The sequence below is a fragment of the Paenibacillus stellifer genome (genome assembly GCF_000758685.1).
Taxonomy (GTDB): Bacteria; Bacillota; Bacilli; order Paenibacillales; family Paenibacillaceae; genus Paenibacillus_AQ; species Paenibacillus_AQ stellifer.
In genome coordinates this window covers 319,406-434,748 of record NZ_CP009286.1, presented here as the reverse complement: position 1 = coordinate 434,748, position 115,343 = coordinate 319,406, and the positions used below count along the sequence as shown (strand labels likewise).

98 protein-coding genes and 1 pseudogene (2 of these 99 running past the window's edge) are annotated in these 115,343 nt (G+C 56.2%); 18 read left to right on the top strand and 81 right to left on the bottom strand.

All coding sequences use genetic code 11. The annotated features are described in order from the left end of the window. A protein-coding gene (locus PSTEL_RS25960) for an EAL domain-containing protein (RefSeq protein WP_052098131.1) crosses the window boundary here: on the bottom strand, positions 1–2,706 show its 5' portion. The gene continues 420 nt to the left of window position 1, outside the view; only the first 2,706 of its 3,126 coding nucleotides appear in the window; its start codon is at positions 2,704–2,706; the stop codon falls past the left edge of the window. Between the two features lie 291 nt (positions 2,707–2,997). On the opposite strand from PSTEL_RS25960, the gene PSTEL_RS27835 reads away from it, so the two are divergent. From PSTEL_RS27835 to PSTEL_RS27325, 3 genes are all read left to right on the top strand, one after another. Beyond that, entirely contained in the window at positions 2,998–3,144 is a 147-nt protein-coding gene (locus tag PSTEL_RS27835; RefSeq protein ID WP_169744524.1) for a hypothetical protein, read from the top strand. 185 nt (positions 3,145–3,329) lie between these two features. Beyond that, on the top strand, positions 3,330–5,579 hold the full coding sequence (locus PSTEL_RS28055; protein ID WP_245625161.1) for a TPM domain-containing protein: 2,250 nt from the start codon (positions 3,330–3,332) through the stop codon (positions 5,577–5,579). 60 nt (positions 5,580–5,639) lie between these two features. Next, positions 5,640–6,083, top strand: a complete 444-nt coding sequence (locus tag PSTEL_RS27325) for a hypothetical protein (protein ID WP_156995750.1) — start codon at positions 5,640–5,642, stop codon at positions 6,081–6,083. Here the strand turns inward: PSTEL_RS27325 and PSTEL_RS02115 are convergent. Beyond that, the gene (locus PSTEL_RS02115) at positions 6,008–6,892 is read right to left on the bottom strand and encodes a LysR family transcriptional regulator (protein WP_038693161.1); all 885 of its coding nucleotides are present in this window, start codon (positions 6,890–6,892) and stop codon (positions 6,008–6,010) included. The two genes, PSTEL_RS27325 and PSTEL_RS02115, sit on opposite strands and share 76 nt — an antisense overlap. Positions 6,893–7,029: 137 nt before the next feature. On the opposite strand from PSTEL_RS02115, the gene PSTEL_RS02110 reads away from it, so the two are divergent. After that, the gene (locus PSTEL_RS02110; protein WP_038693160.1) at positions 7,030–7,488 is read left to right on the top strand and encodes a rhodanese-like domain-containing protein; all 459 of its coding nucleotides are present in this window, start codon (positions 7,030–7,032) and stop codon (positions 7,486–7,488) included. A gap of 156 nt (positions 7,489–7,644) precedes the next feature. Here the strand turns inward: PSTEL_RS02110 and PSTEL_RS02105 are convergent, their stop codons facing one another. From PSTEL_RS02105 to PSTEL_RS01980, 27 genes are all read right to left on the bottom strand, one after another. Continuing rightward, positions 7,645–8,436 (bottom strand): formate/nitrite transporter family protein, encoded by a 792-nt coding sequence (locus tag PSTEL_RS02105; RefSeq protein WP_038693159.1) that lies wholly within the window; start codon positions 8,434–8,436, stop codon positions 7,645–7,647. A 102-nt stretch (positions 8,437–8,538) separates the two neighbouring features. Beyond that, complete coding sequence (locus PSTEL_RS27320) at positions 8,539–8,718, bottom strand: hypothetical protein (RefSeq protein WP_156995749.1); 180 nt, start codon at positions 8,716–8,718, stop codon at positions 8,539–8,541. Positions 8,719–8,732: 14 nt separating this feature from the next. Then, positions 8,733–9,830 (bottom strand): toxic anion resistance protein, encoded by a 1,098-nt coding sequence (locus tag PSTEL_RS02100; protein WP_038693158.1) that lies wholly within the window; start codon positions 9,828–9,830, stop codon positions 8,733–8,735. Positions 9,831–9,841: 11 nt separating this feature from the next. Beyond that, the gene (locus PSTEL_RS02095) at positions 9,842–10,642 is read right to left on the bottom strand and encodes a hypothetical protein (RefSeq protein ID WP_038693157.1); all 801 of its coding nucleotides are present in this window, start codon (positions 10,640–10,642) and stop codon (positions 9,842–9,844) included. Between the two features lie 84 nt (positions 10,643–10,726). Next, complete coding sequence (locus PSTEL_RS02090; RefSeq protein ID WP_038693156.1) at positions 10,727–11,779, bottom strand: ATP-grasp domain-containing protein; 1,053 nt, start codon at positions 11,777–11,779, stop codon at positions 10,727–10,729. Beyond that, the gene (locus PSTEL_RS25955) at positions 11,776–12,876 is read right to left on the bottom strand and encodes an HAD family hydrolase (RefSeq protein WP_052098130.1); all 1,101 of its coding nucleotides are present in this window, start codon (positions 12,874–12,876) and stop codon (positions 11,776–11,778) included. The genes PSTEL_RS02090 and PSTEL_RS25955 overlap by 4 nt, the downstream gene beginning before the upstream one ends. Continuing rightward, positions 12,873–14,024 (bottom strand): cysteine protease StiP family protein, encoded by a 1,152-nt coding sequence (locus tag PSTEL_RS02080; protein WP_038693155.1) that lies wholly within the window; start codon positions 14,022–14,024, stop codon positions 12,873–12,875. Before PSTEL_RS02080 ends, PSTEL_RS25955 begins: the two co-directional genes overlap by 4 nt. 2 nt (positions 14,025–14,026) lie before the next feature. Further along, the gene (locus PSTEL_RS28120; RefSeq protein ID WP_084065356.1) at positions 14,027–15,547 is read right to left on the bottom strand and encodes a phosphoribosyltransferase family protein; all 1,521 of its coding nucleotides are present in this window, start codon (positions 15,545–15,547) and stop codon (positions 14,027–14,029) included. A gap of 76 nt (positions 15,548–15,623) precedes the next feature. Beyond that, positions 15,624–16,835 carry an HpcH/HpaI aldolase/citrate lyase family protein gene (locus PSTEL_RS02070; RefSeq protein WP_245625053.1) on the bottom strand — a complete coding sequence of 404 codons (1,212 nt, stop codon included), beginning with the start codon at positions 16,833–16,835 and terminating at the stop codon, positions 15,624–15,626. Between the two features lie 119 nt (positions 16,836–16,954). Further along, on the bottom strand, positions 16,955–17,701 hold the full coding sequence (locus PSTEL_RS02065; RefSeq protein WP_038693154.1) for a TerC family protein: 747 nt from the start codon (positions 17,699–17,701) through the stop codon (positions 16,955–16,957). Between the two features lie 27 nt (positions 17,702–17,728). Then, a complete protein-coding gene (locus PSTEL_RS26640; protein WP_084064589.1) occupies positions 17,729–19,150 on the bottom strand; it encodes a TerD family protein in 1,422 nt (473 codons plus the stop codon). Positions 19,151–19,267: 117 nt separating this feature from the next. Then, complete coding sequence (locus tag PSTEL_RS02055) at positions 19,268–19,849, bottom strand: TerD family protein (RefSeq protein ID WP_038693153.1); 582 nt, start codon at positions 19,847–19,849, stop codon at positions 19,268–19,270. Positions 19,850–20,020: 171 nt separating this feature from the next. Next, positions 20,021–20,596, bottom strand: coding sequence for a TerD family protein (locus PSTEL_RS02050; protein WP_038693152.1), 576 nt, complete (start codon positions 20,594–20,596; stop codon positions 20,021–20,023). A gap of 38 nt (positions 20,597–20,634) precedes the next feature. Then, positions 20,635–21,228 carry a TerD family protein gene (locus PSTEL_RS02045; RefSeq protein WP_038693151.1) on the bottom strand — a complete coding sequence of 198 codons (594 nt, stop codon included), beginning with the start codon at positions 21,226–21,228 and terminating at the stop codon, positions 20,635–20,637. Positions 21,229–21,483: 255 nt separating this feature from the next. Then, positions 21,484–22,206 carry an amino acid ABC transporter ATP-binding protein gene (locus tag PSTEL_RS02040; RefSeq protein WP_038699962.1) on the bottom strand — a complete coding sequence of 241 codons (723 nt, stop codon included), beginning with the start codon at positions 22,204–22,206 and terminating at the stop codon, positions 21,484–21,486. 15 nt (positions 22,207–22,221) lie between these two features. Further along, positions 22,222–22,869: an amino acid ABC transporter permease gene (locus PSTEL_RS02035; protein ID WP_038693150.1), complete on the bottom strand. Its 648-nt coding sequence runs from the start codon at positions 22,867–22,869 to the stop codon at positions 22,222–22,224. A 123-nt stretch (positions 22,870–22,992) separates the two neighbouring features. Then, complete coding sequence (locus PSTEL_RS02030) at positions 22,993–23,808, bottom strand: basic amino acid ABC transporter substrate-binding protein (RefSeq protein ID WP_038693149.1); 816 nt, start codon at positions 23,806–23,808, stop codon at positions 22,993–22,995. A gap of 323 nt (positions 23,809–24,131) precedes the next feature. After that, positions 24,132–25,007, bottom strand: coding sequence for an N-carbamoylputrescine amidase (gene aguB, locus PSTEL_RS02025; RefSeq protein WP_038693148.1), 876 nt, complete (start codon positions 25,005–25,007; stop codon positions 24,132–24,134). Between the two features lie 69 nt (positions 25,008–25,076). Then, entirely contained in the window at positions 25,077–26,111 is a 1,035-nt protein-coding gene (locus PSTEL_RS02020; RefSeq protein WP_038693147.1) for an agmatine deiminase family protein, read from the bottom strand. 258 nt (positions 26,112–26,369) lie between these two features. Further along, the gene (yfcE, locus tag PSTEL_RS02015) at positions 26,370–26,918 is read right to left on the bottom strand and encodes a phosphodiesterase (protein ID WP_038693146.1); all 549 of its coding nucleotides are present in this window, start codon (positions 26,916–26,918) and stop codon (positions 26,370–26,372) included. Positions 26,919–27,299: 381 nt separating this feature from the next. Further along, complete coding sequence (locus PSTEL_RS02010) at positions 27,300–28,784, bottom strand: glutamate synthase subunit beta (protein WP_038693145.1); 1,485 nt, start codon at positions 28,782–28,784, stop codon at positions 27,300–27,302. Between the two features lie 769 nt (positions 28,785–29,553). Continuing rightward, positions 29,554–31,509: a type I pullulanase gene (pulA, locus tag PSTEL_RS02005; protein ID WP_038693144.1), complete on the bottom strand. Its 1,956-nt coding sequence runs from the start codon at positions 31,507–31,509 to the stop codon at positions 29,554–29,556. Between the two features lie 177 nt (positions 31,510–31,686). Beyond that, complete coding sequence (locus PSTEL_RS02000; RefSeq protein WP_038693143.1) at positions 31,687–32,277, bottom strand: C39 family peptidase; 591 nt, start codon at positions 32,275–32,277, stop codon at positions 31,687–31,689. Beyond that, a complete protein-coding gene (locus PSTEL_RS01995; protein ID WP_052098128.1) occupies positions 32,277–35,717 on the bottom strand; it encodes a PAS domain-containing hybrid sensor histidine kinase/response regulator in 3,441 nt (1,146 codons plus the stop codon). Before PSTEL_RS01995 ends, PSTEL_RS02000 begins: the two co-directional genes overlap by 1 nt. A gap of 41 nt (positions 35,718–35,758) precedes the next feature. After that, positions 35,759–35,944 carry a hypothetical protein gene (locus PSTEL_RS01990; RefSeq protein ID WP_038693142.1) on the bottom strand — a complete coding sequence of 62 codons (186 nt, stop codon included), beginning with the start codon at positions 35,942–35,944 and terminating at the stop codon, positions 35,759–35,761. Continuing rightward, positions 35,934–36,857 (bottom strand): glycosyltransferase family A protein, encoded by a 924-nt coding sequence (locus PSTEL_RS01985; RefSeq protein ID WP_084064584.1) that lies wholly within the window; start codon positions 36,855–36,857, stop codon positions 35,934–35,936. The genes PSTEL_RS01990 and PSTEL_RS01985 overlap by 11 nt, the downstream gene beginning before the upstream one ends. 241 nt (positions 36,858–37,098) lie before the next feature. Then, positions 37,099–37,896 (bottom strand): YheC/YheD family protein, encoded by a 798-nt coding sequence (locus PSTEL_RS01980; RefSeq protein ID WP_052098126.1) that lies wholly within the window; start codon positions 37,894–37,896, stop codon positions 37,099–37,101. A 137-nt stretch (positions 37,897–38,033) separates the two neighbouring features. Here PSTEL_RS01980 and PSTEL_RS01975 point away from each other — a divergent pair, with 137 nt between their 5' ends. After that, complete coding sequence (locus PSTEL_RS01975) at positions 38,034–39,281, top strand: glycosyltransferase family 4 protein (protein WP_245625052.1); 1,248 nt, start codon at positions 38,034–38,036, stop codon at positions 39,279–39,281. A gap of 130 nt (positions 39,282–39,411) precedes the next feature. Further along, entirely contained in the window at positions 39,412–39,738 is a 327-nt protein-coding gene (locus PSTEL_RS01970) for a P-II family nitrogen regulator (protein WP_038693141.1), read from the top strand. A gap of 225 nt (positions 39,739–39,963) precedes the next feature. On the opposite strand, the gene PSTEL_RS01965 is transcribed toward PSTEL_RS01970, so the two are convergent. The 9 genes from PSTEL_RS01965 to PSTEL_RS01925 all read right to left on the bottom strand — a co-directional run bounded on the left by PSTEL_RS01965 (position 39,964) and on the right by PSTEL_RS01925 (position 49,903). Then, positions 39,964–41,208, bottom strand: a complete 1,245-nt coding sequence (locus PSTEL_RS01965) for a DUF445 domain-containing protein (RefSeq protein ID WP_038693140.1) — start codon at positions 41,206–41,208, stop codon at positions 39,964–39,966. A gap of 244 nt (positions 41,209–41,452) precedes the next feature. Then, entirely contained in the window at positions 41,453–42,001 is a 549-nt protein-coding gene (hxlB, locus tag PSTEL_RS01960) for a 6-phospho-3-hexuloisomerase (protein ID WP_038693139.1), read from the bottom strand. 151 nt (positions 42,002–42,152) lie between these two features. Next, on the bottom strand, positions 42,153–42,914 hold the full coding sequence (locus PSTEL_RS01955) for an orotidine 5'-phosphate decarboxylase / HUMPS family protein (protein ID WP_038693138.1): 762 nt from the start codon (positions 42,912–42,914) through the stop codon (positions 42,153–42,155). Beyond that, complete coding sequence (locus tag PSTEL_RS01950) at positions 42,911–44,212, bottom strand: MFS transporter (protein WP_038693137.1); 1,302 nt, start codon at positions 44,210–44,212, stop codon at positions 42,911–42,913. The genes PSTEL_RS01955 and PSTEL_RS01950 overlap by 4 nt, the downstream gene beginning before the upstream one ends. Next, complete coding sequence (locus PSTEL_RS01945; RefSeq protein ID WP_156995748.1) at positions 44,209–45,171, bottom strand: sugar kinase; 963 nt, start codon at positions 45,169–45,171, stop codon at positions 44,209–44,211. Before PSTEL_RS01945 ends, PSTEL_RS01950 begins: the two co-directional genes overlap by 4 nt. Next, positions 45,165–46,067, bottom strand: a complete 903-nt coding sequence (locus tag PSTEL_RS01940) for a sugar phosphate isomerase/epimerase family protein (protein ID WP_038693135.1) — start codon at positions 46,065–46,067, stop codon at positions 45,165–45,167. The genes PSTEL_RS01945 and PSTEL_RS01940 overlap by 7 nt, the downstream gene beginning before the upstream one ends. Before the next feature lie 489 nt (positions 46,068–46,556). Further along, complete coding sequence (locus tag PSTEL_RS01935; RefSeq protein WP_038693134.1) at positions 46,557–47,564, bottom strand: LacI family DNA-binding transcriptional regulator; 1,008 nt, start codon at positions 47,562–47,564, stop codon at positions 46,557–46,559. A gap of 59 nt (positions 47,565–47,623) precedes the next feature. Next, on the bottom strand, positions 47,624–49,012 hold the full coding sequence (locus PSTEL_RS01930) for a sugar phosphate nucleotidyltransferase (protein ID WP_038699952.1): 1,389 nt from the start codon (positions 49,010–49,012) through the stop codon (positions 47,624–47,626). Between the two features lie 87 nt (positions 49,013–49,099). Continuing rightward, complete coding sequence (locus PSTEL_RS01925; RefSeq protein WP_038693133.1) at positions 49,100–49,903, bottom strand: DUF6492 family protein; 804 nt, start codon at positions 49,901–49,903, stop codon at positions 49,100–49,102. A gap of 34 nt (positions 49,904–49,937) precedes the next feature. On the opposite strand from PSTEL_RS01925, the gene PSTEL_RS27310 reads away from it, so the two are divergent. Next, complete coding sequence (locus PSTEL_RS27310; RefSeq protein ID WP_156995747.1) at positions 49,938–50,231, top strand: hypothetical protein; 294 nt, start codon at positions 49,938–49,940, stop codon at positions 50,229–50,231. 147 nt (positions 50,232–50,378) lie between these two features. Here the strand turns inward: PSTEL_RS27310 and PSTEL_RS01920 are convergent, their stop codons facing one another. The 11 genes from PSTEL_RS01920 to PSTEL_RS01870 form a co-directional block, all read right to left on the bottom strand. Continuing rightward, positions 50,379–51,620, bottom strand: a complete 1,242-nt coding sequence (locus PSTEL_RS01920; protein WP_052098124.1) for an MFS transporter — start codon at positions 51,618–51,620, stop codon at positions 50,379–50,381. A 26-nt stretch (positions 51,621–51,646) separates the two neighbouring features. Further along, entirely contained in the window at positions 51,647–52,681 is a 1,035-nt protein-coding gene (locus PSTEL_RS01915) for an ROK family transcriptional regulator (protein WP_038693132.1), read from the bottom strand. A 161-nt stretch (positions 52,682–52,842) separates the two neighbouring features. Next, entirely contained in the window at positions 52,843–53,919 is a 1,077-nt protein-coding gene (locus tag PSTEL_RS01910) for a hypothetical protein (RefSeq protein ID WP_038693131.1), read from the bottom strand. Between the two features lie 72 nt (positions 53,920–53,991). Beyond that, positions 53,992–55,404 (bottom strand): MATE family efflux transporter, encoded by a 1,413-nt coding sequence (locus tag PSTEL_RS01905; RefSeq protein ID WP_038693130.1) that lies wholly within the window; start codon positions 55,402–55,404, stop codon positions 53,992–53,994. Further along, positions 55,379–56,332, bottom strand: coding sequence for a DMT family transporter (locus PSTEL_RS01900; RefSeq protein ID WP_038693129.1), 954 nt, complete (start codon positions 56,330–56,332; stop codon positions 55,379–55,381). The genes PSTEL_RS01905 and PSTEL_RS01900 overlap by 26 nt, the downstream gene beginning before the upstream one ends. Positions 56,333–56,373: 41 nt before the next feature. After that, entirely contained in the window at positions 56,374–57,138 is a 765-nt protein-coding gene (locus tag PSTEL_RS01895; protein ID WP_038693128.1) for an SDR family NAD(P)-dependent oxidoreductase, read from the bottom strand. 26 nt (positions 57,139–57,164) lie between these two features. After that, positions 57,165–58,049 carry a dihydrodipicolinate synthase family protein gene (locus PSTEL_RS01890; RefSeq protein WP_038693127.1) on the bottom strand — a complete coding sequence of 295 codons (885 nt, stop codon included), beginning with the start codon at positions 58,047–58,049 and terminating at the stop codon, positions 57,165–57,167. 16 nt (positions 58,050–58,065) lie between these two features. Continuing rightward, positions 58,066–59,220 (bottom strand): aminotransferase class I/II-fold pyridoxal phosphate-dependent enzyme, encoded by a 1,155-nt coding sequence (locus PSTEL_RS01885; protein WP_052098123.1) that lies wholly within the window; start codon positions 59,218–59,220, stop codon positions 58,066–58,068. Between the two features lie 43 nt (positions 59,221–59,263). Beyond that, positions 59,264–59,923: an HAD family hydrolase gene (locus PSTEL_RS01880; RefSeq protein ID WP_052098122.1), complete on the bottom strand. Its 660-nt coding sequence runs from the start codon at positions 59,921–59,923 to the stop codon at positions 59,264–59,266. Positions 59,924–59,940: 17 nt separating this feature from the next. After that, complete coding sequence (locus PSTEL_RS01875) at positions 59,941–60,174, bottom strand: acyl carrier protein (protein WP_038693126.1); 234 nt, start codon at positions 60,172–60,174, stop codon at positions 59,941–59,943. A 3-nt stretch (positions 60,175–60,177) separates the two neighbouring features. Further along, complete coding sequence (locus tag PSTEL_RS01870; RefSeq protein WP_038693125.1) at positions 60,178–61,635, bottom strand: class I adenylate-forming enzyme family protein; 1,458 nt, start codon at positions 61,633–61,635, stop codon at positions 60,178–60,180. 281 nt (positions 61,636–61,916) lie between these two features. On the opposite strand from PSTEL_RS01870, the gene PSTEL_RS01865 reads away from it, so the two are divergent. Beyond that, entirely contained in the window at positions 61,917–64,523 is a 2,607-nt protein-coding gene (locus PSTEL_RS01865) for a UvrD-helicase domain-containing protein (RefSeq protein WP_038699944.1), read from the top strand. Between the two features lie 143 nt (positions 64,524–64,666). On the opposite strand, the gene PSTEL_RS01860 is transcribed toward PSTEL_RS01865, so the two are convergent. From PSTEL_RS01860 to PSTEL_RS01830, 7 genes are all read right to left on the bottom strand, one after another. Beyond that, entirely contained in the window at positions 64,667–64,915 is a 249-nt protein-coding gene (locus tag PSTEL_RS01860; RefSeq protein ID WP_038693124.1) for a DUF6953 family protein, read from the bottom strand. A gap of 36 nt (positions 64,916–64,951) precedes the next feature. Further along, the gene (locus PSTEL_RS01855) at positions 64,952–65,167 is read right to left on the bottom strand and encodes a hypothetical protein (RefSeq protein ID WP_038693123.1); all 216 of its coding nucleotides are present in this window, start codon (positions 65,165–65,167) and stop codon (positions 64,952–64,954) included. Between the two features lie 106 nt (positions 65,168–65,273). Beyond that, positions 65,274–66,050, bottom strand: a complete 777-nt coding sequence (locus PSTEL_RS01850) for an ABC transporter permease (RefSeq protein ID WP_038693122.1) — start codon at positions 66,048–66,050, stop codon at positions 65,274–65,276. A gap of 18 nt (positions 66,051–66,068) precedes the next feature. After that, positions 66,069–66,866, bottom strand: a complete 798-nt coding sequence (locus PSTEL_RS01845) for an ABC transporter ATP-binding protein (RefSeq protein ID WP_052098121.1) — start codon at positions 66,864–66,866, stop codon at positions 66,069–66,071. 13 nt (positions 66,867–66,879) lie between these two features. Further along, on the bottom strand, positions 66,880–67,905 hold the full coding sequence (locus PSTEL_RS01840) for an ABC transporter substrate-binding protein (RefSeq protein ID WP_052098120.1): 1,026 nt from the start codon (positions 67,903–67,905) through the stop codon (positions 66,880–66,882). Positions 67,906–68,042: 137 nt separating this feature from the next. Further along, positions 68,043–69,491, bottom strand: a complete 1,449-nt coding sequence (locus PSTEL_RS01835; protein WP_038693121.1) for an aryl-sulfate sulfotransferase — start codon at positions 69,489–69,491, stop codon at positions 68,043–68,045. A 38-nt stretch (positions 69,492–69,529) separates the two neighbouring features. After that, positions 69,530–70,078, bottom strand: a complete 549-nt coding sequence (locus PSTEL_RS01830) for a MarR family winged helix-turn-helix transcriptional regulator (protein WP_038693120.1) — start codon at positions 70,076–70,078, stop codon at positions 69,530–69,532. 413 nt (positions 70,079–70,491) lie between these two features. On the opposite strand from PSTEL_RS01830, the gene PSTEL_RS01825 reads away from it, so the two are divergent. Next, complete coding sequence (locus PSTEL_RS01825) at positions 70,492–70,914, top strand: hypothetical protein (RefSeq protein ID WP_038693119.1); 423 nt, start codon at positions 70,492–70,494, stop codon at positions 70,912–70,914. 152 nt (positions 70,915–71,066) lie between these two features. On the opposite strand, the gene PSTEL_RS01820 is transcribed toward PSTEL_RS01825, so the two are convergent. The 5 genes from PSTEL_RS01820 to PSTEL_RS01800 form a co-directional block, all read right to left on the bottom strand. Then, the gene (locus PSTEL_RS01820) at positions 71,067–72,251 is read right to left on the bottom strand and encodes a response regulator transcription factor (RefSeq protein WP_038693118.1); all 1,185 of its coding nucleotides are present in this window, start codon (positions 72,249–72,251) and stop codon (positions 71,067–71,069) included. After that, positions 72,248–73,957: a sensor histidine kinase gene (locus PSTEL_RS01815; protein WP_052099103.1), complete on the bottom strand. Its 1,710-nt coding sequence runs from the start codon at positions 73,955–73,957 to the stop codon at positions 72,248–72,250. The genes PSTEL_RS01820 and PSTEL_RS01815 overlap by 4 nt, the downstream gene beginning before the upstream one ends. Positions 73,958–74,308: 351 nt before the next feature. Next, positions 74,309–75,235: a carbohydrate ABC transporter permease gene (locus PSTEL_RS01810; protein WP_084064576.1), complete on the bottom strand. Its 927-nt coding sequence runs from the start codon at positions 75,233–75,235 to the stop codon at positions 74,309–74,311. Between the two features lie 19 nt (positions 75,236–75,254). Then, positions 75,255–76,145, bottom strand: coding sequence for a carbohydrate ABC transporter permease (locus tag PSTEL_RS01805; RefSeq protein WP_038693116.1), 891 nt, complete (start codon positions 76,143–76,145; stop codon positions 75,255–75,257). Positions 76,146–76,238: 93 nt separating this feature from the next. Beyond that, positions 76,239–77,597 (bottom strand): sugar ABC transporter substrate-binding protein, encoded by a 1,359-nt coding sequence (locus PSTEL_RS01800; protein ID WP_038693115.1) that lies wholly within the window; start codon positions 77,595–77,597, stop codon positions 76,239–76,241. Positions 77,598–77,833: 236 nt separating this feature from the next. Between PSTEL_RS01800 and PSTEL_RS01795 the strand changes: the two genes are divergently transcribed. After that, positions 77,834–78,622, top strand: coding sequence for a hypothetical protein (locus PSTEL_RS01795; RefSeq protein ID WP_038693113.1), 789 nt, complete (start codon positions 77,834–77,836; stop codon positions 78,620–78,622). Between the two features lie 44 nt (positions 78,623–78,666). Here the strand turns inward: PSTEL_RS01795 and PSTEL_RS01790 are convergent, their stop codons facing one another. Beyond that, positions 78,667–79,680 (bottom strand): AI-2E family transporter, encoded by a 1,014-nt coding sequence (locus PSTEL_RS01790; protein ID WP_038693111.1) that lies wholly within the window; start codon positions 79,678–79,680, stop codon positions 78,667–78,669. Between the two features lie 294 nt (positions 79,681–79,974). Here PSTEL_RS01790 and PSTEL_RS01785 point away from each other — a divergent pair, with 294 nt between their 5' ends. Then, the gene (locus PSTEL_RS01785; protein ID WP_052099100.1) at positions 79,975–81,192 is read left to right on the top strand and encodes an MFS transporter; all 1,218 of its coding nucleotides are present in this window, start codon (positions 79,975–79,977) and stop codon (positions 81,190–81,192) included. Here PSTEL_RS01785 and PSTEL_RS01780 read toward each other — a convergent pair. From PSTEL_RS01780 to PSTEL_RS01765, 4 genes are all read right to left on the bottom strand, one after another. Further along, on the bottom strand, positions 81,162–81,689 hold the full coding sequence (locus PSTEL_RS01780) for a hypothetical protein (RefSeq protein WP_038693107.1): 528 nt from the start codon (positions 81,687–81,689) through the stop codon (positions 81,162–81,164). The two genes, PSTEL_RS01785 and PSTEL_RS01780, sit on opposite strands and share 31 nt — an antisense overlap. Before the next feature lies 1 nt (position 81,690). Next, positions 81,691–82,086, bottom strand: a complete 396-nt coding sequence (locus PSTEL_RS01775; RefSeq protein ID WP_038693105.1) for a hypothetical protein — start codon at positions 82,084–82,086, stop codon at positions 81,691–81,693. A gap of 18 nt (positions 82,087–82,104) precedes the next feature. Next, entirely contained in the window at positions 82,105–83,301 is a 1,197-nt protein-coding gene (locus PSTEL_RS01770) for a stalk domain-containing protein (protein WP_038693103.1), read from the bottom strand. A gap of 214 nt (positions 83,302–83,515) precedes the next feature. Next, positions 83,516–84,697, bottom strand: a complete 1,182-nt coding sequence (locus tag PSTEL_RS01765) for an IS110 family RNA-guided transposase (RefSeq protein WP_038693101.1) — start codon at positions 84,695–84,697, stop codon at positions 83,516–83,518. Between the two features lie 895 nt (positions 84,698–85,592). Here PSTEL_RS01765 and PSTEL_RS01760 point away from each other — a divergent pair. Beyond that, a complete protein-coding gene (locus PSTEL_RS01760) occupies positions 85,593–87,071 on the top strand; it encodes a glycoside hydrolase family 5 protein (RefSeq protein WP_245625051.1) in 1,479 nt (492 codons plus the stop codon). Between the two features lie 88 nt (positions 87,072–87,159). Here the strand turns inward: PSTEL_RS01760 and PSTEL_RS26635 are convergent. The 13 genes and pseudogenes from PSTEL_RS26635 to PSTEL_RS01700 all read right to left on the bottom strand — a co-directional run. Then, a pseudogene (locus PSTEL_RS26635) lies at positions 87,160–87,279 on the bottom strand (lysophospholipase); the annotation flags it as partial. A 66-nt stretch (positions 87,280–87,345) separates the two neighbouring features. Then, complete coding sequence (locus PSTEL_RS01755) at positions 87,346–87,936, bottom strand: hydrolase (protein ID WP_245625050.1); 591 nt, start codon at positions 87,934–87,936, stop codon at positions 87,346–87,348. 42 nt (positions 87,937–87,978) lie between these two features. Then, a complete protein-coding gene (locus PSTEL_RS01750; RefSeq protein ID WP_052098119.1) occupies positions 87,979–89,214 on the bottom strand; it encodes a multidrug efflux MFS transporter in 1,236 nt (411 codons plus the stop codon). A 287-nt stretch (positions 89,215–89,501) separates the two neighbouring features. Then, positions 89,502–92,141: an ATP-dependent chaperone ClpB gene (gene clpB / locus PSTEL_RS01745; RefSeq protein WP_038693096.1), complete on the bottom strand. Its 2,640-nt coding sequence runs from the start codon at positions 92,139–92,141 to the stop codon at positions 89,502–89,504. 255 nt (positions 92,142–92,396) lie between these two features. Then, a complete protein-coding gene (locus tag PSTEL_RS01740) occupies positions 92,397–93,356 on the bottom strand; it encodes a DnaJ domain-containing protein (RefSeq protein WP_245625160.1) in 960 nt (319 codons plus the stop codon). Positions 93,357–93,580: 224 nt separating this feature from the next. Continuing rightward, positions 93,581–94,030, bottom strand: coding sequence for an Hsp20/alpha crystallin family protein (locus PSTEL_RS01735; protein ID WP_038693093.1), 450 nt, complete (start codon positions 94,028–94,030; stop codon positions 93,581–93,583). A 297-nt stretch (positions 94,031–94,327) separates the two neighbouring features. Further along, positions 94,328–95,161 (bottom strand): type II CAAX endopeptidase family protein, encoded by an 834-nt coding sequence (locus PSTEL_RS01730; RefSeq protein ID WP_038693092.1) that lies wholly within the window; start codon positions 95,159–95,161, stop codon positions 94,328–94,330. 306 nt (positions 95,162–95,467) lie between these two features. Then, entirely contained in the window at positions 95,468–96,130 is a 663-nt protein-coding gene (locus PSTEL_RS01725; protein WP_038693090.1) for a response regulator transcription factor, read from the bottom strand. Positions 96,131–96,132: 2 nt separating this feature from the next. Continuing rightward, positions 96,133–97,380, bottom strand: coding sequence for a sensor histidine kinase (locus PSTEL_RS01720; protein WP_038693089.1), 1,248 nt, complete (start codon positions 97,378–97,380; stop codon positions 96,133–96,135). 156 nt (positions 97,381–97,536) lie between these two features. Beyond that, positions 97,537–98,436 (bottom strand): DNA-3-methyladenine glycosylase family protein, encoded by a 900-nt coding sequence (locus PSTEL_RS01715; protein WP_038693088.1) that lies wholly within the window; start codon positions 98,434–98,436, stop codon positions 97,537–97,539. After that, entirely contained in the window at positions 98,417–98,971 is a 555-nt protein-coding gene (locus PSTEL_RS01710) for a methylated-DNA--[protein]-cysteine S-methyltransferase (RefSeq protein WP_038693086.1), read from the bottom strand. Before PSTEL_RS01710 ends, PSTEL_RS01715 begins: the two co-directional genes overlap by 20 nt. Next, positions 98,937–99,539 carry a bifunctional transcriptional activator/DNA repair enzyme AdaA gene (locus tag PSTEL_RS01705; RefSeq protein ID WP_038693085.1) on the bottom strand — a complete coding sequence of 201 codons (603 nt, stop codon included), beginning with the start codon at positions 99,537–99,539 and terminating at the stop codon, positions 98,937–98,939. Before PSTEL_RS01705 ends, PSTEL_RS01710 begins: the two co-directional genes overlap by 35 nt. A 118-nt stretch (positions 99,540–99,657) precedes the next feature. Beyond that, positions 99,658–99,849 carry a hypothetical protein gene (locus PSTEL_RS01700; protein ID WP_038693083.1) on the bottom strand — a complete coding sequence of 64 codons (192 nt, stop codon included), beginning with the start codon at positions 99,847–99,849 and terminating at the stop codon, positions 99,658–99,660. 224 nt (positions 99,850–100,073) lie between these two features. On the opposite strand from PSTEL_RS01700, the gene PSTEL_RS01695 reads away from it, so the two are divergent. The 5 genes from PSTEL_RS01695 to PSTEL_RS01675 all read left to right on the top strand — a co-directional run bounded on the left by PSTEL_RS01695 (position 100,074) and on the right by PSTEL_RS01675 (position 110,001). Continuing rightward, positions 100,074–101,585, top strand: coding sequence for an MDR family MFS transporter (locus tag PSTEL_RS01695; protein WP_038693081.1), 1,512 nt, complete (start codon positions 100,074–100,076; stop codon positions 101,583–101,585). Between the two features lie 424 nt (positions 101,586–102,009). After that, on the top strand, positions 102,010–102,651 hold the full coding sequence (locus PSTEL_RS01690) for a C40 family peptidase (protein ID WP_038693079.1): 642 nt from the start codon (positions 102,010–102,012) through the stop codon (positions 102,649–102,651). After that, complete coding sequence (locus tag PSTEL_RS01685; protein ID WP_084064570.1) at positions 102,608–104,902, top strand: sensor domain-containing diguanylate cyclase; 2,295 nt, start codon at positions 102,608–102,610, stop codon at positions 104,900–104,902. Before PSTEL_RS01690 ends, PSTEL_RS01685 begins: the two co-directional genes overlap by 44 nt. Positions 104,903–104,998: 96 nt before the next feature. Further along, positions 104,999–106,939, top strand: a complete 1,941-nt coding sequence (locus PSTEL_RS25950; RefSeq protein ID WP_052098118.1) for an SWIM zinc finger family protein — start codon at positions 104,999–105,001, stop codon at positions 106,937–106,939. After that, a complete protein-coding gene (locus PSTEL_RS01675; protein ID WP_038693075.1) occupies positions 106,936–110,001 on the top strand; it encodes a DEAD/DEAH box helicase in 3,066 nt (1,021 codons plus the stop codon). The genes PSTEL_RS25950 and PSTEL_RS01675 overlap by 4 nt, the downstream gene beginning before the upstream one ends. Positions 110,002–110,091: 90 nt before the next feature. Here PSTEL_RS01675 and PSTEL_RS01670 read toward each other — a convergent pair whose 3' ends face one another. Next, positions 110,092–110,391, bottom strand: coding sequence for a GNAT family N-acetyltransferase (locus tag PSTEL_RS01670; RefSeq protein ID WP_052098117.1), 300 nt, complete (start codon positions 110,389–110,391; stop codon positions 110,092–110,094). A gap of 598 nt (positions 110,392–110,989) precedes the next feature. Between PSTEL_RS01670 and PSTEL_RS01665 the strand changes: the two genes are divergently transcribed. Continuing rightward, a complete protein-coding gene (locus PSTEL_RS01665; RefSeq protein ID WP_038693074.1) occupies positions 110,990–115,105 on the top strand; it encodes a S8 family serine peptidase in 4,116 nt (1,371 codons plus the stop codon). A 233-nt stretch (positions 115,106–115,338) separates the two neighbouring features. On the opposite strand, the gene PSTEL_RS01660 is transcribed toward PSTEL_RS01665, so the two are convergent. Continuing rightward, a protein-coding gene (locus tag PSTEL_RS01660; protein WP_038693072.1) for a Zn-dependent hydrolase crosses the window boundary here: on the bottom strand, positions 115,339–115,343 show its end. The gene runs 1,225 nt beyond the window's last position; only the last 5 of its 1,230 coding nucleotides appear in the window; its start codon lies beyond the right edge, outside the window — the gene reads right to left on this strand; its stop codon occupies positions 115,339–115,341.

Here is a 115,343-nt window from a genome sequence, read left to right as displayed (position 1 = left end):
CGCCATGCCGCTTTCTTCAAGAATTTCGGTTAGCATATCGATAAAGTCGTCCTGAAGCAACTGGATCACCGAAATGTTAACCGAGATCTTGTAGGAATGGCGCCGGTCCCGGCACACTGATTTCATGAAGAAGCAGGCCTCTCGCAGCACCCACCTTCCGATCGGAATAATCAGCCGCGAATCCTCGGCAATCTGGATGAACGTCAGAGGCGACACGAAGCCAAGCTCGGGGCTGTTCCAGCGGATCAGTGCTTCGAAGCCGGTAATGGAGCCTGTCGCAATCTCCACCTGGGGTTGATAGTACAGCTCAAACTCCGCATTGTCGAGCGCGCTGCGCAGATGCTTCTCGATCATCATCCGTTCGCTGAATTCGGTGTGCATCGATTTGTCATACACGGCATAAATGCCCTTGCCCGCTTCTTTGGCCCGGTACATGGCAATATCGGCGTTCTTGAGAATCTCCTCCGTGGAGCTTCCGTCTTCCGGATAAAAGGAAATGCCGACGCTCACCGAGACATAGATGCTGCTCTCGCCGATCGAGAACGGCTTCTTGAACTCGCAGATAATGTTCTCGGCCATGCGCGTCACATCATCCCTGCCTGCGACATCCTTGACGAAGATTACGAATTCATCTCCTCCCAGGCGGGAGAGCATGCTGCCTTCTCCGGATAAAATCTCCTGCAATCTCTCGCTCATCTGCCGGATCAGAATATCGCCGAACTTATGGCCCATCGTGTCATTGATATATTTGAAGTTGTCCGTATCCACGAACAGCAGCGCGGCATTTCCTCCGGGAAAGAGGAAATATTTCTCCATCGCATCCAGCAGATACGGACGGTTCGGCAGATGGCTTAAGGAATCGAAATAAGCGAGATGATGCATTTCCTTCTGATTCTCGAGCAAAATATCATAATGCTCCATGAGCTCATGCTGAGTGGCTGTAAGCTGCTCATAGGTTGCCTCAAGCTCCTGGTAGCTGTTGCTCAGCTTGAACTCTATCTGCTTCCGGTGGGTGATGTCGATCAGCGATCCGATAAACAGCGGGCGGCCACCGCCGATATCTCCGATGGACTTGCCTCTGACCTCGAACCAGAGATATCTTCCGTCTTCGGTCCGCATCCGGTACTCTGTCTCATAGACTGGTGTACGGCCTGCAAGATGATCGTACAGCGCGCGGTCCGAATACTCCCTGTCGTCCGGATGAATGAGCATCAGGAGCGATTCGACAGAGCGGTCGATGCCCTTCTCGGTGAACCCCATCGTCTCATACCATCGCTCGGAGACCCAATACGTCCAGCTATCGATCTCCAGCTCCCAGATGTAAGCCCCCGAGGCTTCAACCGCCAAACGGAACCGCCGTTCGCTGAATCCCAGCTTCTCGTTATGCTCCTGGAGTTCCTCCTGGGCATGCGCCAGCTCCCGGTTCGCCGCCTCCAGCTTGCAGTAGCTGGAATGCAGCTTCAGCTCATTGCGCTTTTGTTCATCGATATCGATCCCGATCAGCACAAAAGTGTCCGAGTCGCGGCCTCCGAGCTCCCTGATCAGCGTCGTCCGGCACAGATAGAATCTGCCATCCGGACTGTTCTCCGGAATCTGCAGCTCCTTTCGGTCGACAAAATGATAGGCGACCGCGCGATGCAGCAGCTCCTTGATCTGGCTCGCACCCGGAATTATAATTGCCGCCTCGTCCAGTTTTCTTCCGATCAGCTCCGCTTCGCTGACCCCGAGAACCTGTTCACCGAGCTTGTTAAGCCGCATGATCGTCCGGTCCTCCCGGACCGCCAGCACGAACACGCCTGTATGCTCGATGATGCTCTCCGTGAAACGCTGTTCGGCGCGGAGTCCCTTGCGCAGACGCCCGATGTATATGCGGAGAAGGAGAATGCCTGCGGTCATCAGAAGAACGGCGGCGGCAAGCCACAGAATAGCCCGGTAGCGCTTCTGATCCATATATCCATCGGAATGGCTGAAGAAATACTGCTGGTACAGCTGCTCGAAGGTTCCGTCCCGCTGAAGGAGATCCAGGCGCTTATTGATATAGGGAATCAGTTCTGCCGAGTCCTTGCTCACGCCGTAGGCCACATCTGCCGGATATAAATTTCTCAATTTATGTATGATCTTCCCCGTTAATCCCTCTTCGACAATGAGATAGTCAACGACCGATTGATTCTCGAAGAGCAGATCGATATGGCCCTTCGTCAGGGCATCAAGAGCTTCGGCAACCGTCGGATACGCAGTGTATCCGCTGACTCCCGCCTTCTTGAGAAGCACGCTCTCCGTATACTGCCCCTTGCCCACGCCAATCCTGTAACTTCCCAAATTCTTAAGCGTGACCTGCCCTGTAAATCCCGGTCTGGCATACACCGATATGAAGGTCTGCATCACCGGCTTGGAGTAGAGTATGTCCCGCGCCCGATCGGCGTTAACCGCCATCAGGCCGCCCGTATCGATTTCCCCGTTCACCAGCTGCCGATACACCTTGTTCCAAGGTTCACTGCTGTAATCCACGTGGTACGTCTGCTTCTCAAAGATCCGGTTCGTCAGATCGATATCAAAACCGGTCAAGTAATTGTTCTGAACATATTTATAAGGGGGATAGTCCAGCTCCGCCCTGTAAGCCACTTCCTTCTTGGCGGCAAGAGCAGCCTCGGGCAGTATGGCAAGCAGCAGTACAAGAAACGGCAGGATGAACGCATGACGCTTCATCGCTATTTCTCCTTAGATTTATTTGTCGGTTATCAACAGAAATAGGAAAGTATATGAGTTGGTTCGACAAATATTGGGAGAATTCCTGCTTCTTAAGGGGGAAAATGTAATTTTTAATGAGCCAAACGCCCTACCCCGCCTTATCACTAAAATTGTAACAATTTAAAGTGAGAATATTCACTTTTCATATTGCTTTTTATTTATAAAATGTGGATAATAGCATTATCGGTTTAGATGATAACGATTCTCATTATCGATTACAATTTCAAGTTTGAAGGAGACTGAATGCCCATGAACGCTACCGCCCGGACGTCGCTGGAAGTTGATGATTACCTGGATCTGCTGAATCTTGCCGTCAAAGTCGGAGATGTGAAATGGCAGCAGCAGATCAAGTCCCGCCTGCAATTTTTGCTCTGCACCGACAACTCCAGAAAATAAACATAGACATCCTGCTCTAAAGTCTTGAACAGCCGCTCTCCGATCAGCCGGAGGGCGGCTGTTGACGTTTACGGGAATCATCCGGGCAGGCGCATCGGCAAGCGGAGGAAGGTAAATATATAGTATATTTAATACAGGCTATACAGTCCCACCGATTGGAGCGTGTCCTATTGAAAAGATATGTGATGTTACTGTTGATCGGTCTATTATGGCTGCCCGGCCTTTGCTCCGCAGCGGCAATCCCGGAGCGCACGGGCATTGTAACTGACCGGGCGGGAATGCTGACCTCCGGCGAAGCTAGTGAGCTCGCCCGGGAAGCGGAGAGCGGAAATTACCGGCTGTACGTGCTGACGATCGACTCCTTGAACGGCGAATCCTCGGCCACATACGCGGCAGACGTCTACGACGCCTGGCGGTTGTCGGGCCGTGATATCCTGCTGCTCCTCTCATCCAGCGATCAGCAGGCGGAGCTCAGCTTCATCAATCCGCAGCTCCAGAGCGCCCTGGATTCCTGGTCTTCCAGCAGCGGAGCCGGAACCGGGTCTGCTGCGGTCAAGCAGGTGATTGATACCTATTTCATCCCCCATGCGAAGAGCGGAGATTTCGCGGGTGGTATCAAGGCGCTGGCTGGCGCCCTTGATGACATCGGCAGCGGCAGACAAGACATCGGCGGCGGCGGACAAGGGGCCGCCAATTCCACAGCGGGTTCCTTTCCGCTGGGCACGATCGCCGCTCTGCTGATCGGTGTGCTGATACTCGGAGTCATCGCCTATGTGGCGATCTCCGGCTCCCGGCTGCGCAGACAGCTGTCGGGCCGGCGCGAGCAGATCGGCGACCTGCTCGTGCGGGCCAACCGGGCGCTGGATTCTCTGAAGCCGTTTCAGGGCATTGTGCAGGGCAAGACCGGCGAAATGGCGGAGGGAATCTCCTCCCGCCTCTCGAATGCGCTTATCGAGCTCTCCGCCCTGAACTCGGAGAACCAGGGTGAGCTTCCCGCCTTCTGGAAGCTGGGCGCCCTGCGGACAGTCATCGGCGTCCTTCAGGAGAAGGAAGACTCCTACCGGAGCTTGCTGGAGGGAGAGGAGAAGCAGATCGCGGTCATCAGCGAAGCGGACCGTGGCGTCAAGGCGAAGATCAACGAATTGAAGCAGGATATGCCCGAACTGAACGAGGATCTTCAGGAGACGCTGAAGGAGACGGGATTCGGGCTTCAGGAGATCGCGGAAGATCTGAAGGAGCTGTCCGAGGAGACGGATAAAGCGGACCAGTTAGAGCTGTTCGACCCGGTAGCTGTCCAGGAGCTTGCCGGCGAGGCGCAAGCGAAGCAGGAGCAGATCGAACGGGATATTCAGGACGTGGAGGTCTACCGCAACAAGCTGCGCCAATTCCCGGAACGCCTGGCGGCAGCCAGAGCCAGGATCGCGGAATTGATTCAGGCGAACTCGCTTCAGAACATGAAGGTGAAGCCTTACGATAATCTGGAGTCGGCTTCCTCGCGGATGGCGACTCTGGAGGCTCCGCTGAGCAGCGGAATGATGGACGAGGTGCGGAGCATTTCCGCAGCGGTCGATGTGCTGGTCGAAGAGGCGGTCGCCATGACCGAGCGGCAGGCACGGCTGCGGGAGAGCAACCGCAGCGATCTGGAGACGGCCCGCAGCGGCTTCGGCACTCTCCGCCAGCGCCGGAGCGAGCTGCAGAGCCGGATTTCGGAAGCCGGCCGCCGCTTCGACTCGCGGCATATCGCTTCGCCGCAGACGGCACTGGACGAATGGAGCCGCCGCATAGCGGAAGCGGAAGGCGAGCTTCCCCGGATCGAAGCTCTGACGAGCGATGAGCGCGGGGAATTCGAGCAGGCCCGTACCGCGCTGGATCGCCTGCTGGCGCTCCAGGAGGAAGGCGGCCACGCGCTTGGCGGCGCAGCCGATGCCGTCGCCGGGCTTGGCGACCGGCTGAACCGGGTAAGCGCGGCGCTCCAGGAAGGCGAGAGCCGGCTGGAGGCGGCCCGGATGCAGCTGCGCAGCAAGGGCCTGTCCCTGGGGGGCGGACTCTCGCTCTCGTCCGTCCCGGGATACCGGGAGCTGCAGAGCGGCCTGTCTGCAGCGCCCTTCAACCTCGATGAGCTGGAGGCAGCGGCCGGGAGCTATACCGCTCAGGTTGCCCAGATCGCGGATGAGGCGGCCCGTCTGATCCGGCGGCGTGAAGAAGAGGAGCGCCGGGCCCAGATGGCGATGCTTGAGGAGCAGGCGCGCAGACAGCAGCGTCCGCCGGGAACGCCTCCCTTTGGGGGTGGCGGCTTTGGCGGTGGCGGTGATGGCTTCGGCGGAGGCGGGGGCCGCAGTGGCGGTGGTGGACACAGCGGAGGCGGAGGCGGCCGGTCCTCCGGCGGCTCCTCCTGGGGAGGCGGAGGCAAGTCGGGCGGCGGCTCTAAATGGTAGGAGCACCGGGTCCGCAGCCGGAGACTGTTCCGGCTTGCGCCAATCCGCTGGCGCCGGGCGATGAAAGTCAAGCTTACCCGGCTAAGGCAGCGGCCGGACTGGAATGTGTATCGGCCTGAACATGTCGGCTTGAATGTGTCCGGCTTGAACGTGCTCGGCCTGTACGTGTTCGGCTTGAACGTGTCCAGCCTGAATGTGTCCGGCCTTGAACCTGTTCAGCTTGAACCTGTTCGGCTTGAACGTGTTCGGCTTGAACGTGTCCAGCCTGAATGTGTCCGGCTTGAACGTGTTCGGCTTGAACGTGTCCAGCCTGAATGTGTCCGGCTTGAACTTAACAGCGCCGCTGGTCTTCAACGACCGGCGGCGCTTGTTTTTGTTGATGTGCCCGCCCCGGATGGTTGGGAACCTGCTGTATACGGCCGTGATGCCTATTCCGGCGACCGTCCCTCCATCGTCTCGATGAACCGCCGCTGCGAAGGAGACAGCCAGCGGTCCTTGCGGTAGACGAGCTGAATCTGAAAGCCCAGGCCGCCGCCAGCAGCAAGCGGAACCGCCTTCAGTTCACCCTTTTCCACCTCATCCTTAATCGTATAACCCGGCAGATAAGCAACTCCCCATTCATGCCTAACCGCCTGTTTGATTCCCTCCAGATTCCCAAGCTCCAGCTCGATTCGTGGCGAAATCCCCCGCTCCCTCAGAGCATGCAGCAGATGATTCCGGTATGTGCAGCTCTCCTCGGTAAGCACCAGCTTCTCCCCGGCCAGCATGGCAAAGTCCGCCGATTTCCGCTCCGCGAGATGATGTCCGGGAGGGACAACGACGAACAGCTCCTCCTGGCTCAGAGCCAGCGTGTTCAGTTCATCCAGCGTACAGGGCTTGTCGAAAATCAAGCCGAAATCCGCTGTATTATTCCGCACCGAAGCGATAATGTCCGGCTCGGAGCCGGGGACTACGCGCAGCCGGATGCCGGGGTAGGCGCTGCGGTAGCGGTGAAGCCGATGAGGCAGGAAATAGGCGGCCAGCGTCTCGATCGAGCCTATGGCCAGCTCGCCGCTATGCCCTTCGGAGACGGCCTCCTTCGCTTCCCCTACGAGCGCGAGAATATGATGGGCATACCCGAGAAGCGTCCGCCCGGCGAAGGTCGGCGCCATCCCCCGGCCGGAGCGCTCCAGCAGCTTCGCGCCGTACAGCTCCTCCAGCTTGGCGATCTGGGCGGTAATGCTGGACTGGGCATAGCCGAGATTCTCCGCAGCCCGTGTGTAGCTGCCGCTTGCCGCTACCTCGCAGAATGTGCGCAAATACGTAAGTTCCATACCGTTACCCTCTCTATTATCAATCATTTCGATAATTGCTATCTATAACTATAGATAACGGCAATATCTCTTTCAAGCTACAATAACGGAGAAGACACAACTTCCGTCCAAAAAACAAATCATGAGGAGGAATTATCATGAACGTACGACCCAAAAGCCAGGTATTGGCGGTTCCTGCCGCCGGCCCCGCAGAAGCGGCGGCCCACTTCGCCGCCAAGGAAGCCTTCGAGACCGATGTCGCCGATGTTGCATACGATCTCCGCGAAGGCCTCGCGGACTTCATCCTGGTCGATGTCCGCGACGCCCGCTCATTCGAGGAGGCGCATCTGCCCGGCGCGGTATCCATTCCTTCCGGCCGGCTGCATCCCGGCGATGAAGAGAGGCTTCCCCGCGGTCGGACGCTGGTGCTGTACTGCTGGGGCCCCGCCTGCAACGGAGCGAGCAAAGCGGCGGCAAGGCTGGCCCGCCAGGGGTACGCCGTCAAGGAGATGCTTGGCGGCATCGAATATTGGCGGAAGGAGGGCGGCCCGCTGGAAGGAACGCTTCGCGGGGAGGCGCCGCTCTATTACCGGATGCCGGCCTGGCCGGAACGTTAACCGGCATTCGCTTCGGTTATGCTTCCCCGTCCATCCCTGTGCAGCCGCAGCGCCAAAAGACCCTCGGCCGCCGCTTCTCCGAGCGGCGGGAGGGTCTTTTTTTCACAAGAATCCAATCAGTGGAGCATATGCCCCCAGAGCCAGACAGTCGAATACTTAAGCATGATCTTCCGTATCCAGAAACGGCTTGTTCACATAATAATACATGACGCCCATCAGCACGCCGCCGCCGATGAGATTGCCGAAGGTAACCGGGATCAGATTATGAAACACGCCTCCCCAGGAGATCGTGCCCGGATGGTTCAGCACAAGCGCGATGGCAAAGGTACACATGTTGGCGATGCTGTGCTCGTAGCCGGAAATGAAGAAGCAGAAGACGAACAGCACCATGGCGAACATTTTGGCCCCGTCGGTCTTCATGGACATGGGGACGAAGAAGGCCAGGCAGACGAGCCAGTTACAGAGGATAGCCCGCCAGAAGAGTTCGAAAGCGGGAGCTTCCATTTTGTGCTCCACGACGCTCAGCAGGAAGCCGTTCACATTCGAGGCATCGAACAACCCGGTCAAATAAATGAGCAGTGCGAAAGCCCCCGCGCCCAAAATATTGCCGATATAGCTCAGCACCCACATTCGCCCGACATCGGTCCACCGCATTTTCCGGCGCAGGGCCGTATAGGTGTAGTAGAACGTGTCGCCGGTGAATAGATCCCCTCCGCCGTAGGAGATCAGAATGATGGCAGCGCCGAAGGTGACGGCAGCCATCGGATACGTGAGCGGAGACTGCTCCATGAAGAAGAAGTTGCCCGTCTTGAATGCGACGATAACGCCGAATCCGATGAACATACTGGCCAGCATGGCGCGGGCGATATAGCGAAAAATGCTGTTTCGGTAGATCTTTTGCTTCTTTAGAGCAAGTTGCTCGACTTTAAGCAGCGCTTCGTTTTCCATAGTTCCTCCGCAGGATGGGATTTTTAGCTTATTATTCCCAATAACCCGTAAGAAATCGCTTGAATCAGCATCCTTCGGAGGTTCGTTATCCGGCCGGTTCGCTCACTCGTCGTCGTTCAGTGCGGCAATCCCTTCCGCCTTCTCGCTGCTGGCCACCACAATCAGCACCAGGATCAGACCGCCCAGGATCATAATAAAAATCCTCCTCTCCGCATCGCCGCGCGCCATGTCGCAGTGTATGAACGGGAAAGGAGGATTATGATGGATGCCGTATTCTGGCATAAAAGTCTGGCCGGTCAGTTCAAAAAGCTGCCGAGCCCGCTGTCCGCATCCTGATTCAGCGCCTGGGGACGGTTCTGCTCGCCCTGCCCGAGACGGTTGCCGAGCTGCGTATTGATCGCGGTCATCTTGGTCGTGTAATCCTGGCAGCTCTCGATGATGCGGCGGTTGGACTGCTCCGACGTATCGAGGGCGGACATCAGATCGCCGATCGCCTGATTGACGGCCTCCATGGACATGGACGGCTTGGCCAGAAGCTCGGTCGTCTTCTCCGTCGTCGTACGCAGCAGCCGCGCGTTCTCCTTGAACTGGTCCTCGATCGTCTTGTTGGTCGCCTCGACGGCGGAGATGACATTCTCCTGGTCCGCCAGCGACATGGCGATCATGGCCGAGACCGTGATGAGATTCGAGGTCTTGTCGATCGCATTGTTCACGGAGTCGATCAGCTTGTCGTTGTTGTCGTTGATGATGTCCGTGGCAGCGATCGCCTGGTTGTACAGCATGATCATTTCGGTCATCGATTGGATGCGCGTCACGACCTTGCGCAGGCCTCTCTCCAGATAAGTCTTACGGTACTCGTTCTCCGGCTTGGCGATTTCGGCATCGAACATCTCCTTCAGCCGATTGCCGAACGCGATTTTGGTCTGGAGATTATAGATCTCATCCATGGAGGTGCGCTTGAGCTGGCGCATGTTGACGATGCTCTCCTCCAGCGTGTCCCTGCCGTCCCGGAGGCCGGTGATGATGGCGTCGATATTCGTGCGGACGGACTGGTACTTGTAGACGTAGTTCTTGAGCGGGCTTTTGCGGAGCATTTTGCCGAAAAAGCTCACATTCTTGCTCTGCTGCAGATCCTCGCATTCATTCCGCAGCTTCAGAATCATGTTCGACACTTCAGTCCGCTTCCCGCTCATCAGCTCGTTGACCGGACGGTCCAGCAGCTTCAGCGTCTGCCCCGCCTTCTCCTGCGTCTTGACGCCCAGCTTGCCAATATCGTCCATCAGCGTGTCCAATTGAACGGTGTCGGTCTTCGCAACTCTCTCGATCAACTGCGAGGCTTCCTGGACAACCTTGTCTTCATCTTCCTTCTTCAGTGGAATCAGCGGTGTGGACATGCTCTTCCCTCCTATAATTCGGCGCTGTTATAGCGCTGGTGAATCAGCTCCGCCTTGCTCTGCAGTTCCATCAAATCCTTGTGTTCGATCGTCGAAGCGATCTCGGTAATTTTGGAATCAATATCCTTGATACCGTTCAGCAGCATCCGGCGATTCCGCGTTTTGGCTTCGCCGCTGAGCCTGAGGAACGGGTTGATCACGGCGTTCAGGTCCTTCAGCACGAGGCGGCGGATCGTATGGTTGATCTCGCCGCTGTTCAGCTCCTGAAGCTGCGGAATGACGCGCTGCAGACGGGCGAACAGCGCAAGCGACTTCTCGACGATTTCATTGTCGAGCGTGTACTTTTGGCCCTCGGAGATGATCATATCCTCCAGAATACCGAGGTACTCGACCACGGGAAGGAATTCGGGGTTGATTCCTCCGCCGCTGCGGCCAGGTGCTCCGCTTCCGGGCTCCTCTGCGGGATGCGCCGCCTGGAAGCCGGAGGCGCTTGCCTGGGGTGCCGCCGCCTGCCCGCGGCTGCCTGCTGCGCCGCCCGGAGCTCCGGGACGCCCGCTGGCGCCCGGAAGGCCGCCGCTGCCTCCGGCGCCGCCCGCTCCTTGCCGGGAAGGCAGTGAGGCTGCGGTCTCCTGGCCGGCCGGCAGCACTTCCGCCGGCAGATTGCTCCGCCGGCTTCCGCCGCCCATCAGTCCTAGCGCCGCTCCTCCTACGGGAAGCAGCAGGGACAGCATTTCCGGCAGAATGGAGCTCGTCAGCACGGCCGCGGCGTAGCCAATGCCTGCATATACCAATACTTTCGCTTGAGATTTCATCGTAGTCACCTCTTAGGCCATCTTTCCCCGGGGATTATAGCCTGTCTTCTTTGGAAGAAAAGTAACATTTTCCGCGCGCTCCTGTCAATTGAATCGCTCCGGCAGCTGGTACTCCCGCCGCTGGACAATCACCGGCTGCTCGATATGGGTTGCCAAAATATCGGCTTCCAGCTCCATCGCCGGAACTTTGCCGCCGAGCGCGCTTTTTACCGCCAAATAGGGGAAATTAATGCCGGACAGACAGGACAGATGCAACCCGCCTGACATTCTGGGATTGATCTCCAGCAATTTCGCCGTCTCTTGGTTATACTTCATTTGGATATTAAAGTTGTAGGGAAAACGGAAGGTTTCCGCCACCCGGGCCGCAAGCTCCAGGAAATCAGGATGCCGTTCCAACAAGCGCAGGCGTCCGCCCGCCTTCCGGCGCGGAACCGCTGCAAGCAGACGGCCCTCTCCGTCAGACAGGCAGTCAATGCTGTATTCATCCCCCTCCAGCAACTCCATCACCATCAGATCGGGGAAGGAGGACGCCTTCGCCAGAATCGTCTGCGCCTCCTCCAGGGAAATGTAGGGCGTCACGTAGCCAAACAGGTCCGCAAGGTGATCCCGCTTGTTGTCGATGATCCGGAACCCGAGGCCGCCCTCGGAATCATTGGGCTTGAAGCAGACGCGGTAGCCCATGTCCCCGAGCTCTCGGCAGGCTTCGCCGAAAGCTTCTGCGCTGCGGACAATCCGGTATTCGGGAACCGGCATAATGCCGGTTGCCCGTACGCGCTCGTAAAAGCTGGCCTTGAGCATGACGCTCTCCAGCAGCTCCGTATCCCGGCACACCAGCACCTTGGTTCCGATCTCGTCAAACCGCGCGATATGCCGCGAAATCTCAAGCATGTGCAGCCGGGGAATGAACACGTCGATAGCGTGCCTGCGGCAGAAATCCAGGCAGAACTCCACATAGGCCAGCCCTGTGAGTTCAGGCTCCGTCTCGGCAATATCGGCCCCCTGAAGCGACATATGATTAATATCGGGATGGGTTGCATAAATCGTGAACGGCACGCCATCCGGATTCTCGCGAATGAGATTCATATAGTGATAGGCGACCGAGAACCAGCGGTTAAAATAGACGCGGACGGGCTTCATGAGGCACCTGCTTCCGCTTCGGCGGCCGCTCGGTTCCGTTCATGGAACTCCCGGACCATCGACAGAATTTCGTCGGCGGCGAACACGCCGGACTGGTTTGTAAACCGGTAGCCGCCGGGGTGGACATCGCCTGTGCCACCTGCGACCGTGGTGCTGGCAGCGTCTTTTGCGCGACCTGTACCTCTTGCGCCGCCTGTTCCGCCCGTGCCCGTGGTGCTGGCAGCGTCTTTTGCGCTGCCTGTACCTCTTGCGCCGCCTGTTCCGCCCGTGCCCGTGGTGCTGGCAGCGTCTTTTGCGCTGCCTGTACCTCTTGCGCCGCCTGCATCTCTTGTGCTGCCCGCGTCTACCGTCTCTCCTGCGCCACTCGCGCCATCCGCATTAGCCCGCTGCGCGGCTTGGGCGTAGATTTCGCCATGCGGCGGAACGATGGCGCAGTCGGCGATATCCAGCATACTCCGGTCCAGCAGCGAATCGCCGGAGGCCGCCATCACGCGCCTGCCCAGCCTGCTGCTGATATGCAGCACCGCCTCGCTCTTGCTGACGGCTGCCGGAACGGCATACAGCTTGCGGCCCTGCAGCGACACCCGCCAGCCAAGACCGTACAGCCTGTCCGACAGCGCGAGCGCCGTCTCTGCCGGAATGAGGTCACGGTGCACTACAAAAGTGAAGAAGAATTCATCGCACCAGCGTTCGCTGGCGATCCATTCCTGCCGCAGCGCTTCAAGCACAATCGTTCTGACTTCCGCAGCGGAGGCGGACCCGGCCTTCACCTTCGCTTCCATGCCGGCCCGCCATTCCTGATCAACGGCGCCGTTCACCAGAATGGTGCCGCCGTTGCTTGTCACGGCGTATTCCGGGATCACAAGGTCCTGGAACAACTCGATGCGCCGGTACTGGGCCACGGTGCGTGTTGTCACCGGAATGAAGACCACCTCCGGCGGCAGCCCGCTCAGCGCCTCCAGGGCGGCTGCGGATATATAGGACAAGGTCCGGCCGCCGTCCGATTCCGCCGGGAGAAGTCCCGGCGTGTTCTCCGGCACGCCGAGCGCCGCCGGGGAGTAGATCAGCGTGCGGTCAAGATCGCTGACATAGATCATGGCGCATCTCCTTTCAGCGGCTTGATCAAGCCGCAGCAGGAATAGGTCAGTCCCGGGAAGACTTCGATCGGGACGCCCCGGTCTTCCGCCAGCAGTCTGATATGGCGGAGATGCGGATTATCCGGCCGGTCGACGAGGATCTTCCAGGGCACGCGGCGCAGCAGCACGCGCGTCGTCTCGCCCACACCGGGCTTGACGAGGTTGATGTCGGCAATGCCGTACCGTTCCCGGATGGCCTCGATATCCGCCAGCCCCTGCCAGGTCACCTGCGGCGGTGATGCCAGTATAGCGGCGGCCCTGCGGCGCCCTTCTTCGGCGACGGAGTCGAAATGGGAGGCGATCTTGTCGACGAACAGATTCGACACATCCTCCTCCATCCACTCCGCGTAGAACTTGGCTCCATGGAACTCTCCGGGTCCGATCAAGTCGTCCCGCAGTACAGTCCGGCTCATCAGGCCCGAGACGGTCGAATTCAGACAAGCGCTCGGAATCAAATAATCCTCGCGCGTTCCAAACGTAGCCGAGCAGTGCCCAGGATCGGCCAGCACCGCGAGATCGTCATCAAGCGCGATGCCGTACCGGGCTGCAAAGCTCCGGCATGCTTCAATCAGCACCTGCCGGATCGCCCCCTTGCCCGTCCAGCCGTCTATGAACTGGAGCCGGGCTTCCCGGCCGTGCCGCTGCAGCATATAGAGCAGCGCATTCTCGTCGATTCCCTTGCCCCGGATGATCGAAATGCTGTAATGGGGGAGATCGGCCCCATAGGCCTGAAGAAGATAACGCTTGACCAGCACGCCGATCGGTGTGCCGGCTCTCGCTAGCGATACCAGAACCGCCTCCGGCCCCTTCCGCGCCCAGATCAGCTCGGCAACGGCGGCGGCAGCCTCCGCCACGCGGGCCGCTGATTCGTCCAGCGTCTCATGGAACAGGCGGATGTACGGCTCTGTCGGCCGGTATTCCACCGGCAGCATTTCCGAGTAATGCACGCCTGACTGGATGGCGGTCTCACGCTCCGACGTGCCGCGCTCCAGATCGGCTCCGCTGAGATCCTTCAGCAGAAAGGTAACATCCCCCGGGTGATAGCTGCCCAGCGGAACCGGCGGCGCGATCATTCTCTCCATCCATTCCGCTCTCTCCGTCTCCTTCATCACTACTCCTCCTTCCCCGGGCCGCCGCCCAGCATAATGACATGAACTCTGCGTCCGGCCAGCTTGTCCAGCACATCCAGCATAGGCTGGATGCGGGGAATCGGCACTTCCCGCTCCAACAGCACGAAGATATCGTCGTATTGATCCGGCGCAATATTATACAAATAATTGATGATTCCGGGATCGCCCGCCGACGGATACGCTTCCGCGCTGGCCACCCCGTATCCCGGTTTGTCCACCGGATAAATCGGACTGCGGGTCGTCGACTGATAGGACACTCCTTCGCCCATAGCAGCCGCAATCCGCATCGGCAAATACATGAATTCCCCCGTGCCCAGAACCAGGGCAGGGCCGCCTTCTCTTAGCGCCTGAAGCCGCATGGCAACGGCGGAAGCGGCCAGATCCAGCTCCTCATTGTCGCCGGAACGGATGCCGAACCGCCCTGAGCCGCGGATATAGGGCGCGGCATTGATTTCGCCGAGTGAATCACGCGAAGAGACAGGAAGGCGGTCCATGCCGTCCTGCAGCAGGGACAGGTTGACCGGAGCCGACGCTCTTCTTGCACTTCCGGTAGCTTCGCCCGCTGCGCCGTGTGCGGCGGACGGTGCTGCTGACGCCTCCAGCAGAGGCGTTCCGCTCACTTCGATGCTTCCCTCCAGCAGACAGAGGGAAGCTATGCGAATTCCCAGCTCCTGCTCAAGAGCGGCGTAGGCTTCCCGGTTCGCCCCTGTGCGCCAGTCCAAAATCGAAGCCACCACATAGTCGCTTCGCGGAAATTTGGACTGCATATCCCGGATCGTGTTGACGACCGTGTTACCAGTCGTAATTTCGTCATCGACCAGAACTACAGGCTCGCCGCCGGACAACAGCTCCGGGTCCAGCGTGTAGCACAGATGGTCGACCGCGTGGGAATGCTCTTCCTCGAAGGAGATCGCCGAAGACAGCTCCGGAATATCCTCGCGCGTCGTATGAATGTAAGCAGCGCCGTCATGAAACAGCCGGAACATGCTGTGGCCAAGCGCAGTCGCGGTCTCCGCGTAGCCGATGAACAGAACGGGCTCCGGCAGAACGAGCTTCGCACCGGCTAACTCGGTGTAAGCCTCCCGCGCAAACTCCGGCTGCGACAAGCCCCGGACCGCCGTCTCCAGCAGCCGGGCCGCTTCTGCCAGCCGCTCTTCCGCCTCGCCGAGCGTGACGCCGGGATGGATATGGTCGGTTGCCGGTCCCGGAGCTTCAGCGCTCGCCTCCCCGGCATTCCGGGCATTCCCGGCATCCCCTGCTTGCCCGGCTAGCTCGGCTTGCCCGCCCGCCTGCTCTTGCCCGGAGGCCGCTTCCGCCGCATACAAGCTTCCCTGCATTTGGGCCGCCTCCACCTCCTTCAGGCGCTCCCACTGCCGGCGGTACAGCAGCAGGCCGAGCGCGGCTCCCGTCAGCAGCGGTGTATAGGGGTCAACTGGAATATGCTTGCCGAGCACCTTGCTGACGAACAGAAAGCTGCGCTTTTTGTTAATGCGGGCGGCCATGGAGAAGAGAGCGGATACAGGAAGCGAGAAAGGATTAGCGGTTTCGGTGACCTGCACCGACAGATGATCGACAATCTTAAACGTGTGCGTAGGCGTATTCGGGCAGTAATCCGGAAAAATGCTGTTCTTCATGCAACACCCCGTAGATTTGAGATCGTATTAAAATGCGTCTGGCCCAGTTCAGATGCGGCTTGATTTCATTCATTTTATTGTGATACATGCTCTTGAACACGCCGAGCGATCCGTCCGTGCTCTCCATAATTCCCTTCGCGTCGATGTATTCTTCATGTGTGACCGCATACAGCGCTTGCACCGGCTTCAGATGGGAGGGATGGATGACCGTCTTGCCGACGATCCCGTTCTCCTTGTCGAGCAGTGTCTCCCGGATCAGCCCGTTCAGCGTATTCAGGCGGTTCGGCCGAAGCGCTCCCGCCAGCCCTTGAGGCGGCAGTCCTCCAAGAGGTTGTTCATCCGGCCGAAATCGGAGACCGGGGCCGCCTCTTGAAGCGAAATACTCCCAGACGGGCCCGGAAATGACATAGCCATCCTCCGCCCGGCCGAACAAGTTAATGATGTCGGAGATGCAGTCCCGGATCGGCGCCAGCTCGTAGATGCTGGTCCCGGCGCTGCGCCTGAGGCCGAAGGCGCTGGAGAAATCGGTTGCGCCGATTCGCACGTTCAGCACCTCCTCCCGGTAAGCCGACAGCAGCTCCCGAACCGACAGCAGACTGCCCAGCCGGCTTTCCCGGTACAGAATCTCCTTGCTCTCGAGAATCGGCATGCCGTACAGCGGAGGGGTCCCCGCCAGCCGGGAACGGTTATAATCGGCGACGGCTTCCAGGTACTCGCCGCCATCCTCGACAGTAAATTTCGGGAAGACAAAACCGGTCAGCAGCAGGATCAGCGAATCCAGCCGCCGAATCAGCCTGCGCAGCTGCCGGGGATTGCGCACCCGAATGAACAGCAGCGGGAGATCGGCCCCGGGGTCTTCCTCTCTCTCCGCAAGCTCGGCGAGGCGGGCCAAATGAAGAATCGCCCGCTCTTCCGCCTCCGCTGCCTCCAGGTCGCCCACCGCGTCCTCCAGGTCGAGAATGGCGGCGATCAGGCCTTCGTTCTTCTTCAGCTCCCAGATACTCTCGGCCGCCTGCGGCCGGGTAGCGGGCATATAGAGGGCGGCGCCGACAGCGTGGGCCAGCAGATCCTTGCCGGTGCTGCGGTTGAAATGCATAGGCCGGGAATAGAACAGCGACTCTTCCAAATCCGGCGTCAAGTACTCAAAATACCTCATCTCACAGCCCTCCCGGTTTGGAATAATGCCTTGAAACCGGCTTCGCCGTCCTTACGGGGACGGCTGCCGTTGTACAGAAATGATTCTTCGTATCGGAATCCGGAAGCGGCGGGCGCCGCTTAGCGGTGAACTTCTTTCTTCTCTTCTTTCTTCCGGCGTCCCACGCTGTACAAGATGGTGCCAACAAATACCGAGATAATAATAGCGAAGAAGACGACATGCGACATTTCGTAGCCGAAGGCGCCGGCCATCATTTTGCCCGCGATAATGGCGATCAGCAGGAAGGCTGTCTGCTCCAGCTCGGGGAATTTGTCGATCAGCTTCAGGAAGATTTGGGCGACGCCCCGCATCATGAGTACGCCGAGTATGCCGCCCATGAACAGCACCCAGACCTCGCTGCTCACGCCGAAGGCCGCGATTACGCTGTCGATACTGAAGGCGATGTCCATCAGCTCGACGAGCAGGACCGTTTTCCAGAAGGAAGCCCCTTTGTTCTCTACAGCCTCATCGCCGCCGCCCTTAAAGATCCCTTTATAGGCGATGTAAAAGAGATAAAGCGCGCCAAGCACTTTGACCAAAGTGAAGTTAATGAGATAGGTGCCAAGTCCGATTGCCAGAAACCGGAACAGGTAAGCGCCCAAAATACCGTAGAACAGCGCTTTGCGCTGCTGCTCCTTGGGCAGATGCTTGACCATGACGGCCAGCACGAGCGCGTTGTCCGCCGACAGCAGCCCTTCGAGCAGGACGAGGCTGGCAATGATCCCCCAGCTGACCGGGTCCGAAAGCGTCGCCACCACATCATGCCAGGAGAAGAAGTGTCCGTAATTCTCGCTTATGCTCCTAAAAAAATCAGTAAACCAATCCATCTTTGCCTGCCTCCGGTTTCATTATCTTTATTTTTTCCCCGAAACCCAACGCAGCCCCCAGCGGTTCGCTTCGTCCATTTCGCGGTGTCCGCGGTAATACTGCACAAGTCTTTCAATGCTGAAGGTTTCATTGTTAACATTGGAAATGAGCGCGATGGCACACATTCCCTTGCGGTTGTCATGCTCGTCCAGATTGACTACGATGTCGGGGCCGCCATTCTGGTGAATGGTGACGACACCGTCCGCCTCTGACCAATTGGTCGCGCCCTCGTAGATGAAGGCAAACACCAAAATCCGTCTGATTTCGGCAATTCTCGCGCCGTTGATGCGCAGATTCTCGCCTTCCGCAATCGCACCGGTCCGGTCATCGCCGTCGAGCGCCACATAGGGCGCCGCCTGCAGGGAGCCGAAGGAGCGGCCGAGCGCCTGAACAACACCCTTCCGTCCATCGTTCAGCTCATACAGACAGGCCAGATCGAGGTCCACGCCTCGCGACCGGCCCAGCAAACCGCCGCTCCGGCGCATATTCCAGTTCAAGTTCACCAGAATTTCTCCCATTCCGGCAGACTTGGTCAGGTTAATCGTATCGCCCTTCTTCTTGAGCTCGATCTTTCGCAGATTGAGACCGGAACCGGGCGGGCCGCCGGCTGATGTATTGGCCTGCTCCCGCTGCCGGAGGCTGTCGTCAGGCGATCGCCTCGGCGCTTCCTCTCTGGCGGACTCTCCGGGAGGCCGCTGCGTTCCCGGAGGAGGCGGGAACCTCATCGGCTCCCGCCGGTCTCCCTGCCCGCTTGCAGGCGCCGGGCGCGGCTCCGCAACCGGCGGTGCAGGCCGCAAATCCCGAGCCGGCGGCGCAGGCCGCGCTTCCGGGGAAGGCCGCACTTCCGGAGCCGGCGGCGCCGGGCTGTCCTCGGCATCGACGCCGAAATGACGACACAGCTCCCTCAGCCCGCCGTTGAAACCCGAAGCGATGGCGCCGAACTTCCATTCCGCGCCCCATCTATATAACTCTCCCGCCACAATGGCCGTTTCCGAGGAGAAGGTATGTTCAAGATCACAGCGAACCGCCTCGGCGCCTGTCCCAAGCTCCAGGATGCGAAGATAAATGCCCCGCACATCCCCGAACTGCTGCCGCCGGCCGTCTCCATCATACAGGGTGAGCGTGAATGCGATCCGGGACACATCGTCCGGAACCCGGTCCAGCTTCACCTCAAAGCTACGAACTGTCCCCGCCTCATCGGCATACCTGATGAAGGGCGCGGTCCGATTGTTATAGAAGATCAAGTCCTCATCGCCCGACACCTTTCCGCTGCTTCCCAGCAGGAAGGCAGAGGCGTCGATTTCCTGTCCGGCGGCATGCTGCCAGCCAAGCTCCACGCGCAGATTCCGGAGTGCCGGATTTCCCTTGGTGATATCGACTTTTTGTCCTTTAACCACCTGAATGCCCATGCGATAATCCCCACCTTTGCACAGCCCGCATTTCATTTGGAGATGCCAAGCCTGGTTGTAACAAACGGCAGTATCCGTTTGAAAAGGGCGGGATCGCTTCCGATCCCGCCCGGATGCTTAGCTCGCGTCCAGTCCGTAGTTTTTGCACAGCGCGGCAAGTCCGCCGCTGAACCCGCTTCCGACAGCCTGGAACTTCCAATCGGCGCCATTGCGGTAGAATTCGCAGAATACAACCGCCGTCTCCGTAGAGAAGTCCTCGCCCAGATCGTACCGGAGAATCTCCCGGTTCGTCACGGCGTCGACGACGCGCACGAAGGCGTTGGATACCTGTCCGAAATTTTGCGCCCGGGACTCGTAATCATAGATTGTGACCGTAATGCCGATCCGGTGGATATGGGCCGGAACCTTGCTGAAATCGACCCGGATCTGCTCGTCATCCCCGTCGCCTTCGCCTGTACGGTTGTCGCCCGTGTGCACCACGGAACCGCCGCCGCCAGTCTGGTTGTTGTAGAAGACGAAATCATCCGCACTCTTGGCCTTGCCGTCTTCATAGAGCAGAAAAGCCGAGGCGTCGAGGTCAAAATCATGTCCGCCGCTGTACTTGTTCGTATCCCAGCCAAGACCGACCACAACCTCGGTCAGACCGGGGTTGGTCTTCGTCAAGTCGATGCGCTGTCCCTTGGAGAGACTGATCGTCATAACTAACACCCTTTCTTTGAGCTAAATATCAAGCTGAACTTGAGCAATATACCGTTTCTCACCCCGGTAACGGCTGCCGCTTTGACATTCCAGGACAGCCGCATGACAATTCTCAAATTCACTTCACGCCAATAAGGCCGGTATTCCTCTTGCAGCTAACCGGCTGTCGATTTACTGCAGACCGTAGTCCCGGGTCAGTCCGGCAAGTCCGTCCTTGTAGCCGCTGCCGATCGCGCTGAACTTCCATTCGCCGGCATGCCGGTACAGCTCGCCCACCACAACGCCCGTTTCGATGGAGAAATCCTCGCCCAGGTCGAAGCGGATCAGCTCTTCGTTGTTAACCTCGTTTACAATCCGCACATAGGAGCGGGAGACCTGTCCGAAGTTCTGGTTGCGGTGCTCCGCTTCATAGATGGTGATGGTAAAAGCAATCTTCTCGACATCGGCAGGCACGCTGGCCAGGTCGATCTGAATCTGTTCGTCGTCGCCTTCGCCCTCGCCGGTGCGGTTGTCGCCCGTATGCACCACGGAGCCGTTCTCATTCTGTCTGTTGTTGAAGAAGATGAAGTTGCTCTCCCTCGTTACTTTGCCGTTGGCATCGGCCAAAAACACGGATACATCCAGGTCAAAGTCCTTGCCTCCATCATACTTGTTCGTGTCCCAGCCGAGGCCAACCGTAATTTTGGAGAGACCCGGGTTCGTTTTGGTTAAATCGATTTTCTGGCCTTTGGATAAGTTGATTGCCATTTGCACATAACCTCTCTTCTCTAAAATATGGATTGGACTTACAAGTAGCGTTCGGCAAGCTGATTGATATGGGCAGCCTGGCTGCCTTCGCCTATGGCGGCGAATTTCCACTCGGACCCGTGGCGGTACAGCTCGCCGCAGATCAGGGCCGTGAAGCCCGAATAATTGTCCGTCAGGTTGTATTTGACCAGCTCCGCGCCGCCTGAAGCGTTCGCCACCCGGATATAGGCTGATCGGATCATGCCGAAATCCTGCTTGCGGTTGACCGCATCATAAATATTCACAACGACCAGAATGCGGCTGACGTCCGCCGGAACTGCACTAAGATTAACCCGGATTTGTTCGTCGTCTCCGTCCCCTTCACCGGTCAGATTGTCTCCCGAATGAACAACGGAATTGCATGCGCTCTGCTTGTTATGAAAGCAGACCAGGTTGGATTTCTTGGTTAACTTCCCGTCTGCGTTCAGCAGCAGGGCCGAAGCGTCGCAGTCGATGTTCGCCTGCTTTTTGAACCCGAACAGCCCTTTGGACTCAGCAGGGTCCCAGCCCAATCCTACAATGACATTCGACAGACCGGCGTTGCCCTTGGTCAGATCGATTTTTTGACCCTTAACAAGATTGATTCCAGCCAAGCGTTAGCCCTCCATTCAAGCAACTTTAGGTATTGCCGGATATCCGGCGTGAAAAGCGTACACAAGGTCATACGCGGACAATCCGCATATGTTTCAATTATTGACAGAAAAAGATATATCTCGCCGCTGTGACAAGAAAAACGCTAATCGGAGTCTTGCCGAAGGATCTGCCGAATCCCTCTGCCGATATTATAACAAAAAGCGGCGGTTCCCCGGCCGCCGCCTTCCGTCTGCATATCTTCGGATTCGTGCCTGTTACAGCACCTTTGACAAGAATTCCTGCGTCCGCATATGCTGCGGATTGCCGAACAGCTCCGCCGGCGTTCCCTGCTCGACGACTACGCCCTGCTCCATGAACAGAACGCGGTCGCCGACCTCGCGGGCGAAGCCCATTTCATGCGTCACGACCACCATCGTCATTCCTTCGCCTGCCAGATCCTTCATGACTGCAAGCACCTCGCCGACCATTTCGGGATCGAGTGCAGAAGTCGGCTCGTCGAAGAGCATAATCTTCGGCTCCATCGCCAGCGCCCGGGCAATCGCCACCCGCTGGGACTGTCCGCCAGAGAGCGAGGATGGATAAGCCTCCGCCTTCTCGGCTAGACCAACCTTGTGCAGCAGCTCCATGCCCTTCTGCCGGGCGCGTTCCTCGGTCCATTTCCGCACCTGAACGGGAGCCAGCATAATATTCTCGATAACCTTCTTGTGCGGGAACAGGTTGAACTGCTGAAAAACCATCCCCACCTCGGTCCGGACCTCGTTGATTTTGGTCTTCTTGTCCATCAGATTGACACCCTCAATGAGGATATCGCCGCCCTGCGGCTGCTCCAGCAGATTCAGACAGCGCAGGAAGGTGGACTTGCCCGAGCCCGAAGGCCCGATCACGACAACAACCTCGCTTGTCTTGATATCGACGCTGATATCGCTTAGCACCACATGGCTTCCGTACGCCTTATGAAGATTTTTGACGGAAATAATCGGTTCCATAACTCTCTACATCCTCCGTTCGATATACGCCAGCAGCTTGTTAAGCAGGTAGGTCAGCACGAAGTAGATGACGGCTGCCGTCAGATACGGCTCCCAGATCCGCATATACTGGCCCTTCATCGTGTTGCCCCAGTACATAATCTCGGGCGCTGCGATCAGTGCGAGCAATGAGGAATCCTTGACCAGGACGATGAATTCGTTGCCAAAAGCCGGAACCATCCGTTTGATCGCCTGAGGCAAAATGACGAACCGCATCGTCTGCCGCCCCGTCATACCGAGCGACAGCGCGGCCTCGCGCTGGCCGGGATCGATGGACTGAATGCCCGCGCGGAAGATCTCCGCCGAGTAGGCGGCCGAATTCAGAGACAGCGCGACGACGCCCGAAATCAGCGCATTGGTGCTGCCGTAGAAGAACGGAACGACCCCGAAGTGCACCATCAGAATTTGCACGTACAGCGGTGTGCCGCGCAGGAAGTTGATGTAGGCGACAAAAGGCCACCGGGCTACGGGATTCTTCGCCATTCGGCCAAAGCCGATCGCGAGACCCAGGAGGGAACCGATGATGATAGATGCGATCGAGAAGCCGATCGTATACAGGGTACCGCGTAAAAATAAGGGCAGGTAATCGCCTACGATGTTAAATCTGAAATCCATCTTGTTCTTCCCCTTCTCTTGTATCTCTTCATCTATAAATCTTGTACTCTATAAAAATCTTCTCTTCTAAAAAAACAAGCACGCGCAATAGTACTCATTACGCATGCTTGTCATTGCTCCTGATTACTGTGCGTTCTTCAGGTTGGTCAGGTCCGGAGCTTCGCCGAACCATTTCTTGTAAATCTCCTCGTACTTGCCGTTCTCGATGATCTTCTTGATCGCCGGGTCCAGCTTCGCCTTCAGGTCACTGCCCTTCGGGTACAGGATGCCGTAATACTCGGAGCCGAAATTCTCCTTGTCCGTGATGCCCACCAGCTTCATCTTCGGATTGTTCTTGATGTATTCCCGTACAATCGCGATGTCGGCTACAACCGCGTCGGCTCCGCCGTTATCCAGCTCCATCATGGCTACCGCGTTGCTGTCGAACCGCTTCAGGTCCGTGTTGCCAACGCCCATAATGCCGCTCATGAGCTCATCGGCGGTAGTGGCCGTCTGCACAGCAACCTTCTTGTCCTTCAAGTCCAGCGCGCTCTTGATGTCGCTGCCTTCCTTCACCATGATCATGTTCGTCGACTCAAAATAGGGAACCGAGAAATCATAGGTCTGCTTGCGGTCGTCAGTGATCGATACGGAGGACAGGCCGGCCTTGTATTCCGTTCCCTGCTTCACGCTCTCCAGCATCGTATCCCAGCCCGTGTTGACGACTTCGTATTTAATACCGGCTTCTTCCGCAACAGCGGCAATAAAGTCGATGTCAAAGCCCTTAATTGTATCCTTGTCCATATACTCCATCGGCGCATATGTAGCATCGCTCGCGAATTTAATCACTTCACCGTCTCCGCCGGAGCCGGAACTCGAGTTATCCGATCCGCAGCCTGCCAAAGCCAGCACCAGAATCGCGATCAAAGCTGACATGATCCATTTATTTGTACCCTTCATCTCTCAATCCCCCCAATGATTTATCTATTAACATACAGAGATTTTAACAGAATAAAGCATGGATGACAATTATCATTTCTCCATTGTGTCATGTTACATAACATTTATCGGAAGTTTGTAACATTCTGAGCCGTGCTGAAACGCTCCGTGCAGCTACTGACAGCCGTCCTTTAGGCCGCACGGGCATTTCCCGGAAAATGGAGAAAAGAATACGCAAGATACTGATACATTCTGATATTTGCCGCAAAAAAAGACACTCCCGGTTGAAGTAACCGAAAGTGCCTTTGCATTTATCTAAGCTTATGCGCCTGCCTATGCGCCGATCAGAAGGTGAGATCTCCGTCATAGGAGGCGATCAGGCGGTACAGCTCCGGCCGCCGGTCGCGGAAAATCCCCCATTCGATCCGGCCGGTCTCCAGCGCATCCAGATCGAAGTCGGCCACGAGCACGGCTTCCTCGTCGCGTCCGGCTTCAGCTACCTTGTTGCCCTGCGGTCCGGCAATGAACGAAGAGCCGTAGAAGTTGATGCTCGAGTCTTCATCCTCTTCGCGGCCGATCCGGTTGGACGCCACGACGGGAATGAGATTGGATGCGGCATGGCCGAGCATGCACATCTGCCAGTGATCCTTGGAATCGATGGCGCTGTCCTGCGGCTCCGAGCCGATAGCCGTCGGGTAGAACAGCAGCTCGGCGCCCATCAGTGCCATGACGCGCGCCGCTTCGGGATACCACTGATCCCAGCATACGCCGACGCCGATTTTGGCGTAGCGCGTGTTCCATACCTTGAACCCGGTGTCGCCAGGGTTGAAGTAGAATTTCTCCTCATAACCCGGACCGTCCGGGATATGACTCTTGCGGTACTTGCCCAGCACGGTTCCGTCTGCGTCGATGACGGCGAGCGAATTGTAGCGGGCATAGTTCTTCTTCTCGTAGAAGCTGATCGGCAGAACCACCTTCAGCTCTTCCGCCACTTCCTTGAAGTGGTTCACAGCCTTGTTCTGCTCCAGCTCCGTTGCATACACATAGTAATCCGACTTCTCCTTCTGGCAGAAGTACGGGGTCTCGAACAGCTCCTGCAGCAGGATAATCTGGGCACCCTGCGCAGCTGCTTCCCGGACGAGCCGGTCCGCCTTCGCGATGTTCTCTTCTATATTGGTGGAGCAGCTCATTTGCGTCGCCGCTACTGTTACTTTTCTCAAAGTGTTCAGCCTCCCTGCTGTCTAAGTTGGATAAATGTGATCAATCGTCCGTCTTACGTACGGCCTTCTTTACACCCTATTGCCGCTTGCTGCCGGCATTTGCTGGGTGAGGCAGTGCACATTGCCGCCTTCACGGATAACCGCGAGTCCGTTCACCGTCTTGACCTTGCGGTCCGGGAACAGGCGCGTAAGCGTCTGCTCCGCCGCCGCATCGGTCTCCGGCGCGCCGAAGACGGGCAGGATAATGCCGCCGTTGACGAAATAGAAATTGAGGTAGCTCAGCGTCAGGCGGCTGTCCTCATAGTCGGCGCGCGGCGGCTGCTGGATGGTGATGACCTCCAGCTTCCGTCCCTGCGCATCCGTCGCCTCTTCCAGAATCCGCAGATTCTCCTGCGTGATGGCATAATTCTCGTCCTGCGGATCGTCGCATACTTGCAGGATGACCTTGCCGGGAGCCGCGAAGCAGGCGATATTGTCGACATGCCCGTCCGTCTCGTCGCCGCTCAGGCCCCGCTTCAGCCAGATGATCTTCTCTACGCCGGTATACTGGCGCAAATATTCCTCGATATCGCCGCGTCCGAGTCCCGGGTTGCGATTCGGGTTCAGCAGGCACTCCTCGGTTGTAATCAGCGTGCCTTCGCCGTCCGTATGGAGCGAGCCGCCTTCCATGACCAGCGGCGCGTCGAACCGCGTGGCCTTGACCGATTCCAAAATTTGAGGCGCAACCTTATCGTCCAGATCCCACGGCGAATATTTCCCGCCCCAGGCGTTGAACTTCCAGTTCACACCAGCCAGCTGTCCGGCCGGATCGACGAGGAAGGTCGGCCCGTTGTCGCGAATCCACGCGTCGCTGTGCGCGATCGGCTCATAGGCGACGCCCGGTCTGCCCACGATTCGCATCACCTGCTCCTGCTCACCCGGATTGACAATTACAGTCACCGGCTCGAACTCAGCGATCGCCCGGATGATTTCGGCATAGCCCTGGCATACGGATTCATGCTGGTCCGGATAGCACATGGAATCTTGCACCGGCCACGAAATGAACGTGCGCTCATGCGGCGCCCATTCGGGCGGCATTTTATAGTAGAAAATAGTTGGATTCATGTAGTTAGCCCGCCTTGCAATTAGGATAGGACACGCGCTCACCTGCGCATTCCTCACCCATCATACAATAATATCAATCCGCACTCAAACTCAATTCAGGGGGCAATATTACTCGGACGCAAGGCCGAAGCGGGCAGCTTGTACTTCCCGCATAACTCAAAAACAGGCGACCCGCCGAATGCCGTCTGCCGGCTCTTCCTGCGTATCGCCCGTTTGGATGCCTGACTTCTTCACTTCGACTTGCGCGCTAACGGAATGTCAGACGATCTCGATTTCCTTGATCGTATCACCTGTGAAGCTCTTGACGGTATATTTCCCGCCCTCCAGCACCGCATACGAATTCGGATAATTCTCTTTCGGCAGAGAGATGGAGCCCGGATTCAGCACATAAATGCCGTCCTTCTTGTCCGCTACCGGCACATGGGTATGGCCCTGGATAAAAATATCACCAGGCTGCAGCTCCGGCAGATTATCGATGCTGAACCCGTGTCCGTGGGTGACGTAGATGCGTCTTCCATCTGCCCACAACTGCGCGTAGTCGCCCATCATCGGGAACGCCAGCAGCATCTGGTCTACCTCGGCGTCGCAGTTACCCCGGACAGCCGCCGTAATCCTTCCCTTGATGGCATTCAGCTCCTTCGCCACGCCTTGGGGATCATACCCTTCGGGAAGCGGATTGCGGGGGCCGTGATACAGGAAATCTCCGAGGAATACGAGCCCGTCCGGCGTCTCCTCGTTAACCTTCTCAAGCGCAAGCTTCAGCCAGTGGAGCGATCCGTGAATGTCGGAGATGAACATCAGTTTCATCGAATTCATTCCTTTCGTCAAGGATAAACGCCTGGGGTGTTCTTTAGACGCCTCAGCGTTTATCGGGTAATAAAAAGCCAATAATTAGCGCTGTATACCATCATACACCAATCCACCAGACGAAGGGTAAATGTCCCGGCAGCGGCGCCTCTCCGGCCGGATTGCGGCTTCCGCCCGTGCAGGCGGGCAGCTCCCGTCAAGGATGCGGCTGACAGCACAGAGCCGGCAGCGCGGGACTGGCGCGGCTTGCGGCCGATAGCGCGACCGGCATAGAGTCCCCCTCGGCCGGGGGGACAGCGATGTACTTACGGGATTGCCGGGGCACTTCCGGAAAAAAGGCGCCCGCTTGGGCGCCTCATGTTCGGCTTCTATGATGAAAACTTACGGCAGATTGGACGAGCCCATCAGGTAGCGGTCGACTTCGCGGGCAGCCTGACGGCCTTCGCTGATCGCCCACACGATAAGGCTCTGACCGCGGCGCATATCGCCGGCGGCGAAGACGCCTTCCACATTGGTCGTATGCACGCCGTATTCGGCTTTGACGTTCGTGCGCTCATCGCGTTCCACACCGAACTGCGACGCCGCTGTGTCTTCCGGGCCGGTGAAGCCGAGCGCCAGCAGCACGAGCTGCGCCGGAATCACTTCTTCGCTGCCCGGAACCTCTCTCGGTACCACGCGGCCTTCCTCATTGCGGGCCCACTCGATCTTGACCGTACGCAGCTCCTTCACGTGGCCGTTTCCGTCGCCGACGAAGCCCTTCGTCGATACAAGATACCGGCGCGGGTCCTCGTGGTATACGGCCTTCGCCTCAACCTGGCCGTAATCCACCTTCAGCACCTTCGGGAATTCCGGCCACGGATTGTTCGGCTGGCGGGTAGCAGGAGCCTGGGGCATAATCTCCAGCTGGATCACGCTCTTGCAGCCGTGACGCAGCGAGGTGCCTACGCAGTCGGTACCGGTGTCGCCGCCGCCGATTACGACGACATCCTTGCCGGCAGCGGACAGATACTCACCGTCCTTCAGGTCGGAGTCAAGCAGGCTCTTCGTGTTCAGCGTCAGGAACTCCATCGCCTGATAGATGCCGGACAGCTCACGGCCTTCAATCTGCAGATCGCGTCCCTTGGTCGATCCGCCGCAGAGAACGACTGCGTCATAACCGGCCTTCAGCTCATCCGCCGAAATGTCTCTGCCGACTTCGGTTCCGGTAACGAACTCAACGCCTTCCGCCGCGAGCAGGTCAACGCGCCGCTGCACTTTCTTCTTGTCGAGCTTCATGTTCGGGATGCCGTATGTCAGCAGCCCGCCAATGCGGTCGGCCCGCTCATAGACGGTCACGGTATGACCCGCCTTGTTGAGCTGCGCCGCGCAGGCCATACCCGCCGGTCCGGAGCCGACCACAGCCACCTTCTTGCCCGTGCGGGCGAGCGGCGGCTCGGGCTTGATCCAGCCCATTTCAAATCCCTTGTCTACAATCGCCTTCTCGATCGAGCGAATGGCAACCGGCTGGCCGTTCATGCCAACGGTGCAGGAGCCTTCGCAGGGCGCAGGGCAGACGCGGCTTGTGAATTCAGGGAAGTTGTTCGTCTTGTGCAACCGTTTCAGGGCCACTTCCCAATTGTCTTTGAAGACCATATCATTCCATTCCGGAATCAAATTGTGAAGCGGACAGCCCGCAGCCATGCCGGACAGCACACGCCCTACATGGCAGAACGGCGTTCCGCAGTCCATACAGCGCGCACTCTGCTCGCGCAGCTTCTCTTCGCTCAGCGGCACCGAAAATTCATCCCAATTCTTGATACGCTCAAGCGCGTCGCATTCGCCGGGGGTTACCCGCGCATATTCCAGAAATCCCGTAGCTTTACCCATCCCTGTCATCCTCCGTGTTAGGTAGATTGGCCGCCTTCGTCGGCCGCGATTCCTTCTAGATGCCGCTTACACCAAGGACTTCAGTCCCTCCGGGCGTCTGTTGTATGACGCAGTAAAGCAGCGAAGCGGCAGGCTGCAGCCGGTCTACTGCCCCGGCTCATGGTTGTCCGCCACATTTAAAATTAGAAGTAATAAGAAGTGAATCCATATTAACATCCGCTTTCACGTTCCGAACGTGAGCAATGTCACCTTTTCCCCGAACTGAGAACATCATTTTAGCATTCTCACACAAATTTCAAATTTGAATCTTTAAAAACATGTCCATTCAGACCGGTCACGGCGAGATAACAGGGTCTTGTTAGGCTGGATGGTCCTGAAGCTCGCCGCCGAGGAACTAATTGCCTGTACTTTCATAACGCTTCAAACCGGTCTTCAGCAGAAGCAGCGCCACAGAGACGACATAGACCGCCACAAACGGACTCATCCATCCGTAAATAACCCACTCCTCCTTGCCGAACAGAGAACGGCGGCCGGGAAGAAACTGCCTAAATTAAATCTGGAAGTTATTATATTTTATTGCTGCAAGTCTGCATACTGTACCTTTTAGTGGAAAATTCCGAACGCGCCACCATCCCTCTTCATGTCAAAAAATCTTCATGTCAAAAAAGCACTCCCGCCTGCGGCGGAAGTGCTTGCCTCTGGTAAGCGGCGGGAGCGCTCCGGTTGCCCGGCTCCGCCGCTTCACTATAACGTCAATTCGTTACGGGAATCAGAGAACGGCCAGCACCGTCATTCCGATGCCGCTGATCGTTATCTTGCCGTCTTCCAGCGCGGAAATGGACTCTGCGCCAAGCAGCGGCTGCCACGAGCCGAGCTTCGGAATCGGAAGCGCCACTTCGCCCGGCACAGCGCTATAGATGACCAGCAGATGCTCCGCCTGGTCGCCTCCGGCATGACCGCGAAGCGTATACGCGATGACGTCTGCCGGCGATGCCTCGAAGACCAGCTTCGCGCGGATCTCTTCCGCGCTCCGCATGCGGAACGCCGGATGCGCGCGGCGCAGCCCGATCAGCTTCTTGACATAGGCGACCTCATCCTGAAGCGCGGCACAGCGCTCCCAGTCGATCCGGTTGATCTCGACAGGACTCTTATAGCTGTTCTCCACGCCGTTCTTCGTCCGCATGAACTCCTGGCCGGCATGCAGGAACGGAATGCCCTGGCTCATCACGACCATTGCCGTCGCAAGCCGGTGCATAGCGCGAAGCTCTGCCTCCGTAACTTCCCCCGCCGACAGCACCAGCTTATCCCAGAGGGTGTGATTGTCGTGGCACTCCACGTAATTGACGCTTTGCTGTGGCTCCTGCACGAACTGATGGATGCCCGGCGCATAGGGAATCCCCCCGGCGATGCCCGCCATCACCTCTTGCTTGGGCACGGGTCCGCCGCTGACAAACCCTTTGACGTCATGCAGGAAAATGTCGCCCTTCACTACATCGCGGAATCTGTCGTTGAACTGGCCGATGAGCGGAATCGCCTCGCTATTATGCTGGCTTGCCTTGCGCTCTGGCGCAAGCTCCGTGTCAAGGTCCCAGCCTTCGCCGATCATCATGATGGACGGATCGATCTCCGAGAGCCGCCGCCGGATTTCGTTGATCGTATCCACGTCCATCAGTCCCATCAGGTCGAACCGGAATCCGTCGAACTTGTACTCCTTCGCCCAGTACAGGACGGAGTCCGCAATGAAGCGGGACATCATCTTCCGCTCGGTGGCGCAGTCGTTGCCGCAGCCCGAGCCGTTAGCGAGGCTGCCGTCCGGCTTATACCGCAAATAGTAGCCGGGTACAAGCTTCGTGAAATTGACGCGGTATCCGTCGTAGACATGATTGTAGACGACATCCATAATAACGCGCACTCCACGGTCATGAAGGCTCTGGATCAGCTCCTTGAGCTCCCGGATTCGGGACGCCGGTTCATAAGGATCGGTAGCATAGGAGCCCTCCGGAACGTTATAGTTCTTCGGGTCATATCCCCAATTGTAGTGGGGGAGGTCGAGCTTCGTCTCATCCACGCTTTCCGTGGCGTAATCATACACCGGCAGCAGTTGCACATGAGTAACGCCCAGGTCCGCGATATGATCGAGTCCGGTTAAAATCCCCCCCGGGCCCCGCGTCCCGTTCTCCGCAAGCCCGGCGAACAGACCTTTGTGCCGGATACCACTTTCAGGATGAATCGAATAATCCATCACATGCAGCTCATAAATGACGGCATCAACCGGGTTCCCGAATGCCGGCATCCTGCCAGACCATCCCTCCGGGTCCGTCTTCCGCAGATCCAGAATGGCGCCGCGGTCGCCGTTGACGCCGACAGCTCTGGCATAGGGGTCCGCCGCTTCGTTCCACTGGCCTTCAATCATCACACGGTAAGTATAGTACTTGCCTTCCAGATCACCTGTTACGCTTGCGGTCCACGTACCGCCGGTCCCCCGGTCCATGGAGATCACTCTTTCGGGTTCTCCCTGCCAGGAAGCATACAGAACAAGCTCAGCCTGCTCCGAGGTCGGGGCCCACAATCGGAAAGACGATTGCTCCGGGGCATAGCTCAGCCCCAAATCATCTCCGTCATAACCGAACAGCTCATCAAAACGTTCATCGAAGACCGAAACTCCGCCAGTTACCGCGGAATCGCCGTAGCGAATCGGTTCATCCATCTCCCTTTGTACCGACAATCCAGACACCTCTCCTTTATCCCATAGCACTTAAGGAGGCGTGCCCCTCCCAGTGCAAACGTTTCTACAACTTTCACCCGGGATTATACAATGGGGGAAGTTGGCTGTCAAACCAACTTCCCCCTACGTTTTCTGCAAAATAAGTCATTCTATTTTCAAGCCATCATCCGTTGACTGCTATTCGATCCGCAGAGCTACCATGGACAGCACGTCCGCGTTCCCGGCATAGCTGATCCTTCGCTCCCGGCTCGGGATAAAGACGCCTTCTCCGCGCCTTAAGCCGTTATCCTGAACTAGAAGCAGCGGCCCCTGTTCCGTCAACTCGTACCCGATCCCGACGGTCCAGTGGTAGTCGAAGTCATAGCGCCCTCTCCAGCGAAAGGACAACCATTTATCGAACTTGACGGCGACCGGTCGTTCCGCGTCGATCTCAGCCTTATATTGGTCGAAATTGTTAAAACGCCTCGTCCCGATAACCCGGGATTGCCCGAGCGAGTCTCGAAGAAACGCTCTCATTCCCCTGGTATAAGCAGCAGCGCTCATTCCCCAGGGCCGTCCTCCATATCTTCGGTATAAATGATTCATTTGATTCTCTTTGGAACCAAAACGTTCCAGCCCGATTCTTCCGGACACCCCGAGACGGCGCCCCCAGTACTCCGCGATCGCAGCCATCGTCGCCGGTCCGCATGCCGATGAAGATGAATGAACGCCGGGAGCCCACTGGGTATACGGTTCTACATTCAGTCTGCGGCCATGGAAGTCCGTCATCAGGGCATCGCTTCCATTCGGGCGCGGAGCACCCTTTCAATCTCGGAGGAGAGAAAAGGCTTGCTGATGAAATCCCGCATGCCGACAGCCATGCAGCGCTCCCGGTCCTCCTTGCCGGCATAGGCCGTGACCGCCACAATGTAGGGCAGCCGGTCCGCAGGCAGCATGCCCCGAAGGCGGGCAGCCGCCGTCAATCCGCTCATGACCGGCATCTGGACATCCATGAAGATCACGTCATAGTGGCCTTCCATGGCGGCGCGGATGGCCTCCTCGCCGTTCTCCGTGAGGTCGGCCTCGTACCCTCGCTTCTGCAGAATGGTGCTTAGCAGCTTCCGGTTGACGGGCTGATCCTCCGCGATCAGGATGCGGAGCGGGCCGAACTTCGGTCCGGCGGGCGGCTGCCCGGAGGACTCGTCCCGGTCTGCGGAGGCTGCTTTATCCCCGTTCACCGCCTGCTCTCCGTCTTCCTCCCGCTCCAGCGTATCGGCCGGCAGGGTGAAGTAGAAGTCCGAGCCCTGTTCCGGAGCGCTCTCCACGCCGATCATGCCTCCCATGAGCTCGACCAGTTTCTTGCAGATGGCAAGCCCGAGGCCGGTTCCGCCATATTTGCGGTTGATGGACGGATGCAGCTGGGAAAATGACTGGAACAGGAGCGGCAGCTTCTCCGGCGCGATCCCGATCCCGGTGTCCCGGACATACACAGTCAGCGCATATTGGCCCGGCGAGCCTCCATATTCCGCGCCGACTTCAATCTTGATTGACCCGGATTCTGTGAACTTCACCGCATTGCTGATCAGGTTCACCAGAATTTGCCGCACCCGGGCGGCATCTCCCACGATTACCTCGGGAACTTCCGGCCCCATGCTTCCGGAGAGGTCCAGATTCTTCTCCCGGGCTTTGGCCCGGAAGAGCTCGATCACGCTCTCCAGCACCTCTCCCGGAGCATAGGGCTCACGGGTGATCGCCATTTTGCCCGCTTCAATCTTGCTGAAGTCCAGCACTTCATTCAGGATATTCAGCAGCGAGTCGCTGCTGTCGCCAATAATCTCCACATAGGCGCGCTGCTCCTCGTTCAGTCCCGTCTGCGACAGCAGCTCGGTCATGCCCATGATGCCGTTCATCGGCGTGCGCAGCTCATGGCTCATGATTGCCAGGAACTCCGACTTGGCCTGGTCCGCCTTCTCCGCTGATTCCTTCGCCTGGAGAATTTCCCGCTCGTCCGTAATGTCGCGGAAGACAATGACCGCGCCTACATAGTCGCCTTTGTCAAGCAGCGGCGTCAGCTGGTAAGATGCCAGAAAGCTTGTGCCGTCTCTTCGCCACAGCACGGCCTCCTTGCCCTGATGGGAGACACCGCTTCCGATCGCCTTAAGCAGCGGAGCCTCCTCCGGCAAATAAGGGGTGCCGTCCAGCGCAGTCTGGTGAATGATATCCCGGTAAGAGCGCCCGAGAATATCGTCATACTCGAAATCGAGCATATACGCCCCGGCCGGATTGATGAACGTCACCCTGCCTTCGCGGTCGAGGCCGAAAATGCCTTCGGAGACCGCATTCAGAATAAGCGTGTATTCATTGCCCAGCTTCTCGATCTGCTCCACATAGCGGGTGCGTTCCGTAATATCACGCGAAATGCCGTAGACGCCTACGACCAGGCCGCCCACGATCATCGGAATATTCGTGGTGTTGATTTCGATTTCATGACCGTCTTTATGAATGATGGTCAGGTCGTAGTTTTGAGGATAGCCCTGCGCCGCAAGATTGAAGTGGTAAAGCGTCTTTTCGATATCTTTTTCCGCGACAATGGGACCGAAGTACATGCCGATCAGCTCATCAAGCGCATAGCCGGTCAGAGCCTCCAGATTGACGTTGGCCGTCAAATAGTCGCCTTCCAGATTCATCGAGTACACGGCGGAAGGATTATATTCGAACAGGGATTTGTAACGCTGCTCGCTCTCCTGGAGCATCGATTCGAATTGCTTACGCTCGGTGATGTCCCGGCAGATGGCGAGAAGCTCCTTGGTTCCGTCCTCTCCGAGGATGTAGCGGCTGTTCGTCTCAAACCAGACATACTCCCCGTCCTTGCGGCGGTACCGGTACGTGATGGGAGGGTTGACGCCGGAATGCGGGGTCTGCTCCTCGGCCTGCTTCACCCGCAGCAGATCGTCGGGATGAAGATAGGCATAGGCGTTCATCCCCACTATTTCCTCAGGCTCGTAGCCAAGCAGCGTCCGGCTGGCCGGTGAACAGTACAGGATGGTGTTTCCCGACGGGTCGATGCGGGTAATCAAATCCAGGGAATTCTCCAGAGTCAGCCGGTTGTTCCGCTCACTCTGCCTAAGCTGGCGCTCGATCTCCATCCGCTCGGAAATATCCTGCATCATGCCTACGAGCCGGCCGGGCTGCCCGCCGGGGCCGGGAACGGGTTCCCACTGGGAGTGCACATCGATCATCCGGCCATCCGACAGCAGCAGGCGGAATGAGACCTCCCCCGCAATACCTTGTCCGAAAGCTTCACCGGCCTTTTGATCCAGCTCGGGAAGATCCTGTGCATCGACATGCAGTCTGAACTGGTCATAAGCAATCTCGCCCTCGGGCAGAGAGTAATCGCTTAGGCGGCGAGCCGCCTCTGAGAACTGCAGCTTCCGCTTGTTCATATCCCACATCCAGGAGCCGACCTTGGCCACCTTCTGTGCGACCGCAAGCGCGAATTCGCTCTCCATGCGTTCATTCACGCTGCTCGCAATGCACAGTATCCGGGACAGACTGCCATCCGGGCCGGCGATATTCTGGAAGGAGATCTCGAACCAGACAAATTGGCCGTCCTTATGGCGCACCCGCCGGATGCGTGTGCTTCGGCCCAACTCTTCCAAGGGCAGCGCATTCAGCTCTTCCCCTTCTTCGGGAAAATAGTAACCGAGCCGATTCGTGCCGATCAGCTCCTCAGGCTCAAAGCCCAGCAGCGGCTTGCACGAGGGCGACACGAAGGTCAGCGTACCGTCGGGCATGCTGATAGAGAAAATGTTCATCGGACTCTTGGTAATGAGATGGTACAGGTCCTGGCTGTCGACCATCGCCTGCTTGTCCGCCAGCCGGCCGCCGATATCCTCGGCATACAGCAAAATCCCGGCCCGGGAATTGCCCGGCTCGGCCCACATATACCGGAGGGACAGCCGACGGGTGCGCCCTCCGCCCAGAAGCAGCTGAAGATCTCTTTCGTGTACACTGTCCGGAGAAGGGAGACACGCCCGGATCTCCGCATACCGGGGAAGCCCGGGGAAGCGGCTCTCAACCAGAGCTTCCGGGCATTCCAGAAGGGTGCAGAACGCTTCGTTCGCCTTCAGCCGCGGCTCTCCCTCTTCTCTGAAGAGTGCTATCCCGATTGGGGCTTTCATCAAGATCCGGTCATATATCGAATCATTATCCGCCAAGTGGTGGTCCATTCCATCAGGACTCCTTTCTCTTGCAACCCGTGATTCGGTCATTATCCAGAGTAAGACTGTTCAGGCTGAAGCAGATCGGGAGGCGATTCAGCCCGCGCGCAGGCGCCGGAGAAAGGAGCGGAGAGCCCGGCAGCCGTTGACAGCGGAAGCACCCGAAGTCCGGGCTGCTGCCAGGACTTCGGGTGCTTCACGAGCTTCGGTATGATGATTTCATATTCAGACGCCAAGCGAGCCTCTCCGGGCCTGAACACCCTTAAGGTCCCGTATGCCTCTCCGGTAACCGCTGCTTGCTTCTTTTCGGCGCTGCAGGACAGTCTCCATATACAGAAATCCGATCGTCCACAGCAGCATGGCGTAACGGAAAGGAGTGACGCGAGTACGCAGCTTCAACAGCTCATAATGATTGATAACCTTGGTATAGGCTACGATCTCTTCCTTGTCGCGGGAAGCCGGCGAGCCGTGATGCAGCAGCTTCAGCTCCGGATTCACGATCATCGGACCGTGGAGCCCCGCCAAATACGACAGGTACAAATCCTCGCCCAGGCTGTAACCGTTCAGCCAATCCACCAGCTGCACGTCGCGAAGCGACGCCTTCTTGAAGCACATGTTGCAGCCGTGAAGAAATTCCGTCCGGAACACCTTCTTCTGCCGATTCCACAGATTCATCGCGGAGGCAAATCCGCTGTACGACAGTTTGCCGGGCGCCAGACGGCTTCGGCCGCTGGCCAGCATCAGCAGTCTCCCTTTCAGGGAACAAGAGAACTTCTGGTCGACTCCGCCAACGGCGACGACATCCGGATACTGCTGAAAGGTCCTCAAAAGACCGGCCAGGTAACCTTCATCCAGCTCGACATCATCATCCAGGAACAGAAGTGTTTCATAACGGGCGTTCTTCACTGCAAAAATCCGGGATCTCAGCAACCCCGCCTCATCCCGCTTTTTCCGATAGTAGACCAGCTCCATACCGGAGGGAAGTTCCCGCCTGATCTCGTCCAGCCAGGACTCTTCGGTATCGCCGTCGTCGACAATCATAATTTCGACCGGCGAACCTTCCATATCCCGCTGCCTAAAAATTGAACTCAGACATATGCGCAGGTCCTCATGCCGGTTTCGGGTACAAATAGCTACCGACAGCGTCATAGAATCGCTCAAACTCCCCACCCTTTCTTCAGGAAATCAACTGCAGAGGCAATCTGCGCACCGGCCTTGGATGAATACTGCGAGCTATCACACACAGCTTCATGAGTCACAAGCCAAACGGCGTATGGATTTGGCACAGCCAATCCTCCGCCGCAGTATTTCCGGTATTCGCGCAATTTTTTTGTATTTACCCTTTATTGTGCAGGTCTAAACATAAAAATCAAGTTATTCATGATTTTTATCACTTTCTGCGTTTCACTCCAAGGGTTCGGGAACGAGATGAAGTTCCTTTCTGCGCCCGCCGGTAAGCCATTACTTTCCTGTACATTGATTTGTTGGAAAGCTGGTTAAAGATATACGGGTCCGGATTGGTGTTGACCTCGATGATCCAGGGAGTCAGCATATGATCAAGCCCGATATCGACGCCAAGCTGCTTAAAGCCCGGATAATGCCGCTGAAGGAAGCGGCCGATGTCCCCTCCGAGCCGTTTCAGCCGCTTCATTACGATCTCCTGCTGGGCGGCGCTCATATGCGGGGAGAGAAGCTTCTCGACCGCTGTCGGCTTGCCTCCGGCATGATAGTTGGTCACGATCTTCCCTTTGGCCGCCACCCTTCCGATCAGCCCTGTCGTCTCCCATTTGCCCTTGGGGCTGAGCTGGACCATAACGCGAATGTCGAACCGGCGGCCGCCTACCTTGAGCAGATTGATCCCTCTCTGGATCAAATAACGCCGGCCCCGGGTCGCCGTGTTGAGCGACTGGTAAAAAGCTTCGAAGGTGCTGAAGGTCCGGGCTTTGGTTCCTTGCTGATAGCGGTACGTGACTCCCGAGGAATCAGCCCGCCGCTCCACCCGCATGACGCCGTTGCCATAGGTTCCGACCTCGGGCTTCACATATACCATGCCGTATTTGTCCAGCATCCGCTTGGCGCTGTCCCGGTTAAGCTTGACCGTCTCTGGAATCAGCACCGCAATCTCCGGGCTGCGAAGCAGGACCTTCGTCTTAATCCATTTGCTCGTTAATGTAGATTTCACTTTCATTCCCCTCTGCCACACTCCTTGTGCTCCTGCCAAAATTATTCTCCAAGGTAAGCTATGCGGCAGAGTCCGCTTTGGCATTGGGTAGACGCCTCAGGCGCCCGAAAGTTGGGTATCCTTTGCCGAACCGGCGGCATATCATGCAGAAGAACTGGCATCCGAAGCGGAATGGAGGGGGAGCTGTGAAGATTTGCATGATCGCGCCGGGCCGCTTTCCGCTTCCGGGCAGCGGGTCTGTGGAAATTTGCATTTGGGAGACGGCCAGACGGCTTGCGGTCCGTCATGACGTCACCGTTATCAGCCGCCGCTTCCCGGGGCTCTCCCACCAGGAGAAGCGGGAGGGCGTAAGGCTGCTCCGCTTGCCCGCCGATATGCCCGGCCTCTATCTCGCCGAGGCGCTGAACATCATTCGGAGCGGGAATTTCGGAATTGTTCAGGTCGACAACCGGCCGCATGTCGCGGCCGCCGTCAAAGAGGCCCTGCCCCGCACACCGGTCGTCCTCTTTCTGCACTCGCTGACGTTCGTTCCGCAAGAAGCGAAGGTACGAAGAAGCCTCAGCTTCGCCGATCTGATCGCCGTCAACAGCCGATCACTGGCGGACCGCCTGCTGCGCCGCTTCCCTAGCTTGCTCCCGCCGCTTCGTGTCGTGCCCCTGGGGGCCGATCTCTCCCGCTTCTCGCCGCTCTCCGCGCAGCAGCGCCAGCAGACGCGCCGGGAACTGCAGCTGCCCCGCCGCTTCACGGTTCTCTTCACGGGCAGGCTGATTCCCCGCAAGGGGGCGGATGTCCTGATCCGGGCGGCGGCGCTCCTGAACAGACGCCGGCCTGTCCAGCTGATCATTGCCGGATCGGGGAACCCATCCTACGAGCGCAGACTGAAACGGCTGGCGAAGCGGCTGCGCCTCCCCGTGATTTTTGCCGGCGGCATTCCCCACAGCGACATTCACCGGCTCTATCAGGCCGCCGACTGCTTCGTCTGCCCCTCGCAGCGGCATGAGTCGTTCGGCCTTGTCAATGTAGAGGCGATGGCGGCCGCCCTTCCGGTCATCGCTTCCCGGATCGGGGGCATCGGGGAAGTCATCGAGCACGGCCGGACCGGCCTGCTCGTTGACCGCTACCGCGAAGCCTCCGCCTTCGCCCGGGCGATCGAGAGCCTTGCGCGCGCTCCGAAGACCGCCGCCGCAATGGGACTTGAAGGCCGGCGCACCGCCCTTAAGGCGTTCGACTGGGAGCGCACGGCATCCAGGCTGGAGCTGCTCTTTGCCGGGCTCTGCCGCGCCCGGGAGCATTCCCCTGCGCGCAGGGAGTACGACGCCCCATCCGGAAGCCGGGACAGCCTGCCCACCCGTTCTCTTCAGGGCAGCCATACGCTTCCAGAAATGCTGTGACTTTATTCGCTTATATCTAGTCTTATACGTTGTATAATCGATTTGTAAGCGTTGCCATTCCGAATAACCATACAGCGCCTAAGTCGGCAACACCCTGCATATTCTTCAGATCCAGAAAGGGTGGATTGTTATGTTAATGCTCGAAATTATCGTAAGACCGGAGAAAGCGGATGAAGTGATGGAGGAACTGCTGCTCGCAGGATTCCCATCCATCAGTAAAATGGATATATTGGGGCGCGGCAAGCAGAAAGGCATCCAGGTGGGCACGAACCATTACAACCAGATCTCCAAGAAGATGCTGATGATGGTCATTCATGAGGATGACAAGGAAGAGGTTGTCGATATCGTGAAGCGGACGGCAAGAACAGGCGATAACGGCTCCTTCGGCGACGGCAAAATATTTGTTCTGCCGGTTCTGGAAGCGTATACAATCAGCACGGGCAAAAAAGAACTGTAATCATCAGGTGGCGAAGTGCCCGGGCGGAACCTTACCAGACCCCAATTCTGCATGGGCGTTGGCGATGTCGGCAGCAGGGCAAGCGCCTGTTCTCTCCCAAGGATGAGCACCTTACCGGACCTCCTTCGGACAACAGACGTTTGCCGATAAAAACATATAGATAATAAATAGGGAGGCTCCCCCGAAAGCTATTGCAAGCTTCGGAGGAGCCTCCCTATTCTATGCCTAGAACAGCAGCCCGATAACGGTGAGCACCAGTCCCACGATAAAGCCGCATACCGCGCCGTTGACGCGAATCCACTGCAAGTCCTTTCCGATTTTCTCCTCCAGCATGGCGACAAGGCTCGCATCGTCCATCTTGTCGAGATTCTCCTTAACCAGCACTCCCAGGCGGTAATGGTTTGCGCCCACGAAGCCGATCAGCGAGGAGCGGATTCTTCCTTCGTATTCCTCGATCCACTCCCGCTCCTCGGCTGCCCGCCGGAGCAGCGTGGCATAGGCGGCGAACAGCTTCCGCCCGCCGGCTGCCCGGTCTTCCTCCAGCAGCCGGATGCCCACGGCGCGGATTTCCTCCATCCGGGCGAGCAGGAACGCGCCCGTCTCCTCCGCCTGAAGAGCACGGACAGCCCAATCGCTCAGCGACTTCATCTTCTCTTCGTCGTTCACGAACTGGAACAGCGCTACCCGGATCTCGCGGACAATTCCTTCCCGATAGACGCTGTCCTCGGCCTGCATGTCGCGGATGGCGGAACGCAGCATGTTCTGCAGCAGATCGCCGAGCATATCCTCGTCGACGAAGCCGACGAAAGCCTGGAAGGCCATACCCTTAAACCCGCCGAGCTTCACCTCGGACAGCTTGGAGGCCGCAAGGCTTCCCAGCATCGTCTGTGTCTCGGGCTTTGCGATCCACGCATCGGCCTGCGCAAGCCCGTAATCCAGCGCCTCCATGTCCTTGCCGTCCTGCAGCAGCCGCATCACGCCCTTGTCGGCGATATCCTTGAGATCGGCTCTGCGCACATAGTCGGCCAGCGCCGACTGAAGGAACGGCAGTGCCTTCTCCACGGGAATCCGGCCGGCCAGCTCGGCCGCCCGGTCCAGAATCTCCATTCTTGCCTTCTTCCGGCCGAGAAACCGCGTCAGCATCGCGGAGGCCAGCGACAGGAACCGGATGCCGCGCAGCTTGTTCTCGATGCTCTCTTTATTCAGCAGCTCGTTCTCCATGGCGGAGATCAGCGACTGGACGATTTTGTCCCGGTTCTTCAGCAACAGTGATGTATGCGGAATCTTCAGTCCGAGCGGATGGCGGAACAGCGCCGTCACCGCGAACCAGTCGGCGATGCCGCCGACAAGCCCTGCCTCGAAGCCGCCGCGCAGCAGCTCCACCGCCGTATTGTCGGGGAGAAGCAGCGTGATCAGGAACCCGAGCGCCATGACCGCTAGCGATATCGTAGCCAAATTTCTGGATTTCATTGATTGCCCCCTGCCTTCAGTACCTTTTCCGAATGATTAAGCTGGACATAAGACCGAAATCGGCCGGGAAGATAGCCCGGCGGTCTTACGTAACACACATTGTACCACGAACCCTACCTGTTTTCGAAACAGACCTGAGACGGGGATTATGCATGTAAAAGGCGGGCACGCCAACAAGCCGCCCAGGCTGACTAGCGCCAGGGTGGCTTGTTTTGGGGAAGCAGCGGCGAAGGTACGGCCGCCGCTATTCCACGTTGCTGTGCTGCTTGAACGCCGCGGCGTTATCGACGCCGCGTGACTCCGCGTAGCACAGGCAGACCGCGTCCAGCACGAGGTGGACGCATTGGTCAAACAGCGAGCCGAGCGGCTGCACGCTCGCGCTCTCGCCTTCCCGGCGGTGCTTCGTCGCCGCCGGAATAGCAAGCACCCGCGCGGCCGACCGGGCGAGCGGGGATTCAGTGTCGGTCGTCAGGGCGATGACCGACACGCCAAGCTCCCGCGCCTTCTCTGCGGTCCAGACGACGCTATGCGTCGTTCCGGAGCCGGAGACGGCGACCAGATAATCGCCCGCGGCGATCGAGGGTGTGATCGTCTCTCCGATCACGTACGAGGTCGCGCCGAGGTGCATCAGCCTCATGGCGAAGGATTTGGCCATCAGGCCCGAGCGGCCTTCGCCGGCAACAAAGATCCGGGGCGCGCCCGCCAGAAGGGCGGCCGTATCATTAATGGCGCTCTCGTCTACCCGCGCCAGCACATCACCGGCTTCCGAGAGTATGGTCATCAGCTTGTTCATATTCGTTCAGTCTCTCCTTCTCTGTTCGGAATTAAATTGAACCCATCTGCCTCCGGAAGCATTCGGCTGAACCCAAGGCCGTAGTCCGGACGGCATTTCGCCAGTCTGTCTATACATATGCTCTCCCCTGGATGAGCCGGGGCAGCACCCGCTACCTTCTCCTTAACTCATCGATCGCTTCCCGAAACGCGCGGGCTGCGGCAGCGGGGTCCGGGGCCTTCGTAATGGCGGAGCCGACGATCAGAACCTCCGGCTCCAGCGCCAGCAGCCCCGGCAGCGACTCCAGCGTGATCCCGCCCGCGGCGGCGATCCGTAGTTCCGCCGGGCCGCCGCTTGCGGCACCAGGAGCGCCGGATGCGGCGGCATCAGCCTGCGCAGATGCGCAGCCGCCGCCCGGTGCAGGAGCGTCCGTCAGCAGCCCGCCTGCGGCGACTGATCCCCTGGCGCCCCGGGCGGCCCCATATGCGCCCGGCCCGGTCAGCCGGGAGCCGCCGCCCTCCTGCTGGTCCTTGCTGACATGCAGGCAGTGGACCGCCTCCCTGTAGCGGGAGAGCGCCGCCTGTTCCTCGGGCGTCGTATGGAGCAGGTCGATCATGACCTGCCTGCCCCATGTCCGCGCCGTCTCCAGGCAGAGGCTGACCGTGACCGGCGGGGCGGCGCCCATGACGGTCGCCACATCAGCCCCCGCCTTATAGCATAGCTCGAACTCGTATTTGGCGTTATCGAAGGTTTTGACATCCGCTACGATTACTTTGTGCGGGAACTCGCGCTTCATCGCCTCCACGGACGCCATGCCGAACTCTTTGATCAGCGAGGTCCCGACTTCGATCCAGTCGATATAAGGCTCCGTCAGCCTCGCCATATCGATGGCTTCCTGTATGCTCATCCGGTCCAGCGCCAGTTGAATGTTCATCTCGTTGACACCTCAAGCTTTCCCTCCGGAGACGATTCGGCCGACTTCCGGGATTTACCCACAGTCATGGTCAAAATGGCGGACAGCAGCAGCGAACCGGCCATGAAGATGTAAGAGGCGCCGAAGCCGCCGGTCGTGTTGTTCAAATAGCCTACGAGATACGATCCGGCAAAAGAGCCGAGCGCACCCATACTGTTGATCAGCGCCATGGCGCCGCCCGAGACATTCCGGGGCAGAATTTCCGGCATGATGGCGAAGAACGGTCCATAAGGCGCGTACATGGCGCCGCCGGCGATGACCAGCAGAATGAAGGAAATCCAGAAATGATCCGCGCCAAGCAGATAGGAAGCGTAGAAAGCGACGGCGCCGACCAGCAGGAACGGCCAGACAAAGGCTTTCCGGTTCTGTGTTTTATCCGAGAAGTATGAAGCCGTCAGCATGCCGATAACCGCGAGCACATAAGGAACGGAGGACAGCCAGCCGGTAGCAACCATGCTCATGTCCGGAGCCGCTTTGATAATGGAAGGCAGCCACATCACGAAGCCGTACACACCGATGCTCCAGAAGAAATACTGCAGGCACAGCCGGATAACAAGCGGCGATCTGAACGCTTCGCCGTAGTTCTTGACGGGCTTCAGCCCCTTCTGCTCTTCATGCAGGGCGCTCTCAAGCTCCTTTTTCTCCTGAGAGGTCAGCCAGTTCGCTTCCGAAGGCTTGTCGTTGACCAGCTTCCACCAGAAGAACGCCCAAATAATCGGAGGCAGACCTTCAATGATGAACATCCATCTCCAGCCGACCGAAGATACGAGATACCCGGAGACGATCGACATCCACAGTACAGTTACGGGATTGCCAAGGATGAGGAACGTGTTGGCGCGGGAGCGCTCTTTTTTCGTAAACCAGTGGCTCAGAAAGACCAGCATCGCAGGCATGACTGCGCTTTCAACAACGCCGAGACAGAACCGGATGACGATGAGAAAATGAACGTTATGGACAATGCCGGTAGCCGCCGCCAGCAGCCCCCACAAAATCAGCGACCCGAAAACGAGCTTCTTGGCACTCTTGTTCTCGGCGTAATGGGCGCCCGGCACCTGGAAGAAGAAGTACCCGAGGAAGAAGAGCGCGCCAAGCAGCGAAGACATCGAAGACGTAATCTGCAAATCCTTGGCCATGCCGGCGGCCGCGCCGAAGCTGTAGTTCGCCCGGTCGAGGTAGGCCAGGCTGTACGTAACGAAGACAATCGGCATCAGACGCAGCCAGCGCGAGGCGACGAAGCCGCCTTTGTTCGAGTTGTTCATCTCGTTCTCACTCCTGTCAGATGATAATGAAGATACGTCTTAAGTTCTTCCTTCGTCGGATATCCGTCGTGATCGCCTGCGGACTGCACTGCGAGCGAGCCGATCGCGTTACCCTGCCGCACCGCCTCCGCGGCGCTTAAACCGTCCAGAAGTCCTCCGATCAGACCTGCGGCAAAGCCGTCTCCGGCCCCGACCGTGTCCACAACCTTCTCCGCCTTGAATCCCTGAACCGTTCCCTCTTCACTCGGGGTGCGGAAATACGCGCCTTCCGGACCCAGCTTGACGGCAACAATTGTAACGCCCCTGTTCAGATAAAATCCGGCGATTTCCTTCGGGTCCCTTGAGCCGGTCAGAAATTCCCCTTCTTCGATCCCCGGCAGCACCCAGTCCGCCCGGCAGGCCAGGTCATTGATGACCTCCTTCATCTCTTCTTTTGAAGACCAGAGCGAAGGACGCAGATTGGGATCAAAGGAGACGGTCCTGCCCGCGCCTTTCATAGTCTCCAGTGCCGCATAGGCGAAAGCGCGGGTGCTCTTCGTCAGCGCTGGCGGAATGCCGGTCATGTGCAGATGCCGGAAGCCGGTCAGATAGCCAGAGTCCACGTCGGCCTCGCCGAGCGTACTTGCGGCCGAACCTTTGCGGAAATACTGCACCTGCGGATCGCCCTCCAGCACCTTCGACTTCAGCTGGAACCCGGTCGGGTAGCGGGAATCGCGGGTAATCCCGGAGATATCAACCTGCTCCCGGGCGAGATACTCCGCGATGTACTCGCCGAAGGCATCCTCGCCCAGCCGGCTGATCCACCCGGAAGACAGCCCCAGCCTCGACAGGCCGACGGCGACATTGACCTCCGCCCCGGCGAGTCGGCGGCTGAAGGTGTCGATGTCCTTCAGGGCGCCGGGCCTGCCCGCGACGAACATAACCATAGCCTCTCCAAAAGTTACCGAATCTTTCAGCATGGCTGCCATCCCTCCTTCAGTCTCTCCGCTTCCGTCCCTTTCCCGGCATGCCCACGGGCTTGCCGCAGCATGTTCAGATAACCGGGAAGACTCTCCGGTCCGGGAATCGCAAATTCAATCGCCCGTGATGCGCGGTCCGGCAGCAGAGCCAGCAGCTCTCGCCAGAACGCATCCTCCTCCACGGGAATGGGAACCGTCTGCAGAACATCGTCCTCCGAATATACGACATGCTTGCAGTGAATGTAGGCGGTGTAAGGCGCCAAATCCAGCGCCGCCCGGACGGGCTCCTCTCCGGCATACATCCAGTTGCCGGTATCGAACGTCATGTGAACTCCGCCGAGTCCGGAGCGCCCCACCGCCTGGAAGAATGCTCTCAAGTTTCCGGCGTCGCCTCCATGCGGCGTCTGGTCATTCTCTACCAGCAGGATCAGCGGCCCATGCAAGGTCCGGTACTGCTGCAGCAGCCTGCTCAGACGGGTCAACCGCTCATGGCTGTTCCGGCTCTCCTGGCCTTCTGCTGCCCCAGCCTTGCAGGCTTCCGGCGCATCCGTCACGCTTGCCTCTGCATCGCTCCCGGCCGCTGCCCTGAAATGCCCCAGCGACACCTTCAGCATATCCGGCCTCAGAATGCCCGCTTCCTCAAGAACCGCCGACAGCTGCGTTTCATTCAGCCTTCCGGCTTCGTCCCACAGCTCCATCGGGACCGAGTATACGCAGCGCAGGCCGCTGCTGCGGTTCGCTTCGCGGCACTCCACAAGCGGCAGCTCCCCCGGCGGGAACAATTCCCGCCTGATTTCGATGCCATCGGCGCCCGCAGCGCGAATCGTCTGCGTCCATTCATGCTGCGGCCCTGGAGTATTGCCAAAAACCGAGGTTGGAACAAAGACCGCCTTCATCCTACCATCCTCCTTCATGCTCGATGAGCGATGATCTATACCGTCCACTGCGGCCAATAAAGTGAGATTAATTGTTTATGGCTTGATCGGCTTGTAATGCCAGTAATGCCGATCTTTCTGTAAATCGATTTAGTAAACCGATTTACAAAGGGTATGCGCTCATTATAATCCCGCCCTTTTCTTTTTGCAAGCCCTTTCTTTAAAGCGCTGTCAGAATGCGCTGTTTGGGTGAAATCAGCCTATTTCCCAGTGCTTACGGACCGAGCGGAAACTTATCCAGTCCAGGGGCCTCCACAAATGCCGGCCAATCCACATATAACGGCTCCCAGGTCCATAAGCTTCGAAAAAGGGCTGTTTTTTCCGAAATAAGGGCTCTGGAGTCCGCAGATGTCGGGGGTACGGTTGAGGCCAGCCGACAAAAAAACAGCTCCCGGTCCAGGACCTGAAGCTGTTTTTATCCAAATAAGAATGACACCACCCGCATCATCTTCAACGTGAACGGCCGGACGATTCCCGCACGGCAAGCTCGCATTCAAAGACGAACTCGGCCGCCTCCGGCGCTTCCTCCGCCCGGATGCGGGCGATCATGCGCTCGGCTGCCTTTCTGCCCATCTCCAGCGAAGGCTGGTTGATGGTCGTCAACATCGGTGTGAGCAGGTGGGCAAACGGTATGTTGTCGAACGCGACCAGCGCCAAATCCTCCGGAACCCGGAGCCCCTGTTCCTTGACAAAAGCAAGCGCCTCAAGCAGCACCAGGTCGTTCCCTGCAATAAGCGCCGTCGGCGGCTCCGGCTCCTCGAAGACCTTGCGGAAGCGTTCCTTCAGCGAGGAAATCTCCGCATTGATGATGTTGCGGCTCTCGCATTCCAGACCGAGCCCGCTCATAGCCGCCCGGAAACCCTCCGTCCGCTCGGTGCGCGTGCTGATCGTCAGCGGTCCCGTAGCCAATGCGATGCTCCGGTGTCCCAGCGAAGCCAGATGCTCCACCGCCCGGGTAACCGCCTCCCGGTTGTTGACCACAATCGTATCTGCCTTGACGCCTTCAACCCGGCGGTCCATGAACAGGATCGGGTATTCCTGCTTGGCGAGGTTTTTATATAACGGTCCGTTCTTGCCCGTAGGCAGGAGAATGATGCCGTCAACCTGCTTGGCCTGCAGCATTTCGGCATATTTCTTCTCCTTCTCCCCATCCTCGTCGCTGTTGCACAGAATGACGCTGATGTCCTGCTCCTGGCAATAGTCCTCGATACCCCGGCATATTTCCGTGGACAGCCGGTGCATAATGTTCGCCACGATGACGCCGATCGCCCCGGTCCGCTTCTGCTTCAGCCCCCGGGCAAGCACGTTGGGCCGGTAGTCGAGGGCCTCGATCGCTTCTTCGATCTTGACCCGCGTCTCCTGGCCCATATGCTGGTATCTTTTGTTCAGAAATTGGGATACGGTGCTTTTGGACACGCCCGCGCGCGCCGCCACATCCCCGATTGTCGCTTTCCCCACGGTATTCTACTCCTCTGTCCGATTGTATCCCTACTATAAAGCGCATCGCAGCGCTTTGTCTAATCGGCAGGAGATTTCCAGTCGTAGGTGATCCGCTCAATATCCTCTTCGGGGGCGCCGGGCTCCCGGATCTCCGTAACAATGAGCTCCAGAGCCTCCGCTCCGGCCTTCAGCGCATGTCTGGCTCCAGAAGGCACTGCGATCACATCGCCGGCGCGGATAGGCCGGGACTCGCTCTCCAGCCGGTATTCTCCCGCTCCGGACAGTACCGTCCACATCTCCCGGGTATGCCGGTGAAGATGGTAGCTCGTATGTCCGCCCGGCAGCAGCGTGACCTTGGAGACAATCGTCTCGCCCTTCTCACCAGGCCGGGTCCAGTCGAGCACCCGCGAAATGCCCCATCGCCGCTCCTCGACCATCGGCTTCTTCGGCTCGCCTGTCAGGGCATTCTTGATCTCTTTGGCCCGGTCTTTGCCCGCAACGAGAATACCGTCCGGTCCGGCAGCCACGACCGTATCCCTGACGCCAATCACATGAATCGGGCAGGACAGCTCATTGATCAGAAAAGAGCCTTCCGAATCGGGGGAGAGCGTGCCGACTCCCGTTACCCGTTTACCCAGTTGGGGAGTCAGCGCATCCCAGCTTCCGATATCCTCCCAGATTCCCTCGTACGGAACAACAACAGCCCGCTGCGTCCGCTCGATCACCTCGACGTCGAAGCTTCGCTCGGTCAGCTGTCCGTAGCTGTCCAGCAGCTTCCGGTATTCTGTGTGAAGCCCTCCGGCCTGCGCGCGCGACAGCAGAAAGCCGAGCTTGCAGGAGAACACGCCGCAATTCCACAGCGCACCTTCGCCGATGAACGTCTTCGCCCCTGCCTCGTCGGGCTTCTCCGCAAAGCGGGCTACCTCGAAATACCTCTCCGTCTTCTCCGCTCCCGTTCCAGTACTGCCTTCCGGCAGCATACGGGGCACAATATAGCCGAACTGCGTGGACGGAGACTTCGGCTCCGCTCCGATCAGCGCGACATCCGCCCCGGACTCGGCCAACACCTGCGGGAAGCGCGCGATCAGGCTGAAGAAAGACGGTTCCACAAAGGAATCGACCGGAATGATCGTTACGACTTCCTCCGGATCGCTGCCGCGCGTCTCCCTTAGGTAGGCGGCTGCCAGTGAAATAGCCGTGAACGTCCCCTTTTTATGCGGCTCCGCCAGCACGGGAATGCTCTCTCCGATAGACTTGCGCGTAATCTCCACCTGGGTACGGTGGGTCACGATGCAGCAGGAGCCGAGAAGACCGGCCGCCTCCAGCCCGCCGCATACCCGTTCGATCATGGATTCCAGACCGCCGGATGCCGCCGGAAGAAGACGCAGGAACGCCTTGGACCGGACTTCATTCGACAGCGGCCACAGCCTTTTGCCCGATCCCCCGGACAGAAGCACCACCTGCATAATCATCCACTCCTTCATTCCGTATGACGGGGACCTCCCCCGGGAACCGGTCTTCCAGACCCCTTACTCGCTGCTCCGGCATTCGTCTCACTTCGCTCCCGTCTTCCGGCTGTAAGCCTTGCGCTGGTGAAAAGAGAGCGAACGGCAAGACCGGGCATACCCGGCCACCGAAGACCGCGAAAGCTTCCGGAAGGAGGTGTGCAGGCTTCTGTTGCGTGCTTTCTTGAGCAGCATTCCACCGGGATCGGTCGTGTACAAGTAATTGGCATACGTTTCGTATTCGGAAAAAGCGAACGGCTTCGAGCGGTTCATGCTGCGGATAATGGCGGTGTACCAGGGAACGCCGTGGATCGCCTCGATTTCACGCTTCAGCCTTGCAAGACGCCGGCATTCAAACAGCATATAGTGGGTGACGAACGAGGAAGGAGACGGCGCCTTTCGGCCCATCAGCTTGCGGTAGGTTCTGAAATATTCAGGCTGGCTCCAGTTCCGGCAGTAGAACACGGTCCTCCCGTCCTGGCGGAACCGGTGGGAGGCGATCAACACGGTATCGGCGTCAATTACGAGAAAATAATCGCTTGAACACAGCTTGTCGCCGTTCAGCTTGAGCAGCTGCTGGAACAGCCAGCCGGAGCGCTCGAACGTGCGGGAGCGGTAGTGAATATCCTTTTTGGTGATAGGCAGAACCGTATTCTCATCGATGAAGCTGCAGCCTTTATTTCGGCAAAACTCAATAATCCGGGGCTTACGGGGAGCAACAATCAGGATGCGGCGAATCGGGTGGCGCACATAGGTCCGGACCGCATCGACGACATGCGGCAGGGTGGCCAGATCCTTCTCGATCGCCGGAATCAGCACATCGATGGCTGGGCCTTTCAGGGCAGGGGACATGACTTCATCTCCACTCTTCAATTTATGTTAGCGTATGAAGATCACCCTGAAAAAGCTTGGGCCTCCTGCCCCTGAAGCCAAAATCGGTCCCGGCCCCTTCTACCAGAGGAGCAGGCCCGAAGCCAGCGTCAGCAGACCAAGCGCCGCGACGAAGAGGCTGACCACCGGGATGGAAGAGGTCTTGGATAGCCGGACGGCGCCAAGGTTGAGCGCGCTGTGCAGCGGAATCATCAGCAGCGCGGCCAGTGGAGTATGGGCGATGATCAGCGCGGCGCCGATGTGGAAGGCGGAAGCCCAGATCCGCTCCAGGATGCCCCACAGGAGCTAACAATCAGGCTGCCCAAAGACTCACACCAGTCAGCTTCCAGCCGGCCCTTATTGGGCGCCAAGCTTGTACCGGGAAAGAGAAGAACCCGGCCAAGCTCCCCGCTTAACCAGGTTCGGATGTTGAGATTAACCGGATATAACCGGCGGATTAATGAACCTTGCTCTGCCCGCCGATTTCTCCTCCGCCGGTCCGCAGCTCCATGACACGGTTCAGCCTCTCCGAGAACAGAAGCATCGCTGCTGCCATCAATCCCAGATACACCGGGAAAATGCCAATCGACGAGAAGGAAGCCAGGAAGCCGAGCAGCGGCGGCAGCAAGGTGCTTCCCACATACGCCACAGCCATCTGGTAGCCCATGATGGTCTGCGAGTTCTCTCTTCCGAAGCGTACCGGCGTCTCGTGCAGCATGCAGGGATAAATCGGCGCAAGCCCCAGCCCCACAATCATGAAGCCCGCAACCGCGTAGCCGCCGGGCAGAGGCAGACACAGCAGCACAACTCCGGCGAGTGCGGTAATCTGTCCCGCGCGAATGAGCAGCCGGTTGCTCACCCGGAAGGTAATGAAGCCGGTGATGAACCGCCCGGCCGTAATGCCTGCATAGTAGAGCGATACGCCCTGCGCCGCGAATACGGCCGATGCTCCTTTGACATGAACCAGATAGCTGCTTCCCCACAGACCCAGCGTCGCTTCCACGCCGCAGTACAGCAGAAAGGACAGCAGCCCCTGCTTCACGCCCCGAATGCGGAGCGGCTTGGCAGAAGCAGAAGCGCCAGCCGCATTTTCCGCCGGCCCATTGGACGCCCCTTCTTCCTCCATACCGTTAGCGGCCGTTCGAATTCCCGCAACCTTATTCCAAAGAGGCAGTGAGAAGAATAGAATCAGCACCAGCCCGAACTGGATGGCGGAGATCGTCAGATAGCCGTCCCTCCAGGAGCCGCTCCCGTCAATGAAACGGGCCATAATAATAGGGCCAAGGGTCGCCCCGACGCCCCAGAAGCAGTGCAGCCAGCTCATATGGTGGGCCTTGTAATGCGCCGCCACATAATTATTGAGGCCCGCATCCACGGAGCCTGCCCCAAGACCGAGCGGGATGGCGAACAGCACCATCCAGATGACCGACGCCGATTCCGCGTAGCCCAACAGGGCGGCGGCGGTCATGAGGCAGCTTACGAGCGTCACCTTGCCCGTTCCGAACCGTGAGATGACGCGTCCGCTTGCGAGACTGGAAAGAATCGTGCCCGCCGCGATGAGCATGAACAGCCAGCCTGCCATATCGAGCGGCGCTCCAAGATCCTTTTGCATAACCGGCCAGGACGCGCCCAACAGAGAATCCGGCAGCCCCAGGCTGATAAAAGCCAAATAAATAATAATTAAAAAGAAAGTAGCCATTGATCATTCTCCTGTCCGACACAATCTCATTCTGCAAAACCGCCTGGTTGCCGGATCATCAGATCAAGTCCCAGACTTTGAAGCCCGTACAGATAGTCCTCCTTCCAGTCGCTGACGGTAAGCAGAGGCAGATGTTCCGGCGGAATATACGCCGAGCTGCCCGAAGCGATTTCCTGCAGCATCGCCCCGCTCACTTCGTCTTTGCAGAAGATCACCGCATGAGGGTTCAAAATGGCGGCAAACGACGCAACCAGCCGGCTCACCGGATCAAGGCTGCCGCTGCCGCCGTCTGCCCTCGTCACCTGCTCTTTCATCGACTGTCCAAAGTTCAGGCCATTATTCTGGGGAACGAATGAAATCTCGCCGGTGAAAAAGCTTTTTCCCCGGACGACATCCCCATTGATCATGATCCCTGCCCCGGGTCCGTTCTGCCCGAAATAAAGATACACCAGAGACTGGTGAGGCTGATGCTCCCGACTTTTGTGGTAACCGAGCACAGCCGCATTCATATCGTTCTCCACTACGGCCGGGATGGAGTAACGCGATTCACAGTATTGTTTGAGGTCAAAGTAGTGGAATTGCGGATAATCGGGGATATGGATGATTTTGCCGGTGCCATCGACCGCTCCGGGAATGCCGATGGAGATCACCCCGATCCGGGGGTACCGGTCCAGAAAGCTTTGAATCTGCAGGTCAAGGCTCTCTATCCCGGCATTCAGGACACCTGGAGTGTTCCCCCGATCTTTCACTTCGCCCAAGCTGTTAACAACCATGTATCCCGTTTCCGTTCTTTCCAGAAACAGGGCCAATCCCAGCATATGCTCCGGATTGTAGGCATACCTTAACGCCCTGCGGCCTCCGCTGGATTCATCCAGACCGGCCTGAAAGATCTCTCCTTCTTTTTCCATGAGGGACAGAAACTTTCCGACCGTCGGGAAGCTTATCCCTAATTGCCGACTTAATTCCGCTTTGGTCGAACTGCCGGCTTTCAACAGAGCTGTTCGGATCTTTCGCACAATCATCGTTTGTACGGCTTTGGGTCTATTCGTTCCTTCGTGCATGGATTCACCTCTCATCCCTACTTATTAAACTGATTTAATAAGTAGGGATGAGTGTATCACACTACGGGTATCTTTATCAATAAGGCAATGACAAGAAAATGTGTCGTTTGCGGGCGGTGGATGCTTTTCCATGAATTGCACCACCACCCGCGATCTCGGAGCTAAGACGATTGAAGCGTATCCAGAAAATACTGGGTTACCAATGTCTCTTTATGATAGATTTCATTCAACAAAGTACTTAATGGCAGAAAATAAGAAGGATCTATAGGCTCATCAGGATTGATTTCCTTCTTTTGAATATAATAAAAAATGTTATTTCTGTATCGTGTCCACAACTGGGATAATGCGATGTATTGTTCACGCAAATGTAAGCAGGCTTTTTCCGAAAGCAACCCTTCATTAAACAGAATATCCACAAGAATAAGATTGCTCTTTTGAAAATCCAATGGAAAAGAAGCCAGTGCATAATGGATCACTATGTTCTGAGATGAGATTCTCGGGAATATATCTGTAATTGCAGATGAAAATTGTCGGATGCAATTTAATCCATATATTCGATTCAAATCGTACAACTTGGACAGTTCTGAAGAATCATCCTGGCTTTCAGCTAACAAATTTTCCAGATTGGTAATAACATCGCTTTTCGTAATCTTATATTTATAATCTGTAGTTGAGATTAATTTGAATGCTTTAATTCCCGTTTTGGAATAGAGTCCTTCTCCCTTTCTTCTAATCTCGTCAAACGCAACCTCTAGTTGGTCATGTGACAATTCATAATAATTCAACACTCTTGGTTTCGTACAATCTTCAATCATATAATATTTCCTTAAATCCCGGTTATATCCGTAAACAAATGAGGGATGGATAAACCTTCTAACGTTGTACTCAATGCCGCCAGGGAAATAGAATCTGTCCAAATCGACAAATAAATAATAACCCCTTTCAAGATACGTCATTATTGCTGCATGAACGCTCGGGAAATTCCAATATTCCACTTCAACTATGTCAAACAATTCCTGTATCTTAGGGATTTGAGTAAGTACTTCAGGTACAAAAATACCTTCTCCGAAAATTTTCATTTCTACTTCAGGTGCATTAAACTTATTTTTAAATTGATATATGGAATAGTTCCTGCTTAATGAATACGACAACTTCCCATAGCTTTGATTTTGAATTTTCAATATAGCGATCAAGTTATTATAAATGCAGTTAATCCAAATATCATTGTTTGGCTCCATTGGGAGTTTATAATCCTGATTTACTTTACTCAAGCGATCACCCGCTTCTTATTTTGATTTGAAAAAACGATGCTAAACCGCATTGGTTAAATTATTGATCCATTTTTTTGAAATAAATCTCGTAATCCCCATAATAAAACGAGACATCTCTTCACCAAATACTGCGATAACCATAATCCAATAAATAGGGAGATGAAATCCCTGTTGTCCAATTATTGCTGCGGGAATACCGAATAGCCACATGGAAATGATCCCCTGGATTAATGTAAATCTTGTATCCCCTCCCCCATACAATACTCCCTGTATCAGAGTCATATTGATTACCTTGAGCCACAGTAGTAGAGACATAACCATAAGTATGTTCACAGCATTACTTAATCCTGCTGCGGATAGGTCATAAAGGGATAAAACCGGTGAAGAGCATACATAAATCAGTAAGCCTACTGCGATAGAACCGATGAATGAAATCAGTACGATTTTTTTACCAAGATGATATGCCACATCCGGTTTTTCAGCTCCAATATTTTTGCCGATTATTACATTGCTTGCCCCACATAGTCCTATGAAGAACACAAAGGCCAAATTTTCAATGGTACTTGCAACATTATAAGCAGCGATTGAATCAGTACCAATTCTCGCGTATATCATGTGGTATACTGAAATTCCCAATGCCCAAGACAATGTGCCAACTAATAGCGGAACTGCAGTTCGCAAAAATTTGTTGAGAAGGCTGAAATTAAAATCAAATACTTGGTTCAAACTCTTATATGACAATTGTGTTTTCCTAAAATAAACCATGAAGATTAACAGAAGCATTTCTATGAATCTTGATAGGCAAGTTGCAATTGCGACACCAGTTATCCCTAATTTCGGAACGCCAAATAGACCATTGATAAACAGGTAATTAAGAGCGGTATTCAAGCTTAAAGCAAAAAAACTGATATACATGGACATTTTAACAACTTCAATACTGCGCAATATGGCTGAATAGCAGAAGGTTACAGCTGTTGGAACAAAACTGATCCCAATAATAAATAGAAATTTTCCACCCCTTAGTACAACCTTCTCATCGTTCGAATATAAATGGATTAACCCTTTCGAATAAAAAAGCGATAGCATACTGAAGATTGCCCCGATGCTAATGCAAAGGCATAGTACCATTCCAAGGATCCTTCCGACTTGTTGGACATCCTTTTTCCCCCAAAACTGTGCTGTAAAAATAGATGCACCGGAGCAAAGCGATGATAGGATGCAAGTGTAGATAAAATAAACCTGATTAGCCAAGCCTACTGCAGCAATCGAAGCTTCGCCCTGCCCTCCTATCATCAGAAAATCAACAAATCCCAACGACGAAATTATCAAATTTTGCAATATGATTGGAATTGCTAATTTGAAGATCGATGAAAATAGCGAGCCCTCTTTTTCTTGACTCAATAACAATCCGGTCGATTCTTGCAACTTAATATTTTCTGCTTCTGCTTCCATAAATGTTCACCTTTTTTTCAGTAAAGTCGCGGTTCACTATAATAATTCCGGAAATAACCAGTACTAAAGAAACCCAGATTAGTTTCTGTATATGCTCATGAAGTAAAAGCATCGACCATCCCACTCCGAATAATGGGACTAAAAACATATACATGGATACTTTCCCCACTGGATTGCATTTCAGCAAGTAATTCCACAAAATAAAGCTCACAGCTGATACCATCGACAGATATAGTAAGAGAAGCATAGATTTTGTTTCAAAATGGAATGGAATGATGCCTATCTTCCAAGATGATATGCATATTAATGCAATCCCGCCCAGGAGCATTTGATAAGCATTTAAATAAAATACAGAAATATGACGGGATTCCACTTTGGATAATATATTGCCAAGGGACGCAGAAAATGCGCCACAAAATAACAATATGTCTCCGCTTCCAAATTGGAATGTGTGGTCTCCTTTAGAAAATAACAGGATCAATCCCATAAATCCGAAGACAATCCCAACCATTTTTTTGGGATTTAATTGATCCTCTTTGAATAAAAAATGAGCAAGAATTAACTGAAAAAATGAGATTGCCCCCGATGTAATAGAACCTACTGCACTAGAGCTTCGACTTAATCCTATGTATATAAATAAATATTGAAGAAAGGTTTGCACCAGGGATACTCTGACTATCCTCTTCAGTGTTGAAGGAACTAAGGCAATTCGCTGCCGATTAACGCTCATAAAACAAATAATTATCAGTCCACTTAATGTAAAGCGATACCCTGCGAATAAAATCTGTTGATACACATCACCTTGTTGGATACCAAGCTCGCGATAACTTAATTTAATAAAAGGAAATGCACTTCCCCACAGTATTGTTGCAATAACGGAAGCTACAACAATCCCGGTCCGGCTTCGAAAAAAAGCCTCTATTTTCATAATTGTCACACCATTTCCGGAGATAAATATTCGTAATCTTTTTAGCGCGCCGTATACCCACCATCGACCATTAAATCTTCTCCGGTGATAAATGAAGCATCCGTTGAAGCCAAAAAACAAACTGCACTGGCTACTTCATCCGGCCTTCCTTGTCGTCCCAAGATATGAAGCTGCGAAATCTTTCTGTCAATGATGGACTTATCTAAACCATTGTCATTGATATATCTTTGGGAAGATTGCGATTCAATATAACCCGGGCACACGCTATTTACCCTTATATTATGTTTTGCCAAATCAATTGCCCAACATTTTGTTAACCCACGGATCGCAAATTTTGAAGCATTATATACAGCGAAGTTGGCTTGGCCTATAATTCCGCTAATCGATGAAAGATTCACAATGGAACCCTCGCCACTTTGCAGCATGAGAGGCAGACAATGCTTGCTTACAAAAGATGTACCCATGACATTAACGTCAAGAATTTTATTCCATTCATCATAAGTTGCTTCAACGCTGCCTCTTAGAAAAATTGCTGCATTATTGACCAGGATATGAACAGAGTCAACCCATTCCTTGATCAAATGGAATCCCTTTATAATCGATTCTTCATTTGCTATATTCACCTTAATGAATCGAACTCTATTTCCCGTTTCAAGCTCTAATCTTTGAGCAGAATCCAATCCGTGTTCATCGATATCCATAATAATAACATTGCACCCTTCCTCGCTAAGGCGTTGAGCAATGCAATAACCGATGCCATTGGATCCCCCCGTAACCACCGCGGTTTTTCCAGAAAGTCCCCTCATTACACTATCCCCTTATCTTTTCCTATTCAGATTAATTTTTGATTTTGGAGCATTAATGATAAGTTTTGAATTCTGGATTCAGACAAACGATGCAGCGGCGGGCGGACTGTATCTGTTTTGATAATTCCCATCATTTTAAGCGAAGTTTTGAAACATTGAATAAATTCGTTGCGGATAGATCCGGTAACTATGGCTTGCGGGGCTATATGAGCATCGTGGATCATTTGGGCTTCGGAGAATTTCTCATTCTGAACTAGATTAAAGATTTCTGTTAATTCTTTCGGACGCAAATTACCTGCAGCTGTTGTTAGCCCATCTGCGCCTTCGAGTAATTCCGGCATTATCAGCAGATCTTCACCGGCAAAAACTGAAACTTCGGATCCAAATGTTTCATGGTATTCCCTTACCTTTGTTACCTTTGGAGCAGTTAATTTAATATAGCGCAGTTTAGATGTAGCTGCCCTTACTTTCTCGATCACATGAATGGGAACTTCGATTCCCCCACCGCCGTCATAAACCATGAGATCCACATTGCCTCTTTGTCCAACTATCGTGAAATGATCAATCATCCCTTCTGGGGTGGGCACATGATAATAAGGAGGCGGAAGCAAAACAGCTGATGCTCCTTTTTCTCCGGCATAACGTGCCATATCCGCTGAGATACTCGAACCTGAATGGGCAACGCCTACAATAAGAGCTGTTCGATCTTTTGTTCTTTCAGACGTAATATCAATAATCCGCTTTTTCTCATGATCTTGAAGACTAAAGAACTCACCGGTTGTACCAAGCACAATAATGCCTGCTACATCTTGCTCTACCAAATGATCTACCAAATTGACTAGACTGCTCTCATCAACTTCATAATTATTATCAAAAGGTGTTACGATTAGAACTTGGTTGCCTTTTAACATGTTAATTCACTCCTAGTTATGAATTAGTCACGATTCTTTCGATAGCTTGTTCGATTCTATTTATGGGAACATTCAATGAAAATCTTACATAGTCAGAATAGAAATCCCCATATGCTTTTCCCGGGTTAACAGCAATCCCTTTTGATAAAAGGAACTCCACATGTTCAGGCGCATTTCTATGTTCAGGTATTCGAGCCCATACATACATTCCTGAAGTAGATGGATATACCCAATAACCATTCCGGATCAGTCCGTCTTGCAATGCCTGCTTTCGATGGCAATAAATATTGCGTAAATTACTGACAAATTGTTCTTGGGTCGACATAGCTTTCGATGCAGCTATTTGAATTGGCATAAAGATTCCGGCATCGGCATACTGTTTGACATTTAAAACCCTTTTGATAACCATACGATTGCCTGATAGCATTCCTACACGCCAACCGCATATGTTCAAGGTTTTTGACAATGAGTGTGACTCAACAGCCACCTCGAGAGAGTTTGGAACTTCCAAGATGCTATGAGGGGGGTGCTCGTCATAATAAAGCTCCGAGTAGACATTATCATTGCAAATGATGAAGTTATATGTACGAGCTAAGTCTACCAACTTGCTGTAGAAGGATAAGGGGGCCGTAGCACCTGTGGGGTTATTCGGATAGTTGGTGAAGAACAACTTTGCTCGACGCAAAATATGCTCCGGAATGTCATCCAAATTGGGGAGATAATCATTGTCAGCATCCGTTTGCAACTCGAAGACTTCAGCCCCGGCCAATACAGCATTCACCTTGTAAGTTGGATAACACGGTTCAACGATAATGACTAAATCTCCAGGCTTCAGTAGAGAGACACATAAATAATGCGCACATTCCTTAGAACCAATTAGAGGCATCACGTTCAAAGCAGGATCTAGCTCCACATGAAATCGGTTACGATAGAATGTGGCAATAGCCTCGCACAATTGCTGGCTGCCTTGTGTTTCCCTATTTGGATAAGAGTGATTTTCTATTAATCGAATCTCTTGTATCAACTGTTCCAAAAGCTCAGCGGGTGGGGGTAAGTCTGGATTTCCAATTGTGAAATCTATTACATCAAGTCCTGATTCCTTAGCTGCGGAAACTTTCTTTCTCATAAGCGTTGTAAGATATTCTGACAAATCGTTTTGCTTGGTTTGCATCTCATCCTCCTGCCTCTTTAAGTAGTATATTTTCAGTACATTTTCAGTACTTGAATTGAGGTTGGGAGATAATTTGTTTTAACAAAACGGACAGTTCCCCCGGATCACGCACGATAAACTGTGGATTTTCGTGAAATAGTTCATCAGTTTTCCCTATCCCCCATAGAACAGCGCAACTTTCAATATTCGCATTTCGTGCGGCGATAATATCATTAGGAGAATCACCGATCATTATGGCTTCGCTATGTTTTCCATTACATTCACTCACAGCTTTTAGAATAGGTTCAGCGTGAGGCTTTGGATGTTTCACATCGTCACCCGCTACAATCACATCAAAGTATTGGATGATCTGTAATCTTCCAAGAATATCTATCGTTCTTTTCCGATCCTTACCCGTTACTAGTCCTATTTTTTTTGAACTATTTTTTAATAAATCCAGTATTTCTGTAAATCCCTCAACCAGTTCGATCAAATTCACAAGCCGATTGCTGTAATGACAAAACACTTCGTACATTTTTTGCGGCAGTTTCATTTTCTCCATGATATTGCCGAAAGACTCGCCCATATGGCTTAAATACTCCTCAACGGGGGGGGCTACTTCGTCATTAATCAAATCCTGATAGCTTAAGGTGAAGGCAGCTTTAATTACTGGTTCGGATTGTATGATAACACCATCGAAGTCAAACAAAATAATGTTCTTCATACTGCTTACCACCTAGATTAGGATTTTAATTTGATATACTGGGCTAAATCCATTACCTTAGGAAACATTTCGATTATCATATCCTCATTATCAAACTTAAAATGAAAACCATTTTCCAATTCGACGATAACTCTAATAAACGAAAGAGAGTCAATTAACAAGTCATTAGTCAAGCTGCTTTCCATCGTGATATCTTCGAGTTGTGTAATTCTCTTCAAAACTTCAATCACTTTCTCATCGCATTTAACCATGTTCTATCTCACCTCCTCCCGCTGATGAATGATCTTCACAAGTTCATCCCTCATGATTTTTCCGATATGATTTTTGGGGATGTGAGGAACGATATGGATCTGTTGAGGCCATTTATGAGTTTCAAGCTTCGAATGTATATAGTCTTGCAATTGAGATAAATTAAGGTTAGGGATATTTGTCTTTACAAACGAGATAATCGTCTGACTATCGTATGAATTCTCAACCCCTATAGTTGCCGCATCAATTACCCCGTTATAAGCAAGTAATTGTTCATCAATTTCAGACGGATCAATCTTAATGCCCGATTTATTAATAATGTCCCGATTGCGGCCCAGCAAATACAAGTATCTATCATCGTCCAGGTATCCAATATCCCCAATCTTATAATATCCATTCTCAAACGCTTCTTTAGTTCTGTGGGGATCGTGAAAATATTCCCTGAATAAATATGGACTTTTAATAAGAATTTCACCCTCTGTTCCAATGACGACATTACATTTTTCCGGAACCCTTCCTACTGAATTCTTTTTGTAAGGGATGGAAGGCGAATAGTAGGCTACAAGCAATGCTTCGGTGGAACCATAGTTCTCCAGAATCCTAGTTTGGAAACATGACTCAAATTGTTTCATCAAATCATAATGAAGTTTTGAGGAGCCACAAATCACATATTTCAATTCCCCCTGAAACTTTCTGCTATACCGATTGCTCATATGCAATAGAGCTGACAGCATGGAGGGTACGGAAATAAATAAATTCCCTCCCCAATCGTGTACGAGAGAATCAAATCCTGCAGCAATTTGAGCATTGAATGTTCTTGTTAGGATCGTCGAAGCGCCAAAAATAAAAGGTTGCAGCGTGCTGTATGTCCATCCGTCGATATGATAGACAGGCATGGATTGGATAAACCGAGTACTTTCATCGATACTCAAATCATCCCCATAATCTTGGATATTCTCTATAAATGAACCGCAATAAATGATTGTGCCTTTAGGATCTCCAGTGGTCCCAGTAGTGAACATAATAGCTATGGGATCGTTTGGAGTATGATGAGCATCCATGAACGTGTGCTTAACTTGCGGAACTAATCGGGTATAATCAACCTCATAGGTATGAATGAGCGGAAAAGTAAGTTCGTTGTGGCTTTTATGGAGAATAAGCTGCGGATTCAACTTGCTAATAATACTGTCGAGCTTGTTAGGCTCATAGGTAGTAGACAACGGTACACAAACCGCGCCAAGCCTTAAGATAGCGAAGTAGGAAATTACAAATTCAATTTCGTTATCAAAAAATACGGCTACGTTGTCTCCTTTTCTTACATTTTTAGACCATAGTATATCTGCTAGATTAGCCGTAAGCTGCTCCATATCTTTGTAGGTCAGAATTAATTTCTTTTGGGGCTCAATAATGAAAGGGCGATCAGAAAATACTTTAAAATAATGTAGCAGAAAGTTATCCTTCACGCTGCACCTCACTTAAGAGTATTTGGCATCACGCAATTCGGGGAGTTAGTCTTATGTCATTGTTCAATCGTTTGCACAAATGGAAATGTAAACCCTTTATCTGCATATATATTACTTTCATATTCTATTATTTGTCAACCATAAAAAAAATTGCCGTTTCATTTGTTGTTTCCATTGGAATTAAGCCAGGTACGGGCCACCGCTGTGCATATTCGGAGGAGAGATGGTATAGTGTAGGTTGGCAAAAATGAAGTGTTCGCGAGGTTAAGATGATGAGTTCGATGAATCAACTGCTGTTTCACTCCGCCCCGCAGGGCGTACCCGGAGCCAAGGCGCCCCGGGCGCCGCAGGCTTCAGCACGGACAAGCCGGGATCTGGTGCTGAAGAACGATCCGGACTCTGCCTATTTCCGGGAGCTTGAGGCGGGCGGCATCCTGCTGAACGCCGCGCAGATCAAAGCGGTGCGGCATGGCGACGGGCCGCTGCTGACGCTCGCCGGCGCGGGCTCCGGCAAGACGAGCGTACTCGTATGCCGGACGGGCTATCTGCTGTCCGTGCGCCGGATTCCGCCAGGCAGGCTGCTGCTGCTGACGTTCTCGAGCCGGGCGGCCGCCGAGATGCGGGAGCGGATCGGCCGGCTGCCGGGCGTGCAGGGACGGAACCTGTCCGGACTTCAGGCCCGGACATTTCATTCCTTCTTTCTCTATTTTCTGCGGAGGCAGGGAGTACGGGAGGATATTTTTCATGAGACGCGCCGCCAGCATATTTTGCTGCAGACGATCATGCGTGAAATGGGCCTCGCCAAGGATGCCTACCCTCCGGAATCGCTGCTCTCGATTCTCTCCTCCGTCAAAATGAATATGCAGGGCGCAGACACCCTGCCGGATCTGACCGAATCGGATAAGGAAATCCGGGAAATTCTGCTGCGCTACGAGAGATGGAAGCGGGACAACGGCAAAATCGATTTCGACGACGTGCTGCTGGATGGCTACCGGATGCTGCTGGAGCGTCCCGAGCTGCTGGCGGAGCTTCAGCGCACGTATTCCCATATCATGGTCGACGAATTCCAGGACACGAACGCGCTGCAGTATGAGCTGATCCGGATGATCGCCAGCCCCCTGAACAATCTGATGGTGGTCGGGGACGACGATCAGACGATCTACTCGTTCAACGGCGCGCGCAGCGACTTCATTCTGGAGTTCGAGCAGGTATACGAGAATGCCAGGGTGATTACGCTGGATATCAATTACCGTTCGGGACCGTCCATTATCGGGCTTGGAAACGGGATCATTCAAGGCAACATACGCCGCCGTACCAAAAGCCTGCGGGCGGCCGTGCCGGACGCCGGACGGCCCCGGTATCTCCGCCCCGCCAATGCCGATGAGGAAGCGGAGGCTCTCGTGAACGAGATCATCTCCTCCGTGGAGCGGGGAGAGCGCAGGCATGGCGACTTCGCCATCCTGTACCGGGCCCAGAGCAGCAGCCGTGCCATGCTGGAGCGGCTGCTGCTTCAGAATGTGCCCTACGTCGATTACGGCGAAGGGCGGCTGCTCTATGAGCACTGGCTCATTTCGCCGGTGATCAGCCATTTGCGGCTCTCGGTGAACCGGCGGGATTTCGAAGCGATGGAGGATATTCTGCCCACCCTGTACGTGAACCGGGAGCAGGGGATGACCCATATCCGGCGGATGGAGGCTGTGCAGCCCAAGAAAGGGCCGCTCGTCTATCTCTTAAACCTGCCCGGCCTGGCGGACTTCCGCAAGGAGGCCATCTCGGACCGGCTCGCGATGATCCGGGGTATCCGGACGCTGACCCCGGTTCAGGCCATCCGGCAGCTTCGGGCTTCCTTCTATGATTCCTTCGTCCTGGCGGATGAACGCCATCAGGCGACGCTTCACCGGGAGACGCTGAAGGAAATGCTGGACGAGCTGGAGCTGTCGGCAGGACGGTTCGGCGAGCTCCAGCTGTTTCTCGATTTCATCGACGATGTGACGGCGCGGAATGCGCATCACAAGGAGCCCGGCGGGAACGCGGGCGAAGCAGGCGACCGGGTCTCCCTGATGACGATCCACAAGTCGAAGGGGCTGGAGTTCCCGGTCGTCATGCTCCTCGGCGCTTCCGAGGGCATTCTCCCGCACAGCTCCGCGCTGGACGCCGGCCGTCTGAAGGACCGCAAGACGGCCGAAGGCGGCGGCGCCGACGCGCAGGCGCTGCTGGAAGAGGAACGGCGGCTCGCTTACGTTGCCGTGACCCGGGCGCGGGAGGAGCTGTACATCAGCTCTCCCGCGCTGCACCGGGGCCGCAAAGCCCCGGTGTCCCGCTTCATGCTGGCGGCCTTCGGCGCCAGCCCCGACGCCGCCGCTATGGAGGCGGCGGGCGGGACCCCGGCCGCCGGGCGCAGCGGCGGCCAACCCGGCGCGGGCCGAGGGCGCGCCGGAAGCGACGCGGCGCCGGCTGCGCACGGCGCCGCAGAAGGCCGCGCGCGAAGCAGCGCCGGCCATGTTGGCGGCGCGGCGGGCGGATCGCGCCGCGCCGGGTTCTCGGCCGCCGAAGCGCTGGCGGCCGAGAACGCCCTGCTGGACCGGTCCGAGGCCAGCCTTCCGGACCGGGACGCCCCGGCCGCATGGCCGGCCAGGCCCGGCGGGAGCGGCCGCTTCGGCGGCGGCGCAGCGCGCCACGGGGGCAGCGCCCGGTCCGGCGGCGCTGCGGACGGCGGGGCGCGCGTCTCAGGGCGCACCCGCACCGTCGCCGTCTGGAGCTGCCCCGCCGGGTCCTGCCCCGGCTGGATGCGGGTCAAGAATGGCGGCGCCGATGACGGCTTAAGCCACAAGCCCTGCCCGCTCTGCGGCTCGCCAATGATCCGAACAACCCGGGAAGTTCCGGTATAGCCGGCTCCCGGGAAGCCAAAAAAACTCCGGCCGCCCTCATTCAAGAGGCGCGGCCGGAGTTTTTGGCAATCCATCAGCATGGGATCGGTCTTCGCATCTGTCACTTGTTCAAAATCAATCCTTGACTTAACTTGCCCAAGGCACTAGGTCCAGGCCCACAAAAAAGCGTCCCGGTCCCAGGCGATCCGCCCTCGGTGCAGCTTGCGGAAGATCTTCTTGACTTCCTTATCCAGAGAAGCGTTGCCGTTCTCGTTCACATAGATGAACTGCTCGCCAAAGTTCGCTCTTACATAGTCGATCGCATCGGCCTGGTAGAGGGTCCCCGTGAACCGGATCTCCTTGACCATCCATTCGGCTACCGTCTGTGCCGTTGGTGCCGCTATATCCGTCATAACGCATACCGCCTCATTTCTGTCCTCGCTTCAGCTCTATCTTACCAGATTCATCAGCCAGAGGAACAGGATGAAGACGGCAGCCGTCGCGCCGAACGCAATCAACGCGTTGAGCAGCCGCTCGCCGGCGTAATCTCCCGGCTTCACAGCGGCCCTCGCATTACGCGGCTGGTATTCCTCCGGTTCGTCGTGGGCCAAGAAGCTGATCTCCCTGGCCTTCTCCGAGTTGGATTTCGGGTGATCGGGGAACACGGGTCTACCTCCCCTTCCTTCCTAATTTCCAAGGATTATACCATATTTTTCTATAAATGTAATGTGATCTTATACCTAATTGTGGAGGCAGCCTCCCGCCCATAGCCTAGCTGCGGCGCACCGCAGAGTTCACTACTCCGTACCGGTACAGCACCTTCCGGCCGAACCAGCCGAACAGGCGGTCCGTGAAGAAGCCCATGAAGCCCAGGCAGAACAACCCGACGAATATCCAGTCCGTGCGGAAGAACAGCCGCGAATTCCAGATCAGATACCCGACACCTTCATTGGCGGCGATCATTTCCGCCCCGATGATGGCCATATACGAGGTGCCCATCGCCAGGCGCACGCCGGTATAAATATGGGGCGTCGTCGCCGGGATGACCACATGGAGCAGAATCTGCCACTCACTGGCGCCCATGCTGCGGGCCGAGCGGATTTTATCCTCCTCTACGGCCAGCACACCGGTCAGCGTGTTCAGCACGACGATGAAGAAGGTCGCGTACATAATCAGCGCAATCTTCGACTGCTCCCCGATGCCGAACCAGACGAGAAACAGCGTGATGAAGGCGATCGGCGGGATGAACCGGATGAAATTCAGGAACGGCTCGGCGAAAATCCGGATGATCCGCACCCGCCCGATCGCGAGTCCCACCGGAATCGCCAGCAGGCTGCCGAGCGTCCAGCCGATCAGGACGCGGAGAAAGCTGATGCCGATATACTGCATAAGCGTGCCGTCCATCAGCAGCTCGCGGCCCCCTCGAACTGTGCTCCACGGTCCCGGAATGACGTCCGGCCCATACACCAGCGCCCCTGTCTGCCAAATCAGCAGCACCGCCGCCCACAACAAGGTCACGGAGACCCATTTGCGCTCGATCCATTTCATTGTTCTGTTCACCCGCCTTTAGTGTTCAAAATGGCTTTCGATTTGCCCAAGCAGCTTGTTGAACTCGGGAGCTGTCACATCCCGCGGATAAGCCTGGGCGTTCTCGTAAATATCGGTAATTCTCGAAGACGGGCCGACGGACATGATGCCGATCCGCTGCCCCAGCAGCAGCGCCTCCTGAATGTCATGTGTTACGAAGATGACCGTCTTGCCGGTCTCCCGCCAAATCCGCACCAGCTCTTTCTGCATCGTCCGGCGCGTCATGGCGTCGAGCGCTCCGAACGGCTCATCCATCAGCAGAATTTCGGGATCATTCGCCAGCACTCTCGCCAGCTGCACCCGCTGCTTCATGCCGCCGGACAGCTCCTTCGGAAATTTGTTCTCATGGCCGTTCAGGCCCACAAGCCCGATATAACGGTCCGAAATGACGCGGCGCTCGGCTTTGGGGGTCTTTTTCATCCGGAGTCCGAATTCCACGTTCTCACGCACGGTCAGCCAAGGAAAAAGAGAAGAATCCGCCTGCTGGAACACAACCGCCCGATCCTTTCCCGGCCGCTCCACCTCCTGCCCGCCGATCCGCAAGCTGCCTCCGCTCTTGGCGACGAATCCGGCGACGATGTTCAGCAGCGTGGACTTGCCGCAGCCGCTGGGACCGAGAAGAATGAAAAATTCTCCCCCCTTGATGACCAGATCGACGTCCTTGATGATATAGTGAACCTCTCCGGATGTCTGTTCGCTGTAGCTCTTGCGCAGCGCTTCAATGTGAATGCCGTTCCGTTCGGCATGAATGCTGTTCCGCTCTGCGGGCAGGGACATGATGATGCACCTCCTATTTGGTGTAGGTCACTTGATCAGGCAGCGCTTGACGCAGCGGGTCCAGGCTGATTTTATCCGCCAGGTCGAAATCCTTCTCGATAATGCCGCTATCGACCATGTATTTCTTCTGTGAAGCAAGGCTGTCATAGGCCGCCTGTGTAAATCCAACTTTCCATACGTTCTTGGGCAGATCCTTGAGCGTCGCTTCCTTCGGCTGCTTCAGTTCCTTGTACATCAGGTCGGCCGTTTCATCCGGATGAGCCTGCGAGTATTCAGCCGCCTGACTGACAGCCTTCAGGAAGCCTGCCACTACGTCCGGATGACTCTTGATCAGGTCATTCCCGGAGACAATGCCCGTGCCGAGCCGTACCTTCGTCTTCGACATATCGCTCAGCTCGTGGACGCCTTGCAGACCCTGAACCTTCTCCAGAATCGCCGACCCGGTGAACCAGGCTCCATCGACGGAGCCCTGCTTCAGGGCAATGTACGCTTCATCAAAAGCTCCCTGTCCGACAAGCTCCGCATCCTTCACATCCAGATTGTTCTGCTTGAAATATTCATCCCAGAGATAAGGCAGGAATGTGCCGCGCATGAAGCTCAGCTTCTTGCCTTTCAAATCTTCAGGCGTCTTAATCTCGTCCCGGACGTACAGCTTCCACTGCGCAGCCGCCTCATCGGTCGCCTGACCGGCCGAGGCGATGATGGCGTAGTCACCCTTCGATACGGCGTTCAGCAGCGGGAAGTCCGCGCCATAAGCCACATCGACCTGCTTGATGAACAGCGCATTAACGCCTTCAGCCGGGGTTCCGAAGTTGACGATTTCGGCGTCGATGCCGTTGTCCTTGAAGAAGCCCTTCGCCAGCGCTGTGCGGAACACCGGGTTCGTGCCGGTATCCGCGATCTTCAGCTTGTAGAGCTCCTTCGAAGCGGAATCGGACGAAGCTGCGGCATCGCCTTTGGAGCTGCAGCCCGAAAGGATCAGGAGAAGCGAGAGCAGAAGCAGCAGCGGCGAAGCGGACTTGGTTAACTTATGATTCACGGTTATACACCTCTTGGATTAAGTATAGGTAGTTAAGAATGCATCTTCGCTTGTTATCAGCAGCTGTTACGGCAAACCCGGGAGGCCCGCCCTGATGGGGCGCCTCTTTCGGGAATGTCGGGCCTGGATGCCGCCGTTCACGCCCGGCGGCGGCCTTCGTCTGAAGTCGCGACGCAGGCCGCGCCCTCCACGAAGGGCAGCGTAGTGGCGACGCTGACGACGGAATCGCTGCCTTTGGCGGCCGCGCCCGGAACTCGGAACTGAGAGGCATCAATCGGCTCAATGGCCTTCTCCTCAGGCTTCGCCAGTTGCGGCACCCACTCATAGGGGAGACGATACGAGCGGTAGACCATATTGGTGTTTCTTTTATCCGTATAAGGAGAGATGTATTCCCAGACAACTTCATATTCCTCCGTCACTTCGAAGAGACGGCCGTTCGAGCCCTCGGTAATCAGCGTATTGCCGTTCGGCAAACGCTGCGCCGAGCTGATGTACGGGCTGTAGAACTTATAGGAGTCGGTCGGCACCGAGAAGCCGGCCTCGGCTCCGGTATATTGCCACACGACTTCCAGCGTTGCAGGGTCGATCTCCAGAACCCGGGAATGGTCGCGGATCGCATTCTTCTGCCCAAATGGCGAAGCGGGATTCGGCAGACCATAACCACCCCAGCCGCCGTTGTCGAATACGAGCAGATTGCCTTCGCCCGGCAGACCCTTCGGAATGATATGGGCATGATGCTGGCCGATGATCCAGCCGATATGCTTCACTTCCGGCAGCGAGTAATCCGGTCCGAGCCGCCAGACGATGCTGCCGGTTCTCCGGTCCGTAATCGCGATGATGTTGGCTTCGCGGGCGTCCCAGATGATGTTGTCCGGATGGAACCGCTCGTCGCCCTCGTCATACAGCCGGTTGGGCCCGACATACGAAGCCGAGTTGATATGCAGCCAGTCTCCGATGCCGCCGCCCAGATGCCCGAAGGACCGCGTGTTGGGATCGCGGAACAGCACATTCCGGGCCGCCTGGTCGAAGCCCAGCTCCTCGAAATGGTCGCTGGCCTTCCACTCCCACAGAATGCTGCCGTCCCAATCCACTTCAAGAATGACGTCATCCAGCAGCTCTTTGTCCGAGATTTCCGGCTGATGAACATTCTTGTGGGCAAGCACCAGCGTTTTGCCGCCGGTCACATTCGGTTCAAGGCCCGGTGCATAGTAGCCGACCGGATTGCCTTCACGCTGATAGTCGTGATGCTGGCGCGCATACCACAGCGGCTCATAGCCGGGATCTTCGATATGCTCGTAGCCATTGTATTTCCAGACGATGTTGCCGTCCCAGTCCACCTGAACGAGATCGACATTATCCTGGATGCCGAACTTCGGATCTCTGCGCCCTGTGCTGCCCAGCACATACCCGCCCGGAAGCGCCTTGGCAGGGAAGCCGATCAGCCCCTTCCACAGACGAACCTCGCGGCCGTTCATGTCGATCAGAACAACTCCCTCATCTCCTGCCTGATAGATGGTATAGCCGCTCCATGCTTTGTCCGGATTATATAGTGTCGCCCCTGTCGGATATACAGTAGGAAATCCCATGATCACATTTCTCCCTTGTTATATGAATTATATTTAGATTAATACGTCAAATACCGGCTTTGTGTCGTTACTGACTTCGGCTTCTGTTCGGTCCCTCCTCCGGGTGTTAACGGCTCGGCATTCCGCTTCGCAATCTCCATGACCGCTTCGGAGAAGCCATCCAGATTGATGATTACTTTCTCGAACGCTCTTGCCTGAGAGTTGAGCTCTTCGGCCCCGAATCCCTCGAACAGAAGCGTAATACACGCCGATCCCACATCCCGGTGACGCTCGAACATCTCCCGGCCCTTGTCCGTAATCCCGAGAAGCACGGTGCGCCGGTCGCCTTCCTTCCTCCTGCGGACCGTAAATCCCGCTGCATCGAGCTTGTCACAGAGCGCGGTGATGGCGCCCGAGGTCAAATCAAGCTGCTCGGCCAAATCGCTGAGCCGCTGCTCGCCTTCCCGGATGATCTTGTGCAGAATCATCATGCCGGGCAGCGCGATCCCTTCGACGCTGATCCGGTCTCTCTCCTTCACGAACCTTCTGACCATCTTTCGGAACAGCCAGTCTGCCTCCTCCAGCCTTTCCCAATCCGGTTCCTGCATGTCTCATGCTCCTTTACCTTGTACTTTAGCCGAATAAAAAAGGCTCCCGCAGCGCGCCCATAGGAAGGGTAGCGATGCAGGAGCCTTTGGCTGTCCAATCAGCTCATCGTCATCGTTCACTATTCATTAATTTAACGTTGAAAGATTATATTCGAATAATAAACCCATTATTCTGACTAGTCAAGTGGGTATTTAGAAATCTTAAGCTTTTTTTAAAGCTCTTTTAAGGCTCCTGTCACATTCGGAGGTTAAAATAGAGTCATGGGCGGCACCTTTTACCGTCCGGACCGTAATAACTGATGTCGGAACCTAATCCGAGCCTTCGCCAAAGAAATGCACCATGAACGGCAGCCGTTCCCCGGAGCGTACCGGGAATTCAAATCCAACAAACGAAACGAAGAGAGGAATCACATATGAATCTGAGCCGAAATATCAAGCGAGTGATGATTGTAGGAACTATGATTGTCGCGATGTCCATCGGAGGGAACAGCTGGGCGGCCAAGAGCGTCAGCGCCAGCCCCATAGCCAAGCTCTCTGCGGCCGTTCCTGCCGCAGCCGCCGGAACGGTGTCCACCTCGAAGCGGGATGATCTGCTGGGAGCGCTCAACCAGTCCTCGGACGAGGACTTCTACTACGCCCTGTACGAAGGGCAGTCGCTGGCCGATATTGCCGAAGGCAGCGGAGCCGACGTCTCGCAGGTAGTCCAGCTGCAGAGCGAACAGCTCATCGCCCAGCTTGGCGAGCGTCTGGCTTCCGGCAGCATTACCCGGGAGCAGTATAACGACTACATAGCGGAGGTGCCGGACATCATCCGAAGTAGTGTCTATCAGTTGTAAGCTGTAAGCGACATCAATAAAACGCAGCACATACGCAGACGACCCGCCCCCATAGCTTGGAGGGCGGGTCGTGTCTGTTATTACCGGAAATTTATTACCGGAAACCTCCATCGGCAAATGCTTCCCTTAAGCCGAACGGGAACCGGACGGGTCTAACCCCGTCCAGGGACGCTCTGCTTCTGCCGGTATTCGGTCGGCGTCAGCTGAAATCTTCTGCGGAAGATCTGGGTGAAATGCCGCATGTCCTGATAGCCGACACATTCGGCGATCTCGCTCAGCTTGAGCGGGGTGTTCAGCAGCAGCAGCTTCGCCTGGTCCAGCCGCAGCGAGGTGACGTATTCCTTGAAGCCGAGTCCCGTCTTCTGCTTGAACAGCTGGCTGAAATAGGCCGCGTTGAGATAGACGACGGACGCCATTTTCTCCAGGGAGAGTTCTTCGCGGTAATGCTCCTTGATGTACTGCAATGCCGCATCTATAGCCTTCTCGCTGCTTCGCTTGACGTTCTCCGGCTCAAAGGCCTGGGTGTCGAACGCCTCCCGCAGCCGTTTCACGACGTCCGGAACCGCATTAAAATCCGTGTTCAGCCCGGAGTGGATAATCTGGAACGGAACCTTGAGCACCCGTCCGAGCTGGCCTCTGACATTCTCCTGGAAGTCCCTGATCCCTTCCCCGTCCTTCAGGCTGATCAGGCCAAGCAGCGTTGCCTGGCCGAAGTTGACGACCACGCCGCAGCCGTGCTGTTCGATCAGCTCGGACAACACATTCTCCACGATAAAATGCTCCAGGCGCAGGCTGTTCTCGCCCTCCATCCGCACCATCGTCAAATAGAAGCTCTTATAGTCTTCAACAAAAGGGCCGATATCCAGATTCCCGAGGTCGAGGCCTGACGCCAGCCTCCGGAACACGCCTTCCCGCAAATATTTCAGGCTCGTCTTCAGCCGCTCGCCCTCCAGCGAGAGCCGGCTCTCCCGGCGGATCTCTTCGGCGAGACTGTCGATCAGCTCATGCAGCCGGATTTTGCCGATCGGCTTCAATAGGTAGTCCCGGGCGCCGAGCCGCACCGCCTCCTGGGCGTAGGAGAATTCGCTGTGGGCCGAGATGACTACCCATTTGGCAAACGGGTATTTGCGTTTGGAAATTCGCATAAAGTCCAGTCCGTTCATGCCCGGCATCAAAATGTCGGTCAGCACGATATCGATCCGCAGCTCTTCCATGATGCGCACCGCCTCTTCCGTTGAAGCGGCGACCTCGACATGGTATTCCGGGTGAAGCTGGGCAATCGTGCGGCCAATTCCTTCCCGGATGGGGCGTTCGTCATCGGCAATCAATATATTCATGAGTCGGCTTCTCCTTTCCGCGGACGCGGCACGACGATGGCAACCCGCGTTCCCTCCCCGGGATAGCTCTCGATATGCAGACCATAGCCTTCGCCGAACATATGCCGCAGCCGGCTGTGCAAATTCTGCAGCCCGATTCCGCCCTTGCCGGATTCCTTCGGACTCTCCTCCTCCAGCGAGCTTCGCAGACGCTCCATCGCTTCCTGCGACAAGCCTGCGCCATTGTCCTCCACGACAATCCGGAGCGCATCGCCATCCTCCCGGGTGTACACCCGGAGCAGGCCCTGACGGTCCAGCGGCTCCAGGCCGTACTTCACCGCATTCTCGATAATCGGCTGAACGGACATCTTCGGCAGAAGAACGTCGAGCCACCGCTCGTCGATGTCCGTCACGACCTGAAGCCTTCCTTCCAGCCGGATCGAGATAATGTTGAGGTAATGGCCGATCTGCTCCAGCTCCTCCCGCAGCGTAACGGGTGTGCCGCCATCCCACTGGCTGCTGTAGCGGAACATGGACGACAGGGAGAGTACGAGCTCGCCCAGCTGGTCATTGCCTTTTTCATCAAGCATCCAATAGATCATATCCAGTGTGTTATAGAGAAAATGCGGGTTGACCTGCGACTGCAGGGCATGAAGCTCGGCGTTCTTCTCGCTGACGGAGGAGATTTTGACCCGTTCAATAAGCTCCTCAATCCGCCAGACCATCCGGTTGAAGGACGCGACCAGAATGTTGATCTCCTGGTAAGAGGCTACGCTCAACGTGCCCCGAAAATTCCCGATCTCCACCTGCTTCATTTCGCGGATCAGCTTCTTGAGCGGCGACGATATGGTCCGGGAGACCATGGAGGCGATCAGCGTGGACACAATAATCAAAATGGTGAAGACGATGAGAATATAACGCTGCATCTGCATAAGCTCCACGTTGAGATCCCGGTCCGGCGTGACGCTGACAACCCATAAATCGGAGAAGGGCAGTCTCGAGGCGGCGAGCAGCCGGTCCGAGTTCTGCCTTACCACCACATCCTGGCCATCGTCCAGAAAATCAAGATCCTTAAGCTCCTGATCCGCCCCCTCTGAAGAGGAGATGATGCTGCCCGACTTCGACATCAGATAGACCTGGCTGTGCTGCCCCAGCTTCAGATTATCCAGGGCGTTCAGCACAGGCTGGGGATTCATCTCGAACAGCACAATGCCGATCGGCTTATGCTCGTTCAGATCATAGATCTGCCGCCCGAAGGCGAACACCGGACTCTTCTCCTCCCGGTCGATGAGGGATTGTTTGTACACGCCGAGCCAGACCATTTTGCCCGAGGAAGCCTGTACCTGATGATACCAGCTTTCGCTGCGGTAATTCGGGTCCAGCACATTGAAATAGTTGCCGTAATTATACACCTTGCCTTTATCAGTAAGAACATGGATGCCGACCAGATCATCCCGCGAATAAAAAATGGCGCCGAGTATATTCGTGATCGTTCGTTCGTTAATGTATGCGACCGCCGGCTCCGTCGTCTCCTCGTTAAGCAGCCGGATCATGTCGAAATTGTTGCTGAGCGACTTGGAGAGGCTGTCATAGCCCTGATACAGCAAGCCGAACAGGCCGGCCGTCTGCGCCGCATTCTTCTGCGACAGGTCGCTGATCTTCTCATGCAGCTGAACCGTTGTCCGGTTGTAGTACAGCAGGCTGACCACCAGCAGAAGTCCCGACATGCAAAAAAGAAACAGCAGAAACAACCGGTGATGTATGGAATGAAAGCCTCCTCGCAAAACAGACTCCCTCCCTCATCCTGGCGTTTCCGCTGTGTCTCTATTATAGATCGGGCTTTTGCCCTTTTCAATGAATCGCTTTCAGACTTGAACAATCGCTTACGACAAGTATTGGCCCACTTCACCCGGAACTCCGGAGAATTTGAACTTACGGTCGCTGTTATCTTTGGATTTCTGATGGGATTTAAGCCAAGCGGATGAAATCCAAAGATAAAGGCGAACGCTAACGCTCCTTCAGTTCCAAATTCCCTGCGTTCCTTATGATGAGGCTATGCCGCAAGCCTTCGTCCTAACTTAGCCCTTCACCGCTCCTGCCACCATGCCTTTGGTGATCTGGTTCGAGAGGAAGAAGTAGATCAGGATAACCGGCAGTGCGCCCATGATCAAGAAGGCCCCGATATCTCCGTAATTCACCGAATACTGGCTGACGAATGTGTAAATCCCGAAGGGCAGCGTCTTGAGCCGCTCGGATGAGATGAAGGTCGCCGCCAGGATGTATTCGTTCCAGATCGAAATGAAGGTCAGGATGCAGACCGTCATCATCGGCGGGACCGACACCGGCATGATGATGCTACGGAAAATCCGGTAAACGCTGGCTCCATCGATAAAAGCCGATTCCTCAATCTCATGGGGAATGCCCTTCATGAATCCGCTCAGGATGAACACGGAGATCGGCGTCGAGAACGCAATGTAGGGCAGAATCAGGGACAGATGAGTGTTCAGGATATGCAGATGCTTGAAAATAATCATCAGCGGCAGCAGCGTAGCCTGCATCGGGATCATCATCCCCATCAGGAAGATGGTCATGACTGCTGTGCCGTAACGCCACCGGAAGCGGGTGATCGCATAGGCGACCATCGAGCTCAGCACGATGACGCAGATCATCGTAATTCCCGTGACGAGCACGCTGTTCGATAAATACTTGAGGTAATTCCCGGACTCGAACGCCTCCTTGTAGTTATGCCACTGCCATACCTTCGGCAGCGAGAAGAAGCTTCCGTCCATAATTTCTTCATTCGTCTTGAGCGAGTAGAACAGCAGCCAGACCAGCGGATACAGCTGGGTAACGACAGGAACGGCGAACAGCACATACACGAGCCCTTTCTTGATTCTGGCCCGCCCTTTAGTCCGGCTCTTGTACTTCGGCTCGGACTGTACCGGATAACGGACGTCTCTCTCCCGGGAGAGACGGCGAACCGGTTTATTCTTGACTTCGATCATTGACCCGCACTCTCCTTTCCTAGCTGAATTTTCGTTCAAGCTTGCCCATAACCGTATTGATGATGACGGTACAGATCAGGCAGAGGATGACCAGGAAGGCGGCGATGGCGCTTCCGTATCCGTATTTGAGCGACAGGAACGAGCTGTTATACATATGCGTAGAGATAACGTCCGTGGCGTGGGCAGGTCCTCCGCCGGTCATGACCATGACCAGTTCGAAAGCCTGGAGCGAGCCGATGAACGCCAGCACCAGCGATACCTTGAATATGGGCACGATTAGCGGCAGCGTAATGTGAAGGTCGGCCTTGAAGCCGTCCGCGCCATCGATTTTGGCCGCTTCGTAGATTTCGTCGGGAATGTTCTGAACACCGGTGTATTGAATCAGCAGATGATAGCCGAAGTACTGCCAGAGTGATACGAAATACAGGGCGAACATGGCAATCTTCGGTTCGGTAAGCCAGTTATGCGTCCAGCTGTCCAGTCCGAGAGCCACCAGCACGCCATTCAGCATGCCGCCCGCCGAGACCGGATTATAGATCGTCTTCCACAGCTGGCCGATGATCACGATCGACAGGATGACGGGTGTAAAATAAATCGAAACGAGCGTATTGCCCTTCTTCACATGACGGCTCAGCATAATGGCCATCCACAGACAGAGCGGGATTTCCAGCATGGACGCCACGGCGTACAGCAGCGTATGCCGGACCGCCGGCCAGAAGATGGGGTCGCTAGTGAACATCGTCTTGAAATTGGCTAGTCCCACAAATTTCGCGCCGGTAATGCCATCCCACTGAAGGAGACCGGTATAGAACGATACAGCAATCGGCATAAATACAAGACATACATACAGCACTAGACAAGGCAGCACGAAGACGGCAATCGTCCGTGCAGGCACCTTCAGTACTTTCATAGTTCTCCGCCCCTTTATCCCCGGATTCGGCGCCGGGGAGGCCCTAAAGCCGGGCCCCCGCTGCGCCTTGCCGCTTAAACTCTATGATTTCTTCTATTTATTGGATTCGTATGCAGATTGATGCTCCTTGGCGACCTGGGCGGAATCCACTTTTTGCACGAACAGATTCTGGATGCTGCTGAGATGCACCTGCGAGGTTGCCGGGTTCATCGTATTGTCGAAGGAGAGGTCCCCGCCTTTGACCTGGTTGAACAGACCTGCAACGGTGATAGCCAGATCGGAATAACCGGCAGCCTTCAGGTCGCCGTCAACCTTCTGACCGATGCCGACCGCATTCTTCAGATCGAACTGCGTCTTCGGCAGGTTCAGCGTGAAATAGTTCAGGAAGTCCTTCGTCTCCTGCAGATGCTCGCTGTTCGCCGAAATCGCGAACGCGCTGCCCGGGGCCAGCATGAACTCGTTCGGATCACCCTTGCCGTCAACGGTCGGGAACTGGAACGCTCCAACCTTGCCGGCAACAGAGGAAGCGTCGATAGCGCCCGTCTCCCAGGTGCCGATAATCCACATGGCCGCCTTGCCTGATTTGAAGATGTTGCCGCCTGCATTGGCGTCAATCGATGTCGCGCCGTCCGGGAACGCGCCGGCCTGAACAAGATCCTGGAAGCGGTCGACCGCTTCAACAAAGGCGGGGTCATTGAAGGTCTTCTTGCCGTCAACAACGTCCTTCAGGAAGCCGGGGCCGCCGTTCGTGCGAAGCAGAATATTCATGAAGAGGAACGAACCGGTCCAGGAATCCTTCTCTCCAATGGCCAGCGGCGTAATGCCTTTGGATTTCAGAGTCTTCACATCTTGCAGGAATTCGTCGAACGTCGTCGGCGGTGCGGAGATGCCGGCCTGCTGGAACAGGTCCTTGTTGTAGAAGACAACCTCGATATTGTTCCCGTCCGGCAGCGCATACACATTGCCGTTGAAGCTGTAGTAGTCGAGCAATCCGGCCTGATAGGTATCCTTCAGCCCGCCCTTGTCGATCACATCGTTCAGCGGAGCGAGCAGACCGGCATCGACGAATGGCTTCATCTGCGCAGCGGGGTTCACCATCGTAATATCGGGAATTTCCTTGGACGCTGCCTGGGTCTTCAGCTTCACCTTCTGCTGGTCAGTGTTCAGCGTATCCAGTTCAATGTGGATATTGGGGTGCTCCTTCTCGTACTGGCTGACCAGCTGGCGCACCATCTTGTAATTGGGTGTCGTCGGGTCAGGGTAGATGTTCTGAAAAGTAATCGTAACCTTCTTGCCGCTATCTCCTCCGCTAGTGCTGCCCGAGCTTGGGCTGGCGCTGGATGATGACGTATTCCCCTCGTTGTTATTTGAATTTCCACATGCTGTCAGGCTGAGCGCCATGGCGGCGGTTAATGCGATGGACAGCGTTTTGAATCGCTTTCCTGTAGCCATTTATCGTAACCCCCTGTGCTTTGTGATGTCTTCATTATTATTCAGTACAGCGCTTCCAACAAGATGTAAAATAAAGGATTGAGGTTTGTTTTTTCTAGATTGATCAGAGTGGACAAAAAACTTGGATTCGATAAATATAAAATGTATAATCATATAAAATCGGATATAACTTATTTACATTCGATATTTATAAAATACATTACGATATCCAAAGGGAACTATAAGGAGGAATGGCTATGAATGCAACTGAACTGCTGGCAAGGCTTGACGCAATCGGAGCAAGCCTGGAGGAGACGAGAGAAGCCTTGGCCCTGCTTGGCGTGGGATCGGTCGGCGTGGAGCTGGAACGCCTTGACGCCTACTCCGATCTCGATTTCTTCGTGATCGCAAAGCCGGGGTTCAAAGCCCGGTTCATCGACCGGCTGGACTGGCTGGAAAGCATCAGCCCGGTCGCTTTTGCCTTCCAGAACACCCCGGACGGCAGCAAAATCATGTTCGCCGACGGCATTTACGGAGAATTTGCCGTGTTTGAAGAAGAGGAACTGAGCGGAATTCCCTATGCTCCAGGCCGAATCGTCTGGATAGACCCGGAGTGCTCTCCGGATCGGATAGACCCTTCGGGGGGTCGAACTCCGCAGCCCCGGGGCACTTCGCCTGAATATGCTCTTAACGAAGCGGTTACTAATCTGTACGTCGGCCTCTGCCGGTATGCCAGGGGGGAACGCCTGTCCAGCGTCCGGTTCATCGAGCAGCACGCCCTTGAACAGGTCGTCTCGGTCCTTCATCTGTATGAGCAGGAGGTTCCATATTACCCGGATTCTTTCCGTAATGAACGGAGAATCGAGCGCAGATTCCCCGAGTTCTCCAGCCGGCTGAACTCCATGCTGCAAGGCTACGAGAACATACCGCAGTCCGCCCTGGCGATATTGAATTATATCGAAGGCATATATCCGGTCAACGCCAAAATGGCGGCCAGCATTCGAAGCCTGGCCGCCGGACTTGGTGCGATTAGTAGCGGACAATAGCGGTCAACAAATAAGGCCGGGGAGCCCCCGGCCTGCCATACGAATTAATTCGTTTCCTTCGACCGCTTGATGTCCAGAATATCGAGCACGAACACGAAGATCGGAATGCCGAGAATCAAGCCCCACACACCCAGATAGTGCTCGGAGAACAGCAGCACGATGAAGGTGTAGAACATCGGCAGATTCATTTTGGAGGACATCAGCTTCGGATTCAGGAAGTAGCCTTCGATAAAGTGCAGCACGGCGATCATGATCAGCACATACACCACCATCATCAGGCCGCCGATGTTGTAGCCGATGATGCACAGCGGAACAAGCGAGATGATAAATCCCGCTACCGGGATCAGGCTGAGCAGGAAGATCATGACGCCCAGCGCGAACAAATACGGAAAGCCGAGCACGGTCAGCCCGACCACGGTGAAGGCCGTATTGAACAATGCGATCAGAATCTGCGCCTCGATTACTTTGCCGAAGGACAGAATGAACTTCTGCCCGAAGTATTCCAGCTCGTTGTAGAACCACGCGATTTTGCTGTTCTTCATCCGGGAGGTGAAGGACACGATCCGGTTTTTTTCCAGAATGAAGACAAAACTCAGAATAATCGAGAGCACGAACGTCGTACCCCAGTTGCCGATCGTTGTAATATAAGTGAACCCGCCCTGCAGGTACTTCTCATAATTGAGATCTTTCACCGTGGTGAACAAATATTGAGCGATATCATTCTGCGGAATGTTCTCCGGAGTTAACGAGATGAGGAAATTGGTCAGCTGCCTAACCTGATCGAATACCTTGGGCAGATAATGAACCAGCGCCAGCACAAGTGTGGTAATCATGGCCAAGTAGAGGATGATAATGATCACCTTGCTGTTCACACGCATATAGCGGCTAATCCGCTTGCTCAGCAGCACCTGGAAGCTGTTCATGATATAGGCGATCAGAAAAGTCAGCAGCACCAGATTGAGCATATCCCGAATTCCATACAACAGCAAGCATACCAGCAGTAAAACCCCGAATCTGCGGACGGTCAAGTCCGAAAAATAACGCTTAAGCAATTCCATTGTCTCTCTCCATTCGCCTGCATTTGACACTACATTTCATTCTACCCTACTCTGTGATTCTCCGCACTCTCTATGCTATACGACATAATCCGCCATGTGTTTCAGCTTTGCATAAAATCCTTTCTTTCATACGCTTTTCCCTGTCGCTCGAACCCGTGTATAATACAATAATTGGCTCCGGATGCAAATATGTCTGGCAGCTGTCTGGCAATCTGCATCCGATGGAGGACGCTCTCATTGAAAACCGATTACAGCTTTGAAAAAGAACCCGTCTCAAGCCCTTTATCCAAACGGATGTATGTCTTTCAACTCCTTACCGTCTTTATTGGCTTCCTCATCTTTGGCTTCTCCGAGAATGTCAAAGGCCCCGCCATTCCGCGCATCCAGCTCGATATGGGCCTTGACGAACTGCGCATTGGCACGCTGCTGTCGCTGAACTCTCTCGGCTATTTGCTGGCCTGCAGCTTCACGGCTTATCTGATCCGGCGGATCGGCATCAAGGCCGTCTGCCTGCTGTCCTTCGGGTCCATGGCGGTGTCGGGCGTGTTCATCTATCTCTCCCACAGCTATCCTTCGCTGTCGGCTTCCTTCTTCTTCATGTATATCGGCAACGGGATGCTGGAAATCGGGCTGGCGGTGCTGGGCGCGCGGATATTCGTCCGCAACACGGGGACGATGATGAATCTGTCGCATTTCTTCTACGGCCTAAGCTCGACCGTCGCGCCCATGATCGCTTCCGGTCTGATGACCCTGCATGTCGGCGGACATCTTCTGGACTGGCGCGATGTCTACCTGATCATTCTGCTGCTCGCGGTTCTGCCGATGATCCCGGCCATCCTTGGCCGCTTCCCGGATGAAAGCGGGAATTCGGAGGCGGACCGAGTCCCGCTGAAGACGCTCTCGAAGGACCCGGTCATCTGGATGCTGGTGCTCATTCTCTCCTTCGGGGTCGTCTCGGAACTTGCGGTCGGCGGCTGGCTGGTCAACTTTCTGGAGAAGGCCTACGGCTGGGACGGCTCCTCTGCAGCAGGCATGCTGTCCGCCTTCTTTCTCTGCTTCACCTTCGCCCGGCTCTTCCTCGGTCCCGTCACCGATAAAGTCGGCTTCACGCTGTCGCTCATGATCTTCTCGGCGGTGTCGGGCATTCTGACCTTCGCGGCCATTGCAGCTGGTGAGCCGGGCGCGTTCCTGTTCGCCGCGGCCGGCGCCGGCATCGCGCCGGTCTATCCCACCGTGATGGCGCTGATCGCCCGGCGTTACAGGCAGGACAGCGACGCGGCCATCACCTTCATCGTCACGCTTATGGGCGTAGCGAGCGTGATCGGCAACTACGCTATCGGCGCGATCATCAGCGGTATCCGGCGCGCCGTCACCGCCGTCAGCGGGGCCGAGGACGGGCTGCTGCGCGGGCTTCAGGCCGGCTACGGATTTATCGGCCTGTGCGCGCTGCTCTGCTGCCTGTCGGCGCTGCCGCTGTACTGCTACTTGAAGAAGCATGGCGAGCTCTTGTAAGCGGAGAACGCGGCGCAGATCAAACAGAAGGGAAGCTCTGCATATGACGGAGCTTCCCTTCTGTTTGATTGGAATAGATAAGGAGGAACGTAAGACTGGTATTGCTTCAATTCGCTTCTCGGGACATCCTTGACGAACCGGACGTCCGGTTCGCCAAGAACGTACCGGTACAGCTTGAATTGGTCGGATGGATACTCGGCGATATAATCGATCGTCTTGCCGTCCTTGCTCCACATGACCGAGGGCAGGCTGATATAAAGCTGCTTGACGGGCAGATGGATAACGGAGCCGTCCTCTGCCTTGTACAGCGCCGGTTTAAGCTCTGCTATGCGTCCGTAAGCAAAAGCCAGAATTTCTTCATCAGGGGACCAATTAAAGGCGGTTACCTCTTCCAGCATGCTGAATACTGTCTTCCTCAGCATGTCATTAAAAGAGAATACACCTCCCTTATCCAAATCGGCCAACGAAAGCTCATATCCCAGGTTGTCGTAACTCATCTCAACTGCCAAATACCGCCGAATCGATCTTGCGGTCGGCCTTCCGGAAGACAACTGTGACGTCTCCTTCCTCCCAGCGGGTCTCTTCAGCGGAGATTGTTAAGCTCACGGCTTCTCCCGGCGAATAGTAGCCCGGGAATTCAGCCTGTTCACCGGGCTGCAAGCTCCCTGCTGCGTCTGAAGCTGAAGCCTCAGGGCTTGAGGGAACCGGCGAGACTGCTGCTGGACTTGCCGGCGGTTCCGGCTGAAGCGAAGCCGGCGGTGCCTTCGCTTCATAAGCCTGCGGTGCACCGGCACCGCTGCTTGCAGATGGCTGCGCCCCGTCATTCCCTGCCCCGCAGCCTGCGAGCAGAGCTATGGCGATAAACGTCATGGATTTGAATGCTGTTCTGCTCATCGCCGTCCTCCACCCATGCTATTCCGACACTTCCGCTGTTATTGCTCCCCAGTTCTCGGCAGCCTCGCCCTCGCTCGGAAGGACGCTGAAAGTCGGAGCATTGATATAAATGCGATAGGACCCCGGATCTTTCAGGGTAACCGTGCCGCTGAATGCCCCATCTTTTACCGGACAATCTTGGGCAGCTACCGTCTTAAAATCCTGCATGACATCTCCGCCGTCCGGCTTGTATCGCTGAATGACCAGCTTCAATTGCTGGACCGGATGTTCAGGAACTTCGGCCACTCTCCCCGCAACAGTGACGGATTGTCCAGCCTTGAGCTCCAGGTAACCCCCGGACGGGGAGGTTAGGGTCAGCGCCTTCGCTCCGGCTTCTGTCAGGCTTACCGGGATCAGAGCCGGATCGACCGGATTATACCTCACCCGTATACCCGCTGCTGCCATTCCAGAGGAACTGATCTCCAGCGGGTTGATGCCCGGTTCCAGCTTAACGCTCATTCGAATCCGGTTATAGAGCGACCCGTTCAGCGCGATGTCTTTTCCGACGATCTGTGAGCGGACTTCTCCGTTCCAGGACCCTGCCCCAAGGGCAGACAGCGCGCTCGGCGCATACAGCCGCTTATCGTATAGAACGGTAAAGACCGCCTGCTTCTCGCCGGTCTCCCAGAACGTCTGCAGAACCTCCACCTTCTTGTCGCTCCATCCCCAGACAAGACGGCCATTCGACATCCCGGTTGATACACCGAGCAGAGGAAGCGCCCGAACCGGAATATACAGGGCTCCCTTGATCAGCAGCGGAGCCGGAATTGTGTACGTTTCGGCCGGAAGCGCCTTGTCCTCCGCATCGTATATGAGAGTTGAACCCGCGCGGAAGCGGAATTCGCCCCAGCGTGTAACTACCCGGGCCTGACGCTTCGAAGAATCCCAAAGGACGGAACTGGCAGCTCCCGAGCCGCTCAGAGCCTTAAGAGGCACATACAGGCTGCCGGCCCGCCGAACGGGCGCGGACATCTTGAAGGGCTGTCCGTCAAGGGATGCACTCCCGTCGGACAAGCTGATCTTCATCTCGTGCCCGATCAAATCGAATCTCATAACATCCCGGGCCGCAGACGCGCTCCCTTCGGCAGAAGCTGCGGCAGATGACAGACTTTCACCGGCAAGCAGCGCAATCCCTAACAGCAGGACCAACCTCTTCTTGAAGAATTTGATTTTCATACTCCACCCCAGCCTTCAAAATTATTCCATATGTTCTGACGGCTTCCCCGGACAAAAGTTACGTAATCGGACTTGAAATTATGAAAAAAGCACAAAAACCAGCTAATACTTGTCAAGCTTTTTGCTCTTGGTCTGCAAATGGTTTGTTGGTATACTATTTTATGAGCATGACAAATAACCTTCATGAGTAAAGGATATTTGGGGAAATATGGATTTAAGGGTTATAGGGCTGGTTCTTACTGAGGATGGCGAATATGTGATGAAGAAGCTTGTTGGCGCAAGCGATCACGACCACCTTGTAAGCCTTGCCCTCTTTTCTTTTTCTATCATAATAATCTCGAAGCTTACGGTTGATGCTCCCGCGTATCCCACACTGTACCGCTAAATATAAAGCACGTCGCAGTCTCTTGGAACCACGTTTCGTGATCTTCGAGCTTGTCGCCTTAAACTTCCCTGAGCTGAATATGCCAGGGTCTAAGCCTGCAAAAGCAACGAGTTGTTTCGGGTTTTGAAACTGTCCTACGTCCCCTATTTCAGCGACAAGGGCTGCTGCAAGCTTATCTCCTACGCCAGGTATACTCTTCATTAGTTCTACTTCGTGGAGACTGGATGCCATCTTCTCCATTTGCTTCTCCAATGTACTTAGCTGCTCCGAAAACTGAAGCAATAAGCTAACCATACCGTGCAAAGCAACGCTTTGAGAAGAACTTCTCCTCTGCTTTTTCCAATGCGTCAGCACTTCCTGGAGCCGTTCGGCTTTTTCTTGAACCCAGCGTTTCGACCGCGACTTCCCTGCGCCACTGTTCTCGATGATCTGATGAAGATCTCCCGGTTCTCCCTCCAGACAACGCGCCAGCACCTTTAGAGACGTAACCGAAAACAGATCCCGAAAGACCTTCTCGTACCCCGGGAAAACCTGATCTAATAAAGCTCTGGTGTTTAACTTCGCCTGCACAAACATCCCCGTCACAAACTCATGTTGCCGGGTCACATGCTGCAACTCTGTAAACGCTTCGTCCCATATACGATGTGGTGTAACGTCTCCGCGGTAATACATATCTGCTAAATGCCATGCATCTGCAGCATCTGTTTTAACCTTGCGCAGTTGCGTTCCTTTGGCCCGTTTCGACTGCAACGGATTCACGATAAAGTACCTCCAGCCGCCACGCTCCAGATACGCTACCAGTACCCGGTGGTAGTGCCCTGTCGCTTCCAAAACCACTACCGGAGTACATTTTGTTGTCTCCTGCAACTCCGCGAGGAGCTCCCCCAACCGTTCAAGCCCGTGCTCCTCATGCGACAGGCTTTCTGCCCTTCCATAAGGTTCGTTTCGTCTCGTAAAGGCTTGAAGCACACTAAACCCTTTTGCCACATCCACACCTATAACTGGTTCCATAACAACCTCCAAATAAAAGATTTACCGGCTATCCCACGATGGTTCCAAACCCATAGCTTCGCTTGTGATGCGAGGTCAATAGCCTCTACCAGCTCAAACATGGTCATTGGAGGTCGTGGGAGAACAGTTTTTGTGACGGGGTCATTGCCCCTAAAACCACCACGTTCTCCCGGCTTCCTCATCGTAAAACGACCATAAAAAAAGGCCAACCAGTAATTACTGGCTAACCTGATAATACGAAAATCACCGCAGGAGTTAAAGGATCGGCTCCGCTTGAACGGCGAATCAGTCCTTTGGAAATCCCGTCCGGCAATAGAATTAATGGAACGCCGCCTGACAGGCACCATCTCTGGATTCGACAGAGCCATTCGCCGTTCTTCAGCACTTCGCCGGTGTCACCCAGCAACGGAATGTGAAACACATCAGCATTTTATTTTTTGCTTAGTTACATAACAAAATAATGATCTATTATGTCTATTTTCTACTTTTTTTGTTTGCCCCCTGCATTTTTTGTTTACTCATTAGATATTCATGTTTATTTTAGATATTCATGTTTATTTACTGAAGATTTCTCACTTATTACCGGATTACCTCGCTCAACTCAAGAAATTTTTTTCCACAAAACCACTAAAAAGCACAAAATAGTTATATGTAATCGCATAACAATATGCTAATATCTGAATAACAAATCGATACTCCTTAACGCGATGCTGGATAACAGACCGATGTACAGAGAAGGAGAACAGCAGAAAACGGATGAGAGTATTCGGCTCTATTGTAAGCGCAACCAAATATGTTGCCCTCATATCATGCCAAGCAGGGAGTTTATTTGTGAAACCGCTTGCTTTCATGTCGCGTGGGTTTGCATAAAAAAAATTTAATGAGGTGGTAATGAGTGTCTTTGCGTAAGTGGTCCATGACCTTGGTCGCATTTGTTCTGCTCTTCTCAGTAATCGTTGTTCCTCCGGCAAAAGTAAGTGCGGCCAGCGGCTTTTATGTAAGCGGAACCAAGCTAATTGGTTCCAACGGCAGCCCTTTTGTTATGCGGGGTGTCAACCATGCGCACAACTGGTATAAGGATCAGCTCTCGACAGCTCTTTCGGCTATTGCTAAGACCGGCGCCAATACCGTCCGGATCGTGCTGTCCGACGGCAAGAAATGGTCGCTTGACGATGTAAATACCGTAAAAAATATCATCAGCCTCTGCGAGCAGAACAAACTGATCGCCATCCTGGAAGTGCATGATGCCACAGGAAGCGACAGCTATTCCGATCTGGACGACGCAGTCAACTACTGGATCAGCATCAAAAGCGCGCTCATCGGCAAAGAGGACCGCGTTATCATCAATATTGCCAACGAATGGTATGGAACATGGGATGGATCCGGTTGGGCCAATGGCTACAAGCAAGCCATTCCGAAGCTGCGTAATGCGGGCCTGAATCATACCCTTATCGTTGATTCGGCAGGTTGGGGCCAGTATCCGGCGTCCATCATTAACTACGGTACTGAAGTGTTCAATGCCGATCCTCAGAAGAACACGATGTTCTCCATCCATATGTACGAATATGCAGGCGGAAATGCGACGACCGTTAAATCCAATATCGACGGAGTCCTGAATAAGAATCTCGCGCTCATCATCGGAGAGTTTGGCGGACAGCATACGAACGGCGATGTTGACGAAGCCACTATCATGAGCTATTCCCAGGAGAAGAGCGTCGGCTGGCTGGCCTGGTCCTGGAAGGGCAACAGCAGCGATCTGGCTTATCTGGATATGGCAAATGACTGGGCGGGCAGCTCGCTTACTTCCTTCGGCAATACGGTCGTGAACGGCAGCTATGGAATCAAATCCACCTCTGTGCTGAGCAGCGTGTTCGGCGGCGGTGGTGGTGGCGGTACGAATCCTGATCCCGGAAGCTCTGCAACTACTTTATACGATTTCGAATCCGGAACCCAGAGCTGGCAAGGCAGCAACGTGTCCGGAGGGCCTTGGACGACGAACGAATGGAAGTCGACCGGAACTTATTCCCTGAAGGGTGATGTGAACTTCTCATCCAATTCTGCGCATTATCTGTACTATACCGGCGACCAAAGCCTATCCGGCAAAAGCACGCTGAAGGCGACGGTCAAACATGCTTCCTGGGGCAGCGTCGGCAGCGGAATCTATGCGAAGCTGTATGTGAAGACCGGATCGGGATGGACCTGGTACGACAGCGGAGCGACGCTGATTAACTCTTCCGGCGGAACGACGCTGAGCCTGTCCCTGAGCAGTATCCCGAATCTGTCCCTGGTCAAGGAAATCGGAGTTCAATTTCTGGCCTCCTCGAACAGCAGCGGCCAATCGGCCGTCTATGTGGACAGTGTAACGGTTCAATAGTCATAAGCTGCACCGCAGCATCCATACTGCGCGAGAATGCCCGGTTCGTTCCTGAACCGGGCATTCTTTATGGCGTTTTGAAATGCGACTCCCATTCACTCCACTTCTCTGCCGGAGCTCCCGTGTTCAGGATGAACGGCTCGCACAGCACAAGCTTCGTCTGCGGCAGCACCTCATTCATCTCCTCCAGCACATGCCGGTATGCCCGCCCGCCTCCCCGTTCATCGAGGCAATCATATAAGCATAGCCGAGCTAAAAATAAGCACCGGCGCGATTACTCCATCTTCATCAGCTCCACGACCTGCTCTGTCGTGCGAATGCGGCCGAGGCGGGGAAAGATCGTCTTGCAGACGTATTCATGCTCCTCGGCGCTTCTGGCGGTCATGGCGTCCGTGACAAAGACCTGGTTATACCCGTGCTGGTATGCCTCCCGGGCCGTCGTGTCCACACCGATTGAGGTGGAGATGCCGCAGAGCACAATGGTGTCGATGCCCCGGCGGCGCAGCTGCAGGTCCAGATCGGTTCCGTAAAAAGCGCCCCACTGGCGCTTGACGATCAGATGCGCTCCGGGAACGTCGGCCAGTTCGGGCACGAGCCGGTCGAAGCCCTCGGGCAGAGCTCCGGGCTTCGTCTCCAGGTCTGTCTTCGGAGCCGGCGCATCCTTACCGTCCGTCCAGGAGACGGTGACGAGCACAATATACGCGCCCCGCGCCGCAAAAGCATCCTTCAACTTCACCGCCTGCTCCACAACCTGCGCGCCTGAATGAGGCGCGGCCTGGGCGATTCCGGCGACTCCGTTCTGCAGGTCGATGACGACCAGCGCTGTTTTGTTCGGGTCGAGCGCTTCCACGTTGTGATTAATCATTTCGTTCATCATATCCTCTCCATTTCCGGTTCATCATTTTGTTCAAGCCTCGCCCTTCTGTCCGGCGTTCACAGCAAAATTCTGTCCGTTCACCTTCTTCATTTTCCGGTACACATTCATGTACACCCAGACCGCGTTCAGCAGCAGCAGCGCGCTCGTAAAAGGGAACACGTATCGGACGCCGAGATAGCCGGCAATCTGTCCGCCTAGCACCGATCCGCCGAAGACGCCCAGGTATCCGGCCGAGATGGTGAATCCGAATATCCGGCCCGTCATATCATCCGGCGTAATAATTTTTACTAGCGTATTGACGGAGGGACTGAGCCCGGCCACCGCAAGCCCCAGCAGGAAGCGCATAAGCATCAATTCCCATGGAGTGCGCACGAACGCCTGCGGAATGATGAAGATGCCTGCTGCAATCAGGGAATACAGAATAACCCTGTGGGCGCCGACGCGGTCCGACATCCGCCCCAGAATCGGAGCGGCCAGCATATTGGCCACACCCGACGCCGAGAAGATCAGTCCGGCCAGCAGGGCGATATGAGCCGCATTCTTTGTCAATTGATCGACGTAGACGGTGATGACCGGCTCCACCGAGTAGTTGGCGAGCGAGATCATAAAGAAGGTCAGGAACAGCGTAAGCGTCAGTTTTTTCTCCGGCACCCGATTCCAGACCTGCCGCAGGCTCTGCGTCTTCACCTGCTTGCGGACAAAGGTCTCCTTGACGAATAGCAGCGTCGTGATGAAGGCGACCAGCATGAGCGCGCCTGTAATGAAGAAGACGTTCCGCATGCCGAAGCTCTCACTGATGTACCCGCCGACCAGCGGCCCAAGCAGCGAACCGGCGATATTCGCCGTCGACAGTGTGCCGAGCGCTACGCCCGCATGCGCCTTGTCCGTCTGGGTCGCAATCAGCGTTGTGCAGGCCGTGCTGTAGCCGGTGATGACGCCCTGAAGCAGCCGAAGTCCGACCAGCACGTACACATTCGGCGCGAATCCCATGCAACCGATGACCAGCGCCATTCCGAGGCTTGCCCGCAGCAGCATCGGCTTGCGTCCGAACCTGTCGGCAGCGCGTCCCCAGATCGGCGAGAAGACGGCGGAGACGATATACGTTACGCCGAACGCGATGCCGGAGAGCTGGGCGATGTGCGAGTCGCTGCCCACTCCCAGATGCCGGATGTACAGCGGCAGGATCGGCGCGATCTGGCTCATCCCGATGCCGGTAACGAACATGCCGAACCAGCAGACCATCAAATTCCGTTTCCACAAAGGCATACCTCAAGACTTCCTTCCGCACCAAGTGTAGCTCCGAATTGCCCATGAACAATCCATAAGCTATTGTATAGCCGGAATTCGCCTTGGAACATGCACAAACCTGAACTCCATGGACATTTTTGCCGTGAAATTCGATGAACTGAGCTCTTCGAGGCGCTGGAATGTCCGGCTGAGACATCCGGATGCGGTGAATTCGCAATGACCCGGTACGCTGTCAAATTTCGCCGATAAAAAAACATCCCTCCGCCTCATCAAGGCAAAAGGATGCAAGGAAAATGACTATATGCTTACCGCGCCACCGAGGACGCCGCTTCCGGCCGGCCAATCGACACGGACAGCTTGCCGTCCTCCAAATCCACCGTCAGCACCGAGCCCTCTTCGGCTTCGCCGGCGATCAGCGCCCGAGCGACCGGCGTCTCCAGGCTGCGCTGGATGAACCGCTTCAGCGGCCGCGCACCGTACACGGGATCGAAGCCTTCCTTCGCAATGAAGCGCACTGCGGCGTCGGTCAGCACGAGACCGACCTGACGGTCTGCGAGGCGGGCCCGCAGGCCGTCTGCCAGCTTGCCGACGATCTGCCGGATCTCTTCAAGCGCCAGCGGCTTGAACATGACGATATCGTCGACGCGGTTCAGGAACTCGGGGCGGAAATGGCCCCGCAGCTCCTGCATGACGCGCTCCTTCACCGCAGGCGTCAGATCGCCGTTGTCATCCGTGCCCTGAATAAGATGCGGCGAGCCGATATTCGAGGTCATGATGACAATCGTGTTCTTGAAGTCGACGATGCGGCCCTGCGAATCTGTCAGACGGCCGTCATCGAGCAGCTGCAGCAGGATGTTGAACACATCCGGATGCGCCTTCTCGACTTCGTCCAGCAGCACCACCGTGTACGGCTGGCGGCGGACCGCTTCCGTCAGTTGGCCGCCCTCTTCATAGCCCACATAGCCCGGAGGCGCCCCGACCAGCCGGGACACGCTGTGCTTCTCCATATATTCGGACATGTCGATCCGGATCATGCCGTCCTCGCGGTCGAACATCGCTTCGGCCAGCGCTTTGGCCAGCTCGGTCTTGCCGACGCCGGTCGGACCGAGGAACAGGAACGAACCGATCGGCCGGTTCGGGTCTTTGATGCCTGCTCTCGCCCGCAGCACGGCATCCGCGACGAGCGATACCGCTTCGTCCTGGCCGACGACGCGCTTATGCAGCGTCTCCTCCAGCCGCAGCAGCTTCTCGCGCTCGCCTTCGACAAGTCTGCTCACCGGAACGCCGGTCCAGCGGGACACGATGTCCGCAATCTCGTCCTCAGTGACCGCCTCGCGCAGCAGCCGGGCGTCGCCGTCCTGATTCGCGGCTTCCTCGGCGGCTTTCACCTGCCGCTCAAGGTCGGGGATGATGCCGTAGCTCAGCTCGGCCGACTTGTTAAGATCGTATTCCTCCTGCGCGCGTTCCAGATCCTTGCGCGCCTGCTCCAATTTCTTCTTCAGCTCGCGGATGCCGGAGATGGCCGACTTTTCTTTTTCCCAGCGGGCCGTCATTTCCATATGCTTCTCTCTGAGATCGGCCAGCTCACGCTGCAGCGATTCCAGCCGCCGCTTGCTGGCTTCATCCGTCTCCTTCTTGAGCGCAGCCTCTTCGATCTCCATCTGCATAAGCCGGCGGGTCACCTCATCCATCTCGCCAGGCATGGAGTCGATCTCGGTGCGAATCATCGCACAGGCTTCGTCGACGAGGTCGATCGCCTTGTCCGGCAGGAAGCGGTCCGTGATGTAGCGGTTCGACAGAACACCGGCCGCCACAAGGGCGCTGTCATGGATTTTGACGCCGTGATGCACCTCGAACCGCTCCTTCAGGCCGCGCAGGATCGAGATCGTATCCTCCACGTCTGGCTCGCTGACCAGCACCTGCTGGAAGCGCCGCTCCAGCGCGGGGTCCTTCTCGATGTACTTGCGGTATTCGTCCAGCGTCGTCGCGCCGATACAGTGCAGCTCGCCTCTGGCCAGCATCGGCTTCAGCATATTGCCTGCGTCCATCGCGCCTTCCGTCTTGCCCGCGCCGACAATCGTATGCAGCTCGTCGATGAACAGAATGATGCGTCCGTCGCTCTCCTTGACTTCCTTCAGCACAGCCTGAAGCCGTTCCTCGAACTCGCCCCGGTATTTCGCTCCCGCAACCAGAGCGCTCATGTCGAGCGAGAAAATCGTCTTGTCCTTCAGTCCCTCCGGCACGTCGCGGCGGACGATCCGGTGGGCCAGCCCTTCGACGATCGCCGTTTTGCCGACCCCGGGCTCCCCGATCAATACCGGATTATTCTTCGTCTTGCGGGACAGAATGCGGATCACCCGCCGGATCTCGCCGTCGCGGCCGATAACGGGATCGATCTTGCCCGCCCGTACCTCAGCGACAAGATCGCGTCCGTACTTCTCCAGCACCTCGTAGGTGGCTTCCGGCTCGCGGCTTGTCACCCGCTGATGGCCGCGAATCTCCGCCAGCACCTGCAGCAGTTTCTCGCGGGTAACGCCGAGGGATTGAAAGACGCGGGCAACCTCGCCGTTCCCCGCCGCCCCGCCGGAAGCCATCGCCAGCACGGCATGTTCCACGGCGATGAACTCATCCTGCATCGCGGCCGCTTCCCGTTCGGCCTCTTCCAGAACCGCGATGAGCGCCGGCGAGGCATAGCGCCGCATTGTCGACGCGCCCGAACCGCCAACGGACGGCTTCCGGCGCAGCAGCTCCTCCGCTCCCCGCAGCATCTCGGCCACAGGCACATTCATCTTCTGCAGCAGGCGGGGCAGCAGGCCTTCCTGCTGCTGAATCAGCGCCTTCAGCAGATGGGGGCTGTCGATCTCCTGATGTCCGGCGGCGCTCGCCAGCGACTGCGCCTCGGCCACCGCCTCCTGCAGCTTCTGTGTCAATTTGTTAAAATCCATAGATGCCCCATTCCTTTCCTCTCCAAATTGCAGTACTCGAACAATTAATTAATTCATTACGGGACAATTGATGCGTAAGAACGTATTCCGGCGGCGATTGTCCGTTGCCGGGGGACAGTCCGCTTCCGGGACGACCTTCGGGGTTTGCCCGCTGCCGGGGATAATCCGTTTCCGGGACGGCCCCCCGGGGTTTGCCCACTGCCGAGGAATAGTCCGTTCAGGGATAGCCCATTTCCGGGCTTCGTCCATTTCAGGTTATCCCCGGAAGGCCGCTCCGCGCCGCTGCCCCCGCTTCTTCAATCCTGCTTCATAGCCCGAGGCCTGCTCAAGCTGGCGGTACAGCGATTTCTCCGATTCGCTTACGGGCTGCGGCACCTCAATCTCGATGTCGAACAGCACATCCCCATCGGTGCCGTTCTCCTTCTTCAATCCTTTGCCCGGAATCCGCAGCGTCTGGCCGGGCGCGATGCCGGCGGGAATCTTCAGCTTGACCGCGCTTCCGTCCGGCAGCACGGCCTTGGCCCCGCCGCCAAGCACGGCCTGCCAGGGCGCGATCCGCAGCGTGCCCCGCAGATCGCCGCCGCTGACCTCGTAGATGTCATGCGGGCGAATCCGCAGCACAATCAGCAGTTCGTCCTCTTCAGGGCGGCCGCTTCTTCCCGGGACCGCTACCGCCGTGCCGTCTCCAGCCCTGGGCGGAATGCTGACAGTCACCGTCCGGCCTCCCGCCTGGACGGTGACACTGCCTCCCTTGTACGCCTGGTCCAGCGTAATGTCGAGCTGGGCTTCCGTCATGCCGCCCATACCGCCCATGCTGCCCATGCCGCCGAATCCGGTCCCTCCGCCTCCGGAGAAGAAATCGAAGCCCGCCCGGTCCGCCGCGCCCCGGCTGCCGAAGAACCTCTCGAATAGATCGCCGTCCGGCATATCCGAGCCGCCGAATGAATAGCTCCATCCGCCGTCCCGCGTCTCCCGGGACGAGCCTCCTGGCGATGTCCCCCGTCCGAAGCCGTAGGCGGGAGCCTCATCATAGGCCTTCCGCTTCTCTTCGTTCCCGAGCGTCTCGTAGGCTTCGGCGATTTTTTTGAACCGTTCCTCTGCCTCCGGCGCTTTATTCACATCGGGATGCCACTGCTTCGCAAGCTTCTGGTAGGCTTTCCTGATCTCCTGCTTAGACGCGTTCTTGCCGACTCCCAGCACGTCATAATAGCTCATCTCCGCCACTTTTTCGAACCTCCTTTCATCCTCTGCCTTGTTCTTCACCTATTATCGGGAGAATAAACGCAAATCCGCCCGGTTTCAAAGAAAAAGCGCATTATAGCGGGGGTGGCCATCTACAATGCGCTCCATCTATGACTGATGTTATATCGTCTTTTGGGCCATGCCCAAGCCGGTAGTCTGTGTTGATTCCGGCTGCCCGGCCTCAGCGCCCGCCATTCTTATTGATCTTCGCCTTCGATTTCGATGCGCTTGCCGCCCGGCTTTTGCCGCTTCGGAACTTCGAGCTTCAGGACACCGTTCTTCAACGAAGCGCGGATGCCTTCTTCCTCGATGTCCTCGACATAGAACCGGCGAATGAATTCGCCATATCGGCGTTCTCTGCGTACAGTCTTGCCTTCCTGATTCTCTTCAGTGTTCTCTTCGCCGCGCACCGCCTTGATCGTCAGGTACGGGGCCGTATAGTCGATATCAATTTCATCTTTATTAAAACCGGGGAGCTCTGCTTCGATCAGATAGCTGCCATCCTTCTCGCGGATATCCGTACGGAAAGACAGCGTGGAACTCTTGATCGGAGCGAAAAAGTCGTCGCTGAACAGATCGCCGAAGCTTTTGGCCAACTGGCCGAAGGCCTCGTCACGGCGTTTTCCAAATGGAACCAGATCAAACATCCTGCATTCTCCTCTCAAAATTCAAGTTTGGGCCAGGTCGATTTGACTTTGACTTTATTTGACCTTATGTCTTAATTATAGTCCGTTGCACCGATGTCTTCAAAGGGCATTATCACGCAAAATGAGCCAAAATCAACCGTTCCACCCCATTTTCCGGGGTTTAGATTTCTATTTCCATTGATTTGACCTTTTTTGACCTTTTGATAGACTCCTCCTTGTTTCCCTCCTATTTTTTCTAGAAATCCCGTTTCTTATCCGCAAAAAAACAGAGGGCGGAGCAGAGCCGCAACTGCACATTCAAGCCGCTTTGCGGTCAGAAGCACCCCGGGTATCCGGCGTCCGCCGCTTCCACAGGTACAAGGTCAGAGCCGCATAGAACACGACAACTACTACGCTCATATCGCCCGTAATATATTTGGCAGCCGCCGATTGCTCTGAGAGCACGGTGGACAGGAGCAGCCAGAACAGGTTATGACTTGTATGCAGCATGGAGGCGGCCCAGACGCTTCCCGTCCGCAGACGGAGCTCGCCGATCACCGGAGCCAGAGCAACCGTGCTCGCCAGCGCAAGCGGGAGCAGAAGCCACAGATTCTCATTGCTGTGATATTCCGTCGTATTCAATATGACCGGAAAATGCCACAGCCCGTGGATGAGACCGTTCAGCAGCATCGCCTTTTTCGCGCCCATTCCCATCATGCGCGGCAGCAGGTATCCTCTCCAGCCCAGCTCTTCGCCCATCGATTCCACGCACACGGCTTTCACATATACCAGTACGATCACGGCGGGGAACGCCTTCCACGGGATTCCCTGAAAATCCGCCGGAATGTCCAGCTTCGACCAGCCCAGCGCCCAGACAATACCGGAGCCCACAGCCAGGGGAATCAGAGGTATCAGCAGTGCAAAGAATGCCCCCCGCCATCCCGGCAGCTTCTTAAGACCAAGAGCCGCCCAGCCCTTGCGGGAATAGCCGTCGCGGGTTACAACCAGCATCATAATCAGCACCGCCAGAGCGGGTGTCAGCATGTAGTAGAAGCCGCTGATTCCGGGAATATAGCTGCATCCAAGCCCGAGCGCCAGCACCAGTCCCGTATAAATCACCGCCTTGACGGAATCCTTCAATCCGGTAAACATCGTTCATCATCCTTTTCTCCATCCGGCCGTTCATGCCGGGAATTGATTTCTTATGGATTCAGCTTACGGCAAAAAAGTCATACCCGGTCAGTGACGAACGGCTAAAAAGAAAAGCGCGCCTTCCCGGTTAGGAAAGACGCGCTTTGAGCGTGCAGCTTAGGGGCTGGCAGGGCAGATTCGTTGAACCGCTCCCCATTAGCCGGCTGAAAGTCATATTGGTAAAAGCCGGTCATATGACCGACGGCCCCGGCTTGTTATCTTCTGGGCGGGCATAGGCCGGGTCGATAGCCTGTAGGGGTCGGGGCGTCAGAACAGGCCTTCCTCGGCCGCCCTCCGCATGGCCGAGGCCCGGTTCTGCACGTTCAGCTTGGAATAGATGCTGGAAATGTAGTTCTTGACCGTGCCTTCGGACAAATACATCCGCTCCGCAATCTGGCGGTTGGCCAGACCGTCCGAAATGCAGCGCAGCACCTGCAGCTCGCGCTCGGTCAGGCCGCCGAAGGCCTCCTTCGCGGGCGACGCTTCGTCCGTCCGGCCGCCGCTCCCAGACAGGCTCCGCGCGAACAAGGCGCGGGCCACCTCCTGCGTAATCATCGTCTCGCCCCGGCGGACGAGGCGGATCGCTCCCGCCAGATCGGCCGGGTCGATAGCCTTCAGGATATAGCCTTCCGCGCCAGCGTTCAGCGCGCCGGTCACAATGTCCATCTCCTGAAAGGTCGTCAGGATGATGACCTTCACCTCCGGAAGCTTCGCCTTAATCTCCCGGGTCGCCTCCACGCCGTCCATGACCGGCATATGAATGTCCATCAGCACGACATCGGGCAGCAGACTCTCCGCCAGCTCCACCGCATCCCTTCCGTTCGCGGCCATGCCGGACACCTCGATGTCCGGATTCATGCCGAGGACAATGCCAAGGCTCTTTCGGATCAGATCCTGATCTTCGGCGATCAGCACGGAAATCTTATCCATATTCAGGCTCCTTCCTCCATCATCGTACAGCCCGCCGCCCGGATGGCCGGAACGGTGCAGACCAGTTTCATTCCCGCGCCGGGCGAGGACGACAGTTCAAGTCTTCCGTTCAAGCCGGCCAGACGGTCGCTCATCGACTGCAGCCCAAAGCCCTTCAAGGGCTGATCGGTTCCGATCCCATTGTCCTCGGCGGTCAGAACCACCTCGCTCTTATGGAACGCCAGCGTAATCCGCGCTTCTTGCGCCATGCCGTGGCGCTTCGCATTCGTCAGCGCCTCTTGAAGGCAGCGGATCAGCGTCAGTCTGATTCCGTCCGGCAGAAGATACTCTTCGCCTTCCACGGCAAGCGGCACCTTCATGCCGGTATGCATTTCGAATTCGCGGGCGATCCGCCTCAAGGTCAGGCTGAGCCGCCGTTCCTCCCGCTCGGGGGCGATCGCGTGAATATGCCGCCTCACCTCGTCAAGGCCGCTCCGCATATGCGCCAGCAGCTCGCGAAGGCTGTCCTTGGCCTCCACAGGATCATGGTCCATCAAATAATAGACAGCGTCCAGCCCCACGATGGAGGCGGTAAACGTATGCCCGACCGTGTCGTGCAGCTCCCGCGACAGCCGTCCCCTCTCCTCGGCCAGCGTCAGCTCCTCGATCTGCCTCGCGTAAAGCTCCAGCGTCGCGTTCTGCTTCCGGATAATGCCGTACATGCTTCGGATTTGCTGGTAGGAATCGACCAGCTTGCGGAAGCAGAAGCCGATGACCAGAAGCACGAGCCAGTTGGCCAGCGCATCGGCAGCTTCTCCTCTCGGGACTTCCGGCAATCCGCCTGCCAGCATGATCGGAAGCGCCAGGGCGGCTGGCCCGGCCCAGGCCAACTGCCTTCCCGCGCAGAGATAGCCAAGCGTCAGGAAGGGAACCTGAAAGAACGGGAATAGATGCTCCTGGCCGCCTCCGGCCAGCAGGAACAGAATTCCCGTGACCGTCAGCTCGGCGGCGGGAGCCGCCCAGCGCGGAGTTCTCAGGCTCCGGTGCAGCGCCATGGGCAACGTGCAGGATACGACATATCCGAAGACTCCAAGCTCGAAGAGCAGAGGCGGAACCTGCCCCTGATGAAGGTCCCACACTCCCGATATCCCCCACACCGCCCGGATCACGAACATGACCCCGTCCAGCCAGTGCCGTCTCGGCACCCGCATATTCAAGAAAATCTCCCCTTTCCCCAAAGCGCCTTCCTCGATTCGTTGCTGCCGATTCATTACTGTAAGAATAATCCACGCAAAGGCTTCCCGGCTACCCCTTCCCGAGCATAAAAAAAGCCCGACAAAACGGGGCTTGCGGCAATGTGCTATTTAGCGGCTTGCGGGCGCTCTGAGGGCTTCTGTGTTCAATTCATATAAAAATGGCGGTTCGCTTTAATACAGCGCCCGCCACAAATAAAACGTTGCGTAAGCTTCCCAGCCCCGCCAATTTCTGAACATCTCCGTAAGCTCCGGCACAGTCGGCTTCCGGTCCATATCGAGCAGGGAACGGACCGCGTTATGCAGCCCCACATCGGTCACCGGAAAAGCGCCGGCATCGCGCAGGCACCGCATCCCTACATACCGCGCCGTCCAGGGGCCGATCCCCCGGATGGACGTCAGGCGCGCCTCCGCCGCTTCCGGATGCGGCAGTGCCAGCAGCTCCTCCCGGCTGAGCTCTCCGCCCGCGATCAAGGCGGCGACGGTCCGGATCGTCCGCGCCTTCCCCCGGCTCAGCTGGAGGGCGCAGAGCTCCTCCTCCGAAGCCGCCAACAGCGCCTCCGGCTCCGGGAATAGATGATAGCGGTGTCCCGCCCACAGCAGCGACTCCCCGTAATGCTCCGCGATCCTCGCCTTCAGCCGGTAGGCGAAGGCGAGGTTAACCTGCTGACCGAGGATCGCCCAGCAGAGTGCTTCGAACAGATCGGGGATGCCGACGATCCGCAGGCCCCGGTACCGCTCCAGCAGAGGACCAAGCAGATGATCGCTCCCGGCCAGCTCATAGAATGGCCGGAGATCGCGGTCAAGGTCGAACCAGTCAGCGATATAGCGGGCCAGGCCCGCGACAGCGTCCTCTGCCGGCGGCTCCCCGTCCAGCAGCAACGCCGACAGCAGGCCCGGCTCCGGAGAGACCAGCCGAATCAAGAGCGGCTTCCCGTCTCCACGAAGCAGGCGGGTCACTCCCTCTTCGTCCGTCCGGTACAGGCATTCCAGCGGAGAACGGGCCATATAGTCCAGGCACGCCTCCCAGTTGAACAGCTCCGGCAGCGGAAGCTCAAAAAGCAAATCGCTCATGGCCGGCCTCCGCTACATGATGAATACCTTCCAGCTGCAGCAGCTCCTGCTTCAGCTGCAGCCCCCCCGCATAGCCCGTCAGCGTACCATTTGCCCCGATGACCCGGTGGCAGGGCAGCAGGACGGGCAGCGGATTTTTTCCATTGGCGGCCCCGACAGCCCGCATCGCCTTCGGCCGGCCGACCGCGGCCGCAAGCTCCGCATAGGTTATAACGCGGCCGTAGGGGATGCCGCCCAGCGCCGTCCATACCTCGCGCTGGAATGATGTGCCGCGCAGATCGAGCGGCAGACTCTTGAAATCCTCCAGCTTCCCGGCGAAATAATCCTCCAGCCGGGCTACCGCACCCCATTCCCGGAAGGGGGCCTCCTCGGCAAGGACGAGGCTTCCCGGCGCGAAGCGGTCCAGCCACGCCTGCGCCGTCTCCTCCGTGTCGTGCTGAAAGGACAAGCGGCACAGCCCCGCGCCGCTGCCCCACAGCGTCCATTTCCGGTTCCCCAGCTCAAGGGTGTGCCGGTACATTACATTCGCGTTCATCCGCGATCCCTCCTTGATGTTGTTCCCGGTATGCGGTAGGCGATACACCCTCATGCCGCTGAAACCAGGCGGCGAAGTGCGAGGCTCCGCGCAGGCCGACCGCCCGGCCGATTTCGGACACAGGCCTGCCGCTATCCCGCAGCAGCTCCCGCGCCCGGGCAAGCCTCACCTGCTCCAGCGCAGCGGCCGGAGTCACGCCGGTCACCGCTTTGTAGACGCGGTGAAGATGGGACGGGCTGATCTTCAGCCGCTTCGCCAGCTCCGGCAACGTCAGCCGCCGGCCGTACTCGGCGGCGATGACCGCATCCGCCTGTGCCGCAAGCACGGCATCAGGCCGCAGCGTCCCGCCTTCCTCGGGCCGGCACCGCTTGCAGGGGCGGAACCCCGCCTGCAGCGCCTCCTCCAGCGAGGGATAGAAGGTTACGTTGTCCGGCTTCGGCGTTCTCGCCCTGCATGAAGGCCTGCAGACGATGCCAGTCGTCCGGACTCCGGTATAGTAAAGGCCGTCATAGGCGGCGTCGCGATTAACGACCGCCCGGTAGACAAGGTCGAACAGTTCCTGCTCCATGCGAAAATCCCTCCACAACGCCCATTATACACGGTTAGCGTTCCCCGGAGACGGCCCCGAAATAGGATAGCAAGATTTCGACAGCCGAAATAAGCTGTGCACCGGACAAAGCGCTGCACTAGAAGCGGATGACAGCGACGCCCCTGCGATTCATTGAATCATGATTCGGAAAGGGCTGAACGTACGCTGCAAAAGAGTACATCTCATCGAAGCAAAGTCCGGCAAGCAGCACGGCGGAATGCACATAGCCGTCCTGCTCCGGCGGAAATAGCGGACCGGGCGACCGCTTGCGCACCCGGTCTACGACCACGGACCGATCCTAGAATCGGCTCCCGGACGGTTTGGCCGGGCAAGAGGCCGGCTTATACTTGAACGGTAGCCAAGGAGCGGAACGTTATAGAGGTCCCGGGCCTCTTCTGAGTCCGGTCCGCTCAGGGACGGCCGGTTTAAACTGCGTTTACAGAGATGCTGTTAAATACTCTCTGTTCCGGCCTGCCTTCATGAGGCCATCCATTCTGATTCGAGGTGATTTCCATGAATTCCGGCGCTTTATCCGCCAGAAACAACAAAGTTCTGGTCATGGCCGGCCTTCTGATCGGCCTGATCTTCACGGAGCTTGACGAGACCGTGGTATCGACGGCGATGCCCACCATCATCCGCCAGCTCCACGGTCTGGCCCTGTACGGCTGGGTGGCAGGCATCTACATGCTCGCCCTCACCCTGTTCATGCCGATTCTCGGCAAGCTGGCCGATCTGTACGGCCGCAAGCGCATCTACTTAAGCTGCATGACGCTGTTCATCGGCGGCTCACTGATCAGCGGGCTCGCCCAGTCCATGACGATGCTGCTCGCCGGCCGGGCCATCCAGGGCATCGGCGCGGGCGGCCTGATGCCGCTGGCGCTCGTCATTATCGGCGAGCTCTTCCCCCTGGAGCAGCGCGCCAAAATCCAGAGCCTCTTCGGCCCGCTCATGATTATCCCGCAGTTGCTCGGCCCTACGCTCGGCGGCTACATCGTCGGGCATCTCAGCTGGCATTGGGTGTTCCTGATCAATCTGCCGGTAGGCGCTCTCGCCGCCATTCTGCTCTCCAAAGGGCTGAATGAGACCCGCAGCGAAGATAAGCCCCGGATCGACTGGGCCGGAGCAGGTACGCTGATGTCCGCTCTGCTCACTCTGCTTCTGGCGCCTGTGCTGATTGACAACCAGGGCTATGCCTGGTCATCTCCGGTCATCCTTGCACTGCTGGCGGCATCTCTTCTGCTGTTCACACTGTTTGTAATCATCGAGCGGCGGGCGAGCGAGCCGCTCATCCCGCTGCACCTGTTCCGCAACCGGAACGTCGTCGTCCTCTCCGTCCTCGTCTTCACTCTGATGCTAGGCATCATGGGAGGCATCGCCCTGTTCCCGTTTTTTGCACAGAATGTCATGGGCCTGACGCCGACAGCCTCCGGCTATATGACTCTGGCCTTTATGGCAGGGGCGATCCCGACCAGTATCGTGTTCGGTTTCCTGATCACCCGCATCGCTTACCGGACACTGTTCATCAGCTTCTTCACGCTTCCGATATTGGGATTCTTCCTGCTGTCCCATATCGGCGTACACACCGGAGTCCTGTACATCATCGCCAGCTTCGTCATTCTGGGCATCGGGATGGGGGCCCTGTTCGGAGGGGACAACCTCATCGTACAGGAGTCGGTAGACAAGAAGGACAGCGGGATCGCACTCTCCACCGTCCAGCTGTTCCAGTCACTCGGTGCGACTATCGGGCTCAGCGTGTTCGGCAGCCTGCTGTCCGGACATATCAGCAGCGGTGTCGAGCCGCTTAAAAATCAGCTGCCGCCGGGTACGGCGGACAATCTGGCGGCGGGCGGCATTCCCGCCGGCATTTCGCCGGGCCTTGCGGACGAGGTGAGGGGTGTATTCGCCCACGCTTTCCAGAACATTTTCTCCATCTCGCTGATCTTCGTCATAGCGACCTTCATCATCTGCTGGTTCCTCAAGAAGGAAGTGCTGACTCCAGAGAAGGAGGAAGAAGCCGCGGCCTGACCGGTCACGAGACCAAAGATGCATCACTTTAGCCGGTTCATTCCTGCTGACAAGACCGCAATCCCGCTTCGGATTGCGGTCTTTGCTTGTTCCTAAGCTGCGGAGTTCCCCTAGAACATCCAGACTTGATATGTGCTGCTCTCCTTCATCCCGGCTGCTTCCCGAAGCCCGGGGATGGCTGGTCATGACCCTGGGTTCCATGCGAAGACATGCATCGACATACCCGGTCCTGCAGCCCCTGCCGGGCCTTCGCCTGCTGCGCGGGGGCTCACTTTTTGCAACGGTGTGATATAAATCGCAATTCCATACAATTTTCAACAGGATTTTTTGACCTGCCGTCGAATTAACTCCACATATACGGGATATCGGATCAGATATCTGCCTACATATATGAAGGTCGGTTGGACCTATGGGAGGCCTGGAAATGCAAAAACGTCCATATTCGGAAATCGAGCCGCAGCTTCGGACGGGAGATTTGATCCTGTTCAGCGGTCAATATGAAATCAGCAAGCTTGTCGAGAAACTGGAGGGAAGCCTTTGGTCCCATGTCGCTATGGTTGTACGCATTCCGGAAATCGAGACTCCGCTGCTGTGGGAGTCCACTGCGCTGACAAATCTGCCCGACGCCTTGATGCATGATCACCTGACCGGGCCGAAACTTGTCGATTTGAAGCAACGACTGGAAACCTATGGAAGCGATGTCGTTCCCTATGTGCCTCCCCGCTACGCGGTGAGACCGCTGGAGGTGGAACGGACCGAAGAGATGATCTCCAGCCTGCATGAGCTGTTCACGAAGCTTCACGGCATTCCCAATCCGGGGCAATGGAAGATGATTCTGGAGGTCATTGAGGGGCGGTTCTTTCATATCCGCTCCAAACTGGACAACTATACTTGCAGCGAGCTGATCGCCGAGTCCTTCATCGAGATGGGCCTGCTCGATCCGAAGGCCGTTATCAACGGCTTCATGCCCAGCGATTTCTCCAGCGACGGGCATTTGAAGCTGATCAAGGGACAATTCGGGGATGAAATCGAAATCGATCTCACCGAAAGCTTGTCCCGGAACTGACCGTACGGCGATGAAAGCTCTGCACACTTCCGTAATTAAGGCGGCCGGCTTGATTGCCGCCCTGCCGCGCGCGTTAGCGGGCGGCTTGATTGCGGTTCTGCTATTGCTGACATTCGGTTCCGGGGCGGCTGCAGCTCCCATCGATCAGCCCGATGATTCCGCCTCACTTGCCGGAAATAACGACCTGCAGGGCATCCTGCGCATCATGGAGGACAAGGACGGCTCGCTGACTCCCGAGCAGGCGGCCGCTCCCGCCATGGATGCCCTTTACGAGCCCTACTCTTCCAGCGGGTTCGCCGGCACCTTGAGCAAGTCCGTCTACTGGGTGAAGCTTGATCTCTACAACGATGCGGCCAGAACCAGAGACTTCATGCTGGAGCTCAGCAAGCCTCAACTCGGAAAGGTTACGCTGTATCAATTCAACGATGAGCGCAAATTATCAAGCGAGACCGTTACGGGCAGAAGACTGCCCTTCTATGACCGCAGCTATATTCACCGCAACTTTATTTTTCATCTTTCTTTCGCGCCGATGTCCGGGGAGAAGCTGTATTTCAAAATCGAGACCGACACATTCCTCCAGCTTCCCATGAAGCTGTGGGATACACAGAGCTTCCTCGAAAAAGAACAGCATCAGGACCTTCTGTTCGGCGTCTATTACGGCATCATGCTGGTCATGGCCCTATACAACATCTTCCTGTTCATTTCTATCCGGGAACGGACTTATTTGTACTATGTACTGTTTATTTTGTCTTTCGCCGTCATGCAGGCGGTCTGGGACGGCTTCGCCTACCAGTTCCTCTGGCCGGACTTCCCCGGTTGGGAGGTGAGGGCGAACCCGATGTTTATTACACTGACCGGTTTATTCGCTCTTCTGTTCTCCCTGAACTTCCTGTCCGTGCCGAAATACTCGCCGCGCATGGCGCGGATCATGCAATTCTTCACCGTTGTGCTGATATTGGCGCTTCCGGCCATATTGCTGCTGTCGCCTGCTGCCGGTACGCGTCTGGCGGTCTGTCTCTCCTCCGTCAGCATCCTTTTCTGTCTCGGGGCGATTCTCGCCGTCCGGTTCCGCATCCGCTCGGTGTTCTTTTACATTTTCGCCTGGATCGTCTTGTTCGCCGGCGCCCTGCTCAATATTTTGGCTGCCTATAAGCTGATTCCCCTGAACTTCTGGTCGCTGTATTCGATCCGGTTCGGCTCGGCCGCCGAGACGGTTCTTCTGTCGCTTGCGCTTGCCGACCGATTCAACGGCATCCGTCATGAGAAGACGCTTGAGGAGAAGCAGGGAGCACTGCTCAAGCAGCTGCACGAGACGACGAAGAGACTGACATCCACGCATGATCTGGACGAGCTGCTTCAATTTACAATGACGAGTCTATCCAAAATTACGGCCTGCGAACATGGCTTTATTCTGCTGGAAAAAGAAGGCGGGTATGAGCTCACAGCCCAGACGGGGGCAGGCCCCTGGTACGGGCTGAATGCTGCGGAACCGGAGAGCGAGGCTTTTCTCCGTCGTCTGATTGTGGAGAAACAGCTGATCCTGCTCTCGGGACATGAGGACCTTTCCCTGCCGGACCCGCTGGCCCGCACTTTTCTCGGCATACCCATTCTGTATCATGACCGCATGATCGGCGCTGTTGTGCTGTACAGCTATTTTGCGAGAAGAATTACAGGGAATGAACGAAGCATTCTGCGCGATTTTGCCGGTCAGGTCGGTATATCCATGGAAAATGTCCGGCTCTTCTCCGAAATCAACCGCCTTGCCTCCATCGACGGTCTGACCGGGGTGTACAACCGCTCTCATTTCTTGAAGCTTGCCCGCCGACATCTGGCCCAATGCCGGAATACGGGAGTCCCCCTGTCGCTGATTATGGTCGATATCGACCATTTCAAGAGCATCAACGACAGGTACGGCCATCTTATGGGAGACAAGGTCATTCAGGAGACGGTGAAACGGCTGGCTGAGCTGGCTCAGCCCCGCGGCATAATCGGCCGGTATGGAGGAGAAGAGTTCGTCCTTGTGCTTCCGGGCGTCACCGCGCCGCAGGCGATCCGTCTGGCGGAAATTATGCGCAAGAGCATTGCGGCCTCGCCAGTCTCCATGCAGGGGCAGTCTATCAGTTATACGATCAGCCTGGGCCTTTCATCGCTCGGTCCGGATACGCACGAGATCACCTCGCTGGTGGATCAGGCGGACCGGGCGCTGTACCTCGCGAAGGAGAGCGGCCGCAACAGTGTCAAAACCTTATAGGACGCTCTCGATAAGCCGCTCCCGGCAGAGGGGAAAACATGTTCGGGAAAATGGTATAATAGGAAGATCCCAAGATAAACGAGGAGAACACCTTCCATGCAATCGACACCTGTACTTGACGATGCCGGATGGAGCCGGCTGATTCAGGACGCAGCCTATTATTTCGACGATTTGACCCTGAAACGGGGATTTCAATATTACAAGCAGGGACGGGTATCCTCCCTGCAGTCGCCTTCCGCCGGTCTGCTTACAGCTTTCGTGGACGGCAGCGAGCGGTACAGCGTCGAAATGGTGCTCGGCGCCTTCTCCATCAGCAGCTGCAGCTGTCCGGTCCTTGGACCCTGCAAGCATATGGCGGCCGTGCTGATGGAGTATGCCGGATCGCAAGGCCGGCCCGTGCCGCTGCTGGCAAATGCCCAGTCTTCCGCCCAAACGCGGATGGCGGGCATCGGCCGAAGCGAGGCGGGCGGCCCTGCGGGTTCCGGACCGGCAACCCGGATGGAGCCGGTTCCGCCCGGGACAGGCCGCATTGGCGCGGACGAAGCCGGGGGATACGCCGGGCGGCGGCTGCTTGCGGATAGCCAGGATGCCCCGGAGTACTTATCCGGTAGGGGCGTGAAGCCGCATCTTCATCTACCTGTGCCCCCGGGGGGCGGCTCCTATGCGGAGCGGACACCGGGCGCGGGAGGAGCCTCCGCTATGTCCGGTGCTTCCGGTGTGTCTGGCAGCTCCGGTATGTCCGGTATGTCCGGTGCTTCCGGTGTGCCCGGCAGCTCCGATTCGGGCCGCATCCATGTACGGGGCGCCGCCGCCTCGCTTGTGGAGCGGGGACGCCTCATTCCGTCCATGAATATTGCCCAGTGGCATGAACTGTTCGGGCAGTGCCTGTCCAGGCTTGCGGGCGAGACCCGAAATCCCCGCTATGTCGATGAGGCGCTTGCCGCGATCTTCCGCATCAAGCCGGACCTTGCACCCGAGCTGGAGAAGCTCTTCGCCCTGCATGCGCGCCTGCATGTGCTGGGGACGCTGACGGTCCGCTCCGGAAGCGGCCCCGGCTCTTTCATGCCCTCGCTCGGCTACTATACTCATCTAGCAGTCTCGGAGCTGCAGGACGCCATGGAGGGCATTCTGCAGGAGGAGCTGCAGCTCGTCCAAGAGCCGGCGCTTCACAACCGGATTCTGGATACGCTCGGGCTTCTTCGCCACGAAATGCTGTCCGCAGGCAGGGAACAGGCCTTCTATTTCCGGCTGTACGTCCTGCTGTGGCGAAAATGGATTTTGCCTTCCGTGGAGAGGGCCCCCCTCATCCAGGATGAGCTGCGCCGCCTGGAACGGGAACAGGACCGGCTGGCAGGGGCGTACGCTACGGCGGCGCTGACTGCACGCGGCTGGCTGCACCTTCTGCTGGGGGAAGACGGCGAAGCTCTCGATCTGCTGAGAGAAGCGGCAGAACGCACGGGCTTTCACCCTCAGGCGCTTGGCTCCTTCTGGGAGTTCATGGCGGAAGCCGGGGAGTGGGAGCGGCTTGTGCGGTGGCTTAAGGAGGCCAGCGCCTTGCTGACCGGCTATCACCCGCAAATTCTGGAGGAATATGCCACTCTCTGGGAAGAGGCTGCCGCGCGGCGGCCCGAGGCGGAGCCCTTCATGTGGGAATCGCTGACCGCCATGCTTCCCCTCAGCAGGGACATTTACGAGAAGCTTCTGCTTAGCCGGGGACGCTTGCGGCAGTGGATGGATTATCAGCTCAGCACCGGCAAGGACCCGCTGGACTTCCGGGTGCGCGATCTCCAGCCTCTGGAGAAGGAGGCGCCCGAGCTGCTGCTGCCCTTCTATCATCAGGCCGTGGAGCGGTACGTTGCAGAGAAGAACCGGGCTGGCTACAAGACGGCGGTGAAGCTGCTGAAACGGCTGCAGAAGCTGTACAAAAAACGCAAGGACGAGGAGCGCTTCGGCGACTTCCTCGGCGCCTTCTCGCAGCGCCATAGCAGGCTGCGCGCGCTGCAAGAGGAACTGCGGAAAGGAAAGCTGATTCCATGAACGGACAACTGCTTCACCTTACGGTCCGCGCCGGACTCAGCGAACATGGAGACGCTCTGCTGTACGGGCTGGCGGATAACGGCTCCGCGCTGCCAGGCATGCGGCTGAAGCATCTGCTCTTCGCCTGGCATGAAGATTCCTGCTTCGGCACAGAGCTTGCGGTACACAAGGCAGGGGAAATCGAGCTTGTGGTTCTGCCCGCCGAGATGGTTCTCCCCTTCTTCGCTTCTCCCGACCTGCTTGACCATGTTGGCTGGAGCTGGGAGGAGGAGACGGCGGCGCTTGCGGCATTGGCCCCGCCGCTGCTCCGCTGCCTGGAGAACAGGCAGTATGCCCCCAGTCTGGCCGCTCACCTTCAGGGCCGGCTCCAGTGGACCTGGGAGGACCGGGTTCTGAAGGAGGCCGCTGAAGCCCCCGGAGCCCGCGCTGCGGCGGGAGATTTGGCGTCTGCACTGGAGCGGCTCCGCGAGGACGCAGACTTCGCTGCGGGAGTCCGGGCGGCCTTCTCCGCAGCGGTGAACAAGCTGCGGTACGGCACGGAAGCGCTCGCCGCCGATCTCCGCCGGGAATATCCGATGCTGTTCGAGCGCGCCCCCCGCACCGCGGCGGGACTCGACGCGGACAGCTGGCTTGTCTCCATCGGCTGGAAGGCCGATGTGCTGCCGTTCCGGCCTGCGCTCCAGCTGCTGGAGCCCTTCAAGGCCGGGCCCTGGCGGATTCGGCTCGTCCTTCAGGACAAAGCCGACCCCGCTTCGCTCGTCCACGTCCGGCTGGCCGAGGACGGAACCGCCCGCGGCGACTGGCCTCCGGCCTGGTCGCCGCATGTGGAGAGCCGCTCGGCCGGCTGGCTGGAGCGGCTGCGCGCTTGCCTGCCGCCGGTACGCTTCGCGGCCGGCGGCGATGTATTGGCCCGCCCGCTGGACGGGGCGGGCGCCTGGAGCTTCCTGACGGCGGAGAGCCGCCGTCTGCTGGAGGCCGGCTGGATCGTGCTCCTGCCGGCCTGGTGGGAGGCCGCGAGCCGTCGGAAGCCGCGGCTTCGGGCCAAGCTCCGCCCCGAGACCGAGAACCGGGGCGGCCGCTCGCACATGGGGCTGAACGCCATCATCGAATTCGATTGGCGCGTCTCGATCGGCGACGTTGACCTCTCGGAAGAGGAATTCGCCGCGCTCGTTGCCAGGGGCGAGCGCCTCGTGCGCTTCCAGGATCGCTGGATTCCGCTCGATCCCGCTCTGCTGGCCCAAATCCGCAGAGCGATGGACGGCATCGACAAATCGGAAGGCATGACCTTCCAGGATGTTCTGCAGCTTCATCTGCTGAATGAAGAGGAAGCAGGGGAAGACAATTCCACTGGCAGCGAGACGATGGCTCGTGAGATGGACAACCGGCTTCAGCTTGAAGTCGAGCTGAACGAGCAGTTCGTGAAGCTGATGGGCCAGCTCGGCGGCCATGAGAGCCGGCCGCAGCCGGAGCCGCCGGCGGGTCTTCAGGCCCAGCTTCGCTCCTATCAGCTTGAAGGCTACGGGTGGCTCGTCTTTCTGCGCCGCCACGGCCTCGGCGCCTGCCTGGCCGATGATATGGGCCTTGGCAAAACCGTGCAGCTGATCTCCTATCTGCTTCACGTCAAGGAAGGGCATGGCGGAAGGCCGGATGCTCCCCGGCCTTCGCTTATTGTCTGCCCGACCTCGGTGCTCGGCAACTGGCAGAAGGAGCTGGAGCGCTTCGCTCCCTCTCTGCGGGTCATGCTGCATTACGGCGGGAATCGGCTGAACGGCGAAGCCTTCTTCGCCGCAGCTGCGGAGCATGACGTCGTGCTCACTTCCTACGCCACCGCGTCGCTGGACCAGGAGCTGCTGTCCGGCCTCACCTGGTCGGCGCTTTGTCTCGACGAAGCCCAGAATATCAAGAATGCGCAGACCAAGCAGTCGATGGCGGTCCGCAGCTTTCCGGCTCTGCATCGGGTCGCGCTGACAGGCACACCGATCGAGAACCGGCTGGCCGAGCTATGGTCCATCTACGATTTCATCATGCCGGGCTTTCTCGGCTCGCTGCACGCCTTCCAGGGACGTTTCATCCAGCCCATCGAGAAGGAAGGCGATGCAAGACGAACAGCCGAACTCCGGCGGCTCGTTCAGCCCTTTATGCTGCGCCGCAAAAAGAAGGACCCCGCCATCCAGCTCGATCTGCCGGACAAGAATGAAATGAAGAGCTATATTCATCTGACCGGCGAGCAGGCGGCTTTGTACGACCAGACCGTGAATGAGCTGATGAGCAAGATGAACAAGCTGGAAGGAATGGCCCGCAAGGGCGCCATCCTCTCCTCTCTGACCCGGCTGAAGCAGCTATGCGACCACCCTGCTCTTATTACGAGAGAGGGCGATTCTTCCGAAGACACAGCGGAGGACGGCGGACAAGAGCCCGGCAGCAGCGCACAGCTCAACGCGAAGCTTATTGAGCGTTCCGCCAAACTTGAGCGACTGGTCGCCATGGTCAAAGAGCTGCGGGAGGAAGGCGAACGCTGTCTCATCTTCACCCAATATATCGGAATGGGGGAGATGCTGCGCCGCGTGCTTCAGGACGAGCTTGGCGAGCCGGTGCTGTACCTGAACGGCAGCACCTCCAAAACTGCACGGGACCGTATGGTCGAAGCCTTTCAGTCGGGACGGGAATCTCCCCTGCCTCCCGGCTCATCAGACAGCATAGATTCCGGCTCTGGCTTGGCGGACAGACCTTCCGGCGTGTTTATCCTGTCGCTGAAGGCAGGCGGCGTCGGTCTGAACCTGACGGCCGCCAATCATGTCTTCCACTTCGACCGCTGGTGGAACCCCGCCGTGGAGAATCAGGCGACTGACCGCGCCTACCGCATGGGCCAGATCCGGGATGTGCAGGTTCATAAGTTCATTGCCCTCGGCACGCTGGAGGAGCGGATCGACGACATGCTGGAGAGCAAGCAGCAGCTCAGCGACAGCATTATGGCAAGCTCCTCCGAGAACTGGATTACCGAGCTGTCCACGGAAGCGCTGAAAGAGCTGTTCTCGCTGCGGCGCGGATTGTCGGGAAGCTGAGTGTATTCGGAACCACAGAAGCCATGCTCCATTTAAGGCGGAGCATGGCTTTTTCCAACTGTATCAGCGGTCTTCACCGGATCTCACAGGCTAGTGTTTCCACACATCTTCATATTCGGGATTTCGTCTGAACTGAACGCCGACATAAGAGCATTGGGGAATGATCTTGGCTCCCTCCGCCCGCGCCTCCTCTGCCAGACGCTTAAGCAGACGCTGGGCTATATTGCCTCCCCGGTAGTGCGGCGCCACATAAGTATGATCCGCCACCCAGGTATGCTCGTCCTTGGGAATGTACGTGATTTCGCCGATTGGCCCTTCCTCCGTGCGGATGACAAAGGCATTCCGTTCCTTGTAAATGACACCGATCTCTTCGGTCTCCCTGTTGTCCATGTGTCTCCCTCCTTCCGGAACCGTTCAGGTCCGTACTGTTACTTTACCCATCCTGCACACTTTTTTTCACGTTGAATTGGATTAAGTGCAGCCGAGCATTCCGTCTATATTGCGGCTATTTACGAAAACCTGCAGCTTAGGAATTTCCTTTTACCTAAATCGGCATAAAAATTTATCCGGATATTAACGCTGCAGCTTTTCCCGAGAACGCATATTCCTATTTAGATTCCAAAATATGTTCGTAGATTCCATTTATTCTTTGAATATGGCAGACAACCTAACCTATCTCTCTTTGAATCAGATCTTTCCCTCAATCTCTCTATGACCCTGCGCATAAATATTGCTAGATCTTTCAGCATTAAACCTTTAAATTCCATCATTTCTTTCCATCTATATTACATAGTGAGTTATATTTTTCACAAATCTCGAATTTTCTTCTGGATTTTACAATTAACCGATGGTAAAATCTTCTTAATCTTTTTTCCTACTATCCAAGGTGGAGATAGAAATAGAATTAATAGGAAGGAGAATTCTACATAATTCATTCACCCGGGCTGGTAGGCTCATCTATTCACACAAACATTCGGGAGGGATTTTTTTGGAGTGGGGCAAACTTACACGTAAGCTGTCCGTGGCAGCTCTGGCTTTGGGAGTAACAGCCGGAACTATACCGGGCGCGGCCTTCGCGGCCGAAGGCTTGCAATCGCAGTCAGTTAAGAACAGCATCTCAGTAATTCAAGCAGCACAAGTTTATGTTTCTCCAAAGATTGATACTTCTTCTTCCAAAAAAGTACGGGTTATCGTCCAACTGAGCGGACAACCGGCTGCCGTTGGTCAATACGCTGCAAAGGAAGGATTCTCTTCTCTCGCCAAAGCATCAACTGAGTCTGCGGTAGTAAGCCAGCAATCCGACGTCCTAAGCAAAGCCAAAAACGAAGGTCTGAACCTTAAAGTCAACTATCAATACGATACGGTGTTGAATGGCTTTGAGGTTACAATTCCTGCTAATGAAGTCCCAGAGCTTGCCGAAATCTCGGGCGTCAAATCCATCTATGAGAACAGCACCTGGTACACGATTCCCGATGAGGCAGTGGACGAAAGTACCACTCCGCAAAACGATAGCGCTCCTCTGGATCAGATCCATGCAACCTGGGCATGGGCGAATAGCTATACGGGCGCTGGCCTGAAGGTTGGCGTTATTGATACGGGCGTCGATTATAAGCATCCTGACATCGCCCCGGCGTATAAAGGCGGATGGGACTCTTTCTACAATGACAACGACCCCTACGAAGAGGCTCCGATTTCCGTTGAGGACGATGTTTACGGTACAGGTTACGAAGGCACTTATCACGGCACTCATGTCGCCGGTACCATCATTGGCCAGTTCGAGAACAGAACTGGCGATATCGCCCAGAAAGGCGTAGCTCCCGACGCCGAGCTCTATGCCTATAAAGTACTGGGACGCAATCTTGACGATCCCAGCACTTCCTCCGGTTCTTCCGCACAGGTTATCGACGGTATTGAACGTGCGGTGAAGGACGGCATGGACGTCATCAACCTCTCGCTTGGTTCCGATGCAGAGAAGGATGTCAACTCTCCCGACTCCATCGCCATCAACAATGCTGTTCTGTCCGGAGTCGTGGCTGTTATCGCCAACGGCAACGCAGGACCGGGGTATTTCACTCTTGGCTCCCCGGCGGTATCCCAGCTGGCGATCTCCGTAGGCGCGGTAACAAGCCCGACCAAGACTTTCTCCAATCATCTCAAAGTGGAGATCGAAGACGCCTCGGTCAGCACCGCCACCTATGCAACTTACAATGATGTTAACGCAATGGCATGGAAAATCGCGAAAGAAGATTTTGCATCCATTATCGGACCTGATCCGGTTCCGGTCGTCTACGCCGATCTGGGTGCGGATGAAGATTATAAGACTGCTGATGTCGACGGAGCAATCGTCCTCGTCTCCCGCGGCGAGCTGGCTTTTGTCGATAAAATCGCCAATGCCAAGGCACACGGTGCCAGAGCTGTTGTCGTATTTAACGGCAACACAGACGGGAACCATAACGCCGATTTGCGGGACAGCATCGCTAACCGCGATGGCTACATCAATTCCACTATCGGAGACGGATTTGATTACATCCCGACATTCGACATGAAAGGTAAAGATGGACGCGCATTGGCCAGAGCGATTCTAGCCAATGAGAACAAACCCGTGTACTTCACTTTCGATTCCAACTACAATCCGGGCTTCTCCGAAGGCGATGTCCCTGCCAGCTTTACTTCCTGGGGCCCTAACGTCGACGGCTCGCTCAGCATCAAACCGGATATTGTGGCTCCAGGCGTAGGCATTCTGTCGACATGGCCGGCATACGGCAAATACGACGAAAACGCCTCCTACGCTGAAGCTTACAACCGGATCAGCGGCACCAGTATGGCGACTCCTCACGTCGCAGGTCTTGCTCTGCTGATTAAACAAGCGCATCCGAACTGGTCTCCGTTCGACATTCGCGCAGCCCTGGCCAACACGGCAGATGTGATCGGCGATGAAGGTGATAATTTCTACGACGTGTATATCCAAGGTCCAGGACGGGCCAACGTTGAGAATGCCATCAAGACGAGCACCCTGTTGCAATCGGTAGAGCCAATCAGCATTCTGGACAAGAACTTCCAGCCCCAGAGCATCATTAACTACAATGATTCCGCCAGCTTCGGTCTGATGTCGGCAGGCGCATCTGCAGTCAAGAATTTGCAGTTGAAGAATACGGGCGGCTCTAGCCTAACCTACTCGGCAACAATTGACTGGCATGGCGCTCAGCCTTCCGGTATTACTGCAGAGCTTGGTCAAAGCGAAATCACTGCTGCGGCAGGTACAGCAACACCATTTACCCTTACATTGGGTGTCGGTGCCAACGCTGAAGAAGGTGCAACCTATGAAGGACAAGTAACGCTCAAATCTGCCGGACAACCAGACCTGCACCTGCCATTTGTCGTGAACATCGGCACCGAACAGCCTGATTGGGGAGCCGGTGTTCAAGAACTGGCTCTGGGTAAGAAAATCCTGGGCACCAATGATTCGACGCCACTCTCCTTCAAGCTCACAGCCGAAGATGTAAACTATTATGAAGTTGACGTTATCGGTCTTAATGACAAGACTCTGGGCTACTATACGGCGCAAACAACCGGAGAACCTAAAACCAGCTTCCAGCCTGGACAATATTCAACAGTCGTAGGTACCACCTATCATCCGTATGACAGCAAAGGTTATCCAATTCTGAATGCGGACGGTTCACCGGCAGTAGCCACACTGACTGACGGCACTTATAAAATCGCCGTTATCGCGGCCCCAGTCGAAGACAATACCACAGTACCCGTAAGAATTGATCCGTATAAGGATGACTATTACAGCGGTTATACTGCCCTGCTCGTTTCCGGTGATTATATCTCCGGCGGCGGCAGCACTGGCGGCGGTTCCTCAACTGGCGGAACCGATACAACTACTGTAACAACCAGCCCGGCAGGAACAGCGGTTGTTGATCAAGGAGCCAAGCAGGTAACGGTTAATCCGACGATCACGACTCAGAACGGCGTAACCAACCTGACAGTTGCCGACACTACGCTGACAACCGCTTTGGCTGGCGCAACATCTGCTCAGAATGCTATCCTCATCTCGGTTCCATCGGTAACAGGCCCGGCTGTACTGAGCCTGACAGCGGACCAGGTGGCGAAGCTCGCAGCGCTGACTTCCGACACGAAGATCATCGTGAGCACGAAGGATTCGGCTGTATCCTTGCCGGTATCTCTGCTGAAGAATAGCCCGGCAGGCGCATCCCTGAGCCTCAGTGTGACTCCGGCTGCAGGGTCATCTGCCAAGTTCACAGCGGCTTCGGCAGGCTCGACGGTTATCGGCACGCCGGTATCCTTTGAAGCAAGCTGGACTACGGCAACTGGCAGCACCTATCTGACTGTACCGAACAACACATTCATCAAGAGATCCTTCACCGTTCCTGGTGACATTAAAGCCAATACGGCCGGCGTTCTCTTCGAAGAGAATGGCAAGATCACTCCGGTAGGTTCCGTATTCAAGGCTCAGGCCGACGGAACAACCCTGGTTACGGTAAGCCGTCCGGGCTTCTCGACTTATGCCGCTGTTAGCCGCCCGGCAGCGTTCACGGATATCGCGAACTCTCCGGCCGCTTCCGACATTCAAGCTCTGGCGAACAAGCTGATCTTCCAAGGCACTTCGGCTACAACATTCTCGCCGAAGAGCAACCTGACCCGCGCCGAATTCACAGCTATTCTGGTTCGCGCACTTGGTCTTCGCACTGACGCCACGGCTTCCTTCACTGACGTCAGCGCCACTAGCTGGTACGCAGGCGATGTAGCCGCTGCTTCCAAGGCTGGATTGATTCTCGGTGTAGGAGGCGGCAAGTTCGCACCTACCGCGAGCGTATCCCGTCAAGAAATGGCTGCGATTCTGGATCGCGCCGTGAAGCTGGCCGGAATCAAACTGACTCCGTCCAATCCGTCCTTCACGCCTTACAGCGACAGCGCCCAAGTTGCTAGCTATGCTAAGGACAGCATTCAAACGCTGACTGCCGCAGGCATCCTGAGCAGCGATTCGGGTTCGGCCTTCAATCCGAAGGCTCCGGCAACCCGCGAGACCATCGCTGTAGCCCTGCATCAGCTGCTGGTCAAAGCTAATCTGTCTGAGTAATTCCCGCTAATCTCTAGAAAAACCCGGCAAGGAGAAATCCTTGCCGGGTTTTTGGCGTTCATACCAGGGCAGCCTCCTGTTTCGCTATATCATCTCCCCATACATGAAAAAGCGGCCGCTTCCGGGATTCTTATCCCATACGGAAGCGGCCGCTTTTTTAACCTGCCTGTCGTTTCTATTGTATTCGAGGAAGCGAGTCTTTCATTACGTTTCGTTCACGCTGTTCAGGCTGCTCAGG

Bases quoted from the DNA above. Each gene is read 5' to 3' on its own strand.
- PSTEL_RS01790 (WP_038693111.1), bottom strand. From the start codon at position 79,680: ATGGAATTGCTTAAGCGTTATTTTTCGGACTTGACCGTCCGCAGATTC.
- PSTEL_RS01830 (WP_038693120.1), bottom strand. From the start codon at position 70,078: ATGCAGGAACCGGATTGGGAAAGGCTGGAGGAGGCAGACTGGCTGTTC.
- PSTEL_RS01825 (WP_038693119.1), top strand. From the start codon at position 70,492: ATGAATCTGAGCCGAAATATCAAGCGAGTGATGATTGTAGGAACTATG.
- PSTEL_RS01705 (WP_038693085.1), bottom strand. From the start codon at position 99,539: ATGGAGCAGGAACTGTTCGACCTTGTCTACCGGGCGGTCGTTAATCGC.
- PSTEL_RS01785 (WP_052099100.1), top strand. From the start codon at position 79,975: ATGTATGTCTTTCAACTCCTTACCGTCTTTATTGGCTTCCTCATCTTT.
- PSTEL_RS01730 (WP_038693092.1), bottom strand. From the start codon at position 95,161: ATGTTTACCGGATTGAAGGATTCCGTCAAGGCGGTGATTTATACGGGA.
- PSTEL_RS01720 (WP_038693089.1), bottom strand. From the start codon at position 97,380: ATGAATCGGCAGCAACGAATCGAGGAAGGCGCTTTGGGGAAAGGGGAG.
- PSTEL_RS28120 (WP_084065356.1), bottom strand. From the start codon at position 15,547: ATGGCCGCCCGCATTAACAAAAAGCGCAGCTTTCTGTTCGTCAGCAAG.
- PSTEL_RS01710 (WP_038693086.1), bottom strand. From the start codon at position 98,971: ATGAACGCGAATGTAATGTACCGGCACACCCTTGAGCTGGGGAACCGG.
- PSTEL_RS01915 (WP_038693132.1), bottom strand. From the start codon at position 52,681: ATGCACGAAGGAACGAATAGACCCAAAGCCGTACAAACGATGATTGTG.
- PSTEL_RS02000 (WP_038693143.1), bottom strand. From the start codon at position 32,277: ATGACGGACTTCCATGGCCGCAGACTGAATGTAGAACCGTATACCCAG.
- PSTEL_RS02030 (WP_038693149.1), bottom strand. From the start codon at position 23,808: ATGAAGGGTACAAATAAATGGATCATGTCAGCTTTGATCGCGATTCTG.
- PSTEL_RS01815 (WP_052099103.1), bottom strand. From the start codon at position 73,957: ATGTCGGGACTTCTGCTGGTGGTCAGCCTGCTGTACTACAACCGGACA.
- PSTEL_RS01690 (WP_038693079.1), top strand. From the start codon at position 102,010: ATGCAAAAACGTCCATATTCGGAAATCGAGCCGCAGCTTCGGACGGGA.
- PSTEL_RS27310 (WP_156995747.1), top strand. From the start codon at position 49,938: ATGAAGATCACCCTGAAAAAGCTTGGGCCTCCTGCCCCTGAAGCCAAA.
- PSTEL_RS01835 (WP_038693121.1), bottom strand. From the start codon at position 69,491: ATGGGATTTCCTACTGTATATCCGACAGGGGCGACACTATATAATCCG.
- PSTEL_RS02090 (WP_038693156.1), bottom strand. From the start codon at position 11,779: ATGAAGCCCGTCCGCGTCTATTTTAACCGCTGGTTCTCGGTCGCCTAT.
- PSTEL_RS02095 (WP_038693157.1), bottom strand. From the start codon at position 10,642: ATGAAATCTCAAGCGAAAGTATTGGTATATGCAGGCATTGGCTACGCC.
- PSTEL_RS01775 (WP_038693105.1), bottom strand. From the start codon at position 82,086: ATGAGCAGAACAGCATTCAAATCCATGACGTTTATCGCCATAGCTCTG.
- PSTEL_RS27835 (WP_169744524.1), top strand. From the start codon at position 2,998: ATGAACGCTACCGCCCGGACGTCGCTGGAAGTTGATGATTACCTGGAT.
- PSTEL_RS02055 (WP_038693153.1), bottom strand. From the start codon at position 19,849: ATGACGATCAGTCTCTCCAAGGGACAGCGCATCGACTTGACGAAGACC.
- PSTEL_RS01975 (WP_245625052.1), top strand. From the start codon at position 38,034: ATGCAGAAGAACTGGCATCCGAAGCGGAATGGAGGGGGAGCTGTGAAG.
- PSTEL_RS01725 (WP_038693090.1), bottom strand. From the start codon at position 96,130: ATGGATAAGATTTCCGTGCTGATCGCCGAAGATCAGGATCTGATCCGA.
- PSTEL_RS01910 (WP_038693131.1), bottom strand. From the start codon at position 53,919: ATGGAGCCAAACAATGATATTTGGATTAACTGCATTTATAATAACTTG.
- PSTEL_RS02035 (WP_038693150.1), bottom strand. From the start codon at position 22,869: ATGGATTTCAGATTTAACATCGTAGGCGATTACCTGCCCTTATTTTTA.
- PSTEL_RS01950 (WP_038693137.1), bottom strand. From the start codon at position 44,212: ATGAACAACTCGAACAAAGGCGGCTTCGTCGCCTCGCGCTGGCTGCGT.
- PSTEL_RS02070 (WP_245625053.1), bottom strand. From the start codon at position 16,835: ATGAGGTATTTTGAGTACTTGACGCCGGATTTGGAAGAGTCGCTGTTC.
- PSTEL_RS02065 (WP_038693154.1), bottom strand. From the start codon at position 17,701: ATGGATTGGTTTACTGATTTTTTTAGGAGCATAAGCGAGAATTACGGA.
- PSTEL_RS25950 (WP_052098118.1), top strand. From the start codon at position 104,999: ATGCAATCGACACCTGTACTTGACGATGCCGGATGGAGCCGGCTGATT.
- yfcE (WP_038693146.1), bottom strand. From the start codon at position 26,918: ATGAAACTGATGTTCATCTCCGACATTCACGGATCGCTCCACTGGCTG.
- PSTEL_RS01795 (WP_038693113.1), top strand. From the start codon at position 77,834: ATGAATGCAACTGAACTGCTGGCAAGGCTTGACGCAATCGGAGCAAGC.
- PSTEL_RS02110 (WP_038693160.1), top strand. From the start codon at position 7,030: ATGAACGTACGACCCAAAAGCCAGGTATTGGCGGTTCCTGCCGCCGGC.
- PSTEL_RS01850 (WP_038693122.1), bottom strand. From the start codon at position 66,050: ATGAAATGGATCGAGCGCAAATGGGTCTCCGTGACCTTGTTGTGGGCG.
- PSTEL_RS01890 (WP_038693127.1), bottom strand. From the start codon at position 58,049: ATGTTAAAAGGCAACCAAGTTCTAATCGTAACACCTTTTGATAATAAT.
- PSTEL_RS01985 (WP_084064584.1), bottom strand. From the start codon at position 36,857: ATGACGCTGTCGGTAGCTATTTGTACCCGAAACCGGCATGAGGACCTG.
- PSTEL_RS01750 (WP_052098119.1), bottom strand. From the start codon at position 89,214: ATGCCTTTGTGGAAACGGAATTTGATGGTCTGCTGGTTCGGCATGTTC.
- PSTEL_RS01805 (WP_038693116.1), bottom strand. From the start codon at position 76,145: ATGAAAGTACTGAAGGTGCCTGCACGGACGATTGCCGTCTTCGTGCTG.
- PSTEL_RS01995 (WP_052098128.1), bottom strand. From the start codon at position 35,717: ATGGACCACCACTTGGCGGATAATGATTCGATATATGACCGGATCTTG.
- PSTEL_RS02080 (WP_038693155.1), bottom strand. From the start codon at position 14,024: ATGAAGGAGACGGAGAGAGCGGAATGGATGGAGAGAATGATCGCGCCG.
- PSTEL_RS01885 (WP_052098123.1), bottom strand. From the start codon at position 59,220: ATGCAAACCAAGCAAAACGATTTGTCAGAATATCTTACAACGCTTATG.
- PSTEL_RS01685 (WP_084064570.1), top strand. From the start codon at position 102,608: ATGAAATCGAAATCGATCTCACCGAAAGCTTGTCCCGGAACTGACCGT.
- PSTEL_RS01930 (WP_038699952.1), bottom strand. From the start codon at position 49,012: ATGCAGGTGGTGCTTCTGTCCGGGGGATCGGGCAAAAGGCTGTGGCCG.
- PSTEL_RS01800 (WP_038693115.1), bottom strand. From the start codon at position 77,597: ATGGCTACAGGAAAGCGATTCAAAACGCTGTCCATCGCATTAACCGCC.
- PSTEL_RS01860 (WP_038693124.1), bottom strand. From the start codon at position 64,915: ATGACGGATATAGCGGCACCAACGGCACAGACGGTAGCCGAATGGATG.
- PSTEL_RS01920 (WP_052098124.1), bottom strand. From the start codon at position 51,620: ATGGCTACTTTCTTTTTAATTATTATTTATTTGGCTTTTATCAGCCTG.
- PSTEL_RS01880 (WP_052098122.1), bottom strand. From the start codon at position 59,923: ATGAAGAACATTATTTTGTTTGACTTCGATGGTGTTATCATACAATCC.
- PSTEL_RS01735 (WP_038693093.1), bottom strand. From the start codon at position 94,030: ATGTTTGATCTGGTTCCATTTGGAAAACGCCGTGACGAGGCCTTCGGC.
- clpB (WP_038693096.1), bottom strand. From the start codon at position 92,141: ATGGATTTTAACAAATTGACACAGAAGCTGCAGGAGGCGGTGGCCGAG.
- PSTEL_RS01740 (WP_245625160.1), bottom strand. From the start codon at position 93,356: ATGAGCTATTATGACGTGCTGGGAGTCGGCAAGAACGCGTCTAAGCAG.
- PSTEL_RS01940 (WP_038693135.1), bottom strand. From the start codon at position 46,067: ATGAAGGCGGTCTTTGTTCCAACCTCGGTTTTTGGCAATACTCCAGGG.
- PSTEL_RS02020 (WP_038693147.1), bottom strand. From the start codon at position 26,111: ATGAATCCAACTATTTTCTACTATAAAATGCCGCCCGAATGGGCGCCG.
- PSTEL_RS01820 (WP_038693118.1), bottom strand. From the start codon at position 72,251: ATGAATATATTGATTGCCGATGACGAACGCCCCATCCGGGAAGGAATT.
- PSTEL_RS02050 (WP_038693152.1), bottom strand. From the start codon at position 20,596: ATGGCAATCAACTTATCCAAAGGCCAGAAAATCGATTTAACCAAAACG.
- PSTEL_RS01810 (WP_084064576.1), bottom strand. From the start codon at position 75,235: ATGATCGAAGTCAAGAATAAACCGGTTCGCCGTCTCTCCCGGGAGAGA.
- PSTEL_RS01845 (WP_052098121.1), bottom strand. From the start codon at position 66,866: ATGTCCCTGCCCGCAGAGCGGAACAGCATTCATGCCGAACGGAACGGC.
- PSTEL_RS01925 (WP_038693133.1), bottom strand. From the start codon at position 49,903: ATGTCCCCTGCCCTGAAAGGCCCAGCCATCGATGTGCTGATTCCGGCG.
- PSTEL_RS01675 (WP_038693075.1), top strand. From the start codon at position 106,936: ATGAACGGACAACTGCTTCACCTTACGGTCCGCGCCGGACTCAGCGAA.
- PSTEL_RS01695 (WP_038693081.1), top strand. From the start codon at position 100,074: ATGAATTCCGGCGCTTTATCCGCCAGAAACAACAAAGTTCTGGTCATG.
- PSTEL_RS01780 (WP_038693107.1), bottom strand. From the start codon at position 81,689: ATGAGTTACGACAACCTGGGATATGAGCTTTCGTTGGCCGATTTGGAT.
- PSTEL_RS27320 (WP_156995749.1), bottom strand. From the start codon at position 8,718: ATGCCAGAATACGGCATCCATCATAATCCTCCTTTCCCGTTCATACAC.
- PSTEL_RS02105 (WP_038693159.1), bottom strand. From the start codon at position 8,436: ATGGAAAACGAAGCGCTGCTTAAAGTCGAGCAACTTGCTCTAAAGAAG.
- PSTEL_RS01970 (WP_038693141.1), top strand. From the start codon at position 39,412: ATGTTAATGCTCGAAATTATCGTAAGACCGGAGAAAGCGGATGAAGTG.
- PSTEL_RS02100 (WP_038693158.1), bottom strand. From the start codon at position 9,830: ATGTCCACACCGCTGATTCCACTGAAGAAGGAAGATGAAGACAAGGTT.
- PSTEL_RS27325 (WP_156995750.1), top strand. From the start codon at position 5,640: ATGAAAGTCAAGCTTACCCGGCTAAGGCAGCGGCCGGACTGGAATGTG.
- PSTEL_RS25955 (WP_052098130.1), bottom strand. From the start codon at position 12,876: ATGATCTATGTCAGCGATCTTGACCGCACGCTGATCTACTCCCCGGCG.
- PSTEL_RS01770 (WP_038693103.1), bottom strand. From the start codon at position 83,301: ATGAAAATCAAATTCTTCAAGAAGAGGTTGGTCCTGCTGTTAGGGATT.
- PSTEL_RS01965 (WP_038693140.1), bottom strand. From the start codon at position 41,208: ATGAAATCCAGAAATTTGGCTACGATATCGCTAGCGGTCATGGCGCTC.
- PSTEL_RS01900 (WP_038693129.1), bottom strand. From the start codon at position 56,332: ATGAAAATAGAGGCTTTTTTTCGAAGCCGGACCGGGATTGTTGTAGCT.
- PSTEL_RS01980 (WP_052098126.1), bottom strand. From the start codon at position 37,896: ATGAAAGTGAAATCTACATTAACGAGCAAATGGATTAAGACGAAGGTC.
- PSTEL_RS02115 (WP_038693161.1), bottom strand. From the start codon at position 6,892: ATGGAACTTACGTATTTGCGCACATTCTGCGAGGTAGCGGCAAGCGGC.
- PSTEL_RS28055 (WP_245625161.1), top strand. From the start codon at position 3,330: ATGTTACTGTTGATCGGTCTATTATGGCTGCCCGGCCTTTGCTCCGCA.
- PSTEL_RS01715 (WP_038693088.1), bottom strand. From the start codon at position 98,436: ATGAGCGATTTGCTTTTTGAGCTTCCGCTGCCGGAGCTGTTCAACTGG.
- PSTEL_RS01755 (WP_245625050.1), bottom strand. From the start codon at position 87,936: ATGATTAATCACAACGTGGAAGCGCTCGACCCGAACAAAACAGCGCTG.
- PSTEL_RS01865 (WP_038699944.1), top strand. From the start codon at position 61,917: ATGAATCAACTGCTGTTTCACTCCGCCCCGCAGGGCGTACCCGGAGCC.
- PSTEL_RS01945 (WP_156995748.1), bottom strand. From the start codon at position 45,171: ATGCTGAAAGATTCGGTAACTTTTGGAGAGGCTATGGTTATGTTCGTC.
- PSTEL_RS01905 (WP_038693130.1), bottom strand. From the start codon at position 55,404: ATGGAAGCAGAAGCAGAAAATATTAAGTTGCAAGAATCGACCGGATTG.
- PSTEL_RS01875 (WP_038693126.1), bottom strand. From the start codon at position 60,174: ATGGTTAAATGCGATGAGAAAGTGATTGAAGTTTTGAAGAGAATTACA.
- hxlB (WP_038693139.1), bottom strand. From the start codon at position 42,001: ATGAACAAGCTGATGACCATACTCTCGGAAGCCGGTGATGTGCTGGCG.
- PSTEL_RS02010 (WP_038693145.1), bottom strand. From the start codon at position 28,784: ATGGGTAAAGCTACGGGATTTCTGGAATATGCGCGGGTAACCCCCGGC.
- PSTEL_RS01955 (WP_038693138.1), bottom strand. From the start codon at position 42,914: ATGAACATTCAACTGGCGCTGGACCGGATGAGCATACAGGAAGCCATC.
- PSTEL_RS01670 (WP_052098117.1), bottom strand. From the start codon at position 110,391: ATGGACAACAGGGAGACCGAAGAGATCGGTGTCATTTACAAGGAACGG.
- PSTEL_RS01895 (WP_038693128.1), bottom strand. From the start codon at position 57,138: ATGAGGGGACTTTCTGGAAAAACCGCGGTGGTTACGGGGGGATCCAAT.
- PSTEL_RS26640 (WP_084064589.1), bottom strand. From the start codon at position 19,150: ATGGGCATTCAGGTGGTTAAAGGACAAAAAGTCGATATCACCAAGGGA.
- PSTEL_RS01765 (WP_038693101.1), bottom strand. From the start codon at position 84,697: ATGGAACCAGTTATAGGTGTGGATGTGGCAAAAGGGTTTAGTGTGCTT.